This is a genomic window from Candidatus Enterovibrio altilux (genome assembly GCF_002381345.1).
Taxonomy (GTDB): domain Bacteria; phylum Pseudomonadota; class Gammaproteobacteria; order Enterobacterales; family Vibrionaceae; genus Enterovibrio; species Enterovibrio altilux.
This window is the reverse complement of the sequence record NZ_CP020660.1, coordinates 1,095,759-1,211,101: the sequence shown is the minus strand read 5'-3', so window position 1 is coordinate 1,211,101 and position 115,343 is coordinate 1,095,759. Positions and strand designations below refer to the sequence as shown.

The 115,343-nt window shown below is 38.2% G+C and carries 73 protein-coding genes, 5 tRNA genes and 35 pseudogenes (2 of these 113 cut by a window edge); 45 read left to right on the top strand and 68 right to left on the bottom strand.

Going from position 1 to position 115,343, the window contains the following annotated elements; all coding sequences use genetic code 11:
• Positions 1-23, top strand: a pseudogene (locus tag BTN50_RS11165) (IS5/IS1182 family transposase) (its annotated part extends 67 nt beyond the left edge of the window); the annotation flags it as partial.
• Between the two features lie 88 nt (positions 24-111).
• On the opposite strand, the gene BTN50_RS10115 reads toward BTN50_RS11165, so the two are convergent.
• Entirely contained in the window at positions 112-252 is a 141-nt protein-coding gene (locus BTN50_RS10115; RefSeq protein ID WP_161492957.1) for a hypothetical protein, read from the bottom strand.
• Between the two features lie 165 nt (positions 253-417).
• On the opposite strand from BTN50_RS10115, the pseudogene BTN50_RS05115 reads away from it, so the two are divergent.
• Positions 418-1,282: pseudogene (locus BTN50_RS05115) on the top strand (IS5 family transposase).
• 119 nt (positions 1,283-1,401) lie between these two features.
• Here BTN50_RS05115 and BTN50_RS11160 read toward each other — a convergent pair.
• Positions 1,402-1,899, bottom strand: a pseudogene (locus BTN50_RS11160) (transposase); the annotation flags it as partial.
• 520 nt (positions 1,900-2,419) lie between these two features.
• On the opposite strand from BTN50_RS11160, the gene rpsF reads away from it, so the two are divergent.
• From rpsF to rplI, 3 genes are all read left to right on the top strand, one after another.
• On the top strand, positions 2,420-2,818 hold the full coding sequence (rpsF, locus tag BTN50_RS05105; RefSeq protein WP_096619263.1) for a 30S ribosomal protein S6: 399 nt from the start codon (positions 2,420-2,422) through the stop codon (positions 2,816-2,818).
• Between the two features lie 324 nt (positions 2,819-3,142).
• Positions 3,143-3,370 (top strand): 30S ribosomal protein S18, encoded by a 228-nt coding sequence (gene rpsR / locus BTN50_RS05100; protein WP_096619262.1) that lies wholly within the window; start codon positions 3,143-3,145, stop codon positions 3,368-3,370.
• Positions 3,371-3,401: 31 nt separating this feature from the next.
• Positions 3,402-3,851 carry a 50S ribosomal protein L9 gene (gene rplI / locus BTN50_RS05095; RefSeq protein ID WP_096619261.1) on the top strand — a complete coding sequence of 150 codons (450 nt, stop codon included), beginning with the start codon at positions 3,402-3,404 and terminating at the stop codon, positions 3,849-3,851.
• Positions 3,852-4,458: 607 nt separating this feature from the next.
• Here rplI and BTN50_RS11155 read toward each other — a convergent pair.
• Positions 4,459-5,078: pseudogene (locus BTN50_RS11155) on the bottom strand (transposase); the annotation flags it as partial.
• 605 nt (positions 5,079-5,683) lie between these two features.
• Here BTN50_RS11155 and nadB point away from each other — a divergent pair.
• Complete coding sequence (gene nadB, locus BTN50_RS05090; protein WP_096619260.1) at positions 5,684-7,303, top strand: L-aspartate oxidase; 1,620 nt, start codon at positions 5,684-5,686, stop codon at positions 7,301-7,303.
• A 272-nt stretch (positions 7,304-7,575) separates the two neighbouring features.
• Here nadB and BTN50_RS12280 read toward each other — a convergent pair.
• A pseudogene (locus tag BTN50_RS12280) lies at positions 7,576-8,445 on the bottom strand (IS5 family transposase).
• Positions 8,446-10,293: 1,848 nt separating this feature from the next.
• On the opposite strand from BTN50_RS12280, the gene folA reads away from it, so the two are divergent.
• The gene (gene folA / locus BTN50_RS05080) at positions 10,294-10,773 is read left to right on the top strand and encodes a type 3 dihydrofolate reductase (RefSeq protein WP_096619259.1); all 480 of its coding nucleotides are present in this window, start codon (positions 10,294-10,296) and stop codon (positions 10,771-10,773) included.
• A 21-nt stretch (positions 10,774-10,794) separates the two neighbouring features.
• Here folA and BTN50_RS05075 read toward each other — a convergent pair whose 3' ends face one another.
• The 7 genes and pseudogenes from BTN50_RS05075 to BTN50_RS05045 all read right to left on the bottom strand — a co-directional run bounded on the left by BTN50_RS05075 (position 10,795) and on the right by BTN50_RS05045 (position 18,563).
• On the bottom strand, positions 10,795-11,622 hold the full coding sequence (locus BTN50_RS05075) for a symmetrical bis(5'-nucleosyl)-tetraphosphatase (RefSeq protein WP_096619258.1): 828 nt from the start codon (positions 11,620-11,622) through the stop codon (positions 10,795-10,797).
• Positions 11,623-11,631: 9 nt separating this feature from the next.
• A complete protein-coding gene (gene apaG / locus BTN50_RS05070) occupies positions 11,632-12,006 on the bottom strand; it encodes a Co2+/Mg2+ efflux protein ApaG (protein WP_096619257.1) in 375 nt (124 codons plus the stop codon).
• Positions 12,007-12,023: 17 nt separating this feature from the next.
• Complete coding sequence (gene rsmA / locus BTN50_RS05065) at positions 12,024-12,830, bottom strand: 16S rRNA (adenine(1518)-N(6)/adenine(1519)-N(6))-dimethyltransferase RsmA (RefSeq protein ID WP_096619256.1); 807 nt, start codon at positions 12,828-12,830, stop codon at positions 12,024-12,026.
• Positions 12,820-13,839, bottom strand: a complete 1,020-nt coding sequence (gene pdxA / locus BTN50_RS05060) for a 4-hydroxythreonine-4-phosphate dehydrogenase PdxA (RefSeq protein ID WP_096619255.1) — start codon at positions 13,837-13,839, stop codon at positions 12,820-12,822. Before pdxA ends, rsmA begins: the two co-directional genes overlap by 11 nt.
• Positions 13,826-15,124: a peptidylprolyl isomerase SurA gene (surA, locus tag BTN50_RS05055; RefSeq protein WP_150137178.1), complete on the bottom strand. Its 1,299-nt coding sequence runs from the start codon at positions 15,122-15,124 to the stop codon at positions 13,826-13,828. The genes pdxA and surA overlap by 14 nt, the downstream gene beginning before the upstream one ends.
• A 23-nt stretch (positions 15,125-15,147) precedes the next feature.
• The gene (gene lptD / locus BTN50_RS05050) at positions 15,148-17,490 is read right to left on the bottom strand and encodes an LPS assembly protein LptD (RefSeq protein WP_096619253.1); all 2,343 of its coding nucleotides are present in this window, start codon (positions 17,488-17,490) and stop codon (positions 15,148-15,150) included.
• Between the two features lie 197 nt (positions 17,491-17,687).
• Positions 17,688-18,563: pseudogene (locus tag BTN50_RS05045) on the bottom strand (IS5 family transposase).
• A gap of 419 nt (positions 18,564-18,982) precedes the next feature.
• Here BTN50_RS05045 and BTN50_RS11145 point away from each other — a divergent pair.
• Positions 18,983-19,504: pseudogene (locus BTN50_RS11145) on the top strand (transposase); the annotation flags it as partial.
• A 379-nt stretch (positions 19,505-19,883) separates the two neighbouring features.
• Here the strand turns inward: BTN50_RS11145 and BTN50_RS05040 are convergent.
• The 8 genes and pseudogenes from BTN50_RS05040 to rpsU form a co-directional block, all read right to left on the bottom strand.
• On the bottom strand, positions 19,884-20,723 hold the full coding sequence (locus BTN50_RS05040) for a thymidylate synthase (RefSeq protein ID WP_096619252.1): 840 nt from the start codon (positions 20,721-20,723) through the stop codon (positions 19,884-19,886).
• Positions 20,724-20,840: 117 nt separating this feature from the next.
• Positions 20,841-21,617 (bottom strand): prolipoprotein diacylglyceryl transferase, encoded by a 777-nt coding sequence (lgt, locus tag BTN50_RS05035; protein ID WP_096619251.1) that lies wholly within the window; start codon positions 21,615-21,617, stop codon positions 20,841-20,843.
• A 13-nt stretch (positions 21,618-21,630) separates the two neighbouring features.
• Positions 21,631-22,437 (bottom strand): sulfite exporter TauE/SafE family protein, encoded by an 807-nt coding sequence (locus BTN50_RS05030; RefSeq protein WP_096619250.1) that lies wholly within the window; start codon positions 22,435-22,437, stop codon positions 21,631-21,633.
• A 536-nt stretch (positions 22,438-22,973) separates the two neighbouring features.
• Positions 22,974-23,196, bottom strand: a pseudogene (locus BTN50_RS11140) (transposase); the annotation flags it as partial.
• Positions 23,197-23,434: 238 nt separating this feature from the next.
• Positions 23,435-23,510 (bottom strand) — tRNA-Ile (locus BTN50_RS05020).
• A gap of 147 nt (positions 23,511-23,657) precedes the next feature.
• Complete coding sequence (gene rpoD / locus BTN50_RS05015) at positions 23,658-25,493, bottom strand: RNA polymerase sigma factor RpoD (RefSeq protein WP_096619249.1); 1,836 nt, start codon at positions 25,491-25,493, stop codon at positions 23,658-23,660.
• Positions 25,494-25,585: 92 nt separating this feature from the next.
• Complete coding sequence (gene dnaG, locus BTN50_RS05010) at positions 25,586-27,340, bottom strand: DNA primase (RefSeq protein WP_096619248.1); 1,755 nt, start codon at positions 27,338-27,340, stop codon at positions 25,586-25,588.
• A gap of 585 nt (positions 27,341-27,925) precedes the next feature.
• Positions 27,926-28,141 (bottom strand): 30S ribosomal protein S21, encoded by a 216-nt coding sequence (gene rpsU, locus BTN50_RS05005; RefSeq protein ID WP_096619247.1) that lies wholly within the window; start codon positions 28,139-28,141, stop codon positions 27,926-27,928.
• Between the two features lie 204 nt (positions 28,142-28,345).
• Here rpsU and tsaD point away from each other — a divergent pair, with 204 nt between their 5' ends.
• The 3 genes and pseudogenes from tsaD (at position 28,346) to BTN50_RS04990 (ending at position 32,293) form a co-directional block, all read left to right on the top strand.
• A complete protein-coding gene (gene tsaD, locus BTN50_RS05000) occupies positions 28,346-29,371 on the top strand; it encodes a tRNA (adenosine(37)-N6)-threonylcarbamoyltransferase complex transferase subunit TsaD (protein WP_096619246.1) in 1,026 nt (341 codons plus the stop codon).
• Positions 29,372-29,846: 475 nt separating this feature from the next.
• Positions 29,847-30,663: pseudogene (locus BTN50_RS04995) on the top strand (IS5 family transposase).
• 352 nt (positions 30,664-31,015) lie between these two features.
• The gene (locus tag BTN50_RS04990; protein ID WP_096619245.1) at positions 31,016-32,293 is read left to right on the top strand and encodes a multifunctional CCA addition/repair protein; all 1,278 of its coding nucleotides are present in this window, start codon (positions 31,016-31,018) and stop codon (positions 32,291-32,293) included.
• A gap of 62 nt (positions 32,294-32,355) precedes the next feature.
• Here the strand turns inward: BTN50_RS04990 and BTN50_RS11135 are convergent.
• Positions 32,356-33,189: pseudogene (locus tag BTN50_RS11135) on the bottom strand (IS5 family transposase); the annotation flags it as partial.
• Between the two features lie 441 nt (positions 33,190-33,630).
• Here BTN50_RS11135 and BTN50_RS04980 point away from each other — a divergent pair.
• Positions 33,631-34,335: pseudogene (locus BTN50_RS04980) on the top strand (glutathione peroxidase).
• 102 nt (positions 34,336-34,437) lie between these two features.
• Here the strand turns inward: BTN50_RS04980 and BTN50_RS04975 are convergent.
• A pseudogene (locus BTN50_RS04975) lies at positions 34,438-35,339 on the bottom strand (transposase).
• Positions 35,340-35,920: 581 nt separating this feature from the next.
• Here BTN50_RS04975 and fbp point away from each other — a divergent pair.
• The 4 genes from fbp to purL all read left to right on the top strand — a co-directional run bounded on the left by fbp (position 35,921) and on the right by purL (position 42,266).
• Positions 35,921-36,931, top strand: coding sequence for a class 1 fructose-bisphosphatase (gene fbp, locus BTN50_RS04970; RefSeq protein ID WP_096619244.1), 1,011 nt, complete (start codon positions 35,921-35,923; stop codon positions 36,929-36,931).
• Positions 36,932-37,532: 601 nt separating this feature from the next.
• Entirely contained in the window at positions 37,533-37,655 is a 123-nt protein-coding gene (locus tag BTN50_RS12275; RefSeq protein ID WP_096619243.1) for a transposase, read from the top strand.
• Positions 37,656-37,729: 74 nt separating this feature from the next.
• Entirely contained in the window at positions 37,730-37,963 is a 234-nt protein-coding gene (locus tag BTN50_RS12270; protein WP_394336779.1) for a hypothetical protein, read from the top strand.
• A gap of 394 nt (positions 37,964-38,357) precedes the next feature.
• The gene (gene purL, locus BTN50_RS04960) at positions 38,358-42,266 is read left to right on the top strand and encodes a phosphoribosylformylglycinamidine synthase (RefSeq protein ID WP_096619242.1); all 3,909 of its coding nucleotides are present in this window, start codon (positions 38,358-38,360) and stop codon (positions 42,264-42,266) included.
• Between the two features lie 179 nt (positions 42,267-42,445).
• On the opposite strand, the pseudogene BTN50_RS04955 reads toward purL, so the two are convergent.
• Positions 42,446-43,261 (bottom strand): annotated as a pseudogene (locus tag BTN50_RS04955) (transposase).
• Positions 43,262-43,303: 42 nt separating this feature from the next.
• On the opposite strand from BTN50_RS04955, the gene BTN50_RS10110 reads away from it, so the two are divergent.
• The 3 genes and pseudogenes from BTN50_RS10110 to BTN50_RS04945 form a co-directional block, all read left to right on the top strand.
• Entirely contained in the window at positions 43,304-43,480 is a 177-nt protein-coding gene (locus BTN50_RS10110; RefSeq protein ID WP_161492956.1) for a hypothetical protein, read from the top strand.
• A 454-nt stretch (positions 43,481-43,934) separates the two neighbouring features.
• On the top strand, positions 43,935-44,594 hold the full coding sequence (gene trhA / locus BTN50_RS04950) for a PAQR family membrane homeostasis protein TrhA (RefSeq protein ID WP_096619241.1): 660 nt from the start codon (positions 43,935-43,937) through the stop codon (positions 44,592-44,594).
• Between the two features lie 482 nt (positions 44,595-45,076).
• Positions 45,077-45,871: pseudogene (locus BTN50_RS04945) on the top strand (IS5 family transposase); the annotation flags it as partial.
• 790 nt (positions 45,872-46,661) lie between these two features.
• On the opposite strand, the gene BTN50_RS04940 reads toward BTN50_RS04945, so the two are convergent.
• The 4 genes from BTN50_RS04940 to BTN50_RS04925 all read right to left on the bottom strand — a co-directional run bounded on the left by BTN50_RS04940 (position 46,662) and on the right by BTN50_RS04925 (position 48,958).
• The gene (locus tag BTN50_RS04940; RefSeq protein ID WP_096619240.1) at positions 46,662-47,465 is read right to left on the bottom strand and encodes a Cof-type HAD-IIB family hydrolase; all 804 of its coding nucleotides are present in this window, start codon (positions 47,463-47,465) and stop codon (positions 46,662-46,664) included.
• Between the two features lie 426 nt (positions 47,466-47,891).
• The gene (locus BTN50_RS04935; RefSeq protein ID WP_150149054.1) at positions 47,892-48,110 is read right to left on the bottom strand and encodes a hypothetical protein; all 219 of its coding nucleotides are present in this window, start codon (positions 48,108-48,110) and stop codon (positions 47,892-47,894) included.
• A 133-nt stretch (positions 48,111-48,243) separates the two neighbouring features.
• Positions 48,244-48,339: a transposase gene (locus BTN50_RS12265; protein WP_096619238.1), complete on the bottom strand. Its 96-nt coding sequence runs from the start codon at positions 48,337-48,339 to the stop codon at positions 48,244-48,246.
• Between the two features lie 124 nt (positions 48,340-48,463).
• Positions 48,464-48,958: an FxsA family protein gene (locus BTN50_RS04925; protein WP_096619537.1), complete on the bottom strand. Its 495-nt coding sequence runs from the start codon at positions 48,956-48,958 to the stop codon at positions 48,464-48,466.
• Positions 48,959-49,584: 626 nt separating this feature from the next.
• Between BTN50_RS04925 and BTN50_RS12260 the strand changes: the two genes are divergently transcribed.
• From BTN50_RS12260 to dapD, 3 genes are all read left to right on the top strand, one after another.
• Positions 49,585-49,770 (top strand): hypothetical protein, encoded by a 186-nt coding sequence (locus BTN50_RS12260; RefSeq protein ID WP_394336744.1) that lies wholly within the window; start codon positions 49,585-49,587, stop codon positions 49,768-49,770.
• An 86-nt stretch (positions 49,771-49,856) separates the two neighbouring features.
• Positions 49,857-50,009, top strand: a complete 153-nt coding sequence (locus BTN50_RS12255; RefSeq protein WP_394336743.1) for a hypothetical protein — start codon at positions 49,857-49,859, stop codon at positions 50,007-50,009.
• 282 nt (positions 50,010-50,291) lie between these two features.
• Positions 50,292-51,323, top strand: coding sequence for a 2,3,4,5-tetrahydropyridine-2,6-dicarboxylate N-succinyltransferase (dapD, locus tag BTN50_RS04915; protein ID WP_096619237.1), 1,032 nt, complete (start codon positions 50,292-50,294; stop codon positions 51,321-51,323).
• Between the two features lie 161 nt (positions 51,324-51,484).
• On the opposite strand, the pseudogene BTN50_RS12250 reads toward dapD, so the two are convergent.
• Positions 51,485-51,711 (bottom strand): annotated as a pseudogene (locus tag BTN50_RS12250) (hypothetical protein); the annotation flags it as partial.
• An 18-nt stretch (positions 51,712-51,729) separates the two neighbouring features.
• On the opposite strand from BTN50_RS12250, the pseudogene BTN50_RS09430 reads away from it, so the two are divergent.
• The 4 genes and pseudogenes from BTN50_RS09430 to fis all read left to right on the top strand — a co-directional run.
• Positions 51,730-52,396, top strand: a pseudogene (locus BTN50_RS09430) (transposase); the annotation flags it as partial.
• Positions 52,397-52,770: 374 nt separating this feature from the next.
• Positions 52,771-53,277: pseudogene (locus BTN50_RS11125) on the top strand (tRNA-dihydrouridine synthase); the annotation flags it as partial.
• Between the two features lie 62 nt (positions 53,278-53,339).
• A complete protein-coding gene (locus BTN50_RS11120) occupies positions 53,340-53,555 on the top strand; it encodes a tRNA-dihydrouridine synthase (RefSeq protein WP_223823214.1) in 216 nt (71 codons plus the stop codon).
• A gap of 35 nt (positions 53,556-53,590) precedes the next feature.
• Entirely contained in the window at positions 53,591-53,887 is a 297-nt protein-coding gene (fis, locus tag BTN50_RS04905) for a DNA-binding transcriptional regulator Fis (RefSeq protein ID WP_096619236.1), read from the top strand.
• Between the two features lie 662 nt (positions 53,888-54,549).
• Here fis and rpoC read toward each other — a convergent pair.
• The 9 genes and pseudogenes from rpoC to BTN50_RS04860 form a co-directional block, all read right to left on the bottom strand.
• Positions 54,550-58,761, bottom strand: a complete 4,212-nt coding sequence (gene rpoC, locus BTN50_RS04900; RefSeq protein ID WP_096619235.1) for a DNA-directed RNA polymerase subunit beta' — start codon at positions 58,759-58,761, stop codon at positions 54,550-54,552.
• Between the two features lie 88 nt (positions 58,762-58,849).
• The gene (rpoB, locus tag BTN50_RS04895; RefSeq protein WP_096619234.1) at positions 58,850-62,875 is read right to left on the bottom strand and encodes a DNA-directed RNA polymerase subunit beta; all 4,026 of its coding nucleotides are present in this window, start codon (positions 62,873-62,875) and stop codon (positions 58,850-58,852) included.
• A 232-nt stretch (positions 62,876-63,107) separates the two neighbouring features.
• Positions 63,108-63,470: a 50S ribosomal protein L7/L12 gene (gene rplL / locus BTN50_RS04890; RefSeq protein ID WP_096619233.1), complete on the bottom strand. Its 363-nt coding sequence runs from the start codon at positions 63,468-63,470 to the stop codon at positions 63,108-63,110.
• A gap of 60 nt (positions 63,471-63,530) precedes the next feature.
• Positions 63,531-64,022: a 50S ribosomal protein L10 gene (gene rplJ, locus BTN50_RS04885; protein ID WP_096619232.1), complete on the bottom strand. Its 492-nt coding sequence runs from the start codon at positions 64,020-64,022 to the stop codon at positions 63,531-63,533.
• 229 nt (positions 64,023-64,251) lie between these two features.
• Positions 64,252-64,956 carry a 50S ribosomal protein L1 gene (rplA, locus tag BTN50_RS04880; protein ID WP_096619231.1) on the bottom strand — a complete coding sequence of 235 codons (705 nt, stop codon included), beginning with the start codon at positions 64,954-64,956 and terminating at the stop codon, positions 64,252-64,254.
• Between the two features lie 4 nt (positions 64,957-64,960).
• Positions 64,961-65,389, bottom strand: a complete 429-nt coding sequence (rplK, locus tag BTN50_RS04875; RefSeq protein ID WP_096619230.1) for a 50S ribosomal protein L11 — start codon at positions 65,387-65,389, stop codon at positions 64,961-64,963.
• Between the two features lie 125 nt (positions 65,390-65,514).
• Positions 65,515-66,060 (bottom strand): transcription termination/antitermination protein NusG, encoded by a 546-nt coding sequence (gene nusG / locus BTN50_RS04870; RefSeq protein WP_096619229.1) that lies wholly within the window; start codon positions 66,058-66,060, stop codon positions 65,515-65,517.
• A 10-nt stretch (positions 66,061-66,070) separates the two neighbouring features.
• Positions 66,071-66,442 (bottom strand): preprotein translocase subunit SecE, encoded by a 372-nt coding sequence (secE, locus tag BTN50_RS04865; RefSeq protein WP_096619228.1) that lies wholly within the window; start codon positions 66,440-66,442, stop codon positions 66,071-66,073.
• Positions 66,443-66,806: 364 nt separating this feature from the next.
• Positions 66,807-67,671 (bottom strand): annotated as a pseudogene (locus tag BTN50_RS04860) (IS5 family transposase).
• 342 nt (positions 67,672-68,013) lie between these two features.
• Here BTN50_RS04860 and BTN50_RS12245 point away from each other — a divergent pair.
• From BTN50_RS12245 to fre, 4 genes and pseudogenes are all read left to right on the top strand, one after another.
• Positions 68,014-68,552, top strand: a pseudogene (locus BTN50_RS12245) (transposase); the annotation flags it as partial.
• A 218-nt stretch (positions 68,553-68,770) separates the two neighbouring features.
• Positions 68,771-70,651: a 4-hydroxy-3-polyprenylbenzoate decarboxylase gene (ubiD, locus tag BTN50_RS04850; protein WP_096619227.1), complete on the top strand. Its 1,881-nt coding sequence runs from the start codon at positions 68,771-68,773 to the stop codon at positions 70,649-70,651.
• 9 nt (positions 70,652-70,660) lie between these two features.
• A complete protein-coding gene (locus tag BTN50_RS11115) occupies positions 70,661-70,828 on the top strand; it encodes a hypothetical protein (RefSeq protein ID WP_223825589.1) in 168 nt (55 codons plus the stop codon).
• 95 nt (positions 70,829-70,923) lie between these two features.
• Entirely contained in the window at positions 70,924-71,643 is a 720-nt protein-coding gene (gene fre, locus BTN50_RS04840) for an NAD(P)H-flavin reductase (RefSeq protein WP_096619226.1), read from the top strand.
• 104 nt (positions 71,644-71,747) lie between these two features.
• On the opposite strand, the gene BTN50_RS04835 is transcribed toward fre, so the two are convergent.
• From BTN50_RS04835 to BTN50_RS04810, 6 genes are all read right to left on the bottom strand, one after another.
• Complete coding sequence (locus tag BTN50_RS04835; RefSeq protein WP_096619225.1) at positions 71,748-72,635, bottom strand: DMT family transporter; 888 nt, start codon at positions 72,633-72,635, stop codon at positions 71,748-71,750.
• 438 nt (positions 72,636-73,073) lie between these two features.
• The gene (locus BTN50_RS04830; RefSeq protein WP_161492955.1) at positions 73,074-73,301 is read right to left on the bottom strand and encodes a transposase; all 228 of its coding nucleotides are present in this window, start codon (positions 73,299-73,301) and stop codon (positions 73,074-73,076) included.
• A gap of 543 nt (positions 73,302-73,844) precedes the next feature.
• Positions 73,845-73,920: transfer RNA gene (locus BTN50_RS04825), tRNA-Thr, on the bottom strand.
• Positions 73,921-73,924: 4 nt separating this feature from the next.
• A tRNA-Gly gene (locus BTN50_RS04820) sits at positions 73,925-73,999 on the bottom strand.
• A gap of 33 nt (positions 74,000-74,032) precedes the next feature.
• Positions 74,033-74,117 (bottom strand) — tRNA-Tyr (locus BTN50_RS04815).
• A 23-nt stretch (positions 74,118-74,140) separates the two neighbouring features.
• Positions 74,141-74,216 (bottom strand) — tRNA-Thr (locus BTN50_RS04810).
• A gap of 387 nt (positions 74,217-74,603) precedes the next feature.
• Between BTN50_RS04810 and BTN50_RS04805 the strand changes: the two are divergent.
• A pseudogene (locus BTN50_RS04805) lies at positions 74,604-75,527 on the top strand (IS5 family transposase).
• A gap of 83 nt (positions 75,528-75,610) precedes the next feature.
• Here the strand turns inward: BTN50_RS04805 and BTN50_RS11110 are convergent.
• Positions 75,611-76,038, bottom strand: a pseudogene (locus BTN50_RS11110) (transposase); the annotation flags it as partial.
• A 521-nt stretch (positions 76,039-76,559) separates the two neighbouring features.
• Here BTN50_RS11110 and coaA point away from each other — a divergent pair.
• Entirely contained in the window at positions 76,560-77,495 is a 936-nt protein-coding gene (gene coaA / locus BTN50_RS04795; RefSeq protein WP_096619222.1) for a type I pantothenate kinase, read from the top strand.
• Between the two features lie 8 nt (positions 77,496-77,503).
• On the opposite strand, the gene birA is transcribed toward coaA, so the two are convergent.
• The 4 genes from birA to BTN50_RS10105 form a co-directional block, all read right to left on the bottom strand.
• Entirely contained in the window at positions 77,504-78,478 is a 975-nt protein-coding gene (birA, locus tag BTN50_RS04790; protein WP_096619221.1) for a bifunctional biotin--[acetyl-CoA-carboxylase] ligase/biotin operon repressor BirA, read from the bottom strand.
• On the bottom strand, positions 78,466-79,512 hold the full coding sequence (gene murB / locus BTN50_RS04785; RefSeq protein ID WP_096619220.1) for a UDP-N-acetylmuramate dehydrogenase: 1,047 nt from the start codon (positions 79,510-79,512) through the stop codon (positions 78,466-78,468). The genes birA and murB overlap by 13 nt, the downstream gene beginning before the upstream one ends.
• Positions 79,513-79,833: 321 nt before the next feature.
• Positions 79,834-79,965 carry a hypothetical protein gene (locus BTN50_RS11785; protein WP_256386962.1) on the bottom strand — a complete coding sequence of 44 codons (132 nt, stop codon included), beginning with the start codon at positions 79,963-79,965 and terminating at the stop codon, positions 79,834-79,836.
• A gap of 108 nt (positions 79,966-80,073) precedes the next feature.
• Positions 80,074-80,211 carry a hypothetical protein gene (locus BTN50_RS10105; RefSeq protein WP_161492954.1) on the bottom strand — a complete coding sequence of 46 codons (138 nt, stop codon included), beginning with the start codon at positions 80,209-80,211 and terminating at the stop codon, positions 80,074-80,076.
• A gap of 181 nt (positions 80,212-80,392) precedes the next feature.
• Here BTN50_RS10105 and BTN50_RS09745 point away from each other — a divergent pair.
• The 3 genes and pseudogenes from BTN50_RS09745 to fkpA all read left to right on the top strand — a co-directional run.
• A pseudogene (locus tag BTN50_RS09745) lies at positions 80,393-80,599 on the top strand (hypothetical protein); the annotation flags it as partial.
• Between the two features lie 35 nt (positions 80,600-80,634).
• A pseudogene (locus tag BTN50_RS12640) lies at positions 80,635-80,989 on the top strand (transposase); the annotation flags it as partial.
• 650 nt (positions 80,990-81,639) lie between these two features.
• Entirely contained in the window at positions 81,640-82,416 is a 777-nt protein-coding gene (gene fkpA, locus BTN50_RS04780; protein ID WP_096619219.1) for an FKBP-type peptidyl-prolyl cis-trans isomerase, read from the top strand.
• A gap of 44 nt (positions 82,417-82,460) precedes the next feature.
• On the opposite strand, the pseudogene BTN50_RS11105 reads toward fkpA, so the two are convergent.
• Both BTN50_RS11105 and BTN50_RS04775 read right to left on the bottom strand, forming a co-directional pair.
• Positions 82,461-82,699: pseudogene (locus tag BTN50_RS11105) on the bottom strand (IS5/IS1182 family transposase); the annotation flags it as partial.
• Between the two features lie 96 nt (positions 82,700-82,795).
• Positions 82,796-83,636: pseudogene (locus BTN50_RS04775) on the bottom strand (DEAD/DEAH box helicase); the annotation flags it as partial.
• A gap of 113 nt (positions 83,637-83,749) precedes the next feature.
• On the opposite strand from BTN50_RS04775, the gene trxA reads away from it, so the two are divergent.
• Both trxA and rho read left to right on the top strand, forming a co-directional pair.
• Complete coding sequence (trxA, locus tag BTN50_RS04770) at positions 83,750-84,076, top strand: thioredoxin TrxA (protein ID WP_096619218.1); 327 nt, start codon at positions 83,750-83,752, stop codon at positions 84,074-84,076.
• 186 nt (positions 84,077-84,262) lie between these two features.
• A complete protein-coding gene (rho, locus tag BTN50_RS04765; protein WP_096619217.1) occupies positions 84,263-85,519 on the top strand; it encodes a transcription termination factor Rho in 1,257 nt (418 codons plus the stop codon).
• Between the two features lie 435 nt (positions 85,520-85,954).
• On the opposite strand, the pseudogene BTN50_RS10415 reads toward rho, so the two are convergent.
• A pseudogene (locus BTN50_RS10415) lies at positions 85,955-86,853 on the bottom strand (IS5 family transposase).
• 334 nt (positions 86,854-87,187) lie between these two features.
• Positions 87,188-89,230 carry an oligopeptidase A gene (gene prlC / locus BTN50_RS04755; RefSeq protein WP_096619216.1) on the bottom strand — a complete coding sequence of 681 codons (2,043 nt, stop codon included), beginning with the start codon at positions 89,228-89,230 and terminating at the stop codon, positions 87,188-87,190.
• A gap of 347 nt (positions 89,231-89,577) precedes the next feature.
• Between prlC and rlmJ (BTN50_RS11840) the strand changes: the two genes are divergently transcribed.
• The 4 genes and pseudogenes from rlmJ (BTN50_RS11840) to gorA all read left to right on the top strand — a co-directional run bounded on the left by rlmJ (BTN50_RS11840) (position 89,578) and on the right by gorA (position 91,574).
• Positions 89,578-89,712: a 23S rRNA (adenine(2030)-N(6))-methyltransferase RlmJ gene (gene rlmJ / locus BTN50_RS11840; RefSeq protein WP_317845778.1), complete on the top strand. Its 135-nt coding sequence runs from the start codon at positions 89,578-89,580 to the stop codon at positions 89,710-89,712.
• 26 nt (positions 89,713-89,738) lie between these two features.
• Positions 89,739-89,885, top strand: a complete 147-nt coding sequence (rlmJ, locus tag BTN50_RS11695) for a 23S rRNA (adenine(2030)-N(6))-methyltransferase RlmJ (RefSeq protein WP_335582443.1) — start codon at positions 89,739-89,741, stop codon at positions 89,883-89,885.
• Between the two features lie 62 nt (positions 89,886-89,947).
• Positions 89,948-90,070, top strand: coding sequence for a 23S rRNA (adenine(2030)-N(6))-methyltransferase RlmJ (gene rlmJ / locus BTN50_RS11690; RefSeq protein WP_250645023.1), 123 nt, complete (start codon positions 89,948-89,950; stop codon positions 90,068-90,070).
• Between the two features lie 128 nt (positions 90,071-90,198).
• Positions 90,199-91,574: pseudogene (gene gorA, locus BTN50_RS10410) on the top strand (glutathione-disulfide reductase).
• A gap of 364 nt (positions 91,575-91,938) precedes the next feature.
• Here gorA and purD read toward each other — a convergent pair.
• The 9 genes and pseudogenes from purD to BTN50_RS12235 form a co-directional block, all read right to left on the bottom strand.
• Positions 91,939-93,249 (bottom strand): phosphoribosylamine--glycine ligase, encoded by a 1,311-nt coding sequence (gene purD, locus BTN50_RS04735; protein ID WP_096619214.1) that lies wholly within the window; start codon positions 93,247-93,249, stop codon positions 91,939-91,941.
• Positions 93,250-93,376: 127 nt separating this feature from the next.
• Positions 93,377-94,969, bottom strand: a complete 1,593-nt coding sequence (gene purH / locus BTN50_RS04730) for a bifunctional phosphoribosylaminoimidazolecarboxamide formyltransferase/IMP cyclohydrolase (RefSeq protein WP_096619213.1) — start codon at positions 94,967-94,969, stop codon at positions 93,377-93,379.
• Between the two features lie 301 nt (positions 94,970-95,270).
• Positions 95,271-96,188: pseudogene (locus BTN50_RS04725) on the bottom strand (IS5 family transposase).
• 332 nt (positions 96,189-96,520) lie between these two features.
• Positions 96,521-97,687, bottom strand: coding sequence for a radical SAM family heme chaperone HemW (gene hemW, locus BTN50_RS04720; protein ID WP_096619212.1), 1,167 nt, complete (start codon positions 97,685-97,687; stop codon positions 96,521-96,523).
• Positions 97,688-98,000: 313 nt separating this feature from the next.
• Positions 98,001-98,153 carry a non-canonical purine NTP pyrophosphatase gene (locus BTN50_RS10095; RefSeq protein ID WP_256386985.1) on the bottom strand — a complete coding sequence of 51 codons (153 nt, stop codon included), beginning with the start codon at positions 98,151-98,153 and terminating at the stop codon, positions 98,001-98,003.
• Between the two features lie 326 nt (positions 98,154-98,479).
• Positions 98,480-99,221: pseudogene (locus BTN50_RS11100) on the bottom strand (IS5 family transposase); the annotation flags it as partial.
• A gap of 278 nt (positions 99,222-99,499) precedes the next feature.
• Positions 99,500-100,537, bottom strand: a complete 1,038-nt coding sequence (gene trpS / locus BTN50_RS04710; protein ID WP_201260726.1) for a tryptophan--tRNA ligase — start codon at positions 100,535-100,537, stop codon at positions 99,500-99,502.
• 595 nt (positions 100,538-101,132) lie between these two features.
• Complete coding sequence (locus tag BTN50_RS12240; RefSeq protein ID WP_394336742.1) at positions 101,133-101,297, bottom strand: hypothetical protein; 165 nt, start codon at positions 101,295-101,297, stop codon at positions 101,133-101,135.
• A 181-nt stretch (positions 101,298-101,478) separates the two neighbouring features.
• A pseudogene (locus tag BTN50_RS12235) lies at positions 101,479-101,595 on the bottom strand (transposase); the annotation flags it as partial.
• A 410-nt stretch (positions 101,596-102,005) separates the two neighbouring features.
• Here BTN50_RS12235 and tpiA point away from each other — a divergent pair.
• Positions 102,006-102,782, top strand: a complete 777-nt coding sequence (tpiA, locus tag BTN50_RS04700) for a triose-phosphate isomerase (RefSeq protein ID WP_096619209.1) — start codon at positions 102,006-102,008, stop codon at positions 102,780-102,782.
• Positions 102,783-103,054: 272 nt separating this feature from the next.
• Here tpiA and BTN50_RS09740 read toward each other — a convergent pair whose 3' ends face one another.
• From BTN50_RS09740 to glpD, 3 genes are all read right to left on the bottom strand, one after another.
• Positions 103,055-103,273, bottom strand: coding sequence for a hypothetical protein (locus tag BTN50_RS09740; protein WP_150137153.1), 219 nt, complete (start codon positions 103,271-103,273; stop codon positions 103,055-103,057).
• Between the two features lie 186 nt (positions 103,274-103,459).
• A complete protein-coding gene (locus tag BTN50_RS12230) occupies positions 103,460-103,573 on the bottom strand; it encodes a hypothetical protein (RefSeq protein WP_394336778.1) in 114 nt (37 codons plus the stop codon).
• A gap of 165 nt (positions 103,574-103,738) precedes the next feature.
• Positions 103,739-105,247 (bottom strand): glycerol-3-phosphate dehydrogenase, encoded by a 1,509-nt coding sequence (gene glpD, locus BTN50_RS04690; RefSeq protein WP_096619207.1) that lies wholly within the window; start codon positions 105,245-105,247, stop codon positions 103,739-103,741.
• A gap of 381 nt (positions 105,248-105,628) precedes the next feature.
• Here glpD and BTN50_RS04685 point away from each other — a divergent pair.
• Positions 105,629-106,462 (top strand): annotated as a pseudogene (locus tag BTN50_RS04685) (IS5 family transposase).
• Between the two features lie 808 nt (positions 106,463-107,270).
• Here the strand turns inward: BTN50_RS04685 and BTN50_RS04680 are convergent.
• Positions 107,271-108,407: a 5-(carboxyamino)imidazole ribonucleotide synthase gene (locus tag BTN50_RS04680; protein WP_096619206.1), complete on the bottom strand. Its 1,137-nt coding sequence runs from the start codon at positions 108,405-108,407 to the stop codon at positions 107,271-107,273.
• Between the two features lie 2 nt (positions 108,408-108,409).
• On the bottom strand, positions 108,410-108,895 hold the full coding sequence (gene purE / locus BTN50_RS04675; protein ID WP_096619205.1) for a 5-(carboxyamino)imidazole ribonucleotide mutase: 486 nt from the start codon (positions 108,893-108,895) through the stop codon (positions 108,410-108,412).
• A 1,274-nt stretch (positions 108,896-110,169) separates the two neighbouring features.
• Here purE and BTN50_RS04670 point away from each other — a divergent pair.
• Positions 110,170-111,027: pseudogene (locus tag BTN50_RS04670) on the top strand (IS5 family transposase).
• A 90-nt stretch (positions 111,028-111,117) separates the two neighbouring features.
• On the opposite strand, the pseudogene BTN50_RS04665 reads toward BTN50_RS04670, so the two are convergent.
• From BTN50_RS04665 to orn, 3 genes and pseudogenes are all read right to left on the bottom strand, one after another.
• Positions 111,118-111,525: pseudogene (locus BTN50_RS04665) on the bottom strand (GTPase-activating protein).
• An 805-nt stretch (positions 111,526-112,330) separates the two neighbouring features.
• Positions 112,331-113,051 (bottom strand): annotated as a pseudogene (locus BTN50_RS12225) (transposase).
• Positions 113,052-113,786: 735 nt separating this feature from the next.
• Positions 113,787-114,332: an oligoribonuclease gene (orn, locus tag BTN50_RS04655; RefSeq protein ID WP_096619203.1), complete on the bottom strand. Its 546-nt coding sequence runs from the start codon at positions 114,330-114,332 to the stop codon at positions 113,787-113,789.
• 83 nt (positions 114,333-114,415) lie between these two features.
• On the opposite strand from orn, the pseudogene rsgA reads away from it, so the two are divergent.
• Positions 114,416-115,343 (top strand): annotated as a pseudogene (gene rsgA / locus BTN50_RS04650) (small ribosomal subunit biogenesis GTPase RsgA); its annotated part runs 116 nt beyond the window's last position; the annotation flags it as partial.

The window sequence follows — 115,343 nt, the reverse complement described above, 5'->3', positions numbered from 1 at the left end:
CGGATAATTATGGAAGGCCTCGTTGATTTAGCAATTTCATCATTACGGCGGCTCTCATGAACCTTGTTTTTTAATTTAAGCTCAAATAATAAGTTTCAACATGGTTAACTATTAGACAATCGCTTTCATGCTAGGCATACTTAGTTCTATCAGCTTATTTAAAGCTTTTATCATGCCATCGGTTTCACTAATCTGAGTTATATGACTCCTTAGGCTCAATGTTCCTCCTAGTAATTTTTTGACTCGAACCATTACTGTCTTTGCTAGGGAAAGTTTCTGGTAACGACTTTATTTTTTTAAATCAAGGAACTAAGTTTTCAATCAACACTTTAAACAGTTAGGCTCACTTAAATATTCAAGTCTATGAACAATCTTCGCTATAAAACAACTAACTGAAAGCAGTGTCATCAAGCTTTAATCAATCGTAGTTCACTAATATTTTAGTTTAATGAAGAAGCTATTCAGCTAATGGAATCAAACGATGCAAAGTAATCATAGGAGACTCCGTTTATTTAGCGATTTAGCCGTTAAGATGATTTCATGGTTAAATGCGTATTTCCAATGCCATTGTGAGGTCTGCAAAAATTCATAAATTATGTTTCCAAACTTCTTCAACTGTCGTTGTCATGCTCTCACTATTCATGCATTAGCAAACGAGCCAAAGCGGTGAACATTACGTTCAAGATGAAGAATAAAGGAACCATCCAGTACTTAGTTATCGCTTCTACGAACTCAACGCCTACGGTGCAGAAAAATAGAAAGCAAAAAAGCATGGCACTGATGGAAAACGGGGAGTCTGACGCAAGTTACATGTAGCGATAGATATAAACATGCATGAAATCATTACTGCTAAATTAAATGCATCAAATGTGACTGACAGTAACATGCTGCCTGATTTATTCGAATAGACCCGCTGAAAAATCAATAAAATATCCGTCGATGGTGCTTGCGACACCAGATAATATTACGCAACCGTTCGAATTAAATGAGCAGTTCCACTCATACCGCCAAAAAAAGAGCAACTTTTGGGGAGCGAAACCACTCGCATAATTTATCGGTCAGTTATGAGAGGTTATGCGGTTCAAATCAGCATTGGGAAATGAGGTATAGTTGCCATAAACGTTCCCTGTCAGAAACAACAATGTTTCGAGTCAAAAAACTACTAGGAGGGACATTGAGATTAAAAGATCATAATCCTCAGATTAGCGAAACTTACGCCATGATAAAAACGTTAAATAAGCTGACCGGGCTAAGTATGCCTCAAATAAAAGCAATTGTTTAATCGTTAATCATGCTGGGATTTCTTCTCCGAATGCGAATTAGGAAATAAAGTCATATGACTGGTTTCGTAACATTGTCTGGTTAGTCAATACTACCCACCTGATATTGCATTAATTTTCAGCGAGTCTGTTTAAACAAGTGAGGTAGCACTTCACTGTCAGTCACATCTGATGCATTTAACTCAACAGCAATGATTACGTGCGTTCTTATATCTACCGCTAAATGTAACTTGTGCCAGGCTCCCCCATTTTCCATCAGTGCCATGCTTTTTTGCTTTCTATTTTCCTGCACCGCAGGCTTTGAGTCCGTAGAAGCAATAACTAAGTACTGAATGGTTCCTTTATTTTTCATCTTGAACGTAATGTTCACCACTTTGGCTCGTTTGCTAATGCATGAATAGTGAGAGCATGACAACGGCAGTTAAGTAAGTTTGAAAACATAATTTATGAATTTTTACAGACCTCATAATGGCATTAGAAATACGCATTTAACCATGAAATCATCTTAACGGCTAAATCGCTAAATAAACGGAGTCTCCTATGATTACTTTGCATCGTTTGATTCCATTAGCTGAATAGCTTCTTCATTAAACTAAAATATTAGTGAACTACGATTGATTAAAGCTTGATGATACTGCTTTCAGTTAGTTGTTTTATAGCGAAGATTGTTCATAGACTTGAATATTTAAGTGAGCCTAACTGTTTAGAACATTGATTAAAAATTTCGTTCCCTGATTTAGGAAATAAAGCTGGTTACCATAAACGGTCTCTAGCAGACACAAGAATGGTTCAAGTTAAACATGGAAACAAACATAAACAATGAAAGAATAAATCCGTAAATATAATTTACATAATAAAAACAGTGATTTACAGATGAATAAGCATGATGCGCATAATCTTGTGTTTATTTTTTGTATAATGTCAAATTTGGGCGCTATCACAAAAGTGCGGCTAACTGGGGAAAGGTACAATTTACAACTTCTTACCTATTACGGCTGATTACGTGAATAGTTATTGCTATTGGCTATGCTATTTTGTATTCTTTTGCCTCAAAATTCTCAGTCTTTTACTTTCGTTCCTTGCTTCTTTTGGACGACTGGGCCAATGTTGGAAGCTGAATAAACCGTAAGGAGCAACCTATGCGTCATTACGAAATCGTATTGATGGTGCACCCCGATCAAAGCGAGCAAGTTGCTGGCATGATTAAACGTTATACTGACTCTATTAAAGAATCAGATGGTGAGATTCACCGCTTAGAGGACTGGGGTCGTCGTCAGCTTGCTTACCCAATCAGCAAACTGCACAAAGCTCACTACGTTCTTATGAACGTTGAAGTGGATGAATCAATAGTTAATGAACTGGAAACTGCGTTTCGCTTCAATGACGCTGTGATCCGCAACATGATCATGCGTACCAAAGGTCCTACCACTGAACCGTCGGTAATGATGAAGGCTAAAGAAGAACGTGCTCCTCGTCGTGAAGAACGTGGCGAACGTCCAGAGTTTTCACAACCTGAAGGCGAAGCGGCAGCTGAGTAATTTATTCTGATGATTCATTTCACGGATGCATTAATTGTATTATTAATCGCACAGTTTGAAATGAGAGTCTTACCGAACACATTAATGTTATTTTGTGCTTGACAATAGTGCGGAAAAGTAAGCATCTGTATTATCTATTCTATGTGCTTCCAGTTTCGAAAATCATAAGCAAATAAAGGTCACCACACAAGCTTAGTATTTAGCTTTAGGCTATAACGTTAAGGTCAGTGAATTTTTTACTTATTAAACCAACTCCACATAATTTTGAGAAGTTGGTGTTATATGCTGATGATATTATTTGAATTAAAATTAGGAGATAAGCCCATGGCACGTTTCTTCCGTCGTCGTAAATTTTGCCGTTTTACTGCAGAAAACATACAAGAAATCGATTACAAAGACGTAGCGACTCTGAAAAATTACATCACTGAAACTGGTAAAATTGTACCGAGCCGTATCACAGGTACTCGTGCTAAATATCAACGTCAGTTGGCTCGCGCTATCAAGCGTGCACGTTACCTAGCCCTATTGCCGTACACTGATAAACATCAATAATCAGTACTACCAATGTTGAGAGGACTCAATAATGCAAGTTATTCTGCTTGATAAAATAAATAATTTAAGTTCACTGGGTGATCAGATTGCAGTTAAACCTGGTTATGCACGTAATTTCCTTATTCCACAGGGTAAGGCTGTTATGGCAACTAAAGCAAACATTAAACTCTTCAAAGCTCGTCGTGCAGAGATTGAAGCAAAAGTTAATGAAACTTTAGCTACTGCTGTTGCTCGAGCTGAGCATATTTCAACTTTAGAAATGATTTGTATCGAGTCTAAAGCCGGTGACGAAGGTAAATTATTCGGTTCTGTCGGTACTCGTGACATCGCAAATGCAATTACTGCCGCTGGTGTTAAAGTGCTAAAAAGTGAAGTGCGCCTGCCAGAAGGTGTCCTGCGTAACATTGGTGAATATAAAATAAGCGTGCAAGTTCATGCTGAAATACTTGCAACGGCTAAAGTAAACATTATATCTAAGTAGTCAGAAACACGTAAGCTCTTAAAAAATTATACATTACTATTAAATTAGTATCTAATTCAAGTAGAGATAGTAACTTCCAATATGATTCACTATCTGAATTCGAATTATAACTGCAAAAATACATTAGTCCTGGGTTTGAGATTGCTAAACTGCCATTATTACACCCTTATTATGCATGCATTAACAAGCAAGTCAAAACAGTTAACATTGCGTTTAAGACTAAAAGAATCATTCAGCACTTAGCCATTGATGATGCAGGGCTCAAAATTTACGATGAAGACAAATAAAAAGTTAAAAATATGCCACTAATAGGAAACATTGAGTCTGGCATACGTTACATTTAGCAGAAGATATCAAGACTAATGAAACCATTACTGTTAAGTTAATTTTATCAAATATGACTGATGGTGAAGTGTCACCTAACTCACTTAAATAAATCAGCTAAAAAATCAATGAAATATTAGATTATAGTGCTGACAGCATCAAACCAGGAAGGACATTGAGCCTCAGAGATTACAGTGTTCAGATTGGCGCAACCAACCTACGTAATAATAAAAGCATCATAATCTTTTAAGCTAAAGATCCCTCCAAGTAATTGTTTGACTCAAAACATTGCTGCTTCTGATAGGGAACGTTTATATTAATCATACTTCGTTTTACAATACTAACTGGAACCGTATAACTTCTAGTACTGATCGCTAAATTACGCGAGTAACCTCATTCCCCAAAAAGTTATACCTTTTCTTGGTGGGATGAATGGAGCCGCTCGTTTAATACGAACCGTGTCGTAAGCACCATCGGTTGATATTTTTAGGTAGCATTTCACAGGTCAGTTACATTTGGTGCACTTAACTCAGCAACAATGATCTCATGTATGTTTATATCTACCACTAAATGTAACTTACGCCAAACTCTTAGTTTCCCGTCAGTATCATGCTTTTTTACTTTCCATTATCCTGCACTGTAAATTTTGAGCCCTGTAGAATCAATGGCTAATTGGTTTTTTGCGGGTTTGTTTGAGTAATCAGTGATGTATGCGTCCTTTATTATACGTCGTGAACATGACATTAACCATATAGGCTCGCTTGCTAATACATTTAACCATGAGGGCCGTCGTCATCGCTAAATCGCTAAATAAACGAAATCACCCATGATTACCCTGCTTAATTTAACTCCATAATTGAATAACTCTTCATCAATTCAGAATGTTAGTGAGCCACTATTGATTAAAGCTTGATTATATTGCTTTCAATTAGTTAATTTGTAGCGAAAATTATTCATAGCCCTGAATAGCTAAGTTAGCCTAACTGTTTAAAGTGTTAATTGAAAATTTAGCTCCCTTATTTAGGAAATAAAGCCGGTTACCATAAACGTTCCATAACAGAGATAAGCATAGCGCAAGTCAAAAACTACTGAGAGGGACATTGAGCCTAAGGAATCACACAACTCAGATTAGTGAAACTGACGCCATAATAAAAGCGTTACATAAGTTAACATGGCCAAGTATGCCCAAAACGAAAGCACTCTACTAATAGTTAAGTCTACTGAGAACTACTATCTATATTTTTATTAAAAAATACTCCCTATAATCTAATATAACTCACAAAGTTTACTAGATCAACTAACTATTCTATATGTATTTAATAAGACATACGATAAACTCTGGAGCAGAGCAAAGCTTAATTTTCTTTACTCCCTTATCATTATGAGATTCTTCGCACTGAACAATTAATGTAAACTCGCTGTATATTTCTCCGATTCAATCACGGTATTCCTAATGAATGACGGAAAAATGGATATCGCTCCATTCGGGTAAAAGGAATACGTAATAAATGAATAATTACCAAGAACATATTTGTGATGTACTGATTATAGGCAGCGGAGCAGCAGGACTGTCGTTAGCACTTCGTCTTGCTTCAACACAAAAAATTATAGTGCTGTGCAAAGGACCACAAAACGAAGGAGCAACGTATTATGCACAAGGCGGTATCGCTGCCGTTTTTGACGCAAATGACTCCATTAAATCACACATAGAAGACACCCAAATTGCAGGGGATGGTATTTGTGACAAAAATATCGTTGAATTTATAGCTAAAAATGCAAAAAAATGTGTTCAATGGCTAATTGATGGTGGGGTTACGTTTGACCGAGAAGAAAATAATAATAGCAATACTCCAAAATATCACCTAACTCGTGAAGGCGGGCATAGCCATCGTCGTATTCTACATGCTGCAGATGCCACTGGCATGGTTGTACAAACGGCGTTGCAAGAGAACGTACGCAAACATTCTAGTATTACAATACTAGAACGACATAATGCTTTGGACTTAATTACACGTAAAAAAATTGGAACTTTAGGAACAAATCGCGTTCTCGGCGTTTATGTGTGGAACCACGAGCGTGAAGTTGTTGAAACCGTGCGGGCTAAATTTGTGGTATTGGCTTCTGGTGGCGCTTCTAAAGTCTATCAATACACCTCAAATCCAGACGTTTCTTCTGGCGATGGCATTGCAATGGCATGGCGTGCAGGTTGTCGCGTAGCAAACCTTGAGTTTAACCAATTCCATCCCACCTGTTTATTTCATCCAGCCGCACATAATTTTTTGCTGACAGAGGCGCTCCGTGGTGAAGGCGCATACTTACGAAGACCGGATGGTTCTCGCTTTATGTCAGACTTTGATGAACGAGGTGAATTGGCACCTCGAGATATTGTGGCACGTGCTATCGATTATGAAATGAAACGCCTTGGTGCTGATTGTATGTACATTGATATCAGCCATAAAGATCCTGAATTCATCACTAAACATTTTTTCACCATCCATGAAAAGCTTATAACGTTTGGGTTTGACCTAACTCAAACTACAATCCCTATTGTTCCTGCTGCTCACTATACGTGTGGTGGTGTAATGGTTGATAGAAACGGTCAGACCGATCTTCATGGTTTATACGCAATTGGTGAAGTCAGCTACACCGGTCTTCATGGTGCCAATCGTATGGCATCAAATTCTTTATTAGAATGTGTTGTATATGCATGGACTGCCGCCATGCATATTGCCGAACACGCTTCCGCAGCAAAGATGCCACCTTCACTACCTCACTGGAATGACAATCTGGTATGTTGCTCAGATGAAGAAGTGGTCATTCAACACAATTGGCATGAGTTACGTTTATTCATGTGGGATTACGTCGGTATTGTACGTTCAACCAAACGTCTTGAACGTGCACTACGACGTATCGACCTATTGAAAGAAGAGATCAATGAGTACTACAGTAACTTCCGCGTATCCAATAACTTACTGGAATTACGGAATCTTTTACAAGTTGCTGAATTAATGGTGCGCTGTGCGATGTCACGAAAGGAGAGCCGCGGCTTACATTACACTATCGACTATCCTAATAAATTAAAAAATAGTGGCCCAACGATTCTGGTACCTGATTCTCCTTGCAACTAGTCTTGTTTGTAAGCTTCAATAGAAGAAACCATAAAAAATAAAAAGCTCTAACTTGAACTTTAAGGGCTTTGCTATGGTTGCGTTTGATGTTAATGGAGGCTTTAACGGCTTTTTTCCTACTTTGAAAAACAAAACCATTACGACCCAATAAAAATGGGATAAGATTACACGCGTAAGCACATCTCTACTTTAGTCTATAATCAAAAGGTAACAGCGAAATATTTAAGTTATTGCGAAACCTTCGCTCATATTAACTAAGCATTAGCATATTTTCATAGTACTTCAAAGATGGCGCAGATTCCACCAAATTGTGCATTGTAATTTCTTAGGCTCAATGTCCCTCTGAAAAATTTTTAACTCGAAACATTGCCATTTTTGATGGAAAACGTTTATGATAATCGAACGTTATTTTTTTAATACTAATTTACACCGTATAACTTCTGGTAGCTGACCGCTAAATTACGCGGATAACTTAATTTAAAAATTATTTTTTCCCTTGGCAAGGTGGAGAAATCGCTTTTTTAATACAAAGAGGTTCGTAACATTGTCTTGTGCCATATGCACCATCGCCTAATATTACATTTGATTCTTCGGCGGGTCTGTTTAAGCAAATAAGGTAGTACTTCACCGTCAGTCACATTTAATGAGCTTAACTCAGCAATAATAATTTCATGCATTTTTACATCTACCTCTAAATGTAACTTGCGTCAGATTCGCTGTTTCCGTTAGTACAATACTTTTTGCTTGTCATTCGCCTTCGCCGTAAATTTTGAACCCCGTATAATCGATGGCTAAATGCTGGATGGCTTCTTTGTTGTCATCTTGAACGCGACGTTAACCCTTTAGGCTCACTTGTTAATGCATGAGTAATGAAAGTATAACAACGGCAGCTGAGCGAGTATGAACACAAAATTAATGAATCCTTGCTGACCTCTCGATGACATTAAAATACATGTTTAACCGTAAAAGCCATTGAAATGGCTAGGTTGTGACATAAACACAGGCTCCCTCCGATTACCAATCTTAGTTTAATTTCATAGCAAAATAGTTTCTTTAGTAATCCAAAATATTAGTGTCTTACGATTAATTACAACGTGATTATACTGCTTACAATTAGTTGTTTTATAATAAAATTTATATATATACCTGAATATTTAAGTGAGCCTAGTTGTTTCGAGCATAAATTAATAATTAAGTTCCCTTATTTATGCTACAAAGCCGATTTAGCTGCTTTGCGAATCTACAACATGCATTATTGTCTGTCTCAAAGAGCTGTTGTATAGCAACATTAATTAAACACTCAGATCAATTAGTTGATTAAACAGAGCTTACTTGACGAGATTCAAGTAATTTTGAAAAAGTAATTCAGACTGAAAGCGCTTGTTTCATTGTTAATCATGTTAGGATTTGCTACCTAAACTAGCATTAGGAAACAAAGCCCAGCATGCGTGGTTCTGTAAATGTCTGCATAGATTTATGAAATATATTTTCAGACTTACTTAACTACCGTTGTTATGTCCTCATTATCCATGCATTAGCAAGCGTGCCTAAACAATTAACGTTGCATTCAAAACGAAGACTACAGGCACCAACCTGTACTTAGCCATTGCTCCTATGAAGTTAAAAGTTATAGTGAAGACAAATAGCACGTAACAAAACATGGTACTGTTGGACAATATCGAGTTTGTAGCAAATCAGATTTAATCATAGATATAAATACGCATAAAATCGTTGCTGCTGAGTTAAATACATTGAATGTAATTGACTGAGGTGTTATTTAACTTGTTCAAAGAATCCAACCAAAGAATGAATGCAATATAAGGTAAATGGTGCTGACAACACCAGACAATGTTACGAAATCGTTCGTATTAAACGAGCAGTTCCACTCATCCCATCAAAAAAAGGGGTAGCTTTAGGGTAAGAAAGCCATCCACGTAATTTAATGGTCAGTTGCCATAAGTAATACAGTGCACATAAGCTTTGATAAACAAAGTATAATAACCATAAACATTCCCTAGCAAAAACAACAAGGTTTTAAGTCAAAAAGCTATTCGGAAAGACATTGCACGTAAAAAATATAATACCCAGCTTAAAAAAATTTACGCAATAATAAAAGCATTAAATAAGCTGACAGAACTAGGTATATCTAAAATAAAAACGATCGTATAATAGTCATTATGTTGCGAGTTGCTATCGGAACTCAAATAAGGAAACAAAGCCGTAATGTACCGGTTCTTGCGGAGTGATTATTGTAGCTACCGTTGATGTTAAGTACTATCTCTGTCAGCAAACAAGAAAAGTTCAAAAGTACAGAATAGATTATAGTGGGCCCCAACTCTTACGTTGTAAACAATGTTGTTGTACCTTCTAGTTTGGATATCCCTACACAATGTATCAAATTAATATCACTAGTACATTATTGAATTTACTATGAATAATGCTCATATACATAATTCAGTTCAAGCACTATACATCATTATTAATGCGATTGTTCATGTATAAAAATTTTTAACCTACTTTGTAATCATGCTCTCTTTTGACGTACAGAAGGTGGAGCTGATCTGCGAAACGGGTGAGCAATAATTTTTTTAGTGTAGTAAAACAAGATCACGCTGACTCTGGGATGCATGGAGCCTAAATTGAAAAAATTATTCAATATCCTTATTAAGAATTTCTCAAAATTCAGAATTGCATTCTGATTTATTGATAGCTTTAATGTGTCCGATATTCTTCCCAAGAATAAATAAATTGTTGATATATGTTCTATGCGCCACGCACTAAGAAAGTAAGTTTGATCATACGCACTCACTTACAATAGCTAAATAAAAAATAATTCGATCTTTAAAATTCACAAAGATGCATGACAAAGTCATTGGTACATTTATTGAATAAAAATATAACCTTTAAACTACAATCAACTTACTGAATACACACTCAGCATCTGATACTAAAAAACACAAAATTTCAACAATGAAGAGACACTATTCACGATGAAAATTAGCATGATTGCGGCGATGACAAAAGGCAGAGTTATTGGAAAAAATAATGCAATACCTTGGTACTTACCGGCCGACTTTAGTTGGTTTAAGCGCAATACGTTAGGAAGGCCCATCATCATGGGTCGTAAAACATATGAATCTATTGGTCGTCCATTACCAGAAAGGCGTAATATTGTAATGAGTCTAAATAGTGGCTGGTCAGCTGACGGTGTGGAAAGCGTGATGAGCATTAATGATGCCTGTACACTTGTGGCTGGTGTTGAAGAAATGGTGATTATAGGAGGTGAAACTATTTATACTGCGATTTTACCCCGTGCTAATCGCTTATATCTTACATTTATTGATGCCGATATTGAGGGTGACACACAGTTTCCCGACTGGCAAGCAGGATGGAGTATCAGCCATTCAGAACATTATAAGGCTGATGAACTTAATCAGTTCAATATGAAGTTTGTGGTGTTAGATCGCTAACGCAGCTAGTATAATTTATACCTAAACTGGGCAAGAAAGATTAAATTTTTGTCCATCTTCCCACCTTACCATGGTGAGAGAACCTCCCCAAACACAGCCAGTATCCAAACCAAGAAAATTATTTTGAAAAATACCTCCGAGTGCTGCCCAATGACCAAAAATTATTGTTTCTTTTATAGTTTCACGTCGTTTAGCCGCGAACCAAGGTACAAGATTTTCGTCACTCATTTTATCGGGTGACAGTTTACATGCCATATCTAAGTTTCCGGACATTGTTAAAAAACGCATGCGTGTAAATGCATTTATGGTATAGCGATAATATTCTATGCCTTCTAAGGAAGAAGACCACATAGAAGGTTCGTCAGAATACATATTTTGAAGCAGCCAAAGGTAGCGATCACTGTGAAGGATTGCTTCAACGTCGCGCGCACTTTGTTTGGCTTCCCTTACTGTCCAATGGGGAGGAATACCTGCATGTGTAATCACAAAGCCAGATGCGGTTTCATTTTTTGTTTCGTTGTGAATTAATAACGGTTGATGACGAAGCCACTGCAGCAATTTTTCACGATCTGGTGCGTCTAATATTGCGCGGATCTTATCTCTTGCTTTAGGTCTCATTATGCCTTTTGCAACGGCCAGAAGGTGAAGGTCATGGTTACCCAAGACCGTATGGCCATGTTCACCTAGTTCTTGCATGAAACGTAAAGTGGCGAGAGAATCAGGGCCTCGGGCAACGAGATCTCCTGTGACATATAAATGATCGTGCTGAGGATTGAATGCAGCCATGTCTAAAAGAACACACAGACTATCATAGCAGCCTTGAATATCACCAACCAGATAAATTGCCACTACATTCACTTAGTGCAGGATGTTAGGTAAGGCAAGGCGGAACGGGTAAATTTCAATTTCGAAAGGTAGTTTATTCTCATATTGCATTGAGTAAGCTCCTTGCATAACACCAACAGGTGTTTCAATAATAGTGCCGCTGGTATATGTGTATTCTTTACCAGCATTAATATGAGGCTGTTCACCCACAACTCCTTCCCCTGCAATCACTAATTTTTTTCCATTTGCATCAGTTACTAACCACTTACGACGTAATAGCTGAGTGTTACGGTTACCATTATTTTCGATGGTAACCGTATAAGAAAACACATAACGTTTTTTATTCGGCTCAGATTGTTCTACAATGTAATGTGTTACAGCTCGAATTGTAAAATTTTTGTTGACCATCCTGGTAACATATCCTTTTATTGGTTATTTGCATCCATCCAGTTTGCTAGTGTCACAAACTGAGCCAATGTAAGATTCTCTGGACGCACGGTAAAATCAATGCCCAAAGTCGTCAAAATATCAATATCAATCAATGTTTTAAAGCAATTACGAACTGTTTTACGACGTTGATTGAAACCTTCACGGCATACTCGCTCAAGCCATTTCAAGCTAGTAGCTGGGTATGGAAGTTCTTTGTGGGGAATAAAGCGAACCACTACTGAGTCAACTTTAGGTGATGGGATAAAAGAGGATGGAGGCACTGCTAATACCGGAATAACTTTACAGTAATATTGAGCCATTACGGTCAAACGACCATAAGCCTTACAATTTGGGCCTGCAGCTAAACGCTTCACCAGTTCTTTTTGTAGCATAAAATGCATGTCTTTCACGGCATCCATGAAGGTAAAAAGGTGGAACATCAGTGGTGTTGATATGTTATATGGTAGGTTGCCAAAAATACGCAGTAAGTTTCCTGGAGACGATAGCTCTTGAAAGTCAAACTGCATCGCATCAGTTTCGTAAATTGTCAGCTTACTTGAGAACTCAGGATGCCGCCGCAGACGTTCTGCGAGATCACGATCAAGCTCAATAACACTCATTCTGTCGACTTCACGTGCAATTGGCTCAGTCAGTGCACCAAGACCAGAGCCAATCTCTACGAAATTTTCGCCTGCTAGTGGATGGATAGCTGTTACAATCTCATCAATAATATACGGATCATGCAAAAAATTTTGGCCAAAACGCTTACGTGCACGGTGACCTAAGTAAACATTATGGGACATGCTTTTTATCTACTAATTCAATGGCGAGAGAAAGCGCTGTCCTCATGCTTCCAGTATCCGCCGTTCCTGTACCAGCTAAATCCAATGCGGTACCGTGATCCACAGAGGTTCGAATAAAAGGCAGTCCCAGAGTAATATTGACTGACTTTCTGAACCCTTTAAATTTTAACACAGGCAAACCCTGATCATGATACATAGCTAACACAACATCTGCTTCTTTTAGGTATTTGTCTTGAAAAAGGGTATCTGCGGGTAAAGGTCCCACTAAATTTATCCCTTGCTCACGTAGTTTATCAAGTGCTGGTTCAATCACATCCCTTTCTTCGTTGCCCAAGTAACCATCTTCACCGGCGTGAGGGTTCAAACCACATACAAAAATTTTTGGTTCAACCATACCGAATTTTAAAATTAAGTCATCATGCAAGATGCGGATAACTCGAAATAGACGCTCTTCCGTAATAGCTTTAGAGACGTAGGAGAGTGGTATATGAGTAGTAACAAGCGCGACCCGCAGACCTTCAGTTGCCAGCATCATAACTACTTGTGGCACGTTAGTGTAATGAGCAAAAAACTCCGTATGACCACTAAAAAAAATTCCAGAACGATTAATAATGCCTTTATGTACAGGGCCCGTAACAATAGCAGCAAATTCACCCTGCATATTGCCTTCTGCAGCTCTCTTGAGTGTACTTAAAACATAGTTACCATTAGTTTCATTCAATTCACCAGCAATGACGGTAGTATCTAATGCGGTATCACACACAACCAGTATTCCAGATGAATGAAGTGTAGGTAAAGCCGTCGGATTATAATCTTCAAATTTAGCATGAATGCCAAGTAGTTTTGCACGCTCCATTAACATTTCTTTGTTCGCACAGATAACTAATTGATGAGACCAAGCATAATGAATCAGTGCAAGGACTAAATCCGGTCCAATTCCTGCTGGTTCTCCGGGGGTAATAGCTATCCGCTGAATGCTCTTTTCACGCTGAGTGTTAACTATTTTCATCGAGATTACCTACTTGTTCTACATATGCACCTGCGCGAAGCTCTTGAAGCCAAGCTTGAGCCTCTTCGTTAAATTTACGATTGAGCAGCATACGATACGCTCGATTTTGCATTTCAGTATTTGTGTAGTCTGCTTGTCGGCGGTCAAGTACTTCTGCAATATGCCAACCATACTCTGTTTTAAACGGCTCACTTATTTCACCTTTTAATAGGGTATCGATTTTATCTTTAAACTCAGGGATATAAATTTCTGGTGCTTGCCAGCCTAAGTTTCCACCGATAACAGCAGAGCCAAAATCAGCACTATACTGTTCAGCCAACTCTTCGAACGTTTTATCACCGTTTTTGATTTGTTGAGCAATCAATTGGAGTTGGTATTTTGCACCTGCATCACTTAAAATAATAGAAGTTTTAATGAGAATATGGCGAACCTTTGTTTCAGTGACCACATGCGTTTGAAGACCTCTGGTGTCAAAAATTTTAATAATATGATAACCCACACTGCTGCGGTAAGGACCTATGATGGACCCTTTCACATTATTTTCAATTTGATCGGAAAAAATGGTTGGCATTTCTTCAAGACGCATCCATCCCCAGTCTCCACCACCCAATGCTTTTGGACCTTTTGAGCTTACTCGTGCTAATGTTGAAAAATCTCTACCAGCCATAAGTTCAGTGACAATTCGCTTTGCATGAGTAGCAACAGCATCTTGTTCTTTTTTATCTGCATCTTCATCTAATTGAAGTTGAATATGGCTTAAGCGGTATTCCACTGTTTCGCGATTTTTAGCGTTAAGTTGTGATGCAAGAGACGCTACATTTTGCGGTAAAATACTAATGCGACGACGTACCTGTACGTTTCTTACTTCATTAATGATCATCCCTCTACGTATTTGATCTCTGTATTGCGACCAAGACATACCAATTACTGCTAGTTCGTTTCGCAGCTGTTTTAAAGATTTATTTTGTTCTTTCAAAATGTTTTCAGTTGCTTGCTCTAAATGCGTGTCATCAATACGAATACCTAGACGTTTTGCTTCCTGTAACTGCAACTCTTCAAGGATGAGTTGATCTAATATTTGCTGTTTAAGCACATTGTCTGGTGGCAGATTTTCAGTTTTTGTATTAAGAAGAATTGTTTTTTTTAATGCCTTAATATCACTTAAAAGAATAACGCCCTCATTAACTACTATCATGACGCGATCTAGCTCCTCTATGGAGGCTGAAACAGATAATGAACAGATAGAGAATGCTGCAACCAGTAAATTTTTCATCCATTTATTCATTTTTTTGTTTAAAAATTTATTCATTAATTCTTTAACCCGAATGGATGGCGGTGTCCCAGCACGTTACCCTTTACAGGTCTGTAGTCAAATTCTCTGCCCAATCCTAAGAAGCTGAGAGAGAAGTAAACCCTACTGTCATATTTTGCAGGGTCATTAATGCTGCTACGAGAGAGTAAAGACTTATTGTAATACAAGCCAATAACGAAACATGCGGATTGATAAGTCAAGCCGAATTGTTTTGCTAACGTAAGATCTTGAGTAAGATCATGGAAATGCTGTGTTTGAAAACTTACGCCTTTACCCAATGGAAAGCCTGTCACTAAACCTACTTGAGAAATGCCATCTACCGTGGTCAAGTTCAGATAATCAGCACCAATAGTGTTGGAAATATAATTTTTTGATACGTAACGGTAATGTGTTTGAGCGAAGAAGCTGCCTTTACGGTATTCTAACGTGACATTACCAAACAGTAAATTATTAAGGTTTCTTTCATATTCTGCTGTACCACGAACAAATAATTTATCATTAAAGTTAAACTCTGTCTCCGCGGCCCATGCTACATCATTAATCATGTTATCTGCACCACTATCTGTGCGGTCAAGATAATAGGTCTGGCCAACAGCGATGTTAAAGCGTTCTTTATAAAAGTCATCATAAAAGCGTGAGGCTGCACCTATAGTAAATTGATTTGCAGGGTTGATGTAATCACCACCACTAAATTGATTGGCACGAAATAAACTGTAGTAGCCAGTTAGTAGACGCGCTGTGTCGTACCCCCCGTAGGAATAATCCATAGGATTATAGATCCCACTTTGATCAATATCTTTAATATAGAGATATTGAACCTGAGGCTCTAAAGTTTGCGTGTAATTGTTACCCCAAATTAACGCATCACGTTCAAGAATAACCACTGAATTCAGCTTGACCATCGGGATTACGCGGGACACATTTGACTTTAACATGCCATTATTATTCGTTACACGATCTATATTTGTTTGGTTAAAATACGAATAAAACACTTTGCCTTCTGCCTCCGCGCTTAACCAAGGCAAGTGATACGGTAAAGTCAGTGTTGGTTCTAGATTAATGCGCGTGGCATCAGGTTTACTGTCATCATCAGTAATAAATTTACTGATTTGGCTTTGCATTGAAAAATCCAAACCATAACCCAGTTCAGGGAAATAATAGTTTACTGTTAATTGTGGCAACAAGCGATATACAGGCCTATTATTCATCAGCGATTGAAAATTTTTGACACTTAAGATGCTATCCCAATTTTTAGCGCGGTAAGACACATTACCTGTTTGTAATAGGGCATGATTTTCACGGTGACTAATACGTGAATCTGTGTTCCGTGAAAAATAGTTAATATCACTACTCTTACTATAATTAACATTATACTTCCAATGTTCTCGAATACCAAAATGCTGCCAATGGAATCCCCAACTTTTATTGTATGTAGTGTAAAAATCGTCTTGCCCCATGTATTCGAACACCATTGAACCTCTACCATCTTCAATCAAATAACGAGGTTCAATTCTTAAAAATGAACCCCGGTTAAACATGTATTTCGGTGTGATGAGCATATCTGTCTGAGGGTGAATGTTCCAATAAAAGGGCGTCGATAATGTCACACCGTCCTTTTTATGCCAACTGATTAACGGATATAAAAAACCGGTTAAGTTACCATCTTCAACGGGCACACGTAAATAAGGGAGGTAGGCAATGGGAATATCAAACACATTAAATTGAGCGTGATACAAATCAGCGAAAATATTACCATTTTCTTTTGTAATGCTCCCTGCACTAAGATACCAACTGTTATCATTATCTGGACATGTGGTGTATGTACCGTCTTCTAACTCATAGAAGGCGGTGCCATTTTTAAAAATGTATTTAGCTTGCCCTCTTCCTGGCTGACACATCATTTTATACTGGGCATCAAGTAACGTGGTCTCTGTGGTATTCAGATTACTTTGTAAGAATTTACCAGACACTGTCATTTCACCATCATAAAAATAAACGTTGCCTTCAGCCATAACAATATTATCAGGCTGACGTAACGTGACAACATCAGATTTAATGATGCGATGGCTTTGAGTAACCACTACATCACCACGATAAATTGCTTTTTCATTAGCTTTGGCTTCAACATGATCAGCCACAATGGTTACGAGTGCGTTCTTAATGTCATCAGCGTACTCTTTTCTGGTGATACACAGATACTCTGGCGTGAGACAAGTGTCTGTCGGGATTTGCAGTGATTCTTGACTATCTTGTGCAACAGGACTCTCTTCTGCCATGACTGGACCGTATAGAATAAAGTATAATATGGTAGATAAAAATTTTCTTCCAATCAGCGACATGAAACACTCAATCCTGTTGTTGATTTACAGCACTGATATACTCTTGCGCTGCACCCTCGCAATTTTGCTAATAAATATGGAGTATCGTAATGCAAATCAGTCACATTCACAAACTATCGCGTGGTACTTGTTTATACACAATACAAGCTTTATTTCCTCATTCGAGTCCAGATAGCAAACCCCAACATGATTCACTATTAAACAATATCTTTCATTTTAAGCATACCTAGCTCTATCAACTTATTTAACGCTTTCATGATGGCGTCGGTCTCGCTAATCTGAGTATTATGATTCCTTAAGCTCAATGTCCCTACAAATAGTTTTTAAACTGAGACATTGCCGTCTCTCATCAGGAACGTTTATGGTAACGATGCCGCGTTTTACAATATTAATTTGAATCATATAACTTCTGGTAACTAACCGCTCAATTATACGGTTAACCTCGTTTCCTAAAAGTTGCTCCTTTTCTTGATGATATAAGTAGAACCACTCGTTTAATCCGAACGGTTACATCACATTCTCTGGTGTCACAAGCTTCATCAACTAATGTTTTATTAATTTTAAGCTACTCTATTTAAATCAGTTAGGTAGCACTTCACCATCCACCACATTTGATGCACTTAACTCAGCAGCAATTATTCCATGCGTATTTATATTTACTGCTAGACGTAACTTGCACCACACTCTCTGTTTTCGATTAATGCCCTGCTTTTTACTTGCTATTAGCCATCACCGTAGACTGTAAGCCTGTAAAATCACTGGTTCTGTGCTCGATGGTTCCTTTAATCTGCGTCTTGAACTCGACGTTAAGCCATTTGGGCTCACTTGCTAATGCATAAGTAGTGAGGGTATAAAAACAATAATTAAACAAATTTAATGACTCTTTGCAAACCTCTCAATAGCATTAAAAATACATGCTTCACCATGAAAACCGTTGTAATAGCTGAGTCACTAAATAAATGAAGTCTCCCATGATGACTCTGCTTTACTTCATTCCATAGCTAAATGAATTCTTCATTAATCCAGAATGTTAGTGAGCGACAATTGATTATATTGCAGCTGTGCTTTCTAATTCGAGTTCAAATAGTAAATACCAACATAATTAACTATTAGACATATCTAGTTCTCTCAGCTTACTTAACGCTTTTATTATGGCGTAGGCTTCGCCAATCTAAGTGTGTGCTCCCTTAGACTCAATGTCCCTCCTAGTAACTTTTTAACTCGAACCATTACTGTCTCTGCTAGAGAACCTTTATGGTAACTGGCTTTATTTTCTAAATCAGGGAACTAAATTTTCAATCCATGCTTTAAACAGCTAAGCTCACTTCAATATTCAGATTTATAAATAAACTTCTCTACAAAACACTAATTGGAGCAATGTCATCAAGCTTTAATCAATCCTGGCTCACTACTATTTTAAAGTGATGAAGAAAACATCCAGCACTTAACTATTAATTTTATAGGGCTAAAAACCTAGGATGCAGGCTAAAGAAAAGTCAAAAAACATGGCATTGATGAAAAATAGCGAATTTAGCGCAAGTTACATTTAGCGGTAAATATAAATACGCATGAAATCATTGCTACTGAGTTAAGTGCATCAAATATGACTGACGGTGAAGTGCTACCTAACTTCCTCAAAAAGACCCACCGCAGATCAAGGTAATATTAGTCGATGGTGCTTATGACACCAAACAACTTTACGAACCCGTCCTGATTAAACGAGCGGTTCCACCCATCCCACCCAGAAAAGGAATAACTTTTAGGAACGAGGCATCCGGAAAATTTAGCAGCCAGTTATCAGAAGTTATACGGTTCAAATAAGAATTGGAAAACAAGATATGACTGCCATAAATGTTCCCTAGCAGAAACGGTAACATTTCGAGTCAAAAAATTTTTCGGAGGAACATTGAGTTAAAGAAATTACAATGCTCAAATTAGAGAAATTTACGCCATAGCAAAAGCGTTAAATAAGCTGATAAGGTTCGGTATCCCTAAAATAAAAGCGATCATTTAAGCGTCAATCATATTGGGACTTGCTATTTGAACTCCCATTGAAAAACAAAGCTTATTTTGCAAAAAGCTAAAAAAAAATTATTATCAGCTGATCAGCTACCTATTATTCTCTATGAGACGAATATTATTGAGTAATTCCACTAAAATGCAACATATGCACTCAATATTAGCCATCATATTTCCTTATTATAGCCCGCATACCAACTCAACAGAATGACTATAAAAAGTGATGAATGTGCAGTTAAGAAACAATGATTCCTCCAAAAGTCAATGAGACTACACTGTAATTTTTTAAAATACAGTATTTTTGACGTCCAGAATGAATAATAAGTTTCAAATTCTCAATCCTATGTCTTCACGTTGCTTGAGTACAACTACGTTCAAATCGCAATAGGCGCTCTTATTGCTGATTGCGCTTCGTAGCCGTCAATGACAAAATCTTCGAACCTATAATCAAAAATAGAATCAGGTTGACGGAGGATCTTCAACATTGGGATTTGCCCAGGCGTACGTTTAAGGTGCTCGTACACGATGTCGTCTGTTAGATGGTTTTCATATAAGTGAACGTCACCAAAAGTGTGTATGAAATCACCTACGTCCAAATCACACTGCTGTGCGATCATGTGTGTTAATAACGCATAGCTTGCTATATTGAATGGTACACCTAGAAAGTAATCTGCGCTGCGCTGATAGAGTTGGCAGGACAGCTTGCGATCAGCCACGTAAAATTGAAATAAACAGTGGCAAGGCGCCAATGCCATTCGTCCTTGCTCCACATTTGTCTGTGATGCCATACTTTCATCCGGAAGATGAGAAGGATTCCATGCCGTAACAATATGACGGCGAGAATGGGGCGTAACCTTAATTTGTACTATGAGTTCAGCAATTTGATCGATTGTAGAGCCATCAGAGCATGCCCATGAACGCCATTGTGCACCATATACAGGTCCTAAATCGCCAGCTTCTGTTGCCCATGCATCCCAAATTGATACTTTATTATCTTGCAGGTATTGAATATTAGTTTCACCATTTAAAAACCATAACAATTCATGAATAATAGCACATATATATAGTTTCTTCGTAGTCAATAATGGAAAACCTTCACTGAGGTCAAAACGTAATTGACGACCAAAAACTGAACGTGTACCCACTCCAGTTCGATCATCCCTATCATTCCCATTGACGATGATATCCTGCATCAAATCAAGATATTGTTTCATGGTATTTCCTTTCGCTACCCCACACACCTTTTAACGTAACAATTATTTTAATGACATAAGGAGAGTTATAGACAAGACAGTCATGTAAATCTAGACTTGTGTGACTTAAGAGACATTTTAACGCCTATATGCCCAGAAGATCTGCCCTACCCCAAAAATAATCATTGGTAATGACAAAATCTGTCCCATGCTAATCCAATCTCCGAATAGACCCAGATGCGCATCTGGCTCACGATAAAATTCAACAATACAACGTAATACACCGTAACCCGTAAGGAACAAGCCAGAAATGGCACCAACTGGACGTGGCTTGTGAATAAACCAATTGAGAATAAAGAAGAGCACTACGCCCTCAAGCATGAACTCGTAGAGTTGAGAAGGGTGTCGAACAAGCAACCCACTCATTGGGAAAATCATGCCCCAAGGTACATCAGTTACTCGCCCCCACAGCTCACCATTCATAAAATTACCTAGGCGTCCTGCCCCTAAGCCAAACGGCACAAAGGGTGCGACAAAATCGGCAACTATATAAAAAGTACGTTTTGTACGGAAAGCATACCAAGCGATTGCAATAATTACCCCCAAAAGTCCACCATGGAAAGACATACCGCCCGTCCAAATTTTAAACAAGAATAGTGGGTTGGCAAGGAAGGTGTCCAATTGGTAGAATAGGACATAACCAATGCGACCACCAAATATTACTCCGAGAAAACAAGCAAACAGAAGATCACTGACTTGATCACGTGTCCAATCATTATCCAATTTATCAGCATGACGCTTTGCTAACCATAGCGTAAAAGTAAAACCAACCAGATACATCAAAGCGTACCAGCGAATAACTATAGGACCTATTGTTATCAAAATAGGATCTATCTGGGGAAATATCAAAGACATTAAGTGGTCTTCCTTAGCTTAAAAACATCATCACTCCCATGAGGAATAAAAAAACAGCAAATACACGCTTAATTATCGGCGTTGGCAAACGCAAAGCCAGTCTAGCGCCATACTTTGTTGTTAGTACTGAGGTGCTTACAATACTAAACAACGCAGGTAAATAAACGTATCCGACACTATAATCAGGTAAAATTTCCGCTTTTGAGAGACCAAAAATGACAAAACCCGTCATGCCTGACACTGAGAGAAATACACCACAGAGAGAGGAAGTACCAATGGCTTTTCGCATTTCAACACCATAATAGTTCAAATATGGCACAGTCAACGCACCACCACTGATACCTATAAGACTAGATACCACACCTATAATGCCACCGTTCATGATATTTTTGAACACTGAAGGAAAAGACCTAACCACTCTTATCCTTAATGGTAAAATCATTTGTAATGCCAGCAACAATACAATCACACCAAAGACACGAGGCAGATACTCTGCTAAAAATTGGTCGGCGATACAGCTACCCATAAAACCACCAACTAATATGCCAGGTAATAGAGTTTTAATGGCAGAAAGTTGAATATTACCAAGTTGATAATGCAAGAAAGCAGAAGAAGATGATGTCACAATTATACTGGCTAAAGAGGTTCCAATAGCCATCGGCATAGTGAGCGAAGGAGAAAGCCCAACCCCAGGCAATAACATATACAACACAGGCACAATAAGTAAGCCACCGCCTATGCCTAACAATCCCGCTAATAATCCTATACCGCTGCCTAGCATTAAACAGACAATAACAAGCCACAAGGTGGCATCTAACATGCGTGTATTCCTATTTAACTTTTAAATGAGACCACCCAGGTTGTACTTCCCCAAACATATTTCAATATCAAACGAGTATTACTCGCCAATGAAAGACTGCTCATCGTATGAACATGCTTTACAATGCACCAAAATGAATATGGCGAAGGACATATGTAATTTTAGTAATGCTTCATGAATTCATACTAAATTGACGCTTACCCATACCTACGATTCACCTTACGCCTATAGGATCATCAAAAAATTTACCACACGCACTGACCGGTGATTATTGCTTTGTTTCCTAATTTAAGTTCAAGTAATAATTTCCAATATAATTCATTATTAAACAATTGTTTATATTTAAAGCATACCTAGCTCTGTCACTATCTTCAACGCTTTTATCATAGCATACGTTGCGCTAATCTTAGCACTATGATCCCTTAGGATTAATGTCCCTACGAAACGTTTTTTTAACTAAAATTATTGCCATCTCTTATAGGAAACATTTATGATCATTATAATATTGTTCGATGCCGCAAGTAACATCGCCTAATAATTTCATTGATTTTTAGGCTGGTCTGTTTGGGCAAGTTAGGTAGCACTTCACTATCAGTCACATTCGATAGACTTAACTCAGAAGCAATAACTTCATGCGTATTGATATCTACCACTAAATGTAACTTGTGTCAGACTCGACGTTTCCCCATCAATACCAGGCTTTTTTACTTTTCATTCGTCATCACCGTAGACTTTGAGCCCCATAGAATCAATAGCTAAGCACTAAATGGTCTATTCATCAATTCAGGATGTTAGTAAGCCACAATTGATTAAATCTTAATTATATTACTTCCGGTTGGTTACTTTGTAGCGAAGCTTGTGCAGAAACCTGAATATTTAAGTGAAGTTAGCTGTTTAGAATATAGATAATAATTTAGTTCCTTTATTTAGAAAAAACAGCCTAATAAATCTACAGAAAGTTCTGAAAAGTTAATCATCACTCAACACTTTCTATAGATGGTGACCCCTCCCAGACTTGAACTGGGGACCAATCGATTATGAGTCGAGTGCTCTAACCACTGAGCTAAGGGGCCCTATAGGTAATTGATTATAAGGAGAAACAGATAGAATGTCTAGTGTTAACCACTACCTTATTGATACAATTTAAATCAGTTAAACGTAATTAGTTAAAAAAGCGAACTAAGTTCGCCTTTCTATTTTTAAAACTCCAATTAAATGAATTATTCGTCTAAAAAACTACGCAGAACTTCAGAGCGGCTTGGATGACGCAGCTTGCGCAATGCCTTCGCTTCAATTTGACGAATACGTTCACGCGTTACGTCAAACTGTTTACCAACTTCTTCTAACGTGTGGTCGGTATTCATATCGATACCAAAGCGCATACGCAAGACTTTAGCTTCACGTGGTGTTAAACCAGCCAGAACTTCGCTAGTTGCCATACGTAGGTTGTTCATTGTTGCTGAATCCATTGGTAGCTCTAGAACTGTATCCTCGATGAAATCACCTAAATGCGAATCTTCATCATCACCGATTGGTGTTTCCATGGAGATTGGTTCTTTAGCAATTTTCAGCACCTTCCGGATTTTGTCTTCTGGCATTTGCATACGCTCTGCTAATTCTTCTGGTAGTGGTTCACGACCCATCTCCTGAAGCATCTGACGAGATATGCGATTCAATTTGTTGATAGTTTCAATCATGTGAACTGGTATACGAATAGTACGCGCCTGATCAGCAATAGAACGTGTAATTGCCTGACGGATCCACCACGTTGCGTAAGTTGAAAATTTATAACCACGGCGGTATTCGAATTTATCGACTGCTTTCATGAGACCAATGTTACCTTCTTGGATTAGATCCAAAAACTGTAGCCCTCGGTTAGTGTATTTCTTCGCAATAGAGATAACCAGACGTAAGTTTGCTTCAACCATTTCTTTCTTTGCACGACGTGCTTTTGCTTCACCAATTGACATGCGACGGCTTATGTCTTTAATACGCTCAACATTCAGACCAGTTTCATCTTCGATAATCTTTAGTTTTTGTATACAACGACGAAGGTCTTCTTCGTGCTCTTTCAGACGCCCTGCGTAAGGTTTTTCAGAAGCAAATGTCTTGTCTAGCCAGCTGTCAGATGACTCGTTACCTGCAAACAATTGAACGAAGGTTTTCTTTGATATTTTTGCTTGATTAACACATAGGTGCATCACAAGACGCTCTTGCGTGCGGACACGATCCATTGTCTTGCGCATTTCGCTCACCAGACGGTCAAATTGCTTAGGAACCAAGCGGAACTGTTTGAATACTTCAGACAGTTTCGAAACTACTCCTACTGTTTTTGCATGAAAACGTCCATTTTTTTGAATTGCTATTTGCATATTTGCGTATGACACACGAAGTTCTGTGAATTTCTCACGAGCAAACTCCGGATCAATACCAGTGTTCTCCTCTTCGTTGTCATTCTTGTCTTTATCTTTATCTTTGTCTTCGTCTTCCAGCTCTTCTTGGCTTAATTCTGAACCAATGTGCGTTGCTGTGGGAGCAATGTCCTTTTGGCTTGGATCAACAAAACCAGAGAGAATCTCGGTTAAGCGTAGTTCTTCTGCTTCAACTTTATCAAATTGATCAAGAAGATATGCAATTGAACCTGGATACTCAGCAACTGAAATCTGTACTTGATTAATACCATCTTCAATGCGTTTAGCAATGTCAATTTCGCCTTCGCGAGTAAGCAACTCAACAGTGCCCATTTCACGCATGTACATGCGAACAGGGTCTGTTGTGCGGCCTATTTCGGATTCAACATTAGATAATGCGGCGGCTGCTGCTTCGACAGCATCTTCATCGGTGACTGTTTCAGACATCATCAGCTCATCGGCATCAGGCGCAATTTCAACTACCTGAATACCCATATCATTAATCATCTGAATGATATCTTCTATCTGGTCAGAGTCGACAATATCTTCTGGTAGGTGGTCATTAACTTCTGCATAGGTTAAATAACCTTGTTCTTTACCTTTTACAACAAGCAACTTTAACTGTGACTGCGGATTTTGATCCATAGACGATATCCAATTTCGGGTCTGAGTTAAGAATGTAGCGTGCGAAACACAAACTACTAATACTAGCAAATTACAAGAGTACTGATGACTTTCTAGTCAGGACGGCTTTGGATTAATAGCCATAACTCCTGCTGTTCTTCGGTTGATAAGCCTACGCTTCTATCTTTTGCCTGTAACTTGTCTATTTGTTGTATGACACACTGGGCAAGAACTTTATCCAATGAATCTAAAAATACATCTAATACATTGTATTCATTGATGGGTAACTCCCAGCTTGCCAATTTAGCTAACAATACTTCTTGATCTGTGCCACGCCAAAACTCAAGCAGCTGTCCTGTTGTAACATTGGGACACTGGTTGCAAAGTTCAAGCATGGTAGTGAATATTTTAAGGCCTGGGATGCTTAGTTCATCGATTCCATCCAATGGAGGTAGTGATTCCGCAAACTTTGGATTTTGCAGTAGTAAAGTTATTACTTCTCGCATTGGCGTTCGCTTCATTCTCGGTAATAGCGTACGTACCTGCGATGGGGCTTGTTTGCTGATTAGTTTTTCTAACTGTTGCTCATCGGGTAAACCCAGTTTTTGTCCCAGTATATTCCGCAGATAAAGTCGCAGTGTTCCGCCAGATACTTTTTCAATCAATGGTACGGCAAGTGTAGTAAGTTTCGCTTTTCCTTCTTTACTGCTGGTATCTACCTGTTCAATTAGGGTAGAAAACATAAACTCGGAAAGCGACATCGATGCCGCAAGCTTTTCTTCAAAAGCCTTTTTTCCTATTTTTCGAACCATTGAGTCAGGATCTTCACCATCAGGTAAAAACATAAACTTTAGCTGGCTGCCATCATTCAAGTATGGAAGTGCATGTTCCATGGCTCGCCATGCTGCATTATGACCAGCACTATCTCCATCATAACAACAAACAACATTGGACGTTTGTCGAAATAAAGTTTGAATATGATTGGCGGTAGTGGCTGTACCCAAAGAGGCCACAGCATAGTCAATACTAAATTGTGCCAAAACAACCACGTCCATATATCCTTCAACAATCAGCAATTGCTTTGGCTCATGGTGCACTTGTAATGCCTCGTATAGACCATACAGCTCTCGCCCTTTATGGAATATAGGCGTTTCTGGTGAGTTAAGGTATTTTGGGGTACTATCATCCAAAACACGCCCACCAAATCCAATCACGCGCCCACGACAATCCCGAATAGGGAACATAATGCGTCCCCTGAATCTGTCATAACATCGTCCATTATCATTTTCTACCAGCATGCCGGTAGCGACAAGTAACTGCTGACTTTCGTTGTCTTTACTGAAGCGTGTTCGAACCTGATCCCATTCATCGGCAACATAGCCCACACTGAACTTTTGTACAATCTCGCTCGAGAGCCCTCGACCGTGCAGATAATCAATCGCAATAGGTCCCACATCAGTGCTGAGACTGCTTTGATAAAACTGGGTGATTTGCTCCATTATCTTATAAAGGTTGTGTTTTTGATTGCTATAAACATATGGGCCTTTTAGTACATCTACGTCTGATTGTTCGCGTGGAACCTCAATACCCAATTGAGACGCAAGTTCTTCAACTGCATCAACGAACTCTAAGCGATCAAACCCCATGATGAAATCGATGGCATTACCATGTATACCGCACCCAAAACAGTGATAAAATTGCCTTTCCTGACTAACTATAAAAGAGGGTGTTTTTTCATTATGAAAAGGACAGCAGGCACCAAAATTTTTACCCTGCTTTTTAAGTTTCACATGAGCGCCTATAAGATCGACAATGTTCAGTCTGGCGAGTAAACCATCAATAAAAGCACGTGGAATTTTTCCTACCATAACCTACGTTTATTTGATAAGTTTGAGCATGTCAATAAATGGGAGTATATATTTAAAGTAAGTTGTATTTTTACTACCTATGAAAAACACACAAACGACACATTTCGCTATGAGTAGCACGGCTTATTTGCAGTTTGGATGAAATGTTATTTCATACGTTACATTAACTAATGTCTCCCATAAAACACGACCTAAAATTAAAATTTTAAAATAGTTATACTTCTACTATATTTTCCATCGGATGCTCACCAGACACCACGATAATATTTTTGACTCATATCACAGAATAATTATAGCATGAACACGTTAAATTCAGCTAATTCTGCGTCAGCAAAATCATCACAATGATTGACTAAAATTGTGATATACATTATCACATTGCTTAGTTATTTTAACCATGATTACTTAGTGTTTTTTTGAAAATTTAAGTGTTTTAAACATTACTTTTTAAGTATTTAACTCAATAGATAGTAACACTATAAGTGAAAAATAAAGTTCATATTTTATTTTTATTATTGTAATTTGTTCACTCTTAATACGAGTAATCAATCCCGTGTTCATAAATTTGTATTAGTTTAGTCATAATTAATACAGGCGAATGTGACGTGCATTTTCACGAGCCAGCTTCTTCAAGTGACGTTTCACAGCAGCAGCCTTAGCGCGCTTACGAACGGTAGTGGGCTTTTCAAAGTTTTCACGACGACGAACTTCAGAAAGAATGCCTGCTTTTTCACAAGAACGCTTAAAACGACGTAATGCTACATCAAATGGCTCATTTTCACGGACTTTAACTACTGGCATATGCCTTTCACCTCCTGGGGGATTGTATCAGTGATTGCTGGAGACAAATAACCAGCTATTGATTAATAATAGTATTAAATTTTAATCTGGAACTTAGGCATTTGTAAAGCATAACTGGTTAATTTAATCCTGCACATGTAATATTGTTTCTTTAATTTATGAAATATGTCAAATCCATTAACAAACGAAGTAAATTGAGGTGGCATGCGAATTTTGGGAATTGAAACATCCTGCGACGAAACTGGCGTTGCGATTTATGATGATGAAAAGGGGCTTTTAGCACATCAGTTATACAGTCAGGTTACGCTGCATGCGGACTACGGTGGCATCGTCCCGGAGCTAGCATCTCGTGATCATGTAAAAAAAACTATTCCACTTATCAAATTAACGTTAGCAGAAGCTGGCCTTATGCAGAAAAATTTAGATGGTGTAGCATACACTGCTGGGCCAGGTTTAGTTGGAGCACTATTAGTCGGGGCAACAATTGGTCGCAGCTTAGCGTATGCATGGAACATTCCAGCTGTGGCCGTTCACCATATGGAAGGACATTTACTAGCACCAATGCTTGAAGATACGCCTCTGCCATTCCCATTCATTGCATTATTGGTATCTGGCGGTCATACTTTGTTAGTTGAGGTGAGGGGCATAGGTGAATATCAAATCCTTGGTGAGTCAATTGATGATGCCGTTGGTGAAGCCTTTGATAAAACTGCTAAATTGATGGGGCTAAATTATCCTGGTGGTCCGTTATTGTCAAAATTAGCAGAGAAGGGTGATAGCACTCGCTTTACGTTCCCACGTCCAATGACAACCATACCTGGCTTGGATATGAGTTTCTCTGGCCTTAAAACGTTTGCAGCGAACACGATTAAAATGAATGGAAACGACACTCAAACCCGTGCTAATATTGCACGTGCATTTGAAGATGCGGTTGTTGATACACTAGTTATTAAATGTCAGCGGGCATTAAAACAATTCCATATGAAGCGCCTTGTAATCGCTGGTGGCGTCAGTGCTAACCGTCACCTGCGTATTAAACTAAAAGAATTAATGAGTTCTATTGATGGTCAAATCTTTTATCCGCGTATGGAATTTTGTACAGACAATGGGGCGATGATAGCGTATGCCGGTATGCAACGATTAAAAAACGGTGAACACACTGATTTGAGCGTGAAAGCATTCCCACGTTGGCCAATTGATCAGTTGACATCTATTAAGTCAGAGAATTAATAAACTAACTTTATTTCATCAATCTGTTTACGCAATCTGAGATTCAAGATTGCGAGTTATTTAGAGCACTAAATTTAAAAACAATCGATAATAAACATAAATTTATCAAGAGGGAAAAAACACAAATTTACATATTTTATATGAGCCTCTAACGTACGCTATTACTCGCTTTAGCTTTGTTTTTTTAAAACAAATTCATATAGCCAATCCCCTCATGATTCATTATGAAACAATAGCTTTCGTATGAAGCATACCTAGTTTCATCCGCTTATTTAAAGCTTTTGCCATACCGCCGGTTTCACTAATCTGAGTTGTATGCTCCCTGAGATTCAATGTCCCTACCAATAGTTTTTAACTCAAAACATTGCTGCTTTGCTAAGGAATATTTATGGTAACCGCCTTTATTTCCTAAGTAAGGGAACTAAATTTTCAATCAACACTCTAAACAGTCATAATCACTTAAATATTAAAGTCTGTGAACAATCTTTACTACAAAACAACTACTAGAAGCAGTATAATCAAGCTTTAATCAATCATAGCTCACTAATATTTTGGGTTGATGAAGAAGCTATTTAGCTATGAAATCAAACTAAGCAGTGTAATCATGAGAGACCTAATTTGTTTAGCAACTTAGCCATTACGACAGCTTTCATGGTAAAATGCATATTTTCAGTGCCATTTCATGCTCGCACTATTCATGCATTAGTAAGCGAGCCAAAACAATTAACGTCATGCGTAAGGCAAAGAATAAAAAAAGCACCCAGCACTTAGCCATTGATTTTACTGGTTCAAAGTCTACGGTGGAGGAAAATGGGAAATAAAAAAACATAGCACCGATGGGAAACGGCGAGTCTAGCACAAGTTGCATCTAGCGGTAGTATTAAATACGCGTGAAATCATTGCTGCTAAACTAAGTGCATCAAATGTGACTGGAAGTGCAGTGCTACCTAACTTGCTTAAAGAGACCCGCTGAAAAATCAATGAAATATCAGCTGATAGTACTTACGACACCAAATAATATCACGAAATCATTCGTATTAAACAAGTGGTTCCAATAATCCCACCAAAAAAGCAATTTTTTAGAAACGAAAACACCAGCGTAATTTAGCGGTCAGTTACCAGAAGTTATACGGTTCCAAACAACATTGAAAAATGAGGGATGGTTACCATAAACTTTCCCTATCAGAGACGGCAATTTTTCAAATCAAAGAACTACTTGGAGGACATTAAGCTTTAGAGATCACAATGCTCAGATTAACGAAACTTATGCCATGATAAAAGCGATTATTTAATCGTTAATCATCTTAGCATTTGCGATCTAAACTCAAATTAAAAAGAAAGCCGTCTTTCAGTGACACTCACTAAAAAATAGAATTTAGGATTAGGTACTATCACAAAAGACAACTCTGCAAACTGCACAACAGTCACGATACATGGGAAGTTCTTTACGTCCTCAAAACTGTCAGTTAAGCTCACCACAGTAGTGTGACACCTAGTACATATAAAAACACGCATTTACTATGACCGACTATTCTGTCGCAGGTTTGCATTTTTAGTTCAGAGACAGAATACGAATCTAATTCTGTTCCTCCTAGGTGTGCAGTTTATCATGATCTTATTATTACTTAATAACTGGACAACAATGTGAATATTTTCCTCGTGGGCGGTGCCGTTCGAGATCAATTGCTAGGGCTCGATGTAAAAGATCAAGATTGGGTCGTTGTTAACGCAGATATTAAAACCATGTTAAAAGCAGGTTACAAACAAGTTGGGACAGACTTTCCTGTGTTCTTGCATCCAAAAACACACGAAGAATACGCACTAGCTCGTATTGAGCGAAAATCAGGACAAGGTTATACAGGGTTCGTGTGCGATTTCGCTCCGGATGTAACATTAGAAGAAGACTTACAGCGTCGTGACCTCACCATCAACGCCATTGCACAAGCTGACGACGGTTCCCTAATTGACCCTTATGGTGGAAAAACCGACCTCGATAACAAGATTCTTCGCCATGTGTCACCCGCATTTATCGAAGATCCACTTCGCACGTTGCGTGTTGCGCGTTTCGCCGCTCGCTTCCACTCGCTAGGTTTTCAAGTAGCTGATGAAACAATGGTGCTCATGAGCAAAATTGTTGAAAGCGGAGAGCTGAATACACTCACACCTGAACGTGTTTGGATGGAGTGGAAAAAATCACTCTATACTTCGCGCCCTGATGTCTTTCACAGCATCTTACGAGATTGTGGTGCACTCGCCGTGGTGTTACCAGAAATTGATGCTTTGTTTGGCGTTCCACTGCTCGGACAATGGCACCCAGAAATCGACACAGGCATTCACAGCCTCATGGTTACTCGTCAAGCCGCGAAGTTAACCAGCAACACCTACATTCGTTTTGCCACACAAATGCATGCTCTTAATGAAATCCTTATACCGTCGGAAGAATGGTCAAGCCATAAAACGTATGCAAAAATAGGAAACATATCCGTTAAAGCAGTGTGCGAACGTGTACGCGTGCCCAATATGTATCGCGATGTAGCACTATTTGTCTGCATAGAACACACCAACATCCACAACGCAGGCGAACTAAAAGCATCAACTTTTATCAAACTATTTGACCGCAATGATTTCTGGCGAAAGCCTGAACGAGTACCTCAACTCGCCATCGCCAGTCAAGCCGTCTATCAAGGAAGAATAGGCTTTGAAAATTGCCCTTATCCACAAGCACAATGGTTAATTGGTGCATTTGAAGCAGCCAATACTGTAGATGTGCAACCAATTATGGCGGAAGGTTTTCAAGGCCATAGTATACGTCAAGAATTAACACGCAGAAGAATACATGCGGTGAAGATGTATTTAAACGAAAATAGGACTTTGCTCCCTAATTTGAGTTCAGATAAAAATTTCAACATGACTAGCGATTGAACAATCGCTTTTGTTTTAGACCTATTTAGCACTTTTATCATAGCGCAAGTTTCGCTAATCTAAGCATTATAATCTCTTAAGCTCAATTTTCTTCCCAAGAGTTTTCCCACTCAAAATATTGCCGTTTTTAATAGGGAGCATTTATGATATCCATACCTTTTTCCCATGCGTGTTTGAATCGTATATCTTTTGATAACTGACCTCTAAATTATGCGGATGATCTTGTTTCCAAAAAATTACTCCTTTTCTTAACGAAATGAATGAAACCGCTCGTTTAATACGCACGGTTTCATAATATTGTCTAGTCCCGTAATCGCTATAGGCCAATATTTCATCGATTTTTTCAGCGAGTTTGTTTGAGCAAGTTAAGTAACACTTCACCGCCAGTTACATTGGATGCACTCAACTCAGCAGCAATGGTTTCATGCATATTTATATCTACCGCTAAATATAACTTGCGCCAAACTTGCTGTTTCCCATTAGTACCATGTTTTTTACCTTCTCTTTCCTTCACCGTAAATTTTGATCCCCATCGAATCAATGGCTAAGTGCGGGATGTTTCCTTTATTCTTCGTCTTAAACGTAACGTTAACCATTATGGTTCGCTTACTAATGCATTAATAGTGCGAGCATGAGAATAGCACTTAAACAAGTTTGAAAACAAAATTAATGAATCCTTGCCGATTCCTCAATAGCATTGAAAATACTCATTTAACCATGAGAACCCTCGTAATGGCTAAGTCACTGAATACATGAAGTCTTCCATGAATATCCTACTTAGTTTTATTCCATAGTCTAATGGCTTTTTTATCAATCCAGAATGTTAATGAGTCATGATTGCTTACAGCTGCATTATACTGCTTCCAGTTAGTTGTATTGTAGTGAGAATTGTTCATAGAATTGAATATTTCAAGTAACCTAGAAGTTTAGAGCGTAGATTGATAATTTAGTTCCATGATTTAAAAAACAAAGCCGGAACATAATAAAACTCGTGATTCTAAAACGTAAGTCTTCCTTTGCGACTGCAGCAAAATAAAAAACCATAGTTTGCTCACGAAAGCAGTCATCATCCATCCGTATCAATAAAGCTTCACCATGTAATCTTTTCATCAGCACTTTTGATTCGTTTTTTTAACAAAAATTTTTAAAAATACTAATGCTAAGATAGTGCCACCATTACTCGAGATTGACGATATTAGGTGCTTACTTCATTGAAGCTTCTTTTATTAAAGTGACAAATGCAATTAATTAGAAAAATTTACCTCTAAGGAACTAATATAAGCATATCAATGGGATACTCCGGATAAAAATGAAATTTAATATTCAGGAATTATGATATGACATTTATCAATAAAGAAAATCAACACACACAAAGTGTAACTTTTCCAATTTTCAAAGGAAATATATGGGTAAATGTAACTACTGATGCATTATTTGCAGGTAAAATCATCACTGCATTTAATCTGCCAGGTGCATTTACACCAACATGTTCATCAAACCACCTACCACGTTATAATAAATTATTCCCAATATTCAAAAAATACGGTATTGATGATATTTTATGTATTTCTGTTAATGATAATAACACTTTCGTGATGAACACTTGGAAAGCAGACCAAAAAGCAAAGAATAGTACATTTATTCCGGACGGTAATGGCGATTTTACACGTGGTATGGGTATGGCTGTATCTAAGAATGATTTAAGCTTTAGTAAACGCTCATGGCGTTACAGCATGCTGGTTAAAAATTGCATTATAGAAAAAATGTTCATTGAAGCAAACGAGCTGAGCGAGCCATTGAAAGTTTCTGATGCAGACACCATGCTAAACTACTGAGCACCAGGACACAGACTGCAAGAATCAATGACTATATTCAGTAAACTAACTTGTCCATTCTGTGTAAAAGCAAAACAATTACTGATGAACAATAAACTACAATTTGAAGAAGTTTTTTTAGATCATAACACCACCACAGTAAGCTTACGTGCAATTACTGGTAGTACAACCGTACCACAAATATTCATCAGCGGTAAACACATCTAAAGTAACGAAGAACTAGAAACGTACCTTACTTAACCCTCCAATATGAAATGCATATTATTTCAACTTGCAAATTAATCTCTTTATTGTATAGGCTGTGTTTCTTCATTCAAATTCGAATAATACAATTTCCACATGATTCACTATGGGTATAATAGTTTTCGTGTTAAGCATATCTAATCTTGTCAGCTCATTTAATGCTTTTATCATGGCGAAGGTTTCGCTAATTTAAGTTATGTGAGCCCTTAAGCTCAATATCCCTCCCAGTAATTTTTTAACTCAAAATATTACCCTTTTTGCTAAGGTATGTTTATGATAGCATACCTCGTTTTACAATGCCTATTTGAACCGTATAACTTCTGGTAATTAACTAATAAATTACGCGGGTGAGCTCGTTTCCTAAAAATTACTTCGTTTCTTAATAAGATGGGTGGAACCACTTGTTTAATACGAATGATTTCGTACATTCTTTGGTGCCGTCAACACTCTCAGCTGATACTTCATTGATTTTTCGTCGAGTCGGTTTGAGTAAATTAGGTAGCACTGCACCGTCAATTACATTTGATGCACTTAATTCAATTGTAATGATTTGATGCATATTTACATCTACCGTTAAATGTCACTGACGCCAGATTCTTCGCTTCCATTAGTTAGTACCCTGCTTTTTAGCTTTTTATTCGCCTTCACCGTAAACTTTGAGCCCGTAGGATCAATGACTAAATACGGGATGATTCCTTTATTCTTCGTCTTGCACGTGACATAAACTGTCTTGGTTCGCGTGCTCATTCATTAATAGTTAGAGCATGACAACTTCAATTGAACCAATTTGAACACAAATTTAATGAATCACCGCAGACCTCTATAAATAACCTTGAAAATATGTCTGCAATGATGCGAACGAACATAATGGCTAAGTCAACTAAATCTTCCATGATTACCTTATTTAATTGAATGTCAAAGCTAAATGGGTTCTTCACAACCCAGAATATTAGTAAACTACAGTTGATTAAAGCTTAATTATACTACTTCCAGTTAGTTGTTTTGTAGCGAAGATTGTTCATAGACCTGAATATTTAAGTGGGCCTAGCTATTTAGCATGTTAATTAATAATTTGGTTCTCTGACTTAGAAAATAAAGCCTGTATCATACATGTTCCACAGCAGAGGCAACAATGTTTCGAGTCAAAAAACTACTAGGAAGAACATTGAGCCTAAAGGAGCATAAAACCAAAAGTAAGCATCTAATAGTTGATCATCCTGAGATATAATGTCTGAGCTAGGGTTAGGTAACAAGATCCTTTGCAAGTGACATCCGCTCAGCTTGCACCATATTGAGATCACAGTTCCAAGCTCTAAGCTTATCCAAATCACTTCGCTACTACCAAAAAGAACTACACTTCACACTATAATAAGTTGATTTTTATTCAGTTGTATTGCGTTTTTTGGATTAACTAAAGACTTTCATATACCTCAGGATCGGTATCATATTAATCAACCTAAGAAAACAAGCAAATTTTTTTTACTGCACGCGCCTAGTTATTTCAACATCTTACCAAAAAATTCAATTACAGACATTAAAAGGATCTGAAATGTCAGATATGCGAACACTTGGCGAATTTATCGTTGAAAAACAGCATGAATGTCCTAGTGTTAGCGGCGAACTAAGTTCGTTACTATCATCTATTCGTTTAGCTGCAAAAATTGTTAACCGTGAAATAAATAAAGCTGGTCTCGTTGATATCATAGGCGCATCTGGCAATGAAAACGCACAAGGCGAACAACAACAAAAACTCGACGTCTATGCCAATGAAAAATTTAAAGCTGCCATGGCTGCGCGCGACCAAGTCTGCGGTGTTGGTAGCGAAGAAGATGATGATGTTGTCATTTTCAGTGAAAAGCACGGACCTAATGCTAAATACGTCATTTTAATCGATCCCCTCGATGGTTCCTCCAATATTGATGTAAATGTGTCTGTTGGGACTATATTTTCAATCTATCGACGCGTGTCGCCTCTAGGGCAATTAGCAACTATGGAAGATTTCCTCCAACCTGGTAACAAGCAGGTAGCTGCTGGATACATTATCTACGGGTCTTCCACTATGTTAGTTTATACGACTGGAAATGGTGTTCACGGCTTTACCTATGACCCATCAATCGGTGTTTTTTTTCTTTCACACGAGAACATAACTATTCTGAATAAAGGATCTATTTATTCCATTAACGAAGGAAACTACATTACGTTTCCTAAAGGAATTAAGCAATACTTGAAGTACTGTCAAGAGAATAAACCTGAAGATAATCGCCCATATACCTCACGTTACATCGGCTCATTAGTAGCCGATTTTCACCGCAATATGCTCAAAGGAGGCATATATTTGTACCCAAGTACCGCCACCTATCCTAGCGGTAAATTACGCCTATTATATGAATGCAACCCCATGTCCTTCATTATGGAGCAAGCGGGTGGCAAGGCGTCTGATGGTAAGCAGCGTATACTTGATATCAAACCTATAGCACTACATCAACGCGTACCATTTTTTGTTGGCACCACTGATATGGTGAAAAAAATAGAAGAGTTCCTCGAGCGAAACTCCGATTAAAAATAATTTTTTTTTGTGAAAAAGCTCCATATACAAAGTTTTGTTTCCTAATTCAAGTGCAGGTAGCAAATCTCAATATAAGTAACACTTAAATGGTTACTTATATTTTAGACATACCTTACTCTATCAACTTATCTAACGCTTTTATCATGTCGTCGGTTTCACTCATCTGCGTTGTGTGATCCCTTCGGCTCAATGCTCCTCCCAGTAGTTTTTTGACTCAAAACATTGCCGCCTCTGCCAGGGAACGTTTATGGTAACCGGCTTTACTTTCTAAATCAGAGAACTAAATTTCAAAAAATACCTAGACAGTTAGGCTCCCTTAAATATTTAGGTCTATGAATAATTTTCACTACAAAACAATTAACTGGAAACAGTATGATCAAATTATAATGAATCGTGAATCGTGGTTCACGAATATTCTGGGTTGATAAAGAAGCTATTCAGCTATGGAATTAAACCAAGTAGGATCATCATGAAAAACTTAGTTTATTTAGCGGATGAACCATTACAACGGCCTTATGATTAAATGCGTATTTTTAATGCCATTGAGAGGTCTGCCAGGCTTCATTCATGCTATTTCTAAACCTGCCACCTATCATTGTCATGCCCTCACTATTCATGCATTAGCAAGCGCACCAAAATGGTTAACGTCGCGTTCAAGACGAAGAATAAAGAAAGCATCCAACACTTATTCGTTGGTTTTACTAGGCTCAAAATTTAGAGCAAAGGAGAATGGAAAGTAATAAAGCAGGACACTGATGGAAAGTGGCGAGCTAGTACAAGGTACATTTAGCGATAGATATAAATACGCATAAAATAATTGTTGCTGAGTTAAGTGCATCAAATGTGACTGGCGACAAAATGCTGCCGAGCTTACTCAAACAGACCCGACGAAAAATTAATGAAATATCAGCCTATGGTGCTTACGACACCAAGCAGTGTTACGAAACCATTTGTATTGAACGAGAGGTTCCACTCATACCATCAAAAAAACAATTTTTTGGGACCGAGGTCATCCGCATAATTTAGCGGTTAGTTACCAGAAATTATACGGCTCAAATCAGCATTGAAAAATGAGGTATGGTTACCATAAACGTTCCCTATCAGAGATGGCCGCGTTTTCAGTCAAAATTATTTGAATGGACATTGAGCTTAAAAGATCATAATGCTCAGATTAGCGAAACTTAATCCATGATAGCAACGATTTTTTAATGATTAATCATGTTGAAATTTGTTATCTGAACTCGAATGAATAAACAAAGCTATTACGTTACTCACTTTTTTCCCTTATAATATATCGTGGCATATCTCATCAGAAGCTCATGAGTACTATTATGTGACTTTTCCATAAAAGTGAGCAATAAATAACCATAGGTTAGAATACTATAGCTTTCATTCACCACTACTCAAAAGGCATACGCCCATGGAAATTTTGCGGGGGTCCCCCGCTTTATCCGAATTTCGAGTTAATAAACTTTTGGAAAACTGTCAGACGGATCATTTACCTATTACTGGCCTCTACGCAGAGTATATTCACTTTGTAGATCTCTGTTCACCACTAAATGAAGACGAACGACAAAAATTAGATCGTTTGTTAACATACGGGCCAGCAATGAAAGAACATGCTTCCACGGGTTCCCTGTTTCTCGTTACACCACGTACTGGCACTATTTCTCCTTGGTCGTCTAAAGCTACTGATATTGCACATAACTGTGGTCTGAACCACATTAAGCGCTTAGAACGTGGTACTGCATATTATCTTGATTTGTCAACTTCCCTTAACAATACACAAGTCAGCACGTTAAAAGGCCTTCTACACGACCGTATGATAGAAGTCGTGTTTAGCGACATGGCTGACACAGCAGTATTATTTACTACAGCAACCCCTGCACCAGTAAAAGCCATAGATATGCTAGCTAGTGGACGAAATGCGTTAAAAAAAGCTAACGTTGAATTAGGCCTTGCACTTGCAGACGATGAAATTGATTACTTGATAAAAATTTTTACTAAACTTGGACGTAACCCGAATGACATCGAATTAATGATGTTTGCACAGGCTAACTCTGAGCATTGTCGTCATAAAATTTTCAATGCAGATTGGACTATTGATGGTGTGACACAAAATAAAAGCCTGTTCAAAATGATTAAAAACACCTATAAGCACAACAATGAATATGTGTTATCTGCTTATAAAGATAACGCAGCTGTTATGGTTGGTTCTGAAGTGGGACGCTTTTTCCCTAACCCAAAATCACATCAATATAACTATCATCAGGAAGCAACGCATATTCTAATGAAAGTCGAAACACACAATCATCCAACCGCAATTTCACCTTGGTCTGGGGCATCAACAGGCTCTGGTGGTGAAATTAGAGATGAAGGCGCGACGGGCATAGGTGGTAAACCTAAAGCTGGCCTTGTCGGTTTCTCAGTATCTAACCTTCGTATACCTGGCTTCGAACAACCTTGGGAAACCGATTTTGGCAAACCAAACTGCATTGTTAATGCACTAGATATCATGTTAGAAGGTCCATTGGGATGCGCTGCATTCAATAACGAATTTGGACGTCCTAATTTACTTGGTTATTTTCGGACCTATGAAGCAAAAATTACGTCACACAACGGCAAAGAAGTGCGTGGTTATCATAAGCCAATAATGATTGCAGGTGGTATGGGTAACATTCGTGACCAGCACGTACAGAAAAAAGAAATACCCGTTGGCGCAAAACTGATTTTGCTTGGCGGCCCAGCAATGAATATAGGTTTGGGCGGAAGTACGGCGTCATCAATGGCATCTGGGCAATCAGCTGAAAATTTGGACTTTGCTTCTGTTCAGCGTGAAAACCCAGAGATGGAACGACGTTGTCAGGAAGTTATCGACCGTTGTTGGCAATTGGGTGAAAGCAATCCAATCGCCTTTATCCACGATGTGGGCGCTGGTGGTATTTCAAATGCACTGCCAGAACTTATCTATGATGGCGGGCGTGGTGGTAAATTCCAACTTCGTAATGTACCGAACGACGAGCCAGGCATGAGTCCACTTGAGATCTGGTGTAATGAATCTCAAGAACGCTATGTAATAGCCATAGCACCAGAAAATATGAATGTGTTCAGTGCAATATGTAAACGCGAGCGTGCGCCATATACTGTGGTAGGTGAAGCGACAAAAAAACGTTGTCTCGTATTAGAAGATGATTATTTTAATAACACACCTATCAATATGCCGCTTGATATTCTACTCGGCAAACCACCGAAAATGCACCGTAATGTGCAAGCTCGGACAGTGGAAGGTCAGGAAATTGAGCGCTCAGGGATTTCAATTGCAGAAGCGTCACAACTCGTGTTGCGTCTGCCTGCTGTTGCAGAAAAAACGTTCCTTATCACCATCAGTGATCGTTCCGTAACGGGGCTTGTTACACGTGACCAAATGGTTGGCCCTTGGCAAGTACCCGTTGCAAACTGTGCTGTAACGGCTGCAAGCTACAATACTTACCATGGTGAAGCAATGTCGATGGGTGAGCGTGCGCCAGTTGCACTGTTGAATTTTGCTGCATCAGCACGCTTAGCAGTGGCTGAATCCCTAACAAATATCGCGTGTGCAGACATTGGTGATTTAAAACGCATCAACTTATCAGCGAATTGGATGGCAGCTGCGGGTCACCCTGGTGAAGATGCTGGTCTTTACGAAGCAGTTAAAGCTATCAGCGAAGAACTATGTCCTGCTCTGGATTTGACGATTTCCGTCGGCAAAGATTCAATGTCGATGAAAACCAGTTGGGAGCAAAGTGGCGAACAAAAAGAAAATATTGCGCCTCTGTCATTAGTTATTACTGCGTTTGGTCGTGTTGAAGATGTGCGTAAAACCGTCACCCCTCAACTTCGCACAGACAAAGGCAATAGTGCACTAATTTTAGTCGATTTGGGTCAAGGTCAAAACCGCATGGGTGCAACCGCCTTGACACAAGTTTACAAGCAGTTGGGCGATAAATCTGCTGATGTTGATAACCCTGAACTATTGAAAGGTTTCTTCAATGCCATGCAAATTTTGGTCCGTGACGAGAGATTACTGGCATACCATGATCGTAGCGACGGTGGTTTATATGTCACCTTAGCTGAAATGGCCTTCGCTGGTCATATTGGTCTGGAAGTGGATATTCATGCCTTGTCTGTAAAAGGCGAATGCGATGATGCACTTGCTGCACTGTTTAATGAAGAGTTGGGAGCGGTGGTTCAAGTGCATGCTGATCAGTTGGATGCAGTTCAATCAACGCTGGGTGCGTATGGTTTGGCAAGTTGTAGCCACATTATTGGTACGCTCAGTGATGATGATATGATACGTATCTGGAATAATAATACACTGGTTTTTGAGCAAAATCGCACTGAACTTCGTACTATTTGGGCTGAAACTACGCACCAAATGCAAACAATACGGGATAACCCTAGCTGTGCTGACCAAGAGTTCGCGACTAAACAAGACGTAACAAATCCTGGATTAAACGCCATGTTGTCATTCAATCTTGAAGAAGATATTGCAGCACCTTTTATCGCAATGGGTGCTCGTCCTCAGATGGCTATTTTGCGTGAACAAGGTGTCAATTCTCACGTTGAAATGGCAGCGGCATTTGACCGCGCTGGTTTCACTACGAAAGACGTGCACATGAGCGATATATTAAGCAAACAAACGACGCTAAAAGATTTTAATGGTCTCGTGGCATGTGGCGGTTTTTCATACGGAGATGTATTAGGTGCTGGTGAAGGTTGGGCTAAATCTATCCTATTCAACGATATGGTACGTGATCAATTTGAACACTTCTTCCATCGTGGCGATTCGTTTGCGTTAGGGGTATGTAATGGTTGTCAAATGCTTTCAAATTTACATAACTTAATTCTAGGTGCTAATTTATGGCCACGTTTTGTATGCAATGAGTCTGAGCGTTTTGAAGCACGTTGTAGCTTAGTGGAAGTTCAAGAAACTCCATCATTATTTTTAAGCGGAATGGCAGGCTCAAGAATGCCAATTACGGTTTCTCATGGTGAAGGCCGCATGGAAGTACGCAATGCTGAGCATCTGATGGCTCTTGAGCAATCAGGCACCGTGGCACTGCGTTACTTAGATAATTTTGGTAACGTAACCGAAACTTATCCAGCAAACCCAAATGGCTCATTACATGGTATTACTGGTCTCACAACACTTGATGGCCGTGTGACAATCATGATGCCACATCCAGAACGAGTATTCCGTACTGTAGCAAATTCATGGCACCCAGATAACTGGGGCGAAGACAGTCCATGGATGCGTATGTTTCGCAATGCGCGCGTTAAACTTGGTTAATCATTGGTGAAACCACGGCTGCATGCATCCATAATAAAGTGATAAATAATAACTTTTGTAACATGAGTCGTTATCTATACGGAGCAGCTTTTTTGTTTCATTGCGACGGGCTTCGTTTTCTAATTCAAGTTTAGACCGCAAATCACCACACGATGAACTACTAGACCATCACTTGCGTTTTAGGCATGCTTAATAGCGTAGATTTCAATAATCTCAGTATTGTGATCCCTTACGCTCCATGTCCCTCCGAACCGTATTTGATTCAAAGCATTACCGGCTCTGGTAGATAATGTTTATGGTAATTATACCTCATTTTTCAATGCTAATTTGAACCGTATAACTGACCGCTAAATTACGCAGATAATTTGGTTCCCAAATGTTTTTCGCTCAATTCGACCGATTTCGTAATATTGTCTAGCATCGTAAGCACCATTACCTAATATTTCATTGATTTTTCAGCGGAGCTGTTTAAGCAGGTCAGGCACCTTTAATACACTGAACTTAGCAGTAATGATTTCATGCGTATTTATATCCATCGCCAAATGTAACTTACGCAAGATTCCCTGTTTTCCATCCTTATCATGTATTTTTACTTAACATTCGCCTTCACCATAAATTTTTCGTTTCGCAGAATGAATAGTTAAAAGTCGGATGAGTCCTTTAGTCTTCGTCTTGAATGCGACGTTAACCATTTTGGCTCGCTTGATAATGCATAAACAGTACGGACATGACAACGACCATTGAACAAGTTTGAAAACAGCATTAATGAATTCTTGCAGACCTCTCAATGGCAATGAAAATACTCGTTTAACCATAGGGCCCGTCGTAATGGCTCAGTCACTAAATAAACGAGGTCTCCTATAATTGCCCCCCCACTTAGTTTGATTACATCGTGAAATAGTTTTTGCATCAATCCAATATATTAGTGAGCCTAGATTGGTTAAAACTTGATTATACTTCTTCCAGTTAGTTTTTTTGTAACAAAAATTATTCACCTACTTGAATATTTAGATGAAACTAGTTGTTTAAAGTGTTCCTTGAAAATTAAGTTCCACGATTTAGCGAATAAAACTGGTTATTATAAACATTCCCTAACAGAAACTGCACTGATTTTAATCAAAAAGCTACTCAGAGGGACATTAAGCCTAAGGAATGACACAACTCAGATTAGCGAAACTGACGCCTGGATAAAAGTATTCAATAAGCTGACATGACTAAGTATGCCCAAAATAAAAACTCTCGTTTCATAGTTAATCATATTGAGATTGGCTATCTAAACTCGAAGGAAGAAACAAAGTCTTGTGGTATACAAATAAGGTTAATATATATGATACATATATAGATAATAAATGATTGTTGGCAAGTTTATATGCACCTCGTTGAGAGAAAAATTTACTTTTTTTCACTCGTTTGAACTAATTCAATAAAAAACAGGCGAATATTTCAAGAAAACGTAATAGATAACAAAGTCATTAGTGCATAGATTAAACATAAGTACTCCCTTTAAATCACACACTGATTACATACATGACCCACATTCGCATCAACAAGCACTTATGCAGCTTTGAGATTAATTTACGGGAGAGAGCATCTTATTTTTAAGCTTACATTTGTACGCTCAAATGTGTCATAATCATGTTGATACATCAATAACAGGATGACTACCTGATGATAACTGTTACACCAACAAAGTCTAAATATTCTATCAAAGAAGAGATAGCAAGCAGTGTTAGCCACTGTTTAGGCATAGTATTTGGTGTGTTTGGCTTAATTTTTTTATTGATAAAAGCGTTTAATGCCGAAGCTAATACGTTAACTATTACAAGCTACAGCGTTTACGGCATTAGCATCATTTTGCTCTATTTTGCATCTACACTTTATCATGCTATTTCCTCTTCCAATGCAAAACACACACTAAAAATCTTCGATCACTGCGCCATCTACTTACTTATCGCAGGTACGCATACGCCATTTATGTTGATCAGCCTTAGAACACCCTTGGCGGTAATTATTATGACATTAATTTGGAGCATTGCACTAGTAGGTGTGACATTGAAAATCTTCTTTATATATCATTTTAACAAGTTGTCGTTAGTAATTTACCTTGTCATGGGTTGGCTATCATTGAGCGTGATTTATCAGCTTGCTCAAGTGGTTGCTATACAAGGATTATTGCTACTATTGGCAGGGGGAATAGTGTATTCGTCAGGTGTAATTTTTTACGTGAAACGTACAATTCCCTACAATCATGCTATTTGGCATTTATTTGTACTTGGAGGCACAGTTCTGCATTTTTTGGCAATTTATTATTATATTCAGCCTGTATAATTTTGTAGAAACGAGAGAGAGATCATGCGGTTTGTTTTCTTTTTCCTACAATGATACCCGTAGGTCTGGTGGTTGTTCCCATGCCAGGACTAACGTTTACTCCTGACATCATGGTCTCACTCAAGCAATTTTCTTTCCTAATTCAAACTCAGATAATCAATTTTAACATGATTCGCTATGAGACCATTGCTTCGTTTGAAACATATCTAACCTTATCAACTTATTTAACGATTCCATCATGGCGTAAATTTCGTTAATCTAAGCATTAGCCTCCCTTAGGCTCAATGTTCCTACCAGTAATTTTTAATTCAAATCATTACTTTTTCTGCTAGAGAACGTTTATGGTAGCCAACTTTATTTTCTAAATAAAGGAAGTAAATTTTTGATCAACACTCTAAACAGTTAGGCTCGCTTAAACATTCAGGTCTATGAACAATGTTCGCTACAAAATAACTAGCTAGAAGCAGTATAATCAAGCTTTAATCAATCGTGATTTTCTAACATACTGAATTGATGAATAAGCCATTCAGCTATGAAATCAAACTAAACAAAATAATCATGGAAAACCTCGTTTATTTAGTTACTTAACCATTACAACGGCCTTCATGATTAAATACATGCTTTCAATACCATTGAAAAGTCTACAAAAATTTATTAATTCTGTTTTCAAGCTTTCTCCATGGCCATTGTTGTACCCTCACTGTTCATGCGTTAGCAAACGAGATAAAACAGTTAACATCACGCTTAAGATAAAGAATAAAGGAAGCATCCAGCACTTAACCATTAATTCTACGAGGTTCAAAGTCTGCAGTGAAAGAAAATGGAAGGTAAAAAAGCATGGTCTAGTGAAAAACGGCAAGTTTGACGTAAGTCATATTTAGCGGAGATATAAATACGCATGAAATTATTACTGCTGAGTTAAGTGCATCAAATATGACGGGCGGTAAAGTGCTATTTAACTTATTTAAACAGACCTGCTGAACAATCAATGAAAGATCATCCGATAGTGCTTACGGCACCAAATAATGTTACGAAACCGTTCGTATTAAACGAACAGTTTCACTCATCCCACTCAGAAAGGAGCAACTTTTTGGGAATGAGGTCATCCGTATAATTGAGCATCCGTTATCAGAAGTTATACGGTTCAAATTAGCATTGAAAAAACGAAGTGTAGTTACCATAAACGTTTCCTATAAGAGACGGCAATGTTTCGAGTCAAAAAACTACTTGAAGGAACATTGAGCTTCAGAGGTTATAATGCTCAGATTAACGAAACTTAAGATATAATAAAAGCGTTAAATAAGCTGGCTGGTTATGTATGCCTAAAATAAAAGTAATTGTTTAATTATTAATCATGTTGAAATTTATTCTCTGAGCTCAAATTAAAAAATAAAGCCCATGTATGCTAGACTAGCCGTTTCTCATCAGTGCCATGCTTTTTTACTTACTATCTCACCTTCGCTGTAAATTTTTAGCTCTGTAGAATTAATGAATAAGTACTGAATGGATCTTTTAGTCTTCGCATTGAACGCGAATTAACCATTTTGGTTCGTTTGCGAATGCATGAATAGTGAAAGCATAACAATGACAGTTAAGCAAGTTTAAAAAACAAAACTGATGAATTATTGAAAATACACGTTTCACCATGAAAGCCACCGTAATGACTAAGCCTCTGAATGAACAAAGTTTTCTATGACTATCCGATGTAGTTTGATTCCATAGCTACACGGCTTCTTCATCAATCCAGTATGCGAGTGAATCCTGATTAATTCAAGCTTGATTATACTACCTCCAGTTAGTTATTTTATAGCAAGACTTATTTATAAACCTAAATATTTCAATAAATCTAGTTAGTTAGAGCATAGATTAATAATTGACTTCTTTTGTTTAAAAAATCAATTTTTGTAATTTTTTAAGTTTAAATGCCAAACTTAGCTGGTTCTGTTAACACCACCTTATTTTTTAATTGTAATTTGATGCCTATTTAATTTTACTTGGTGATTGCTCACCGTCCACCGTCCCGCCCGACAGGGAATCAGGAACTGAGTAACGGTTAGCAAGTCTTAACTAGACTTTGAGCAGATATTTTTCTAAGTAGCATGCAACGGCTTCATCAACATGACTACCAATCACTTCGTTATTTGGTAGTGCTGCTTTTACACGAGCATGCGCAGTTTCCATTATTAATCCTTTTTTAGCGGCACTAAGCATTTCTACGTCATTCATGCCGTCCCCAAACGCAATACAGTCATCAAGGCTATAGCCTTGTAATTCTGCAACGACTTTGAGTGCTTCACCTTTTGATACACCGGCAGCCATCACTTCCAAGCTGAATGGTGTAGAGAACGCGACACTCACTTGGCCACTGAACTTGTCAATGATAGCTTTTTCGTAGCTGATTAGATAATCATGATTACGACGGGTGAAAAACATTTTCGCGATGTCTTCTAACGGAGGACTTACTGGATCAAAATACGTGAATCTGAAGCCAAATTTTTGGTAATATTTTATCAAATTTTCATCACTGCGATTGAGTAACCAGTCATTTTCACGATATATATGAATAGTGATGGTTTCGTCATCTTTCACCATTTTAATTAATTTTGCAACCACGGTTGGCTCAATGTTATGACTAAATACGAGGTTGTCATCTGCATCATGTCCTCGCGCTCCATTGGAAGTGATCATAAACGCCGGAATGCCAACATTGGTACGAATATTTGCCACGTCAATGTGATGGCGGCCGGTCGCAAATACAAAATATGCACCGTCATTGTGCAAGCGTTGTAGTACATCGCGGGTGTAGGGTGCGATCTTGTGGTCAGGCATGAGTAATGTGCCATCGAGATCAGACGCAATGATTTTATACATAAGAACCTCAGTAAAGGAAGAAACATTCTTAACCTATTCCGTGCATCTAATGTGATAATGCAGAAACGGGATTAATATGACGACTATTTTCCCCTATTTATGGATTTTATTTCCTAATTCAAGTTTAAATAGCAAATCTTAACATGATCCACTATTAGACTATCGCTTGCGTTTTAGACATACTTATCGTTGCCAGCTTATTTTATACTTTTATTATTGCAGAGGTTTAGTCAATCTTGGCGTTAGCATCTTTTAGGCTCAATGTCCCTTTGGGTAGTTTTTTAATTCGAAACATTACCGTCTCTAATAGGTCAAGCCTATGGTAATCATACTTCATTTTTCAATGCTGATTTGAACCATATCACCTCTGGTAATTGATCGCTAAATTACACGAATAACCTCATTTCCAAAAAATTGTTTCTTTTCTTAATGGGGTGAATGGAGCCACTCGTCTAATACGAACGGTTTGGTAACTCTGTCTGGTATCATAGGCACCACCGCCGGATATTTCATTGATTCTTCGCAAATCTGTTTAAACAAATTAGACAGTACGTCACCGTCAGTCGCATTTAATGCACTAAACTCAGCAGCAATAATTTCATGCATGTTTATTGTACTATTAAATGTAATTTGCTCCAGACTCAACGTTCACCGTCAGTGCCAAAATTTTTACTTGTCATTCGACTTCACTGTAGACTTCAGCCCCCGTAACATCAATGACTAACGACTGGATGGCTCTTTTAATCGTGGTCTTGAACGCGACAATAACCGTTTGAACTCACTTACTAATGCATGAATAATGAGAACATAGCAATAGTAGTTGGACAAGTTTAAACACAAAATTAATGAATCCTTGCAAACTTCTTAATGGTATTTTGAAAAAATTTGGTCAACTATGAGATCTACTGTAATAGCTATGTCATTGAATATACGAATATTCTATCGTTCATCATGTTGAAATTTGCTATCTGAACTCGAATTAGGGAGCAGAACCCAATTTAATTCAAACGATCTTGAACATCATTCTTACGCTCATATTCACCTTCAAACGTATCATTACCATTAGACTTACCTCTGTCATCCTTTTTAAACGGATCGCTATTGAAATTATTTTGTAGACCCGCTATTTTTACTCGCCTTATAATTTGATTCGTTAACCACACTCGTGACCATGGTAGCAACAAGATCATACCCATAGAATCAGTCATAAATCCAGGCATTAACAGAAGAACGCCTGCACCTGCCAGCAATATGCCTTTAATAATCTGCTCAGCAGGCAATTCACCTTGCAGCAACCGTTGCTGAACTAACAACAAGGTTAGAATACCTTGGCTATGCACTATAGATGCTCCCACAAACGTAGTGAGTAAAATGAACGTAACTGTCAGCCACCATCCAAATATATCACTCACTTGAGTGAAAAGTACAATTTCAATGATAGGCACAGTAATAAATATCACCAGTAAAATAAGAAGCACAGTAAAACCTCTCAATATTGTAAGCAATCATTTTAGCATTTTGCATCAGAGCTTAGCTTAGTTTCCTAATTAGAATTAAGATGATAAATTTCAACATGATTCACTATTAAACGCACGTTTTCTTTTTATGCATACTTATCTCAGTCGACTTATGTAACGCTTTTATCATGGCGACAGTTTCGTCAATATCTACATTGTACTTTCTTAAGCTCAATGTCCTTACGAATAATTTTTGTGATTTAAAATATTATATTTTTGATAGGCTTAATTTTCTAAATTAGGAAGCTAAATTATTAATTTACTCTAAATAATTCACTGGAAGCAGTATAATCCTGCTCTAATTAATTCTGGCTCGCTAATATTCTGAGTTATTCAACAAGCCATTCAGCTATTAAATCAAGTTAACCCGAGTAATAGTAGAAGACCTCATTTGTTTAGCGACTTAACCATGACAACCGTTATCATAATCAAAAATATATTTTCAATGCCGTTATGATGCCCTCATTATTCATGCATTAGCAAACGAGCTTCAACGGTTATCCTCATATTCAAGACTAAGATTAAAGGAGCCATTCAGTAGTTAGCCATTGATTCTGTAGGGAGCAAAGTTTACAGTAATGGTGAATAACAAATAAAAAAGCATGGTATTAATGAAAAATGACGAATCTGACGCAAACTGCCCCGCCGAAAAACCCATGCAAGATAAAGTGATAGCGCTTACCACACCTAACCGTGTTGCCAAACCGTTCGCATTAAACATACGGTTCCACTCATTCTACCAAGCAAAGAAGCAACTTTTGGGGAAGAAGGTTATTAGTGTAAATTAACAATTAGTTACCAGCAATTATATTGTTTAAATGAACATTGGAAAATGAGGTATGGTTACCATCAATATTTTTTATTAGAGACAACAATGTTACAAATTAAAAAACCATTCGGTAAGACATTGAGCCTATGGGATTACAATGCCCTTATTGACGAAACTGCTACCATTATAAGCGCGTTCAATAAACTGACTGGAATAGGTATGCGCAAAAAGCGTCCGTCTAATAATTTATTATATTGAGATTGGCTATCTGAACTCAAATTAGGGAACAAAGCCTCTAAACAGTAAAGTTTACTTGAAGATATAGGATAAGCATCTTCCCTTGCGTGGATATATAAAGAAGAGTCATGTATTCAACAAGTTGTTCTTCATGTAAAATATCCACTTCACATAGCAGCAATAATAACCATTCCTAATGAAGCAAGTATATTACGTTAGGTCAAATTTAATGAATACATAATCCATTTTATAATTTTAGAATCTATCATTGAGATACGCAAAAAAATCAGGGGATCCTTCAGCATGGCCAGTTTTGCTCTAGCGCTTGGCACCGCAACTAAAAATAAAGACGAAAAAATCATCGAAGCATTTTTTCCGGCTCCAGTCATGAATCCTTCAGACGAGCTTGTCGCCTCATTGACAACTATCGCTACTTACACAGAAAGTAACAATACTATTGAAGTTCACGCTTCTCAATGCGATGCAATTGCAATTGCGTTTATATCTGCAGACCAACAAACAGCAGGACAATTCGCAATAAAAGCTGCAGCTTCAAGCCAACCATTAGTATTAGTTATACTCGCTAAAGATGAAAAACCAAGAAGCATAGCTGAAGGATTCTTAAAACTCCAGCTAATCTCTCAGAGGTTAGCAAAACCACACTGCATTATACTTGATGGTCTTTTTAGTCTATTACATAATATCGCCTGGACAAATAAGGGACCTATCGATTTGCCTGAGCTAGCCGCACGTCAAATTGACGCACGTTTAGCAGGCGAAACACTAACTGTATATTGTGTTGATAAATTTCCTAAAATGGTAGACTATATTGTTCCGGCTGGTGTTCGTATTGCTGATACATCACGTGTTCGCTTAGGTGCGTACGTAAGTGAAGGCACCACAGTTATGCACGAAGGTTTCATTAACTTCAATGCAGGAACTCAAGGCGCAAGCATGGTTGAAGGGCGCATCCCTTCTGGTGTGATGATCGGTAACGGCAGTGATATTGGTGGCGGTGCCTCTATCATGGGTACTCTTAGTGGTGGCGGTCAGTTGGTTATTTCAATCGGTGAAAACAGTTTATTGGGTGCAAATGCAGGTTTAGGATTCCCATTAGGGGATCGTTGTACTATTGAAGCTGGTCTTTACGTCACAGCAGGCACTAAGGTTACTATGTTAGACGCAAGTGGTACAGAAGTAGGGATTGTTAAAGCACGAGATCTTGCTGATAAACCTGACCTTCTATTTCGCCGTCATTCTGTAACTGGCAATATTCAATGTCTCACCAATAAATTAGCGACAAAATTGAACACAGAACTTCATGTCCACAACTGAATAGTGATGTACTGAAACAAAAAAGATCAGCATTATGGTCTTTTTTCTATTTTACACTCATAAAAAACCTTTTTAGTTCCCTAAATAAGGGAACTAAATTGTTCAGCTACGTTTTAGACAACTAGGCTCACTCAAATATTCAGGTCTATGGGCTTTATTTTTTAATTTGAGTTCAGATAGCAAAGCCCAACATGATTCACTATTAGACAATTGCCTTTCGTGTTAGATATACTTAATCTTGTCAACTTATTTAATGCTTTTATCATAGCATTAGTTTCACTAATCTGAGTTGTGTGGTTCCTTAGGCTTCATATTACGCCAGTAGTTTTTTGACTAAAATCATTGCTCTCTCTGCTAGAGAACGTTTGTGGTAATTAGTTTTATTTTTTAATAAAGGTACTAATTTTTCAATCAATACTCTAAACAATTAGGCTTACTCACACTCTGGATTGATGAAGAAGCTATTCAGCTATAGAATCAAACTAAGCAGAGTAGTCATGGAAAACCTCGTTTATTTAGCAACTTAGCTATTGATTCTACGGGGGCTAGAAATCTACGGTGAAAGAGAATAGGAAGTAAAAAAGACTGGCACTGATGGGACAACGGCTAGTCTAGCGCACGTTACGTTTAGTGATAAATAGAAATACGCATAAAATCATTGCTGCTGAGTTCAGAGCATCAAATGTGACTGACGGTGCAATGCTACCCTAATTTACTCAAACCGATACGCCGAAAAATCAAAATATCAGCCGATGATGCTTACGACACCGGTCGTATTAAACGAGCGGCTCCGCTCAGACCACCTAAAAAAGCAATTATTAAAAGCAAAATGATTCAAGTAATTTAGCGGTCAATTACCAGAAATTATGTGATTCAAATCAGCATGGAAAACGAGGGATCATAACCATAAACGTTCCATATCAGGGATGGCAATGGCTTGAGTTAAAAAACTACTAGGAGGAACATTGAACTTAAGAGATCATAATGCTCAGATTAAGAAAACTTACGGCATGATAAAAACGTTAAGTAAACTGATCAGGCTAGGTATTACTACGACGAAAGCAAACATCTAATAGTCTATTATATTGAAATTTTTATATGACTCAATTAAGAAATACAGCCAAAAACGGTACCTTATCATGAACCAGAAGGCCTAATTCAATGATAACCAGATAAATTTTAAACTAAAAAATAAAATTAACTATGTTTTTATGATATCACGGTAAAATGCTTAAATATTGGGCCTTCCCAGATAGAAAAAAAATGCGTAAAATACGCGTCTTTATTGTCATAAAAAATAATTTTTACAAATGAAACTGTACGCACTGAAAAATGCACTTATCGTCGTGCCTATGGTTGACGTTACCGATAGGTCATCTCGTAAACTTTGCATGCGTCACGTCGTAGGCATGAACGTAAGTAAAATACTGTTTTTCAATCCGACGATGCGACACACAACCAAATGATTTATCTTGACGACAAAGGAAGAGATTCAATTCAGATTGCTAGTACTGAACCAACATTAATAGCAGATATCACGTATTACTTTGTTGAAAATAGTACTCAGATTATTGATGCCAACATGGGTTGTCAGAGACCAAAGGTTAATGAGAAACTGACCATTTCAGCATTATTAACTCAATTTAGTGTCATTGGACCAGTCCTGAAGGCAATTATGTATGCAGGCGACATTTTTATTACACCGAAAATTCATACAAACTTGAATCTTGGCAATACGCACTATTTCCAGATTGTTAAACTGACCACAGACTGTAGTATTCAAAAATTGGTCCTACACAGATATACTCACGTCTGTATGTATAAAGGAGAAGCTAAGTACGATAGTGTTAGGGCATTCAAAAGGTCATTGTTATCCTCGTTATCGTCAATGTTGGTATTAAGCCACCTCCAGAATTCAAAACAGTACTGCGATATACTTGTGCAGACATCTTGATTATTAGCGGTCCAGTACAAGGGTAATCATGAATTTTTTAAAAAATTCAACGTTACTTCACCATGAGTGAAGAGCTTACTGCTCCACTAAAGAATAAGATCCAAGTAATTATGTTAAGTCATATTCAAGAACTTCACCAGTTTTATGGTGAATTTAAAGGACTACATATCGCACGTAAATACGTCGGTTGGTGCCTAGAAGAATATGTGCTATTTAACGATTTCCGCCGGACTTTCAACGCAATCAAAGACGCCCACCAGCCAATTGATGCGCTGTAAGATGTTGCATAAAATACAAAAAGAGCTGACAGAGTATGTTCGAACAAAACCTGACTTCAGAAGCATTGACAGTCACTACTGTGACTTCACAAGATCAAATTATCCAGAAGCCACTGCGTGATTCAGTAAAATCCTCCCTAAAAAACTACCTAGCACAGTTGAATGGCCATGAAATCAATGACATGTACGAGTTGGTACTGGCAGAAGTTGAACAACCACTGTTAGATACAATCATGCAATATACACGTGGTAATCAAACCCGAGCTGCGACTATGATGGGTATCAACCGTGGTACTTTACGTAAAAAATTGAAAAAATACGGCATGAGTTAAGTTCTCTCTGATAAAGAATGTCAAAAAACAAAGGCCAAGATTTTCATAGCTTAGCCTTTATGATTTGTATTGCTTTCTCCTTATACACTTGACTTTGTTTCCCCACTCAAAGCACTGAATTAGTAAGTTATATTACAAGATTCACTCAACATTTTGGGTTGATAAAAAAGCCATTCAGCTATGGAATCACCCTATCTGAACTTAAATTAAGGAACCAAATCCTTTATAGCTCAAGTCTAAACTAAATAGAGCAGCTATAAAAAACGAGATATGAATAATCCAGAAGATATAAAATAATTATACACTATTATTTCTCCAGGGATTGCCGACTCTCTCATGCTGCGAATACATGACAAGCTTCAAGTGCTCAAGCCTGTATTTTCAAATTAATTGGGTATATGCAAGCTGCAAGGTTCGATAACATTACTTACGACAGTAACATTGATTTTCATCATGACCTATTCTGCACTATTGAACTGCACTTACGTATTGACAATAACAAGCACTTAACAGCAATGGTAATCATAATAATCACTTTGCAAAAAATGAGTATTTTGAATTTACCCTATTGAAGACATGACCTATAATAAAATAAATAATTTTTTATATCATAAAAAAGGCACCCATAAGGATGCCTTTTAAAATATATAAATGGATATATCTTAATCGCCATTCAGACCTGCATTAAGCAATGCAGCCAGATCGTGTGATGCTTGCTCAGCATTCATCTGTGGTGCTACATGCTCTTCAGCTACAACACGCTTAACTTGACGTGTTTTATGGTATGCAAAACCAGTACCAGCAGGAATTAGACGACCCACAATAACATTTTCTTTCAAACCACGCAATTCATCACGTTTACCAGAAACTGCAGCTTCAGTAAGTACACGCGTCGTTTCCTGGAATGAAGCAGCTGAAATAAACGACTCGGTCGCTAAAGATGCTTTGGTAATACCAAGTAGATCACGCGAAAAAGTCACTAATTGCTTACCTTCAGTTTCTAACTGACGGTTAGCAATGGTCACACGAGTAAACTCTACTTGCTCACCTTCTAAGAACTCAGAATCACCGGATTTAGAAATTGTTACCTTACGCAACATCTGACGAACGATCGTTTCAATGTGCTTATCATTAATCTTAACGCCTTGTAAACGATAAACATCTTGCACTTCATTTGTGATGAATTCAGTTACCGCACGTACACCGCGTAGCCGTAAAATATCGTGTGGGGCTTCTGGACCATCAGCGATTACATCACCAATTTCAACTTTTTCACCTTCGAATACATTTAACTGCCGCCATTTAGGTATCATTTCTTCATATGGGCTACCATTAGTCGGGGTAATAATCAAACGACGCTTTCCTTTAGTTTCTTTACCAAAGGATATTGCACCTGTAATTTCGGCAAGAATTGCAGGCTCTTTTGGCTTACGGGCTTCAAACAAGTCGGCAACACGTGGTAGACCGCCTGTAATATCTTTAGTACCGCTAGCAGCTTGCGGGATACGTGACAAAATTTCACCAATACCAACAGTTGCACCATCTTCCAGCTGGACAATAGCCTTACCTGGCAGAAAGTATTGTGCAGGCATTTCAGTACCAGGAATCATGATATCATTGCCAGCAACATCACAAAGTCTAACCGTAGGACGCATGTCTTTACCGGCAAAAGTACGTTCAGCAGCATCCAAGACCACCATTGAAGACAGGCCCGTTAATTCGTCAGTTTGGCGTTGAACAGTCACACCATCAACCATATCTAGGAATTGAATACGACCTTCCACTTCCGTAATAATTGGCATTGTGTGCGGATCCCAGTTTGCTACGGTTTCGCCAATAGAAACTGTCCCTCCATCTGTTTTAGACAAGATAGTACCATAAGAAAGCTTATAGCTTTCCTTTGTACGACCCAATTCGTCGACAATCGTTAGTTCAGAAGCCCTAGATGTAATAACTAATTTACCAGTATTGTTAATAACAAACTTAGCATTATGCAAATGCAGCGAACCATTATTCTTAACTTGGATACTATTTTCAGCAGCCGCTCGAGATGCTGCACCACCAATGTGGAACGTACGCATCGTAAGCTGTGTACCTGGCTCACCAATTGACTGGGCAGCAATAACACCCACCGCCTCACCATGGTTAACAATATGACCACGAGCCAAATCACGACCATAACAGTTTGCACAGCAACCGAAGTCTGTTTGGCAGCTTACAACAGAGCGTACTTTTACTTGATCAACAGAATTTTGTTCTAATATGTCGCACCATTTTTCATCAAGAAGAGTATTGCGTGGGGCAAGAATTTCTTCAGTACCAGATTTCATGACATTTTCAGCAACAACACGACCGAGAACACGCTCACGCAGTGCTTCTTTAACGTCTCCTCCTTCGATAACTGCCATCATGTCAATACCTTCACTAGTATCACAATCTGTTTCAGTAATGACCACATCTTGTGCAACATCGACTAAACGACGAGTCAGGTAACCTGAGTTCGCAGTCTTAAGTGCTGTATCTGCTAGACCCTTGCGTGCACCATGCGTAGAAATAAAGTACTGGAGTACGTTCAAACCTTCACGGAAGTTCGCGGTGATTGGCGTTTCGATAATTGAACCATCTGGTTTAGCCATCAAACCACGCATACCAGCCAGCTGACGAATCTGCGCAGCAGAACCACGCGCACCTGAATCAGCCATCATGTACACACTGTTAAACGATTTTTGCTCTTCATTTTCACCGTCACGATTAATCACAGTATCATGCGACAAATTATCCATCATAGCTTTAGCAACTTGTTCATTAGCTGCAGCCCAAATATCAATAACTTTATTATAACGTTCACCTGCGGTTACTAAACCAGATTGAAATTGTTCCAAAATTTCAGCAACTTCCGCTTCAGCCGCTTCAATTAAATCATACTTAGCTTGTGGAATAACCATGTCGTCGATGCCAACAGATACACCAGACAATGCCGCATAGGCAAAGCCGGTATACATGATTTGGTCAGCAAAAACTACGGTATCTTTTAAACCAAGTTTACGATAACAAGTGTTCAGTAAATGCGAGATTTGTTTTTTACCTAGCGTTTGATTAGCGATGCTGTACGGCAGACCTTCAGGTACAATTTGCCACAGCATTGCACGGCCAACTGTGGTATCATGCAGCTCAATAGATTCTGAACGGTTACCCGTATCATCAAACAAAACTTCTTTCAAACGTACTTTTACGCGAGCGTGCAGTTCAGCATTACCAGTACGATATGCTTTTTCAGCTTCCGCTGGTCCAGATAGGTATAGTCCTTCACCTTTTGCGTTGATTTTTTCACGGGTCATGTAGTAAAGACCCAGCACGACATCCTGAGAAGGGACGATGATAGGATCACCGGACGCAGGAGACAGAATATTATTAGTGGACATCATTAGGGCACGAGCTTCTAACTGCGCTTCCAAAGTTAACGGTACGTGTACCGCCATTTGGTCACCATCAAAGTCGGCATTATATGCCGCACAAACGAGCGGATGCAGTTGGATGGCTTTACCTTCAATCAACACGGGTTCAAATGCTTGGATACCTAAACGGTGAAGTGTTGGTGCACGATTCAGCAGCACTGGGTGTTCACGAATAACTTCATCCAAAATATCCCACACCACTGCGTCTTCACGTTCAACCATTTTTTTAGCCGCTTTAATCGTCGTCGCAAGACCACGTGCTTCTAGCTTACCATAAATAAATGGCTTGAACAGTTCAAGTGCCATCTTTTTAGGCAGACCACACTGATGTAGACGTAGGTATGGACCAACGGTAATTACCGAACGGCCTGAGTAGTCAACACGCTTACCAAGCAAGTTCTGACGAAAACGACCTTGCTTACCTTTAATCATGCCTGCCAAAGATTTAAGAGGACGCTTATTCGAACCAGTAATGGCTCGACCACGACGACCATTGTCTAGCAAAGCATCCACGGACTCTTGCAGCATACGTTTTTCATTACGGACGATAATATCAGGTGCAGCCAGATCTAGCAGGCGCTTCAAACGATTGTTACGGTTAATAACACGACGGTACAGATCATTCAAATCTGACGTTGCAAAACGACCACCATCTAGCGGTACCAGTGGACGTAGATCAGGCGGAAGTACTGGTAACACAGTCAGGATCATCCATTCAGGATTATTTCTAGACTGAAGGAATGCTTCAACAAGCTTCAAGCGCTTAGTGATTTTTTTACGTTTAGTTTCAGAATTAGTTGCTTCCAACTCTTCACGCATTAGTTCAGTCTCAGATTTTAAGTCCATATTACCTAAAAGAGCTTTAACTGCTTCAGCTCCCATGCGAGCGTCAAATTCATCACCCCATTGCTCAAGTGCATCAAGATACTGCTCTTCAGATAACATTTGGCTACGCTCAAGATTAGTCATACCTGGCTCAATTACGACATATGACTCAAAGTACAAAACACGCTCTATGTCACGCAAAGGCATGTCCATTAATAAACCAATGCGAGATGGTAATGACTTAAGGAACCAGATATGGGCTACTGGAGAAGCAAGCTCTATATGACCCATACGTTCTCGACGTACCTTAGTCTGAGTAACTTCAACACCACATTTTTCGCATATTACACCACGGTGCTTAAGGCGTTTGTATTTACCACAAAGACATTCATAGTCTTTTACCGGACCAAAGATACGCGCACAGAACAGACCCTCACGCTCAGGCTTAAAAGTACGATAGTTAATTGTTTCTGGCTTTTTAACTTCACCAAAAGACCATGAGCGAATCATATCTGGAGAAGCTAGACCTATTTTGATTGCGTCAAATTCTTCGATCTTATGCTGTTCTTTCAGAAACTTAAGTAAATCTTTCACGTTTAGCTCCTGTGAGGAGTTGGCTCAAAAAAGCGCGTATAAGCAGCGCCTTCATATTGAATATCGGAAATAAAAAGTAAGCCTTAGTTTATTCGTCTTCTAGCTCTATATTGATACCCAACGAGCGAATTTCTTTCAATAGCACATTGAAAGATTCAGGCATACCCGGTTCCATACGGTGATCGCCATCGACAATGTTTTTGTACATTTTTGTACGACCATTCACATCGTCCGATTTGACAGTCAGCATCTCTTGCAAGGTATAAGCTGCACCGTATGCTTCCAAAGCCCACACTTCCATTTCACCGAAGCGCTGACCACCGAACTGAGCTTTACCACCCAGAGGTTGCTGCGTAACCAGACTATACGAACCGGTAGAACGGGCGTGCATCTTATCATCAACCAAGTGGTTCAGTTTCAGCATATACATGTAACCCACGGTTACAGGACGTTCAAATTTTTCACCGGTACGACCATCAAATAGGTTCAACTGACCAGATTCTGGTAGATCGGCCAACTTCAATAGGTCTTTAATTGATGATTCAGGTGCACCATCGAACACTGGCGTTGCAATCGGTAGACCAGCACGCAGGTTCTGGATCAGTGTACGCACTTCATCATCTGACAAAGCACTAATATCTACTTGCTGACGTGTGTCACCCAGACTGTATACTTTTTGCAAAAATTCACGAAATTTTGCTAATTCTTGTTGCTCTTTAAACATTTTGTTGATCTTGTTGCCGATACCTTTTGCAGCTAAACCAAGGTGAGTTTCAAGGATTTGACCAATGTTCATGCGAGACGGCACACCCAATGGATTCAACACTATATCTATTGGCTCACCATCTTCATCGTACGGCATATCTTCAATGGGATTGATTTTAGATATTACACCTTTGTTACCATGACGACCTGCCATTTTGTCACCAGGTTGAATACGACGTTTGACAGCCAGATAAACCTTAACTATCTTCAGGACACCTGGTGCCAAATCATCACCTTGAGTGATTTTACGGCGTTTGCTATCAAACTGCTTCTCAAAGTCATCTTCTAGTTCATCATACTGCTCAGCAAGCTGTTCTAGTTGAGTTTGCAACGTTTCATCATCAAGAGTCTGAGTCAGCATGCTTTGATGATTCATATTCGCTATTTTATCTTGGCTATAAGCAGCATTCACCAGTACACTACGAACACGTGCTATCAAACCACCTTCAAGAATAGAAAATTTTTCTGTCAGATCTTTCTTTGCTTCTTTAAGCTGCATTTTTTCAATTTCTAGCGCACGCTTGTCTTTTTCAACTCCATCACGGATAAATACTTGAACGTCAATAATCGTACCAGACACACCGTTTGGAACGCGTAGAGAAGAATCTTTAACATCAGACGCTTTCTCACCGAAGATTGCCCGTAAAAGTTTTTCTTCTGGAGTCAGCTGTGTTTCACCTTTAGGCGTCACTTTTCCCACCAGAATATCGCCACCTTTCACTTCCGCACCAATGTATACAACACCGGATTCATCAAGTTTAGACAATGCAGCTTCACCTACATTAGGAATATCCGCAGTGATTTCTTCGCTACCCAGCTTAGTGTCACGCGCCACACAAGAAAGCTCTTGAATATGGATAGTAGTCAGACGATCTTCCTGTACTACACGCTCAGACACAAGGATAGAATCTTCAAAATTGTAGCCGTTCCATGGCATGAATGCGATACGCATATTTTGACCAAGTGCAAGTTCACCCAAATCCGTTGAAGGACCATCAGCCAACACGTCACCACGTGCAACTAGTTCACCAGGCATCACCGTAGGACGCTGGTTGATACAAGTATTCTGATTCGAGCGGGTATATTTCGTTAGATTATAGATATCAATACCCGCTTCTCCAGAAATGAGTTCATCTTCAATGACTTTGATAACGATACGTGATGCATCAACTGACTGAACTATACCGCCACGTTTAGCGACGGCAGTAACGCCGGAGTCAACTGCTACAGCGCGTTCAATACCAGTACCTACCAGAGGCTTATCAGCACGCAGAGTAGGTACTGCCTGACGTTGCATATTTGCACCCATCAATGCCCGATTAGCATCATCGTGTTCTAAGAATGGAATCAAAGATGCAGCCACTGACACAATTTGGTTGGTTGCAACGTCCATGTACTGTACATGGTCGCGCAAGTGCAAACCTGAATCACCTTTCTGACGAGCAGTGATCAGTTCTTCACCGAATGAGCCATCTTCGTTCAACACGGCATTTGCCTGTGCAATAACAAATTGACCTTCCTCTATAGCTGACAAGTAATCAATTTGGTCAGTTACTTTGCCATCAATCACTTTACGGTAAGGCGTTTCTAAGAACCCATAAGGATTAGTACGTGCATACGCTGAAAGTGAATTAATTAAACCGATGTTTGGACCTTCCGGAGTTTCGATAGGACAAAGACGACCATAGTGGGTTGCGTGTACATCTCTAACTTCAAAGCCTGCACGTTCACGTGTTAGACCTCCTGGGCCCAATGCCGAAATACGACGCTTATGCGTGACTTCTGACAACGGATTGTTCTGATCCATAAACTGAGACAACTGAGAAGAACCAAAGAACTCTTTTACTGCCGCAGAAATAGGCTTGGCATTGATCAAATCCTGGGGCAAGATTGCATCAAGATCACCGAGACTTAAGCGTTCTTTAACTGCACGTTCGACACGCACCAAACCAACACGGAATTGATTTTCTGCCATCTCACCCACAGAACGGATACGACGATTACCAAGGTGATCAATATCATCCACTTCACCAATACCATTACGGATATCGATAAGTTTACGTATCACTTGAATAATGTCGTCATGGTTTAATACGCCGGAACCGGCCATTGCCTCACGGCAAAGCGAACTGTTGAACTTCATGCGACCTACCGCGGACAGATCATAACGATCTTCTGAGAAGAATAAGCTCTCCAAAAGCTGCTCAGCTGCTTCGCGTGTTGGTGGTTCACCAGGTCGCATCATGCGGTAGATTTCAACCAATGCTGACAAACGATCAGACGTGCTGTCGATACGAAGTGTATCTGACATGTAAGGACCGTGATCAAGATCATTGGTGAATAGCGTTTCAATCTTCTTGTGACCAGCCTGGGACAATAACTCTAGTGATTCTAAGTTCAACTCTTGATTAGCAGCAACAATGATTTCACCAGTCTCCTCATTGACGTAGTCGCGCGCAGATACTTTACCCATGATGTATTCAACAGGAACATTAATTTGTTTAATTCCGTCTTTCTCCAGCTGACGAATATGACGAGCAGTAATACGGCGACCAGTTGCTACATAAACTTGACCATTAGCTTCGATATCAAAGCTGGCAGTTTCACCACGTAAACGATCCGGTACCAGCTCCATTACCTGAGATTTACCTTTAACTTTAAAAACTATTTTATCGAAAAAAAGATCAAGAATTTGCTCCGTGGTGTATTCTAGCGCACGCAAAATCATCGATGCTGGAAGCTTACGACGACGATCAATACGTACGTACACAATATCCTTAGGATCAAACTCAAAATCCAACCATGAGCCACGGTAAGGGATGATGCGCGCATTATACAGCACTTTACCTGAGGAATGAGTTTTACCCTTATCGCTGTCGAAAAAAACACCCGGACTACGATGTAGCTGAGACACGATAACCCTCTCAGTACCATTGATTACGAAGGTGCCATTATCGGTCATAAGTGGTATTTCACCCATGTAGACTTCTTGTTCTTTAATATCTTTTACGGTGCCAGCAGGTGCATCTTTGTCAAACATCACCAAACGTAATTTAACGCGTAATGGTGCTGAATAAGTGACGCCACGAATCTGACATTCTTTGACATCGAAAACTGGCTCACCGAGACGATAGCTAACGTATTGCAGTTCGGAATTACCATTATAACTCTGAATCGGAAAAACAGAGCGAAAGGCAGCTTCAAGACCGTATTGCCCTTCAGGATCCTGCTCGATAAATTTTTCAAAAGAATCAAGCTGGATTGACAGCAGATATGGCACGTCCAAAACTTGAGGACGTTTGCCAAAATCCTTACGGATACGTTTTTTCTCGGTATAAGAGTAAACCATAGGGTTCCTCAGCTCGCTGATAAGTGACCCAAACTGTCCAGACTGAGGGGACAGTAACTATACAACCACCATTTACTGTAAGAACATCGAAAAATTATTTTCGCTGTTTTTTTGCATGGCTAGTAGTGACTAAACGGGGTGAAAAACTCACTTCTACCCTACGGCGCAAAAAAGCTGGTGGCTATTTAGCCACCAGCCATTAGCCTGTACAGACTAAAAAATTCAATAAAAATTACTTAACTTCAACAGAAGCACCAGCTTCTTCTAAATTTTTCTTTAGAGCTTCAGCTTCTTCTTTAGAAACAGCTTCTTTCAGAGAAGTTGGTGCGCCATCAACTATTGCTTTAGCTTCTTTCAAACCAAGGCCAGTTGCGCTACGTACTGCTTTGATAACAGAAACTTTATTAGGACCACAAGAAGTCAAGATCACATCAAATTCTGTTTGCTCTTCTACAGTTTCAACTGCAGCACCATCAGCTACAACTGCAGCAGCAGTAACACCAAATTTTTTTTCCATAGCTTCAATTAACTCAACAACTTGCATTACAGACATGTCTGCAACTGCGTCTAAAATTTGCGCGTTAGTAATAAACATAATACTTCTCTTTAAAGTCAACAATTAGTTTAAATAATAACCAATTAAAAGCAAGGCAAATTATGCCGTAATTACTTTTTGGTCGCGAATAGCTGCGACAGTACGTACCAACTTACCAGCAGAAGCTTCTTTCATGCACTTCAGCAGGAGTACAATAGCTTCGTTGTATGTTGGCAGTGTTGCGAGTACATTCGCGTCAGTGATAGAGCCTTCGAATGCAGCAGCTTTGATTTTAAAATTTTTATTTTCTTTAGCAAAATCTCTAAAGAGACGCGCTGCAGCACCTGGGTGCTCATTAGAGAAACCGATCAATGAAGGACCAGTAAAAGTATCTTGTAGGCACTCATAGTCAGTGTCTTTAACTGCACGACGTGCCAAGGTGTTACGAACAACTTTCAAGTAAACTCCCGCTTCACGCGCTTGTTTACGTAGAGAAGTCATGGCACCAACCGTGACACCGCGTGCATCGGCTATAACTGCTGATATGGCACCACTGGTCGCTTTATGAACTTCAGCAATAATTGCTTTTTTATCTTGAATATTTAATGTCATTTGAGTTTGCTCCTGCATTATATTGCTCACTCACACTTGACAGTAGGAGAGTCATTACGGCGCAGATCCAGGAAAAAAATTTTTATCATACCCTGAGACCATCTACGTAGGCTAGATTAAGTTTTTCTTAAAAAGTAAAACGCCTACGGTCTGGGATGAAGTCCAACCAACGGACATCAACCATTGTTTTAAAGCGAAGCATTATAAAGTTAGACTCAACTTTAAGCAATTAATTTACTGGTACATCCAACGTATTCTGATCAACCGCAATACCCGCACCCATAGTGGTAGAAATGCTTACTTTTTTGATGAACGTGCCTTTCGCTGAAGCAGGCTTAGACTTTTTCAGAGCTACCAATAATGCTTCAAGGTTACCCTTAAGTTTATTAGTATCAAAATTAACCTTACCAAGAGTGGTATGAATGATACCATTTTTATCGTTACGATAACGCACTTGACCAGCTTTAGCATTAATAACCGCTTGAGCAACATTCGGCGTTACAGTACCAACTTTTGGATTTGGCATTAGACCGCGTGGACCCAAGATCGTACCCAATTGACCAACAATACGCATTGCATCTGGAGATGCAATAACCACATCAAAATTTATTTCTCCTTTCTTGATTTGGTCAGCCAAATTTTCCATACCAATGATATCAGCGCCAGCGTCTTTAGCCGCTTCCACGTTTGTTCCTTGAGTGAATACTGCTACACGAATATTATTCCCAGTGCCATGTGGTAACACAGTTGCACCACGTATATTTTGATCAGATTTACGCGCATCGATGCCCAAATTCACGGCAACATCTACACTTTCAACAAATTTAGCAGTAGCTAATTCTTTAAGAAGAGAAAGAGCTTCGTTAATGTCGTAATCACGAGCAGCATCAACTTTATCGCGGATACTGCGCATGCGTTTAGTCAATTTTACCATTATTTTATCCCTCTACCACTAGGCCCATTGAATAAGCTGTACCAGCAATTGAACGCTTCATCGCATCAACGTCAGCTCCTGTCATATCTTGTACTTTTGTTTCAGCAATTTCCTGAATCTGAGCATCAGTGACAGTACCTACTTTCTCCGTGTTAGGACGACCTGAACCAGACCTGATACCAGCAGCTTTCATTAACAAAACTGCTGCAGGTGGCGTTTTAGTTTGAAATGTAAAAGAACGGTCCTTGTATACAGTGATAACAACAGGAATAGGCAGACCTTTTTCCAACGATTCTGTACGTGCATTGAATGCTTTACAAAACTCCATAATATTGACACCATGTTGACCAAGAGCTGGACCAACTGGTGGACTTGGGTTTGCAATACCAGCTGCTACCTGCAACTTAATATACGCTTCTACTTTTTTAGCCATTACTAAATACCTAAATTTAGGTTCAAACGTCTATTATCTACGAATAGACTCCCGATTTAACAAGATGACACGAGATCGAATGTAAATTCCATGACATTCACAACACTACAACGAGTAAAAAATAATCAGCTTTTTTCTACCTGATGAAACTCAAGCTCTACTGGGGTAGCACGACCGAAGATGGATATAGATACCTTAACCCGATTCTTCTCATAATCAACCGCTTCAATAACACCATTAAAGTCCACGAATGGACCTTCTGTGACGCGCACAACTTCACCTGCTTCATAAACAATTTTATGTACTGGTGATTCGCCAGCTTTCTCTAATCGATTTAAAATGGAATCTGCTTCTTTATCAGAAATCGGTGCTGGACGATCTGGTGTACCACCAAGAAAACCCATTACACGCGGTACACTTCGTACTAAGTGCCATGACTCATCATTCATAGTCATCTGAACCAGAACATACCCGGGGAAGAACTTACGTTCGCTTTTGCGGCGCTGTCCAGCACGCATCTCTACAACCTCTTCGGTAGGTACAAGTACGTCACCAAAAAAGTCTTCCATTTCATGAATTTTAATATATTCTCGCAGTGATCTCGATACTCGGCTTTCAAAGCCAGAAAAAGCTTGAACAACATACCAACGTTTCTTTGGAACTTCGCTCATGAATTTATCCTCACACACCAGTAAATAGGCGGACCAAACGGATCATGATACCGTCAATGCCCCACAGGATGAGCGCCATAACGACAGTGACCGCTAAAACGATAAGAGTAGTCTGCACAGTTTCTTGGCGCGTTGGCCACACCACCTTCCGCACTTCCATACGTGATTCTCGTGCAAAAGTGATTGCAGCTCTTCCTTTTGTTGTTATGGCAACAACACAACCGGCACCAGCAACGAGCAAAATCACAATAGCAGTTCGAAGCACTATGGACATATAATCATACAAGCTATTTCCCACGACAGCAGTCGCTAGTAAGGCAAAAACTACAACCCATTTCAGAGTATCCATTGACCCCGTTGAGGTTTCAGCATTTGCTCTCATACATTCTACCTATAACTTATCTTTTTCATAGACGACAACCTCGCATCAACAAGGGAAATAGAATTGACAAATAAAATCGTCTATTTTTTATCCCAAAAACGTTCACTTTTGCACCAAATAGACAAAAATATTAATTCAATAATTTGGCGCAGCAAAAACACATTAAATGATGCCCTTTTTGCTAGTATGTAGTCAAATTTTATTCAATGATTATAGCGACAACATGAGCACCAACAATATAGCCACCTTCACGGATAACACAATAGAAACCTTCACCCATCGCGATTGACGTGATAAAAATAACATTAATAGAGTTTTGTTTCCTAATTCAGGTTCCGATAGCAAATCTCAACATAGTTAGCGATTAAACAATCACTTTTATTTTAGGAATGCCTAGCTCAGTCAGCTCATTTAACGCTTTTATAATACCATACATTTCGCTAATCTGAGCATTGTGAGCTCTTAAGCTCAATGTTCCTCCGAGTAGTGTTTCGACTCTAAATATTGCCTCCTCTAATAGGAAACATGTATAGTAACCATCCCTCATTTGATAATGCTGATTGAAACCGTATCACTGCTGATAACTAACCTCTAAATTACACGGATAACTTCTTTCCCAAAAATTGCTCATTTTCTTGGTGGCAAGAATGGAACCGCTCGTTTAATACGAACGGTATTATAAGCACCGTCGGCTAATATTTTATTGGTTTTTCAGCGGGGCTGTTTGAGTAAACTAGGTAGCACTTCACTATCAATCACATTTAATACACTTAACTCTGCAACAATAATTTCATGCGTATTTATATTTATCACTAAATATAGTTTGCTCCAGACTCCCCATTTCCCATCAATACCATGCTTTTTTACTTTCCCTTTTTCTTCACCGTAGACTTTGAGTCTTGTAAAATTAATGGCTAAGTACTGGATGCTTTCTTAATCCTTCGTCTTGAACATGACGTTAATCGTTTTGGCTTGCTTGCTAATGCATAAATAGTGAGGGTATGACAACGGCAGTTGAACAAGTTTAAAAAACAGAATTAACCTTTGCAGACCGTTCAATGGCATTGACGATACGCATTTAACCATCAGGGCCATCGTAATGGCTCAGTCTCTAAATAAACGAAACCTCCCATGATTACCCTACTGCGTTTGATTCCATATTTAAATCGCTTCTTAATCAATTAAAATATTAGTCAGCCACAATTGATTAAAACTTGATTATACTGCATCCAGTTAGTTATTTTGTAGCGAAGATTATTTATAAACCTGAATATCTAAATAAGCCTAGCAGTTTAAAGTGTTGATTGAAAATTTAGTTTCCTTGTTTAAAAAATAAAGTCGGTTACCATAAATATTACCTAGCAGAGACAGCAATGGTTCGAGTCAAACAAACTACTGAGAGGAACATTGAGCCTAAAGAATCACACAACTCAGATTAGTGAAACCGATACCATGATAAAAGTGTTACATGAACTGACAAGACTAGGTATACTTAACACGAACGTGATTATCTAACAGTGAATCATCTGAGATGTGCTATCTGAACTCGAATTAAGATATAAAGCACGCTCAAGACTACAAATAAAGGAAGCATCCAGCACTTAACCATTGATTCGACAGGACTTAAAGTCTACGGTAAAGGAAAGCGGAAAGTCTGGCGCAAGTTACATGTAATAGTAGATATAAATACGCATGAAATCATTGCTGCTAAGTTAAATGCATCCAACGTGACTGATGGTGAAATGCTACCTAACTTACTTGAATAGAACTGCTTATAAATCAATGAGATATCAGCTGATAATGCTTATGACGCCAAACAATGTTACGCAACCATTCGCATTAAACGAGCGGTTCCACTCATCCTACCTAGAAAAAGAACAGCTTTTTAAAATGCGGCCATCCGCGAAATTCAGCGGTCAGTTACCAGCAGTTATACGGTTTCAGTCAACATTGTAAAACGAGGGATAGTTACCGTACATGTTCCCTATCAGGGACGACAACACTTAGAATCAAAAAACTACTTGGAGAAACATTGAGCTTAAGAGCTCACAATGCTCAGATTAACAAAATTTACGACATGACAAAAGCCTTGAATAAGCTGACCGGCTAAGTATACCTAAAATGAAAGTGATTGTTTAATCGTTAATCATGTTGAAATTTTCTCTCTGCACTCAAATTGAGGAACCAAGCCAAGTGATCTAAAGATAGTAGCTACATCTCGCATCTGCAGACCACTGAAGTATCAAGCACAGAATTCAGTCTTTTTGACACTGATAATTGTAATTCATTTCATTATACTAGTAGTATGACACTTCATCCGAGAAAAATATGAAATTTACTGACTTACGTAAGTTTATAGGTTATTTGGAATCAGTCGGTGAGTTAAAACGTATTACACACCCGGTAAGCCCCGATCAAGAAATGACGGAGATTGCCGATCGAACACTACGTGTTGGTGGTCCTGCTCTATTGTTCGAAAACCCAACGGGATACAGCATGCCTATTCTCGTCAATTTATTCGGTACACCTAAACGGGTAGCAATTGGTATGGGTCGTAACGAAGTGAATGAGCTTCGTGAAGTCGGTAAATTGTTGGCTTACTTCAAAGAACCGGAACCACCAAAAGGTTTCAAGGACGCAATTAATCAGTTGCTCCTGTTCAGGCAAGTACTCAATATGCCAACAAAAAGACTACGCAGAGCTCCTTGCCAAGATATTGTTTGGATAGGGAAAGATGTTGACCTCAATAAAATTCCCGTGATGAATTGCTGGCCTAATGATGTTGCCCCATTGCTGACTTGGGGATTAACTGTAACCAAAGGGCCAGGTAAAAAACGCCAAAATTTGGGTATTTATCGTCAACAAAAAATCAGTAAAAACAAAGTCATTATGCGTTGGTTAGCACATCGTGGTGGCGCATTAGACTTGCGAGATTGGATGGCAGCTCACCCGAGCAAATTTTTCCCAGTATCTGTGGCGTTTGGTGCGGACCCCGCCACCATACTAGGTGCCGTGACACCTATACCAGATACAATGTCAGAGTATGCGTTTGCAGGTCTGTTACGTGGCAGTAGAACCGAAGTAGTGAAGAGCCTCAGCAATGAGCTTGAAGTCCCTGCTAGTGCAGAAATTGTGATGGAAGGGTCTATTGATCCCACGGAATATGCTGACGAAGGCCCTTATGGCGACCACACTGGCTACTACAATGAAGTCGGGAGTTATCATGTATTGACTATTACGCACATTACCATGCGCAAAGATCCAATATATCACAGCACATACACAGGTCGCCCACCGGATGAACCAGCCATATTGGGTGTTGCACTAAACGAAGTGTTTGTACCAATAGTGCAAAAACAGTTTCCTGAAATAACAGATTTCTATCTACCACCTGAAGGGTGCTCATATCGTGTAGCTGTGGTAGGCATAAAGAAACAATATCCTGGTCATGCCAAGCGTATAATGATGGGTGTTTGGTCGTGTCTTCGCCAATTCATATATACAAAGTATGTAATTGTAGTAGATGGAGGCGTCAATATACGTGATTGGAAAAACGTGATAAATGCAATCACAACATGTATGGAGCCTAAGCGCGATACCGTAATGATTGAAAACACACCGATAGACTCACTCGATTTTGCGTCACCCGTGGTGGGACTTGGCTCTAAGATGGGGCTAGATGCGACTATCAAATGGAAAGAGGAACTCACTAATTCACCAAAAAAATCGGAGTGTGAGCCGGATTCAGAACGTGTAGATGCTTGCCTTCTTGAACTAAAAATACGTTTTCCTGAGATAGAAGATATTCACTTACCAACTGAGGCAGTGGGGAATCTCATGATGCTTGTGACCATTAATAAAGCAGCCGTTGGTGATGGACCGCGTATTATACAGGGAATTTGGTCTGTATTTGAAAAGGTTGCTCACATAAAATTTATTATGGTTTTTGATTATGAAGACGTGAAAATTCGTAATTGGAATGATGTGATGTGGGCCATTACCACTCGAATGGATCCATTTCGTGATACCCTGATGTGTAATGATGTGTCCACTGATACGTCATCTTTTATCAATCTTCGGTCTAAAATGGGATTAGATGTCACCAATAAATGGAAGGGAGAAACTATGCGTGAGTGGGCAACACCTATTTTAAAAGATCCTAAAATAGTATTAAAAATCGATAAAATGTGGAATAAATTAGGGCTCTAGGACATGTTTATGGTAAACTTATTGTTAGAAGGCATTCAGTTTAAGGTACATACACACAAAATATCATTACAAGATAAGCTCGACGCCAATATATCATTTTCTAACCGTTATCAGATTGATATTTTTGCAAATTATTTATGTTGTTTACCGGAAAGTAAAATTCGTGATTATTTTTGACACCATGCTAACTGAACAAGAAACACAATAAAACTGGATATTTGCCTGTCAAGTCATACCATGCAGTGATTTAACGGTTAGTTTGGAGGAAAGAGATGACTATTAAATGTGCAGTCAAATCAGTATCATTACTGACTGATAGCATTTATCGAATTTTGTTACAGCCGGCGGCACCGGTGAGTTATAAAGCTGGACAATATCTGTTGGTGGTACTGGGTACAAAAAACAAACATCCATTCTCTATTGTAAGCAGTCCATGTCGTCAGAATGGTCATGAACTTGAATTGCACATTTGCGTCGCAAAAAAGAATGCTTGCGCGCTTGACGTAGTCAATGCGTCGAAAGCAACCTTAGAAAAAGGCGATGATTCTTTCTTGATAGAAGCGCCTCATGGTGATGCATGGTTGCGTGAGGAACGCCAGCGTCCATTGATTCTGGTTGCTGGTGGCACGGGATTTTCGTACGTACGTAGCATGATTGACTATTGTTTGAGCCAAAATTTCACACAGCTAATTTTTTTATACTGGGGTGGGCGCGATATAAATCATCTGTACTCAAATAATGAGATGAAAATGCTGGCGTTGAAACACAGCCAACTAAACTATATTCCTGTGTTGGAAAACGCACCCAAAAACTGGAGTAGTAAAATAGGCAATGTCCTTGAAGCTGTGATGGAAGATTTTGTGTCACTGTCAAAGTATGATGTTTATATAGCTGGTCGTCTTGAAATGGTAATTATGGCGCGTGAAAAATTTTGTAATGAACGTGGTGTAAGATGCGAGCACTTATTTGCTGATGCATTTGCCTACTTGTAATACTTTTCGTCATAAAATGTAGATGCAGTTTTCAGTAATTTTCAAAAGACATTATCAAATGGTAATGCTTGTACACTCGATTGCTTTTAAGACGTAAATACTATTTATGAAAAATTAGTATTATGCATGCGCAATGCGATGCTTTTTTTTACCCATGTTTCATTGAGCCAAAGCGACAGTAAAATAAGGGAACCACCAATGGATAAGGTAATCAAATCGGTGTCCTGGTTCCAAATGACCAAATTAATCACAATACCTGTTGGCACCAAGACATTGTTCATCACGGCTAAAGCCCCAGCATTAACTAAAGTTACACCCTTATTCCACAAAAAGTAACCCATACCAGAAGCAACAGTGCCAAGATACACTAAAATAAGCCATTGATTTGTTTTCGTTGGAAATTTTTCTTGGTTACCCAGCAATAAAAAAGCTGGTACTACAACACAAAGTGCACCAAGGTAAAAAAAACCAAAAATTGTATGCTGTGGTACGTTAATATAAGCTCTTTCAACGATCACTTTGTAGCTGACCTGACCAATGGCAAAAAAGAGATTTGCACATTGAACAATTAAAAAACCAAGCAAAAAGTGAGGATTGACGGATGTGAACTTTATAACCATAGCCCCTAATACAGCTAATAATGCTGTCATCAAGTACCATGGAGAGAAACGACGATGAATGATGTCATAAGTCAGTGTAATATAAATAGGTGTAAATACGGTGAAAATTAGCACTTCAGGTACAGAAAGGTAGAGAAACGATTGATAATAAAAGCAGTACATTAACCCAAGCTGAAGAGCTCCAATCACCATTAGTTTAAGCATTAAAGATTTGGGAATGCCTTTTAAGCGTAAAAATGGCAGAAAGACCAATGTAGCAAGTACAATACGGCTCATTACAGAAAAATATTCGTCTACTTGACCCGTGAGGTAAACACCAATTAAACTGAACGAAAATGCCCAGAGAAGGGTAATAAAAGCGAGATATCCCATGATGCCATCATGCCCGTGAAAGTTGCTATTATTGTACTTTAAAATGCGGTAATGTATCGACAATGTACTTCTGAACTCTAGTTAAGAAACCAAGCTCCAAGCAATTGCTTCTTTCCTTGATGGAATGAATAAAACTGTTCGTTTAATACGAATGGTTTCGAGATATTGTCTAATATCGTAAGTTCCATCGCCTGATATTTAATTGAGCAAGTTAGGTATCACTTCACCATTAGTTATATAAATATACACTTAACTCAGCAGCATGATTTCATGCATATTTATATCTATCGCTAAATATAATTTATTCAAACTCGCTGTTTTTCATCAGTACCATGCTTTTTTATTTTTCATTCACCTTCACCGTAAACATTGACTCCGTAGAATCAATAGCTAAGCGCTGGATGCTTTCTTTATTCTTCGTTTTGAACGTGATGCTAATCATTTTGCTTGTTTACTAATGGATGAATAGTCCAAGTATAACAATGACAGTGGAGCAAATTTGAGAACCGGATTAATGAATTTTTGTAGACTTCTCAATGGCATTGAAAATACGCATTTAATCATGAAGGTCGTCGTAATCGCTAAGTCACTCAATAAATGATATCTTTCATAATTACTCCTCTTAATTTTACTATATAGCTTAATGGTTTCTTCATCAATCCACAATGTAAGTGAATCCCAATTAATTAAAGCTTAATTATGCTGCTTCCTGTTAGTCGTTTAATAGCGAATCTTGTTTATAAATTTGAATATTTAAGTTATCCTAGCTATTTAAAATGTTTATTGAAAATCTAGTTTCCTGATTTAAGCAATAAAATTAATTACCATAAACGTTCTCTAGCAGAGACAATAATAGTTCGAATCAAAAAACTCCCGGGAGGGGACATTGAACCTAATCAGTTACAGTGCTTAGATTCAAAAAATTTACAACATAATAAGAACATTAAATAAGTTAACAAAACTAGGTATGCCTAAACAGTAAACGAGCATCTCATAGTAAATTATGCTGGGATCTACTATTTGAACTCACATTAGGAAACAAAGTTTTCTTAAAATATTATTGATTAATGCGAAGTAACGTACGGAATCTCCGCTTATTTTAGACGTTACAGTCTTCTAGACATAACATTTTGGTGGCATACTAACCACACAACCAGCAATTAATGTGGGGTATAAGTAAAATGGCTTCAAGTCACTTGCCATAAAAAATGGTGCTGATACCCAGACTTGAACTGGGGACTTCACCCTTACCAAGGGTGCGCTCTACCACCTGAGCCATATCAGCAAATTGGAGCGGACAGCGGGAATCGAACCCGCATCATCAGCTTGGAAGACTGAGGTAATAGCCATTATACGATACCCGCTTTCAGTTTTTCGTAGAGCTATTTGAATAATTGTGGTGGTGGGAGAAGGATTTGAACCTTCGAAGGCTGAGCCGTCAGATTTACAGTCTGATCCCTTTGGCCACTCGGGAATCCCACCTCATTATCTTCTTTATATCGTATTGGTGCCGGCTGCCGGAATTGAACTGGCGACCTACTGATTACAAGTCAGTTGCTCTACCTACTGAGCTAAACCGGCAAATAAGTGCTGTGTATTTTATGCAATGATTTTTGACCTTGCAACCGCTATTTTGAATTTTTTATCAATTCAGCTTCTGTCAGGTGTGTTTCTTTAGCCTTTAGCGTGTCTATTAGCCATGCAGTAACTCGTTAAATAACCTGAACCATGCATAAAATAAGCTTTATTTGGTCACATATACAATGCACTGATTCTAATTTAAAGATCATACTCATGCTTAATAAATATACCAATGACTGTGTTATACATTTCTGTTAATTTTGAATACCTCATTGTTTTTTTATTGTGTCGTTTCAAGCAAGTGCAGAAAGGTTTTGTTTCCTAAACAGGAAACTTAATGATCAATCTACCTTCTAAACAACTAGGTGCGCTTAAATATTCAGGTTTATGAACAAATTTAATTACCAAACAACTAACCAGAAGCAGCATAATCAAACTATTAATCAATAGGGGTTCACTAAAATTTTAAATTGATGAACAAGCCATTCAGCTATGAAATCAAGCTAAGCAGGATAACTATAGAAGACCTTATTTCTTTAGCAACTGAGCCATCCAGACGGTTGTTATGATTAAATACATATTTACTATGCCATGGAAGAGTCTGTAAGAATTCATTAATTCTATTTTCAAACTTACTCCACAACCGTTGTCATGTCCTCACACTCATGCATTAGTGAGCAAGTCAAAACGTTAACGTAGCGTTCAAGACGAAGAATAAAGGAACCGTCAAGCACTTAGCCCTTGATTCTGCGGAACTCAAAGTCTGCGGTGAAATAGAATGAAAAGTAAAAAATATAGCACTGATGGAAAACCATGAGTCTGGCGCAAATTACATTGAGCGATAGATTTCAATACGCGTTAAGGCTGAATTAAGTACGTCTAATGCAACTGACAATGAAGTGCTACCTAAGTTGTTCAAACAGATCTGTTGAAAAATCAATGAAATACCAGTCGATAGTGCTTACAACACCAGACGATGTTACGAAACCATTCGTATTAAACGTGCGGTTCCACTCATTCCACCAAGAAAAAGAGCCACTTTTGGGGAACGAAGTCATCGCGCAATTTAGCGGTTAGTTATCATAATTTATACGGTTCAAATCAATATTAAAAAACGAAGTATGGTTACCATAAACGTTCCCTATCAGAGACGGCAAAGTGTGAGTCAAAAAACTATTCGGAGGAACATTGAGCTTAAGAGAACATCATGCTCAAATTCACGAGATTTACGTCATGATAAAAGCGTTAAATAAGCTAACCAAGTTATGTATACCTAACACAAAAACGATTATTAATAGCTCATCATGTTGAAACTTGCTATCTGAACTCGTATTATGAAATAAAGCTAGTAAATTAGGTAGCACTTCATCGGCAGTCATATTTGAGGCATTTCATTCATCAGTAATGATTTTATGCGTATTCATATCTACCACTAAAGGTAACTTGCACCAGACTCACCGGTTACCATCAGTGCCATATTTTTATTTCCCCTCACTATAAATTTTCAATTCTATAAAATCAATGATTAAGTGCTGGATGGTTCCTTCAATCTTTGTATTGAGCACGACGTTAACCATTTTGGATCTCTTACTAATTCATGAATAGTTAGGGCATAACAACGGCAGTTTAACAAGTTAAAAACCAGATTAATTAATCCTTGCAGACCTCCCAATAACATTGAAAATACGCGCTTAACCATGAGAGCCGTCGCCATAGTTAAGTCGCTCAATAAATAAGGTCTTCCATGATTACCCTGCTTAGTTTAATTCCATGGCTGAATGGCTTCTTCATCAGTCCAGAATGTTAATGGGCCATTATTAATTAATGCTTAATTATACTGCTTTCAGTTAGTTGTTTGATAGCTAAGCTTGTCCAGAGCCTTCATTATTTAAAAAAGCCTAGGTGTTTAGAGCGCGAATGGATCATTCAATTCCATGATTTAGGAAACAAAACCTGAAATAGCAGTAAAAATCTATCCAATAGAATTGCAGTCTTGATACCACAATTGATTAAATGTTATTATTGCCAATATTATTTTGCTAATAAAGTGGTGAAAAAGTTTGGGTTTTATTTGATATCTACAAAAGCGAAGTACTGTTTCTAGACAGAGAAAAAGTCTAGCAACTGTTGCTGGCATTGATAAAAATAGTGTATAAATTAATCATACTTAAGGCCTTCTACAATCAATAGTTTTTTCAAACTATAAGATCACAGCTTTATTGCTTAATCCATTTTTCATAGGCTTTATTATGCGCAATTCAGGTTAAATAAGCAACAAACTTTCACAATCAATGCTGATAATGTATTGTCGTTTTCTTGAGTTCAAATAGATTCATTTGTAGCATGAGTGACATATTAACGCCCTATCTGTCTTTTAACCGAAAGCAGTGGTCAGAACTCCGTGATGCAGTGCCAATGACACTGAATGAAAATGATCTTGAAAAACTGCACGGCATAAACGAACATTTGACTATGGATGAAGTGCAGGATATTTACCTACCCCTTTCGCGCCTTCTAAATTTATACGTGCAAGCACGTAAAGGCCGAACTCAGATTCTTGAACACTTTCTTGACCAAAATGGCACCAATATTCCTTATATCATTGGCATTGCGGGAAGTGTAGCTGTAGGTAAAAGTACAACAGCACGTTTACTTAAAGCACTTCTTGAACGCTGGTCTGAACATCCAAAAGTCGCGCGAGTAACCACTGATGGTTTTCTCCACAACAATACTGTTCTTATAGAAAAAAATTTAATGAAAAAGAAGGGATTTCCTCAATCTTACGACATAAAAAAACTTGTACGATTTGTCTCAGATATAAAATCTGGAAAAGCCAAAGTTGAAGCCCCAATTTATTCTCACTTCATTTATAACGTGACTGAAAGTACGAAGATCATTGAACAGCCAGACATTTTGATTGTAGAAGGACTCAACGTGCTGCAATCTGGTATGGATTATCCTCATGAACCACACCGAGTTTTTATTTCAGATTTTTTGGACTTTTCCATTTATGTTGATGCAGAACCTGAATTATTAAAAACTTGGTATATTGAACGCTTTATGGCATTTCGAGAAGGAGCATTCAAAAATCCATCATCGTATTTTCATCATTATACAAAACTTACTCCTGATGAATCTTTGCACAAAGCAACTAAAATTTGGGAAGAAATTAATGGCAAAAACTTGGTGGAAAACATTCTGCCAACACGTGAACGAGCAGGGTTAATTCTTCAAAAAAGTAACAAGCATGCAGTTCAAACCATCATGGTTAGAAAATAGGACTCCATCTACATTATTTGCGAATTGGCTCTAAAACTAATTTTTCCACTAAGATAAGGTATAATACCAGTTTCAGTTTCTAGCAACAGAGCACCTTGTTCATTAATTCCGCGAACAATACCCTGTGTCTCAAATTTTTCCAAAAGCAACTTAACAGAACGATTTTGAAAATTATCGTACTTGTTCCATTGCTCAACAAACCCTATCATACCGTTAATTTCATACTTTTTCAGCGCATCAATAACACCATTAATCAGTGCCGCAGCCAAAATATTTTTCCCAGGTAAAGTATTAGATGTATCCTTAAGATTAACCCAATTTTGATCAACGTCACATTTGTCAGACATAGCGATATTTAACCCGACACCTATCACCAAGTGTATTGCATCTCCTGCTTGCCCTGTCATTTCAATCAAAATACCAGCTAGCTTTTTATCTTGCCAATACAAATCGTTTGGCCATTTGACCTTCACACCTTCAGTTCCTAATTTAGCCAGTACTTCAACCATTGCAACGCCCACTACTAAGCTTAATCCCATCGCTGCTGTTATACTTGCATCTAATTTCCAGTATATAGAAAAGCATAGATTAGCACAAAATGGCGAAAACCAAACACCTCCTCTCCTTCCACGCCCAGCGTGTTGATACTCTGCGAGACAACTCATACCAGATGTAAGTTGCCCAATACGATCTAACAAGTATTGATTGGTAGAATCAATAACTGGAACTAGCGTAAACTCTGGAACATGTAGTTTCTTACGTAGAACTGCTTCACTTAATAAGTCGAGAGGTGCAAGTAAATAATATCCTTTACTTTGAGCTTGGAGCACCTCCAATCCCCACTGCTGTAACTTTTTAATATGTTGACTAATTGTAGCTCGGTTAATACCAAGAGTTTGACTAAGATTTTTTTCTGAATGACAGTTACCATCAGCAAGTATGCGAATGAGTTTGAAGTAAGATGCATTATTTAACGCTGACATACTGCCTCCAATGACGTTTCGCGTGCAGCCCCTATAAAGCGCACTTCGTGCTCTAACTTAACCCAAAATCGTTGATAAACGGTGTCCACGACATGTTTAGCTAATTTAATAATGTCTTTTGACGTAGCCTCTCCTGTGTTAATAAGTACTAAGGCTTGTTTAGAGTGCACTGCCGCACCACCAACACAGAAACCTTTTAATTCCGATTGCTCAATCAGCCATCCAGCAGCCAACTTTACCTTTCCACCACCTGTATTATAATAAGGTATTGTAGGGTAAGTTTCTTTGATTTTTCTAACTAATGCTACGGATACGATAGGATTTTTAAAAAAACTACCTGCGTTACCAATAGTATGTGGATCTGGAAGATTATTACGACGAATTTCACACACTTTATCAAATACGGCGCGAATCGTTACTTTACCACCCTCAGCTAGCTTTGCCAGTGCGCCATATCCAATCATAGGCAACCATACTTTAGAAAGTTTCAAACCAACAGCAACCACTATAGTTTTATATTTAAGCTTTCGTTTAAATACTGAATCACGATAACCAAATTCACATTTTGCTGCAGATAATCGTACAGTTTTTCCAGAAGCAATAAACAACACGTCAACGTACTCACAACGCTCTTTAAGCTCCACACCATAAGCACCAATATTTTGAATGGGGGCTGAACCGACTAATCCAGGGATAAGCGCGAGATTTTCTAAACCTCCCATGCCATGTCCAATCGTCCACGATACTAACTCATGCCAATTTTCACCAGCTGCAACATGTAGATGCCAATGCTGTTCAGTCTCCAAAATCGAAATGCCTTTCAATCTATTCAAGACAATTACACCCTGAAAATTTTCGCAAAATAGTAAATTACTACCTTCACCGAGAATTAATTTCGGCGTTGACAAATACGATGGATTTTGCCAAAGAGTAAGAAAATCTTCGGGCCACTGGACTTCGATAATTTCTCTAGCAAGAACATCTAGCCCAAAAGTATGAAAAGATTTGAGTGACTTATCAGATTTAGTTTTCATTCGACTATCTGTTTCGTTTTCCTAAAGTCGTAGCAGTGCATACTGGCTTTGTTTCCTAGTTTGAGTTTAAATAGCACATTTTAACATGCTTAACTATTAAGTAATCGCTTTCGTTTTAGACAGACCTAGCTCGGTCAGCTTATGTAAGGCTTTTATCGTGCCGCAAGTTTCGCTAATTGAAAACTTGTGAGTTTTGAAGCTCAATCTCCTTCCCAGTAGTTTTTGATTCGAAAAATTGTCGCCTTTGATAGAAAAATTTATGGTAGCCATCCCTTATTTTATAATGCTCATTTGAACAGCATAACTGCTGATAACTAACCATTAAATTACACGGCTAAAGTCATTTTTAACAAGTTGCTCTTTTTCTGCGTTGGGCGAGTGGCACCATTCATTGCATACGAACGGTTTCATAACATTGTCTGATGTCGCAAATTCCATTGCCTGATATTTCATTAATTCTTTAATGGGTCTGTTTTAACAAGTTAGATAGCACTTCACCGTCAGTCATATTTGATGCGCTTAACTCAACAGCAATGATTTTATGCTCATTTATATCTACCACTAAAGATGACTTACACTAGACTCGCTGTTTTTCATCAGTATCATATTTTTTACTTTTTCCCCTGCACCATAGACTTTTAGCCCCATAAAATCAATGGCTAAGTGCAAAATGCTTTTTTTATTCTTCATCTTGAACATGATGCAACCGTTTTATCTCGCTTGCTAATACATGAATAGTGAGCCAAATTTGATTATATTGTTTCCAGTTAGTTATTTTGTAACGCATCTTTTTCATAGACCAGACTCTTTAAGTAACCCTAACTGTGTAGCATGTTTCTTAAAAATGTAGTTTCATGATTTCGGAGATAAAGCCCGTTGTCATAAACGTTTTCTATCAGAGATGACAATAGTTCGAGTCAAACAACTACCGAGAAGGACATTGAGTTTAGAAAATCACAGTACTCAGATTAACGAAACTTACGTCATGATAAAAGTGTTACACAAGCTGACAGGGCTAAGGATGCCTAAAACAAAAAATTGTTTAATCGTTAATCATATTGAGATTTATTACCTGCGCTCGAATTAGTCAATAAAGCCATATCATTGAAAAATTTGTAAGTGTTCATTCAGCCGATTTTCAAATTTATTCAACTGTCATTGTTATGCTTTCACTATTCATGCATTAGTAAGCGAACTAAAATAGTTAACGTTGCATTTAAGACCAAAACTCAAGAAATAACCAGAACTTAACTATTTATTCTACGAGGCTCAAGTCTATGGTGCGGGTAAAAGAAAAGTCAAAAAGCACGGCACTGATGAAAAACGACGAGTCTAACGTAAATCACATTTAGTGGTAGATATAAATGCGCATAAAATCATTGCTGTTGAGTTAAACGCATCAAATATGACTGGCAGTGAAGTGCTACCTCACTTATTAAAACAGACCCGTCAAAAAATCAATGAAATATCAGGTAATGAAGTTTGCGACACCAAACAATGTTATGAAATCATTCGTATGCAATGAACGATGCCACTCACCCAACACAGAAAAAAGCAACTTATTGAAAATGATGTTAACAGTATAACTTAATGGTCAGTTACCTGCAATAATGCGGCTCAAATCAGCATTGTAAAACAAGGGATAGTTACCATAAACGTTCCCTATCAGAGACAGCAATGGTTCGAGTCAAAAAATTACTTGTAGGGACCTTGAACCGAAGGTAGCATAATACTCAAATTAGCAAAACCTACGTTATAATAAAAGCATGAAATACGCTGGCAAGATTAGATATGCCTAACACGGGAGCAATTATTTAATAATGAACCATGTTGAAATTCGCTATTTAACCTCGCATTCAAAAATAAAGTTCTATTGAACTCAGGCAGGAACTGGTCACACCATACGGATAACATGGCCAGCGCTATATTTCATTAGTGAAGTAAAGAGTGGTCTAAAAGTGCTAACAGTGTCAGAATTAAATAAAGTATAATCATGATGTATCATATCATGCTTACACTCATTATCTTATGACCCTATAACGTCAAGTATATTCATTGTTTCTGGCCCTCACATCGTTATAACGTGAACGAATTAAAACAATGTAATTTTCGTACCACGGAGTACCAATGAAATCAATTTTTAAAATGTCACTGTTAGCCACAATTTTCTCTTTGGCTATGGGATGTCAACAAGAAGAAACTGAAAAAGTAAAAACAGCAAGCGTCGGAGCCTCTGTTATTGAAGAGGGCGTTATTTTTACGACAGAAAATGATAAAATGGCTTATGCAATTGGTACCTCTTTAGCACAGTATTTAAAAGTGCATTTAGAAAAACAAGAAGATATTGGGCTAATACTGAACTCTGATCAGGTACTGGAAGGTGTTCAAGATGCATTTAGGGGACATTCAAAGCTGAGTAGTGAAGAAACACAAGCAATTCTCCAATCATTGGAACAGCGTATTGCACAAATGGTTCAGACTCAATCCGAAGAGGGCTCTACAGGAGTGGTCAAAGCAGGTCACGATTTTCGTTCTGCATTTGCAAAAGTACAAGGTGTTATTACCACAAGTTCTGGCTTGATGTATCAAGTTGAATCATTGGGTGAAGGTGAAAGACCTACGGCTGAAGATACCGTTATTGTTCACTATAAAGGTACGTTAACTGATGGCACGCAATTCGACAGCTCTTACGATCGTAATCAAGCAGCAACGTTTCCTCTGAATCAAGTGATTCCTGGTTGGGTTGAAGGTATTCAGCTGATGCCAGTTGGCTCTAAATTTAAATTCATTATCCCACCTGAATTAGCTTACGGCAAAAATGATACACCAGCAATTCCTGCAAATTCAACGTTAATTTTTAACGTAGAATTACTGGAAATCAAAAGTAAACCTGTAAAAAAATAAATTATTTCTACAATTATTTTTGGTAAAAGGATGTGTTCTCTAGTTTAAGTTTGGTTTGTTTTAGGTATGTCTAGTTTTGTCAGTTTATTTAATGCTTTTATCATTGCGTAGGTTTCGCTAATCTGAATATTGTGCTCCCTTAGGCTTAATGCCCTGCCAGTACTTTTTTAATTCGAAACCTTACCGTCTCTGGTAGGGAACACTTATGGTAACCATACCTCATTTTACAATACTGATTGGAACCGTATAACCTCTGGTAATTGACTGTTAAATTACGTAGATGGTCTCATTTTCAAAAAATTGCTCCTTTTCTTTGTTAGATGAATGAAACCACTCATTTAATACAAACGATTTCGTAATATTATCAAGTGTCGTGAGCATCATCAGCTATCAAATAACCACAGATATTTTCACAACAATATTTAGTATTAGTAATAATAATTACTCGTTCAAACCACTCTTCTTCTATAAGTGTTCGGAGTAAGCACATTTTGTCATTATTCGACGGATAGAACAGCTCTTCTTTCATGCGGTAGCTTGTTTTTTGGTCAGGTTCCGCTTCAACGTGTTCTAGGTTGGTCATATATGCAAACACTAACTTTTACACCAAGTATGATAACGTAACAGAGAACAGCATGTTTAAACGAACTACTGGAGCTCACATGCATCGAAACAAAAAACAGATGTCTTTAATGAAACCAAGATTGAACATACGATCAGCTTCATCTAATACAACAACTTAAATTGCACTTAGGTCAATCACGCGCTGCTTATAGAAATCAATGATTCAACCAAAGGTGCCAATCAAGATATCAACGCCATTTTTTAACACTAGTTTTTACTTACTATATGCCTCACCACCATAGGTTAAACCTGCCTTTAGCGTGGTTGAAGCTAGCAATGAATACTGTATCATTATAAATCTGAATCGCAAGTGCACGCGTTGGTGCCATAATTATAGCTCGTGAGCAATTTATCATACGATTAGCAGGCACCTCAGTCGTTAGCAAGCAATGAAAAGTAGCAGTTATAAAGGCCATTATTTTTTCTACGCCTGTTGAGATCTCTTCTACAATGTTTCGGCCGATGAGTAAGATCGATAATGCCAAAGCTTGGACTGGGATACAATTATGAAACTCTTTTTCTTCCAACCCTTTGATAATATCATAGTGAAGGCCGAAATCGATAAATTTATGCTCTGTAAGGCACGTCATTTTCATTTGCATAGAATATAAGCTTAGGCTTGCAATACGATAGTGAATACATTCAAATAGTATAATGATTTACTGGTTGGTCTATCACCAGTGACAACAAATAATCATTGGAGTGAAAGATGAACGACAAGATTTTACAACTGACTGATGACAACTTCGAAACAAACGTTATTAATGCTACTGGCCCTTTATTAGTAGATTTTTGGGCAGAGTGGTGTGGTCCTTGTAAAATGATCGCACCGATTCTTGATGAAATTTCAGAAGAATACAAAGAAAAAATCACTATTGGTAAACTGAATATTGATCAAAATGCAGGCATTCCGCCTAAATTTGGCATTCGTGGCATTCCAACTTTACTATTATTTAAAGAGGGCAGTGTTGCAGCAACAAAGGTTGGCGCTTTGTCTAAAACTCAATTAAAAGAGTTCTTAGACGCTAACCTGTAATGTGATATAGTAGTCGTGAACCATAATGTTCACGGCTTAATTCTTCCATCTGTTAGACAGTTTATCATTCAGGTGTTAGTTTGTTGCACGTATATTGTTCATTTGTTCCTTTCTCGATCATACCCTTGATCACTTATACTCTAATTTAATCAGACCTCAACTTTGACTGACAAGACACCTACCACTATGAATCTTACCGAATTGAAGAATCAGGCCGTATCTGAGCTAGTCGCTCTAGGCGAAAGCATGAGCCTTGAGAACCTCGCCCGCCTCCGTAAACAAGACATCATCTTCGCTATCTTGAAACAACATGCGAAAGGTGGCGAAGATATTTTTGGAGACGGAGTGCTGGAAATTCTTCAGGATGGCTTCGGCTTCCTACGCAGCGCCGATAGTTCTTATCTTGCGGGACCTGACGATATTTACGTATCACCAAGCCAAATCCGCCGTTTTAATTTACGAACTGGAGACACTATTTCAGGCAAAATTCGTCCGCCAAAAGACGGTGAACGTTACTTCGCACTGCTGAAAGTAAATGAAGTTAACCACGATAGGCCTGATAATGCGCGAAACAAGATCCTTTTCGAAAACTTGACGCCACTGCACGCTAACGAACGTATGGTGATGGAACGTGGTAACGGATCAACTGAAGACATTACCGCACGTGTGCTTGATTTAGCCTCGCCAATTGGTAAAGGCCAACGTGGTCTTATTGTAGCTCCGCCAAAAGCAGGTAAAACAATACTGCTACAAAACATTGCTCAGAACATTGCACACAACTACCCTGAATGTGAGCTAATGGTACTTCTTATTGACGAACGTCCTGAAGAAGTGACTGAAATGCAACGTTTGGTCAAAGGTGAAGTCATTGCTTCTACTTTTGATGAGCCAGCAAGTCGTCATGTACAAGTTGCTGAAATGGTTATTGAAAAAGCAAAGCGACTTGTAGAACATAAAAAAAACGTAGTTATTCTGCTGGACTCAATTACCCGTCTAGCACGTGCATACAACACTGTTGTACCAAGCTCAGGTAAGGTACTCACCGGTGGTGTAGATGCGAACGCTTTACATCGGCCTAAACGTTTCTTCGGTGCAGCACGTAATGTAGAAGAAGGTGGAAGCCTAACTATCATTGCAACAGCTCTAGTAGATACTGGTTCTAAGATGGATGAAGTAATTTACGAAGAATTTAAAGGTACAGGTAATATGGAACTGCATCTTTCTCGTAAGATTGCGGAAAAGCGCGTATTCCCTGCAATTGACTTCACACGGTCCGGAACACGGCGGGAAGAACTTTTGACGAAATCTGATGAGTTACAAAGAATGTGGATTTTACGTAAAATTGTTCATCCTATGGGAGAAGCAGAAGCGATGGAATTTCTTCTTGATAAGCTTGCGATGAGTAAAACCAACGAAGAATTTTTTGACGCAATGCGTCGTTAAAAGTTTTAATAAAATTTTTCTCTCAAAAATTTTACACCGTAAACGGTGTACTTTTTTTGTTGTGAGACATATTTTTTAATAACCTTGTCAACCTAAACTGCAAATAAGACATAAACTTAATACTAAAATTACAATTTAATCGTTTGAAAAATTTTGCTTCCTAAATCAAGGAACTAAATTATTAATCTACGCTCTAAACAGCTAGTTCACATAAATATTCAGGTCTATAAAAACAGTCAACTTAAAGCAGTATAATCAAGCTTTAATCAATCGTGACTCACTAACCATTCTGAATTGATGCAAAAACTATTAAGATATGGAATCAACATAATTATAAAAAAATTTATTTATTTACTCCTTTGGCTATTACGACAGTTTCCCTGAAATTTTTTCCCTAATGCGAATTCAGATAGCTAATCTCAATATAATTTACAATTAAACAATCGATTTTGTGTTAGGCATGCCTAGTCTTATCAACTTAATTAATGCTTTTACCATGCCATAAATTTTGTTAATCAGAGCATGATTATTCCTTAAACTTAATATCCTTCCAATAGTTTTTTGACTCGAAACTTTGCCGTCTATGATAGGGAACGTTTATGGTAAGCATATCATTCTTTCCAACGCTCATTTAAACCGTATAATTTTTAATACTGCCCACTAAATTTACGCAGATAATCTTGTTTTCAAAAAATTATTTTTTCTTGGTGGGATAAATCGAACCGCTCACTTAATACGAATACTTTCATAACGTTTTTTGGTGTCGTAAGCAAAATTAGCTGATATTTCAGTTATTTTTTTAACTGGTATGCTTCAGCAAGTTAAGCAGCACTTTACCATCAGTCACATTTACTGGACTTAACTCGGTAGCAGTGATTTCATACATATTTATATTTACCGTTAAATGTAACTTACGTCAGACTCACCATGTCCCATTAGTACTATGCTCTTGTACCTTCCATTTATCTTCATGCTAAACTTTGAACCCAGTAGAATCAATAGTTAAGTGCTGGATGCTTCCTTTATTCTCCATCTTGAACGTGACGTTAACCATTTTGGTTCGCTTGCGAATACATAAACAGTGAGGGAGAGCGTGACAATGGCAATTGAGCAAGTATAAAAATAAATTTAATTAATCCTTACAGACCTTTCAATCACATTAAAAATACGCATTTAACCATAAGGGCTACCGTAATAGCTAAGTCACTAAATAAGTGTCACTCATGAATGCGTATCCTACTTAGTTTAATTACATTGCTGAATAATTTTTCATCAATCCAGAATGTTAGTGAGTCGCGATTAGTTAATAGCTTGACTATACTGTTTTCAGTCAATTATTGTGTAATGAAGCTTTTCATAAACCTGAATATTTACGTGAACCAGCTATTTAGCTATTTAGCTATTTAGCTATTTAGAGCGTAGATTAATAATTTAGTTCTCTGATTTCGAAAATCAAAGCCTAAAGGAGCACAATGCTCAGATTAGCAAAACCTGCGCCATGATAAAACGTTAAATAAGTCAACATAGCTCTAGATATGCCTAACACAAAAGTGATTGTCTAATCGTAAATCATATTGAGATTTGCTCTCTAAGCTCAAATTCAGAAACGAAATTTTATGGTATAAGTGCAGTCTAATGAATATAGAACCACATGCTATTAGCAATTAGTTAGCTACTAATACCATGACGACGTAAAAATGCATCCTTTGACAGCTTACGACCACGAAAACGCTCGAATAATTCCATTTGTTCTTCACTACCACCACGTTCTAAAATATGTTCTAGAAATGCCGTGCCAGTTTTTGAGTCGAAGACCCCTTCGTCTTGAAAGAGGCTAAACGCATCACAAGCAAGCACTTCGGCCCATAGGTAACTGTAATAACCTGCGTGATAAGAACCCGCAAAGATGTGACTAAATGTATGCGGAAAGCGCACCCACTCTGGAGACTCCATTACAGCGACTCTTCGTTGAATATTTGCGAATGTTTCCAACACTCTAGCTCCTTTTTTTGGATCAAAGTATCTATGCAATGTAAAATCAAATAATGCGTTCTCTAGTTGATAAAGTAGAGTGAATGAAGACTGAAAATTTTTAGCCGCCAACACTTTATCTAGCATATCGTTGGGTAACGATTTATGCGTTTCAACATGATCTGAAATCAACACCAACACATTCTTTTCCCAACACCAGTTTTCAAGGAGCTGACTTGGGAATTCCATAGCATCCACAGGCACACCGTGAAGGCCTGATACCGACGGTTCATCTACTAGCGTCAATATGTGATGAATAACATGACCAAATTCATGAAACAAAGTAACCACGTCATCATGGTCAAACAATGCTTGTTTATCTCCGATCGGCTTGTTAAAATTACAAATAAGATGTGCTACTGGTATTTGTACTTCACCTGACTGCTTTACACGGCGGGCAATACATTCGTGCATCCACGCACCACTATGTTTATTTTCACGAGCATACAGGTCAAGGTAAAAACTGCCCCGCAATAAACCTCTTGCGTCGAAAACATTGTAGAAAGACACGGAGTCATCCCAAACATCGATGCCACCACAATGTTTTACGTTCATCCTGAACACACGCTTGAAGACGTTAAAAAGGGCTGAAATAACTTTCTTTTCAGGAAAATAAGGATGCCGTTCTTTCTCTGAAATGTTGTTTTGAGAGTTTTCTAATTTTTTGGAGTAATAAGTCACATCCCAAGGTTCAAGTACTTCAACACCGAAATTATCCTTCGTAAATTGGGCTAATTTTTGAAAGTCTTTCTCACCTTGCGGTTTCACCTGCTCAACAAGTTCATTAAGAAACACTAGTACTTCATTCGTAGAGCTTGCCATTTTGGTTTTCAGCGATAATACACTGTAATTATTGAAACCAAGTAAATGAGCAGTTTCATAAGATAGCTGCAAAAATTCGTTCATAATATTCGTATTATCCCATTTGCCAGCATTAGGACCACGATCAGAAGCACGTGTATTATACGATTTATATAACTCTGCGCGCAGGGCGCGATTATCACAATACATGATGACAGGCTGGTAGGACGGTTCATCCAATGTTAGCAGAAAGCCTTCAAATCCTTTTGCTTTAGCCTTTGCTTTAGCTGCAGCCAGTGCATATTCAGGCATGCCAACAAGATCACTTTCTTCTATAATGAATTTGCTCCATCCCATAGTGGCATCTAATACGTTGTTCGTAAAGTGAGACGAAAGTTCCATTAGGCGTTTACGAATCTCACCAAAACGATTCTGTTTTTTTTGGCTAAGAGAGATACCATTAAGCTCAAAATCAAGCAACTCATTAGTGATAGTTTTTTGCTGCGCTATACTCAAAGAAGCAAAATCTTTTCGCTCTTTGATGGCTTTATACGCATCATAAAGTTTCTTATGTTGGCCTCTCCAAGTGGAGTAATCAGATAGTACTGGCATACACGCTTCATAAGCTTCACGCAGCGCTTTACTATTTACTACAGCATGAAGGTGTTCAATATGAAAGGTTACACGATTTAATCGATCCTCACTTTCTGCAAGTGGCACACAAACCGATGCCCAGCTTAGACTTGTGTTGTTTTCCAATACCGATTCAACAGCAGCACGGCAATCGGCCACTACCTGTTCAACTGCAGGTTGCATATGCTCTGGTTTAATTTTAGAAAATGGTGGTAAATCCGTAAATAATAATAGAGGGTTGGTCATGGCTAGTCACTTTCTCTTTCAAAAAATTTTTTATGAAAATCAATAGGTAGATTTGCAATGCACATGTAATTAATATATAGTATTTAATATTTTAACTAAATTATATCTTATTCTCAGTGATTATCATAGTCTTCATGTTGATATCATTAAGCACATCATTCAAAGCCTAATCATTAAATGGTTTAAACGAAAATACAAATTTTTTGTTCGTCATGATACACACAGCAGTGCGGAATACTATGATCTATCGGATGAGCCCGCTAAAAAAACCGGTGAGTACATGCATGACATTAACTAAATCTAATGATACGATCATACGCTAGAAACGTTGGGGGGGTAAAAATACTATCCGCAATCTGAATAAAATTAATGCACTCCGCTACTATTTTGCTTCTCCGAAAATAGCCAGATCACTGTTACGTAATGAAGATTACGTCATATTTACCGAATTACACCCAACAAAATTTAAATCATTATTTTAAAAATTTTTCGCCGATTATCAGCTAAAATGTGTAAAGAAGACGGCTACATGCGATTAAAAGCCAGCCTTTCTCCGAAAGAACACCGTGGGGTAGTACTAATTAACCCACCATATGAGCTCAAACACGAATACCAAGACATAGTTGATACAATAAAAAACTGTATTAAACGTTGAGCTATAGGCACTTATGTAATCTAGCATCCAATAGTGCATTGTAAAACTTTAGTGTCCGCACAATACTCAATGTTGAATTAGGTGTTGCGCCTGACTCAGAAGAACGTGGCCTAATAGCATTAGGCATGATTGTTATCAATCCGCCATGGATGCTCGAGACACAGAAAAAAGAAGTTCTATCTTAGCTGCAAAGTAAAATCGCACTCTCTACAGGGCATCAATTTATAAAGTAAATTGTACCTAAATAAAAACAAGATCACATTGGCTCTGCGCACATTAAATTACCATTTTCAATTCAAAATAAAAAAATTACATGAAAGATAAAATAACTAAAACGCCCAAATATTTTGATTACATATGATGGTGGTGGTAGCGATGGTATCACCTCAGCTAATCAGGCAGCAATATATGGTCAAAGGTAGCAAACATTGAAGCGCACCACTTAGGAGGCACTTGCGTAAATGTAGGCTGTATACCTAAAAAAATAATGTTATATGGCGCTCAAATTATAGGAGTAATCAAACTATATAGCTCTGATTACGGCTTCAATACCACATTGCATAAATTCGACTGGACAACATTGATCACTAATCATCAAGTGTACATAGACCGTATTCATACTTCTTACAAACGCATATTACGCAAAAATAAAATTGAAGTTATCAATGGCTTCGCCAAATTTGTTGATGCAAAAACAGTTGAAGTTAACGGTAAACACTATATTGCTAACAACATTTTACTTGCTGTGGGTGGTGAACCACCCATTCCAAACCTATCAGGCTCAGTACATGGTATCGACTCAAATGATTTTTTTAAGCTCAATGAGCAGCCTAAGCGCGTGGCTGTGATCGGCGCAGATTACATTGCAATCGAGATCGCAGGTATATTCAATGCACTGGGCACTGACACGCACCTGTTTGTTCGTAAAAAATCTCCGCTTCAAAACTTCGCTCCAATGATTATTAACGCACTGGTTGAGGGATACAGGCAGAAGAACCTCACCTACACACGCATTCCACACCAAAAAAGTGATGAAAGAAATAGATGGTTCTGTGAGGCTTCATTGTGAAGCTGGCAGCGCACACAATACTGATTTACTGATGTAGGCAATCAGCCGTAACCCAACCACAAGTAAATTTTAATTTAGAAGCCACTGGCGTTAAAATCAATTCGTGTAACTATATCAAAGTGGATTAATTCCAGAATACTAAATGTATCAGGCATTTACTGCTTCGGGGGACATTATGGAAAGCAGTGTAGTGCTCACTCCTGTGGTGATGAAAGCGAACCGTCAACTTTCGGAACGTTTGTTCAATGGCAAACCTAACGCCAAAATGGATTACACACTAATCCCAACTGTAGTCTTCAGCCATCCACCTATCGGAACCATTGGCCTGACAGAGCAAGAAGTAAAAGCGCAATACAGAGAAAAAAACATTAAAGTATATGACTCTAATTTCACTGCTATGTACACTGCAGTCACACAGCACCATCAACCATGTCGCATGAAACTAATCTGCACAGGTAAAGAAAAAAACCGTTGTTGGCTTGCACAGTATAGGTTTTGCCGTAGACGAAATGCTCCAAGGCTTCGCGGTTACTATAAAAATGGGTGCAACAACAGCTGATTTCGATAACATCGTAGCTATCCATCCAACAGGATCAGAAGAGTTTATTACGATGTATTAAACATTAATTATATTATCATAAAAATTTTTTCTCCAAGATAGAGAGGCACTAAATTAAAAAATAATTCGAGGAGTATTGAGCCTAAGAAATTATAAGCTCGCATGACTAAACGTACGCAATGATAAAAACATTAACTAAGCTGAAACGATTGGTCTACACTTGTATGAGGAAACAAAGTCCTTTACCGACTGCAATCACTTTGACTAATAGTATAAGGTTTGATAGCTAATGGTGCTATCCACACAGAACTACTTGTTGCTCAATTACTGGTATCTAATGGGTGCTTTTATTCTTAATGCGTAACTTTCAGCTCCACCAGTGAAACGATACTATGTCAAAGTGTATAGCTTATTCATAACTTACTTTAGCTTACCTTTGCAGGTGATAACGACGTTTGCTCACGCGCTATGGCACGGTAGCCAATATCATCACGATAGAATATGCCATCCCAATTGATTCGTGATGCAAGCGCATAAACACGTTGCTGTGCGTCAAAAACGCTATCTCCCAGTGCTGTTACACAAAGTACGCGACCACCAGCGGTAACCACATGTCCATCTTTCTCTACAGTACCAGCATGGAATACCTTTGCATCTTCTAGTTCTGTGCTATTCAACCCTGAAATGATGGCGCCTTTTTTGTAAGATGCAGGGTAACCACTGGCAGCAAGCACAACACCAATTGCAGCACGTGAATCCCACTTCGACTCAACTGTATCTAGTTTGCCATCGATAGCCATTTGACACAACTCAATCAAATCAGATTGCAGGCGTAGCATAATAGGCTGGGTTTCAGGGTCTCCAAAGCGACAATTATATTCAATTACTTTTGGTGTGCCGTCAGCCATAACCATTAAACCAGCATAAAGGAAGCCAATATAAGGATTACCTTCGGCAGCCATACCACGAACAGTCGGGTAGATGACTTCTTTCATTATGCGATCCTGAATTTCTTGTGTAACAACTGGCGCTGGACTATAAGCTCCCATACCGCCAGTATTTGGACCCGTGTCGGCATTACCAACGCGTTTGTGATCTTGGCTAGTAGCCATCTGTAACACGTTCTCACCGTCTACCATCACGATAAAACTAGCTTCTTCTCCATCAAGAAACTCTTCCACAACAACACAATGGCCAGCTTCACCAAATACATTACTTGTCAACATATCACTAATGGCTTCTTCAGCTTGTTCTAGCGTCATGGCTACAACCACACCTTTGCCTGCGGCTAAACCATCGGCTTTAACCACTATTGGAGCACCTTTTTCTCTAATATAAGCCAATGCAGGTTCAATCTCAGTAAAATTTTGGTAAATCGCAGAAGGAATAGCGTGTCGAGCAAGGAAATTTTTGGTAAAAGCTTTTGAACCTTCCAATTGCGCTGCCGCTTGTGTCGGCCCAAATATAGCAAGACCTTCAGCGAGGAACGCATCAACAACACCTAAGACCAGAGGTGCTTCAGGACCAACAATAGTTAAATTAATATTTTTTTCATTAGCAAATGCAACGAGAGCACGGATGTCTTCAACATCAATTGCTACGTTTTCAAGATTTGGTTCACGTGCCGTACCAGCATTACCTGGTGCGACAAAAACAGTATCAACATTTGGAGATTGTGCTACTTTCCATGCTAACGCATGTTCACGACCACCGCCACCAATAACAAGAACGTTCATCTAGATATTGACCTCATCCATTTAAAGCAACAGCTTACTCCTTAAAGAGTGATTCAGCATAGATCCACGAGGCATTAGGTAAAAGTACTTACTTGCATCTTAACGTTAATGCATCGCAAATTTTATATCAATGCCTAAAGTGACGCATACCAGTGAAAATCATTGCCATACCATGCTCGTCTGCCGCAGCTATTACTTCGTCATCACGCATTGAGCCCCCGGGTTGAATAACACACGTAATACCAGCGTCATCCGCCGCATCAAGGACATCACGAAATGGCAAGAAGGCATCAGATGCCATTACGCTACCTGCAATTTCCAAGTTCTCGTCTGCCGCTTTCATGCTAGCAATTTTTGCAGAATAAATGCGGCTCATTTGGCCTGCACCCACTCCAATGGTCATATTATTTTTTGCATAAACAATAGCATTTGACTTTACATATTTTGCTACTTTCCAACAAAATAGCGCATCACGCAGCTCTACATCTGTAGGTTGACGCCGAGAGACAACACTAAGATCATCCATCGACACCATCCCTTGGTCACGATCTTGAACTAGCAGCCCGCCATTTATGGATTTCACATCAAACCCAGTGGTTTGCGTCGACCATTCACCGCATATCAATAAACGAATATTTTTCTTCTTGCCAACTATTTTTGATGCCACAATAGACACTGAAGGTGCGATAATGACTTCTACGAATTGGCGATCAATAATGGCTTGTGCAGTTTTTACCTCTAGTTCACGGTTGAATGCTATGATACCGCCAAATGCTGACGTTGGGTCAGTGGCGTACGCACGATTATAAGCATCGAAAAGGTTATTACCAAGCGCAACACCACAAGGGTTTGCATGTTTTACAATAACACACGCTGGCTCAATAAACTCTTTTATACATTCAAGCGCTGCACCCGTATCAACTATATTATTGTAAGATAGTACTTTACCCTGAAGCTGTATCGTAGTTGAAATAGATGCTTCTTTTGGGGTGACTTCGGTATAAAATGCTGCTGCTTGGTGACTATTTTCCCCGTAACGTATATCTTGTTTTTTGATAAATTGTTGGCTAAACGTACGAGGAAATTTTGATTTTTCATCAGCTTTCTTGTTATCATCATAGAGTCGAATCATGGACTCAAAGTAGTTCGCAATCATACCGTCATAAGCAGCGGTGTGTTCGAACGCAGAAGTAGCAAGATCAAGTCGAGTTTTTAGGGTCAAAGAACCTTGGCTACTGGCCATTTCTGTTAGAACACGACCATAATCTGACACATTAACCACAATGGAGACATTTTGGTGATTTTTCGCTGCAGAACGAACCATTGCTGGGCCTCCAATGTCAATTGTATCCACAGCATCTTCTAACGTACAACCTGCTTGTGCAATCGTTTTTGCAAAGGGGTACAAATTAACGATAACCATGTCGATAGGAGAAATATCATGTGCAATCATCACTGCATCATCTGTATCACGACGACCTAGGATACCACCATGCACTTTTGGATGTAATGTTTTGACACGCCCATCCATTATCTCCGGAAAACCAGTGTAGTCTGAAATTTCTGTAACTGGTAATCCTTGTTCTGTTAAAAAACGAGCTGTTCCACCCGTAGATAAAAGATCAACACCTTGTTCCACAAGGGCTTTGGCAAATTCAACAATGCCGGTTTTATCAGATACACTAATCAGTGCACGACGAATTGAACGAGCATTTTCCATTGTTCTCATCTCTTTAACTGTGAGGCTAAAATCTTTAGTAAAATAACCAGATAATGAGTATTTTTCAAAGACCCAGACACAGTGAAACTTTACATTAAAATAAAAGATATTCTAATCTGAATTAAAAATTCAATCGATTACTTTTATGAATCTATCGTAGAATACCAAATTTTATTTTCTAAATCAGAGAATTAACTTATTAATCTACGCTCTGAACAGCTAGGATCACTCAAATATTAAGGTCTATAATGGGCTTAGTTTTCTAATTTGAATTCATATAGCAAACCCCAAGCATGATTTACTATGAGACAATCGCTTTCATCTTAGGCACGGCTAGTCCTGTCAACTTAATTAACGCTTTTATTATGGTATAAGTTTACTAATTTTAACATTATGATTCCTTAGGCTCAATGTCCTCCCTATAATTTTTTGATTCGAAACATTGCCGTCTCTGATAGGGAGCACTTATGGTAAATATGCATTGTTTTGCATTCTTTATTTGAACCTTATAACTTATGGTAACTGACCGCTAAATTACGCGGATGATCTTGTTTCAAAAAAATTATTTCTTTTCTTGGTGGAATGAGTGGAACCGTTCATTTAATACGAACGATTTCATAATATTGTCTGATTCGCAAGCACTACAAACTGATATTTTATTGATTTTTTGACGGGTCTGTTTGAGCAAATTAGGTAGCACTTCAACATCAGTGACATTGATGCACTTAATTCGAAAGCAATGATTGTATACGCATTTATATCTATTTCTATATGTCACTTGCACCAAACTCACCATTTCCCATCAGTGCTATACTTTTTTACCTTCTATTCTTCTTTGCTATAAATTTTGAGCCCTGTAGCATCAATGACTAAGTGCTGGATGCTTCCCTTATTTTTCGTCTTGAACGTGACGTTAACTATTTTGGCTCGCTTACTAATGCATGAATAATGAAGACATCACAATGGCAGTTGAACAAATATAAAAAACAAATTTAATTAACTCTTGTAGACCTCAATGGCATTGAAAATATGCATTTATCATGAGGGCAGCCGTAATGGCTAAATCACTAAATAAACAAAGTCCCTCATGATTACCCAGTTTAGTGTCATCCCATAGCAAAATGACTTATTCATTAATCCAGAATATGAGTGAGCCACTATTAAGTAAAGCTTGATTATACTGCTTCCAGTTAGTTATTCTGTAACGAAATTTATGCATAGACATGAATAATTAAGTTAACCTAGCTGTTTCAAATGTTGCTTGACAATTTAATTTCCTAATTTAGCAAATAAAATGGGTTACTATAAACGTTCCCTAGCAGAGACAGCAATGGTTTGAGTCAAGAAACTACTAAAAAGAACATCAAGCCTAAAGAATCATGCGGCTCAAATTAGCGAAACCTGCCATAATAAAAACGTTAAATAAGCTGACAGGACTAAACAGGTATAACACGAAAGCGATTGTCCCATAGTGAATCATGTTAAGATATGTTATCTGCACTCGAATTAGGAAACAAAGCCTGTGTATAAAGGCAGCGAAGTACGCTACTTTTATTCGTTAATGAACACTATGAGTAAGTCATTCAAAAATAAACGGCCTTTTTGTGTGACTTGCCAGTGGGTCTCTGTTTCACTAAGAAGATCCTGTTTCAGGGCATTATCGACGGCTGTTTGAATGACATTCAGTGCTAAGCCAGTGCGAGCATTGAAGTCTTTTTTGGGACATGCCTCGACTAATCGAAATCTGTTCATAAAAAATTCTAATGGTAGTTCATTTGTCTCTACTATATGCAACTCACTGCGGTATTCTTTTTCATGGTTGAGATACCCGCGTGGATACTTCACTTTTACTGTTCGATGTACAGTACCCGAACTGTCTGTGATTTTGCCATGAGCACCACAACCAATGCCAATGTAGTCTCCAAAACGCCAGTAATTCAAATTATGTTGGCATTGATAACCAGGTTTACTGTATCCAGATGTTTCGTATTGCACATACCCCGCATCGGTAAGCAGCGCATACCCTTGTTCGAAAATATTCCACAAGTCATCATCATTAGGTAATGTTGGCCGTTTAGAATAATATAATGTATTTGGCTCTATAGTAAGCTGGTACCACGAAAGGTGAGGCGGGTCGAGTGCAATCGCTTGTTTTAGATCATCTAGCGCACTATCGATAGATTGAGCTGGCAAGCCATGCATCAAATCGAGATTAAAGCTGTTTAATCCAGCTTCATGAGCCAGTTTAACAGCACGCTTTGCTTCTTCAGAGTCATGGATACGGGCAAGAAGTTTGAGCTGTTGGTCATCAAAACTTTGTATGCCAATGGAAATTTGGTTTATGCCAATACTTCGATACGCAATAAATTTATCTGCCTCAATGGTACCAGGGTTAGCCTCCATAGTGATTTCAATGTCGTCTTTAAGCGAGACCTGTGCGTTAATGCCAATTAATAACCGTGAAATTTCTTCTGGAGACATCAAGCTTGGCGTACCACCACCAATAAAAATTGAGTGTAACTCGCGTTCGCTAGCGCCATTAAAGTACGCAAGGTCAACGTGCAAATCATCAAGCAGTGCATTAATGTAGTTATGCTCCGGTATGTCGCCTTTTAAAACGTGCGAATTAAAATCACAATAGGGACATTTATGCACACACCATGGAATGTGAACATACAAGCTCAGTGGAATTGTTGTATCTATATTGCAGTCAGACATAAAAAAATTACTTCATTATTTTATCAATTGCAGCGAATAGGACATGCAATGCTTGGTCACGGTGAAAAAGTAGTGTTTTTGTTTCAAGCTTAATGTTTGTTCATACACATCCTTGTCCTTCAAACCAAACCACAAAGTAATAATCGAAGTCATGAAAACCGAGTGTTTCACGTGCAATGATGTTTTTAAATATTTCATGGCAACTAATAGAATAAAGGCATCAGCGTAATACATGCACACCAACACGCAATGAAAAAACGCGCTAAGACTTTTATCGGTGCATCAGTCACATTCGCTAGTCGACTTCCCATACTTACGCGGATGTTCCTGTCTTCCCTTGCATAACGTGACTATATATGTCTGGTACGTCCTTTAAGTCATCCATTTCCAAGTCTGAGTTATCAGCAATAACCAACCAACCAGCTGCTTTTACTGCGTGACGTACTTTTAACATACTGTTGTCGATGTATATTTTATTAGTTCTTCTACATCAACAGTGCTAAATTTATTTTGTGCGACTCGTTAAAACTGAAGTTTTGTGGAAAGTCTACCATCTCTTTTGTTTTACTGAAGTTACTTATGGTAAAAACCACTTATTCTCACGTATGTACTCTCATTCACTTACGACTCACCCATAAGCTCATTATGTTTAAAATTGGAATGTTACCACCATAAAATATATAATTACATTGAATCGCTATGATATCCGATTATGCTTCTCTGTTATTTCCCTTCTAGCTGGGCTTTGTTATCTCTTAAGCTCCATATCTCTTTCAAAAAATTTTTAACTCAAAACATTTCCGTCTCTGATAAGAAAAATTTATGGCAGCCATACCCCGTTTTTCAATGCTAATTTGAACCGTATAACTTCTGGTAACTGACCGCTAAATTACGCAGATAACCGCGTTCCCAACAAGTACGCCTTTTTTGATGGGATGAGTGGAACCGTTCGTTTAAGGCGAACGGTTTCGTAATATTGTCTAGTGTTGTGAGCACCCTAAACTGATATTTCATTCATTTTTTTGTGGGTCTGTTTGAGGCAGTTAGGTAACACTTTACCGTCAGTCACATTTGATACACTTAACCCAGCAGCAATGATTTCATGCGCACTTATCTCTGCCGCTAAACATAGCTTACGCCAGACTCGCCGTTTTCCATCAATACCATGCTTTTGTACTTTTCATTCTCCTTCACTACAGACTTTGAGCCCCATAGCATCAATGGCTAAGTGCTGGATGCTTCCCTTATTCTTCGTCTTGAACGTGACGTTAACTATTTTGGTTCGCTTACTAATGCATGAATAATGAGGACATAACAACGGCAGTTGAGCAAATGTAAAAACAAAATTAATTAATTTTGCAGACCTCAATGGCATTGAAAATAAGCATTTACCATGAGAGCCGCCGTAATGGCTAAGTAACTAAATAAAACGAAGTCCCTTATGATTACCCAGTTTAGTCTAACTCCATAGCAAAATGACTTCTTCATCAATCCAGGATATTAGTGAGCCACGCTTGAGTAAAGCTTGATTGTATTAAGTTCAGTTAGTTATTTTGTAACAAAGATTCTTCATAGACTTGAATATTTAAGTAAAATTAATTTTTTAAAGTGTTGATTGATAATTTAGTTTACTTATTTAAAAAATAAAACCGGTTACTACAAGCGGTCCCTAATAAAGACAGAAGTGGTTCGAGTCAACAAACTACTGGGAGGGATATTGAGCCTAAGATAGCACGCAACTTAGATTAAAAAAACAAAGCCATTTACGAATACACATCGCATTTTTAGTGGGTACATTACACTAAACTCAGTTCATGGAGTACATGACTCAAAAATACGTTTCACCTGTGGGTGAGTAACAAAACCTACTACGTCATACACTTTTGTCAATGTCATGACAGCCCTTATAGAAGCTTTTTCTGCACCCGTTTTCATTACCTGATCCAAATACGCACGATCTTGACGGAACGCAGCGTAACGTTGTTGTACAGGTTCAAGCATCGCAATAACCGCATCGGCAGTATCTGTTTTCAAGTGCGCATACATTTTATCAATATAATCAGCTTCAATCTCTGCAAACGTTTTACCCGTGGCTACGGACAGCAAACTCATTAAATTTGCAACACCAAGTTTATTATCGATATCAAACAGTATCCGTGGTGGTTTTTCAGAATCCGTTATGGCACGCTTAATTTTCTTAGCAATAGACTTAGGATCTTCAAGCAAACCAATCACATTATTACGATTGTCGTCAGACTTCGACATTTTTTTAGCCGGGTTTTGAAGGCTCATCACACGCGCGCCTACTGATGGAATATACGGTTCTGGCACGATAAATATATCACCATAAATACTATTAAAACGGTTCGCAATATCACGCGCAAGCTCAATATGTTGTTTCTGGTCATAACCAACTGGTACTTTATTCGCCTGATATATCAGGATATCTGCAGCCATCAATACAGGGTAGCCGAATAAGCCCACATTAATATTTTCGGCATGCCGAGATGATTTATCTTTAAACTGAGTCATACGATTAAGTTCACCCATTTGGGTATAACAACTCAATACCCAACCAAGTTGCGCATGCTCTGGTACGTGAGACTGGATAAATAAATTACTTTTTTCTGGCGTTATACCAACAGCCAGGCAAAGTGCTAGCGAGTCAAGTGTATCTTTGCGCAGCCTCTCTGCCTCCTGGCGAACAGTAATGGCGTGCAAATCAACAATACAATATTGGCAATCATAGTCATCTTGCATTTGTTCCCACTGACGCAAAGCACCGATGTAGTTACCAATACTGAGTGCACCTGACGGTTGAACCCCGCTGAGTACAATAGGTTTAGTCACTGAATTACTCATATTTTGCTATTTCCATTAATAGAGAGACAGCTAGCATGACTACACGCCGGCTATGCATATTTAACCAACGTAAAAGGCTTAATTGACGCTATTGTTTCGATACGGAAAACCTTTAAAAACTGATCACAGTGATTTGCTACTACGTCTAAAACTTCATTATGAATAAGTCACCATAATTATACTCACAAATCGGGCCTATAGCAAACATACGGCTCTGTTTCTTAATTCAAGTTCAAATAACACATTTCAACATGATTAACGATTAAACAATCGCTTTCGTATTAGGCATATCTAGCCCGGTCAGCTTATGTAATGCTTTCATTATGGCGTACGATTCGCTAATCTGAGCATTATAATTTCTTAAGTTCAATGTTCCTCAAAGGAATTTGTTGACTCGAAACATTGCCGTTTTTGATAGGGGACGTTTATGGTAACTATACCTCGTTTTAACATGCCGATTTAAACCGTATCATTTCTAGTAGCTGACCGTTCAATTGCGCGAATAACCTCGGTTCCCAAACATTGCTTCTTTTCTTAGTGAGTTGAGTGAAATCATTCGTTGAATACGAATAGTTTCGTAACATTATCTGGTGTCGTAAGCACCATTAGTTAATATTTCATTGATTTTACTGAAGGGCTGTTGGAGCAAGTTAGGTTGCACTTCACCGCTAATCAAACTTGATACACTCAACTCAACAGCAATGATTTCATATGTATTTATATCTACTCTCAATGTAACTTGCGCCAAACTCACCATTTTTCATCAGTGCTATGCTTTTTTACTTATCATACGCATTCATCGTAAACTTTGAGTCCTGTAGTCTCAATAGCTAAGTGCTGGATGGTTTCTTTAGTCATAGTCTTGAACGTGACGTTAACCTTTTCTCGCGCTTGCTAATGCATGCATAGTGAGAGCATAACAACGATGATTAAGTAAATTTAAAAACAGAATTAATGAATCCTTGCAAACGCCTCAATGGCATTGAAAATACGCATTCCACTATGCGGGGCGTCGTAATGACTAAATCACTCAATAAACGAAGCCTTTTATTTTTACCTGCTTAGTTTGATTCCATAATCAAATATTTAAGTTATCCTAGATGTATAGAGTTTTGAGTAAAAATTTAGTTCTCTTATTTAGAAAATAAAAGCTCTTTATAGCCCAAATCTAAATTCGATAGGATACTTATGAAAGACAATAAGTTTCTAAACGTCTAGAAAAACTTATAACATTAAGATGTTTCAGCCTGCATCTTTAAGTTAATTCAGCATAAGTTGCGCTGCTCAATGGTACACTTGCAGAGTGACCAGCCGAAGATCTATCATTCAAAGGTTCATAACTACACATGCAATACGTACAAATAATCTCAGTTGATTTTGAGCGGGTGATGCTAGCTAATTTTCTGCTATCATTTCCCACCGTTGATCGTAATAATTGAATTATGGAGACATTCCTATGCGACGTCCACTAGTAATGGGTAATTGGAAACTTAACGGTAACAAAACAATGGTAGCAAAGCTTATTAAAAACCTTGCAACTGGATTAAATGGTGTTGAAGGTGTTGATGTTGCAATCGCACCTCCTGTCATGTACTTAGATCTAGCAGAGCAACTTCTAGGCAAAGCTGAAAGCAAAGTCACTCTGGGTGCACAAAACGTTGACATTCACCTAAGTGGAGCATTCACTGGTGACATTTCTTTAGAGATGCTAAAAGACTTCGGTGTAACCCACATTATTATCGGTCACTCAGAGCGTCGCGAATACCATAAAGAATCTGACGAGTTCATTGCAAAAAAATTTATTCTTTTAAAAAAAAACGGTCTGATTCCTGTTCTATGTATCGGCGAATCTGACGCACAAAACGCAGCTAACGAGACACTAGCTGTATGCGCACGTCAATTAGATGCGATTATTAACATTCAAGACGTAAGAGTACTACATGGTGCTATTATAGCATACGAACCAATCTGGGCTATCGGCACAGGTAAAGCAGCAACAGCTAAAGAGGCACAACGTATCCACGCAGCAATACGCGCATATATTGCAGAGAAGAGTGAAGATGTGGCGCAAAATGTCATTATCCAATATGGGGGATCTGTTAAGCTAGAAAACGCAGCAGCATACTTCGCACAACCAGATATCGACGGTGCATTGATTGGCGGAGCAGCACTGAACGCTGAAAGCTTCGTGAGCATTATAAAAGCAGCAGCTGATACAAAAAATTCATACTGATTTAAATAAATCTTTGAAAACAGCACATCAAAAAGGAAGTGCTAGCACCTCCTTTTTGGATATGTATTAAATCCATTGAACGCAGTGTCATCATGGCAAACTTTATTAATTTAATAATACAAATGACTTAGTCATTCTGAGGCTTTGTTTTTTAATTTGAGTTCAGATAACAAATCTCAACATAATTCACTATTAAAAAATCGCTTTTATTTATAGGCATACCTCAGTAAGCGTTGTGATCCCTTAGACTCAATGCCCCCCTTGAAAAATTTTTAAATTTGAATGATTGCTGTTTTTAATAGAGAACATTTATGGTCACCATACCTCGTTTTACAATGCTGATTTGAGCTATATAACTTATGGTAACGGACCGCTAAATTACGCAGATAACTTCGTCCTAAAAAAGTTGCTTTTTTTCTCAGTATGACGAATGGAATCAGTTTGTTGAATACGAACGGCTTCGTGGTATTATTGTCTAGTATCATATGCATCATCGCCTAATATTTCATTGATTTTTCAACGGGTCTATTTGAGCAAATTAGGCAGTCTTTTACCATCAGTTACATTTGATGCACTTAACTTAGCAGCAATAATTTAAGGCGTATTTATATTCATTACCAAATGTAACTTACGCTAGGCTCGACGTTTTTACCGTTTGTGCAATATTTTTTTACTTTTCATTCGCCTTCACCATAAACTTTGAGTCCCATAGCATCAATGGCCAAGTGCTGGGTGCGTTTTTTATTCTTCGTCTTGCACATAACGTTAACTGTTTTAGCTCGTTTACTAATGCATAACTAGTGAGAGCATAACAATGATAGTTAAGCCAGTTGACAAATAGAATTAATACATCCTTACAAACATTTCAATGACATTGAAAATACTCGTATAATCATGAAAACCATTGTAATAATTTAATAGCTAAATAAATGTGAGTCTCCCATGACTACCATGATTTAAAAAATAAAGCCATCTGACACTGCCATTTTTGCAATATATTCGCTTACACGTTTCTGTCTTTCATGATTAAGGTAAAGACCAAGCTTGGTTCGACGCCACAGCAAATCTTCAGCTTCGACAACATACTCTGCTGCCATCAAGTAATCAATCTCGCGTTGCGATAAACTTGCCCCAAAATCGTATCCAAGATCGCTTTGCGATGTCGCGTCTGATATCCATACCCACACTCGGCTCCCATATGTCGTCGCAAGGCGGTGGATCATAAAACTGTCCATCCATGGGAAGGTTTTCGCCAACATATCTTCCACATCAGCAAATGACGAAATTTTTTCGCCTCCTGGCAAAACCTGCTCAGCCGTCCAAGTTCCACCCATATTAGGAAAAAATGGCTGCATCTTTTTCAACGCAGCATCAGCAAGCTTACGATAGGTTGTGAGTTTGCCACCAAAAACAGAAAGTATAGGTGCAATACCGTCATTATCATCAAGCTCTAAAGTATAATCTCGGGTTATTGTTTGAGGTGAATTAGATTCATCATCACACAAAGGCCTCACACCACTGTAAGCCCATACCACATCCTCCGTCGATATCTGTTTTTTAAAATTTTGATTGTACACATCCAACAAATATATAGTTTCACTATCGTCGATCTCTACTGCACGTGGATCACCATAGTATTCCATGTCTGTCGTACCAATGATGGAAAAACGATCGAGATAAGGGAGCACAAAAATAATACGACCATCTTCATTTTGCAGAATATAAGACTGAGGTTCGTGATGCACACATGGCACAATAATGTGGCTTCCTTTGATCAAACGAATACTACGAGGTGAAGTCAACGAGCTACTTTTATCAAAAAACTGTTTCACCCAAGGCCCTGCAGCATTCACCAGTACTTTGCTAGTACGACTGAATCTCGTTGTACGAATACTGTCGAAGATATCAACATGCCAATGCCCATTTTTACGTTCAACATGCTCAACCACACAACGGTTACGAACTTCTGCGCCACGCTCCTGCGCGTCCATTACATTCAAAATTACTAGTCGCGCATCGTCAACCCAGCAATCTGAATATTCGAAGCCTTTAGTTATCGTCGGTTTTAGTACAGAATTTTGACCAAATGATATACTTTTGCTTGCAGGTAATGTGATGCGCTTCCCAAGGTTATCATAAAGAAACAAACCGATACGAATCATCCATGCTGGACGAAGATGTGGGAGATGAGGTAAGCGAAAGCGCATTGGCCATGCAAGAAATGGCGCTTTTTTTAACAATATCTCACGTTCGGCCAATGCTTCAATCACCAACCGAAACTCATAATGTTCGAGATAGCGCAATCCACCATGGATAAGCTTAGAACTTGCCGATGATGTTGCCGAAGCGAAATCTACAGCTTCATATAGGCCAACACTTAACCCTCTACCTGCCGCATCTACTGCGATACCTGCACCATTGATGCCACCACCAACAACAATAATATCCAAATTTTTGCCTGTCATCTATTTCTCACTTTTTTATCAGGCACTGCCTTTTTATACACAACGCATTAATATGCTCAATTCAAAAAAACACATTAAATACAATACTCCTTAGGATATAAAATGCGTATTCACGAACATTGTATCGTAGAAAAACACTCTGCCCAGTTAACATTAGGTCACAAGACACATAAATCTTAGTCGAACAAGATTTTTAATTGAAATGACTCCCAATAGTTGAACAGCCAATTGCTGGAGATTTTGATCCAGATATAGCAAACAACTAAGGTTAAGTATTGTACAATACTACGTTAATGGTGACTTTGTTTCCTCAATCATAGAACTAAATTTTCAATCACATCTCAAACAACTAGAATCACTTAAATATTCCGGCCTATCAACATGCTTTGCTACAAAACAACAAACGAGATACAGTCTAATCAAATTTTAACCGATCGTGGTTCACTAATATTCTGAATTAATGAAGAAGTTATTCAGCTATGAAATCAAGCTAAGCAGGGTAGTCATGGGAGACCTCATTTATTTAGCGACTTAGCCATTACGACGGTCCTTATAATTAAATACGTTTTTCAATGCCATTGAGAGATTTACAAAAATTCATTACTTCTGTTTTTAAACTCACTCCACTGCCATTATCATGCCCTCACTGTTCATGTCTTAGCAAACGAACCAAAGCGGTTAATATCACGTTCAAGACAAAGAATAAAGGAAGCACACAGCACTTAGTCATTCATTCTGCGGGGCTCAAAGTTTACAGTGATGGAACACGAAAGTGAAAAAAACATAGCATTGATAGAAAACGTCGAGCCTGGCGCAAGTTACATTTAGTAATAGATATAAATACACATAAAAATCATTGCTGCTGAGTTAAGTGCATCAAATATGACTGACAGAAACACGCTACCAAGCTTACTCAAGCAGACACGCCAAAAATCAATGAAATATAAACCGATGATGCGTACGGCACCAGACAATGTCACGCGTAATTTAACGGTCAGTTGCCAAAAGCGATACGATTTAAATCAATATTAAAAATGAAATATGATTACTATAAACGCTCCCTAGCAGAGACAGCAATGTTTCGAGTCAAAAACTACTTGGAGGGACATTAAGCTTAAAAGACATAATACTCAAATTAGCCAAACTTACACCCTGATAAAAGCGTTACATAAGCTGATCAAGCTAGATATGTCTAAAATAAAAGCGATTGTTTAATCGTCAATCATGTTGAAATTGGTTATATGACTTTAAATTATGAAACAAAGCTATTCAACTCTGGAATTAAACTAAATAGCATAATCACAGAAGACCTAGTTTACTTAGCAAGTTAACCATTACAATGACTTACTGAATGGCTACACGAGTATTTTCAATGCTATTGAGAAGTACACAAGGATTCCTTAATTCTGTTTTTTAATTTGTTCAACTACCGTTATCATGCTCTCACTATTTATACATGAGTAAGCGAGCCAAAACGGTTTATCTCGCGTTCAAGATGAAGACTCAAGGAACCATCCTACGTTTGGTCATCTATCCTACGTGGCTCAAAGTCTATAATAGCGGCAAACTGTAAGTAAAAAAGCATCATACTGATGGAAAACGGCAAGTTTGACGCAAGTTACATTTAGTGATAAATATAAATAAGCATAAAATCATTGCAGCTAAGTTCAGTGCATCAAATATCACTGACGGTAAGTGCCACCTCACTTATTCAAACAGACACACCGAAGAACCAATGTAATATCAGACGTTGAAGTTTACTACACCAGATAATGTTACTAAACCTGTCGTGTTAAACAATTGATTCCACTCATCCCACCGATAAAAAAAGCAATTTACTGGAAGCGAAATCGTTCGCATAATTTCGCGCTCAGTTGCCAAAAATTATACAGCTCAAATCAGCACTTGAAAACACAGTATAGTTACCATAAACGTTTCTTGTAAGAAACGGTAATGCTTTTTTAAATACTTAAATCAAAATTTATCATTTAATTTATTAATTATGCGCAGTTCAGAGATTGAATTAAGAGAGATTTTCTGCCGCGACCATCAAAGCTGGAAATTCATCTTTTGTTAAATGAAGGGCTAACACTTTCAAAGATTCTCCTAACTGCTTGTCATTGAAAGCACAAAGATTTATATGTCCTATTTTTCTGCCTAAGCGCGGTTCTTTATCATACCAGTGTACATGGGCAATCGACATGACACTTATAGGCACTGTAGCTTCACCAATAATATTGATCATAGCTGTTGGACGAATGCGTTTTGTACTACCTAGAGGCAGGCTACATACGGCACGTAAATGATTTTCAAATTGACAAATTTCAGCACCTTGTTGTGTCCAATGTCCTGAATTGTGAACGCGCGGAGCGATCTCATTAACCATCAAGGTACCACTCACGTCGAAAAATTCAATTGCAAGAACACCAATATAGTTAAGTGCAACTGCAATTACTTCAAACATTGCTTCAGCCTGTGCTTGAAGAGCGGTATCTTCGCTAGCAGACACTGACACGTTTAAAACACCATCAACATGAATGTTTTCGGTGAGTGGATAAATTGCAATGCTTCCATTTTGACTACGTGCACCAATCAAAGAAACTTCGCGATGAAACTTAACAAACTCTTCAGCAATAATGTATTGGCGCTCAGTTTTGTGAGAAGCTGCCAAAAATTTTACAATGTCTTGCCAAATAATGTCGGCGTACGCAGGAGTTTTTAAACGCCATTGGCCTTTACCGTCATATCCACCAAAGGCGCTTTTCAAAACCATCGGTAAGCTCATGTTGGCGACGGCAACATCAAAGTCATCCCTATTTGCAATAATCTGATATCGCGCGTTGTTTACGCCTAATTTGTCGAGTAGTACTTTTTCTTTACACCTATTACCACCCGCTAAAATGGCCTCTTCCCCTGGATAAAATTTACCACTCGCCTGACAGATATTGAGTATGTCTGGCGCAATATGCTCCAACTCGGCGGTAATTACATCAACATTTGCAATGCCGTATTCTAAATCGTGACTAAATACTTCACGTGTCACCGGATGCACTAGGCTCTCTGTCTGTACATCGTAGGCTATGATTTTTATATTTAGTGGGGCACCCGCAAGTGCCATCATGCGCGCTAACTGTCCTGCACCCAGAATTAATACTTGCATGATTACTCTACAGATGGGTCTGAATTTGCCAAAACAATGTCCGTTTGTTTTTGACGAAAAGCATCGATTTGAGCAAAAAGTACGTCATCGCCTATCGCAAGAATTTGTGCGGCCAGCAAGCCTGCGTTTGCTGCGCCGGCATCACCGATCGCTAGGGTACCAACTGCAATGCCTTTTGGCATTTGTACGATGGAAAGCAATGAATCCATACCTTTTAGTGCTCTAGATTGCAATGGTACTCCAAGAACTGGAAGGCTAGTGAAAGCAGCAGTCATACCCGGAAGGTGTGCTGCGCCACCAGCACCAGCAATAATAACTTTAATCCCACGTAACGCTGCATCATTAGCATACTCTACGAGCAATTGTGGGGTTCTGTGTGCAGAAACCACTTTGATTTCATAGGCTATGTCAAAATAATTTAGCATATCTGCTGCATTTTTCATGGTGGGCCAATCGGACTTTGAGCCCATAATGATGCCAACTTTCATAACTACTCCTGTAGCCGCCATGTATTGCGTGGAAAAATAAGTATGTAAAATACCATATCAGCTTATTTAATAATGTTATTGTTACGTGACTTCCATGTTCCTCCAAGTAATATTTTTACTCAAATTATTACCATGATTAATAAAAATATTTATAATAATTATATTTTATTTTATTATGCTTATTTAAACCGTATAACTAATGGTAACTGACCTTTAAACTGCGCTAATATCTTCGTTTTCAAAAAACTGAGAACTTGCTTGGGGAAATGAAGGAGCCTCGTGCTTAACACAAACGACTTCGTAGTATATTGTACATTATGCCTGATAATTTCATTGCTTATTCGGTAAGTCTATTAAACAAATTAAATAGACTTAAATTACCAGTTACATTAGATACATTTAACTCGACTACAATCATTTTATACGTATTTATATCTACTACCAAATGTAACTTATATTAAATTCAACATTTACTCTCAGTGCTATGCTTTTTTTACTTGACGTTCACTTTTACCGTAAATTTTAAGCCTTATAAAATAAGTGCTAGATGATTCCTTTAATATTCACCTTTAACGTAACATTAACTATTTTAACGCGCTTGCTCATGCACGAATAATGTGAACATAGCAACGACAGTTAGATAAGCTTAAACACAGGATTAATGAATCCTTCATACTTTTCAATAGTATTGAAAATACTAATTTAATCATGAAAATTATCGTAATGGTTTAGTCATTAAATAAACGAGATCACTCACAACTACTCTACTTAACTTAATGCCACAATTGAATAGCTTTTTCATTAAGCCAAAATATTATTAACCACGATTAATTAATCCTTACTTATACTTATACTTATACTTATACTTCGAATATAATACACCTATTTAATGCATATACCAATAATTTTATTGCGTATTTCCGGTGCTTTTTAGTAGCCGAGCATTTTTTTGTCGAGCCCTTTCAAGTGAATATTCATGGTTAAATTTTTTCTTCATGTTTGCATATGAAATTTACGAAAAATGTATTTATTTTCGGAAAGGATATTGTACACATTAAAATTTTTTGTGCACAAAAAAGCAAGGTTAAATATAAATAATTGATGGAAAAAATAAGTTAAATATTTTAACATGGTACCATAATACGGCTTTGTTTCCTAAATCAGAGAACTAAATTATTAATTTACGTTCTAAACTGCTAGGCACGTAAATATTGAGATCTATAGACAAACTTCGCTACAAAACAACTAACTGGAAGCAATATAATTAAACTTTAATCAATCATAGCTCACTAACATTTTGGATGAATGAAAGAACTATTCAGTTATGGAATCAAACAACATAGGGTAATCATGAAAAACCTTATTTATTTCGCAACTTAGCTATTACGATGGCTCTCATTGCTAAATACGTATTTTTAATGCCATTAAGAATGTCTACAAGTATTCATACATTCTGTTTGCGAATTTGTTCAACTGCCGTTATTGTACCCTCACTATTCATGCATTAGCAAACGAGCCAAAACGATTAACGTCACGTTTAAAATGAAAATAAAGGAAGTATGCAGTACTTAGCCATTGATTTTTTAGCTAGAAGTCCATGGTGAAGACAAATGAAAAGTAATGTAGCATAGCACTGATGGGAAACGGAGAGTCTGGCACAAGTGACATTTAGCGGTAGATATAAATACGCATGAAATCATTGTTACTGAGTTAAGTACATCAAATCCAACTGACGGAAAAGCGCTGCCTATCTTACTCAAACAGACCCACCGCAACATCAATGAAATATCAGATAATAGTGCTTACGACACCAGACAATGCTACGAAACCATTCGTATGAAACGGGTAGTTCCATACACACCCCAAAAAACAACTTCTTGGGAACGACGTTACCCGCGTAATTTAGCGATGAGTTATCAAAAATTATACGGTTTCAATCAGCATTGAAAAACGAAGTATAGTTACCATAACTGCTACCTATCAGAGACAACAATATTTTGAATCAAAAAACTACTAAGAGAGACATTAATCTTAAGGGATCAGAATGCTCAGATTAGCGTAACTTACGCAGAATAAAAGCGTTAAATAGGCTGATAGAGCTAGGTCTGACTAACACAAAAATGATTGTTTAATCGTTAACCATGTTAACATTTACTATCTAAATTCAAATGCGGAAACAGAGCATCTTAAAATAAACCAAGCTGACTTATCAGCGCTTCAATTCAATCCAATTTTTCATCCACATAAGATTGAAGACCAGCACCTAATTTCTCGCCTCTCCCCAGACGATCCAATAACGCATGTAGTTGTACATTATTTTTTTACATTTCTCATTTTTGAGTCGCATTTAAGCTGCATACTTTTTTACCTGTTGCAGACTTAGGATACAACGGTGCTTCAACAACTAATGGGATTAATTTTTTGCTGCCCAAACGCTGATCTACTTTAGTCTTCGCTTGGTACTGCTGTTCACAGGTACTATCTGAATAACGTGTACCAGCTTTCAATCCCTTACAACGATTCGTACGCTTACGTGCCAGCGATGCAACATCATCTTTGCTCAGGAAAGACTCGAAGTGTTGAATGGTGCCTTCTGAACCAACTTTGCGTATTCTTTTTTTACGGGTCATTCGTTGTTCTTCCTTGATAAAATTACATTTTCTTCACAAAGCACACGTCAAAAGCATTACTAGCTGATAAATAGCAGAACGGTTCAAGACTAAAAAAAATTTATAGGAATTGGATAATTTTGTAATGCTAACGCTTAGATGCATCAACATTCATAATGCATTTAACCATCATAGTTAACCAGCCTCAACAACTGTCGACATCCTTGTTAAGCACATGAGAATACACATTTTTTCAGTGCATTCATACAATCGTATTGTATTGTGAATACCAATGTATTGGAGGTAAAATACGGGTCACAAACTTAAACATTATTCTTCAGCTCTGATAACATTATAATCAGAGTTGGATCGGAATAATACCCAAAGTTTACCCCCACAATAACACCTCACTAAGTTAATCTCTTAATTGCTCTATAATACGACGCTAGAATTAACATCTCTTTGATTATCCGGCATGTGTTCTACAGGACATGCTTTACTTTTAAGTCTTTGATGCTAGTAGCCTGGCAAAAACAGCGGAAACTAATACAAATATATATTCAACTCAAAATAATCATTCTATACTAGTTAAAAAAGCAAACAATCAACAAACATTGGAAGTTGCTAAACCAAAGTAGATGGTGAAAATATATCAAATAACAGGAAAAAAAGCACTGAACAAGGACAAAACATGTTGTTTGATAGCGTTTTAGTGAGCCGGATCTATCATTAGTAGAGCTTTGTTTCCTAGTTCTAGTTCATATAATAAAGCCCAACATGATTAGCTCCTAGACAATCGCTTACGCTCTAAGCATACTTAATCATGTTAGCTTATTAATGTTTTTATTATTGCGTAAATTTCGTCAATTAAGGCACCATAATTCCTTAGGTTAAATATCCCTCCGAATAATTTTTTGACTCGAAGCATTCTCGCCCTAATAGGTAATATTTATGGTTACCATACCTCGCTTTTCAATGCTGATTTAAGACGTATAGCTTTAAATTACGCGGATGATATTTTTTAAAAATTGTTATTTTGTGGAATGAAAAGCACTCCTCATTAGCCTGATATTTCATTGATTTTGTAGCGAAATCTCTTTAGGTAAGTTAAGCATCATCTCACCTTCAGTGCCATGCTTTCTTGCTTTTCATTCGTTTTCACCGTAAACTTTAAGCCCCGTAAAATCAATGGTTAAGTGCTGAATAGTTCCTTTAATCTTAGTCTTGAGCGTGGTATTAACCATTTGGAATCGCTTGCTAATATATATATAATGAGGGCGTGACAACAGCAGCTAAGTAAGTTAAAAAAATAAAATTAATAAATCTTTACAGATTCCTCAATAGCATTAACAATGCGCGTTTTATACATTAGAGCTGCCGTAATGACTAAGTTATTAAGTAAAGATGGTTTCCAACCAATGACTCTGCTTAGTTTGATTGCATAGCTGAATTACTGCTTCATTAATCCAAAATATTAGCGAATCACGATTATTTAAATCTTAATTGTACTGCTTCCTCTTGGTTGTTTTATAGTGAAACGAATTCATATAAGCCCCATATTTAAACGAGCCTAACTATTTGAAGCATAGATTAATAGTTAACTATCTATTTTAGAAAATCAAGCTTCAAAAATAAGACACCAGTTTACTTCTGCTCTGTAATGTGGAAAACATTTTCAATAAGACACCATCTAATGCGTATCAGTAAAGTTAAACACACTCTGTGAATAATTTCAATTTATATTCATTAATAGTGAATTGGCTGGGAAGAGTCTTCTGAAAGAGTCAGTACAGTTAATTTTTCATCAATTAAAACAGTGCGTTAAAAATAGACATTTACTAATGTGTATTTTTAAGTTAGCAAGCCCTTACCATCTATATAAAAAATATTGTACTATTTAAGATATTAATCAACGACTTTACCCACAAGGAAGCTGATGTGGATAACTCTGTTAAGAAGCACAATAAAATTGATGATCATAACCTTGCAAAAAATAATAAATGATTCAAGTGTTATGCGGCTAGCTCCCAGCTTAAAATTAATGCTTCACAGCATTATCCACAATAGCCTGCTATACTTCGCATTCAACTGGTGCATATATTGCGAAATATTAGAATTCACAAAACTATAAACTGTAAGACATTTGAAATAATATTCTATTTGCTTATCTAATATCACTTTGATTGAAGACGTTTACCTCGATTAAGAGGTCCGAATTATACAAATAAAAATTAAGGATGCAAACCTATAAACTAAATTTTTTTAAATTGATTACTTTTAGATTATATTTTGAAGATCATTTGTCGATAATATTTTAATTCTTCGATTGACTCTCGGATATCATTTAGAGCAAGGTGTGTCCCTTGTTTATTGAATCCATGTAACAGATCTGGTTGCCAACGACGAACTAATTCTTTAATCGTACTGACATCGACAGTTCGATAATGAAAGAAACGTTCTAAATCTGGCATGTATTTATCCAAAAAGTGGCGGTCTTTTCCCACGCTATTACCACAAATTGGAGACATACCGACGGGCACCCATTGCTGAAGAAAAGTAATGGTCTCTTTGATCGCTTGCTCTTCTGATACTGTGCTGGTTTTAACCCGCTCCAATAACCCATTTCGTGTGTGTGTGTTAGTACACCACTCGTCCATTATTGCTAATGCACGATCTGATTGATGAATTGCAAGGACTGGACCGTCAGCTAGCACATTAAGTTCAGCATCTGTAACAACAGTAGCAATTTCAATAATTTTATGAAACCGAGGGTCCAGTCCGGTCATTTCAAGATCAATCCAGATTAAATTTGTATCACTGAAAAACATTTAATTTACCTATCTTAAAATTAAACCATGTATCATACTTATTCTGACATAAAAGCTAACCAAACTAGCGATATTTTTGTGATAAAAAAAAAGCCACAAAAGGCCAATTACGCCAAGTACGGACAAACCAAAAAAAGAGTATGAATCGTCATCAAAAAGATGTCCAATGGAACAAATCTCTATTGGAGTCTGCCCGAGAAGGGGTTATTATAACTCGATTTGGACAGCATGCTGATGTTGAAGATCTTCAGACTGGCAACATCCACCGTTGTAACCTTCGTCGTACAATCAAAAGTTTAGTGGCAGGAGATACCGTTATTTGGAGACCAGGCGTGGGAACATTGCAAGGTATCGCAGGTGTAGTAGAAGTCGTTCATGAACGACGTTCCGCATTTATTCGGCCTGATTACTTTGACGGTGCAAGATTAGTCGCAGCTAACATTGATCAAGTAGTGATGGTTTCCGCAATATTACCCGAATTATCTACAAACATTATAGACCGTTACCTTATCGCTATCGAACAGGTATTATTGAAGCCCCTTATTGTCATTAATAAGATAGACTTTCTTTATGGTGAAAATATTGAAATAGTTAAAAATACTCTTAATGTTTACAAACAGATTGGTTATGATGTCATCATGGTTAGCCAAAGAACAGGCGAAGGTATGGTTGAGTTAATGCATTACCTTTCCGAAAGTACGAGTATTTTCGTCGGCCAATCTGGCGTAGGAAAATCAAGCCTTATAAATACATTGCTGCCTGAAGTAAATGCAGCAACATGTAAAGTATCTGACAATTCAGGTTTAGGTCAGCATACAACAACAACAGCTAGGTTGTATCATCTCCCTGATGGTGGTAACTTGATCGATAGTCCAGGCGTGCGAAAATTTGACTTATGGCATTTAGAGTCAGAACATATTGCTCAAGGTTTTGTCGAATTTCGTAACTACCTTGGTGGCTGTAAGTTCCGCGATTGTACGCATGGTGATGATCCTGACTGTGTGATCCGCG

Excerpts from the sequence above, each read along its gene's own strand:
- prlC (WP_096619216.1), bottom strand. The coding sequence starts at position 89,230 with ATGACCAACCCTCTATTATTATTTACGGATTTACCACCATTTTCTAAA.
- rplI (WP_096619261.1), top strand. The coding sequence starts at position 3,402 with ATGCAAGTTATTCTGCTTGATAAAATAAATAATTTAAGTTCACTGGGT.
- fis (WP_096619236.1), top strand. The coding sequence starts at position 53,591 with ATGTTCGAACAAAACCTGACTTCAGAAGCATTGACAGTCACTACTGTG.
- nusG (WP_096619229.1), bottom strand. The coding sequence starts at position 66,060 with ATGAGCGAAGTTCCAAAGAAACGTTGGTATGTTGTTCAAGCTTTTTCT.
- glpD (WP_096619207.1), bottom strand. The coding sequence starts at position 105,247 with ATGACAGGCAAAAATTTGGATATTATTGTTGTTGGTGGTGGCATCAAT.
- BTN50_RS04940 (WP_096619240.1), bottom strand. The coding sequence starts at position 47,465 with ATGTATAAAATCATTGCGTCTGATCTCGATGGCACATTACTCATGCCT.
- purH (WP_096619213.1), bottom strand. The coding sequence starts at position 94,969 with ATGGAAAATGCTCGTTCAATTCGTCGTGCACTGATTAGTGTATCTGAT.
- nadB (WP_096619260.1), top strand. The coding sequence starts at position 5,684 with ATGAATAATTACCAAGAACATATTTGTGATGTACTGATTATAGGCAGC.
- tsaD (WP_096619246.1), top strand. The coding sequence starts at position 28,346 with ATGCGAATTTTGGGAATTGAAACATCCTGCGACGAAACTGGCGTTGCG.
- BTN50_RS11115 (WP_223825589.1), top strand. The coding sequence starts at position 70,661 with ATGGTAAACTTATTGTTAGAAGGCATTCAGTTTAAGGTACATACACAC.
- birA (WP_096619221.1), bottom strand. The coding sequence starts at position 78,478 with ATGTCAGCGTTAAATAATGCATCTTACTTCAAACTCATTCGCATACTT.
- BTN50_RS11120 (WP_223823214.1), top strand. The coding sequence starts at position 53,340 with ATGAGTGAAGAGCTTACTGCTCCACTAAAGAATAAGATCCAAGTAATT.
- dnaG (WP_096619248.1), bottom strand. The coding sequence starts at position 27,340 with ATGGTAGGAAAAATTCCACGTGCTTTTATTGATGGTTTACTCGCCAGA.
- fbp (WP_096619244.1), top strand. The coding sequence starts at position 35,921 with ATGTCAGATATGCGAACACTTGGCGAATTTATCGTTGAAAAACAGCAT.
- BTN50_RS04835 (WP_096619225.1), bottom strand. The coding sequence starts at position 72,635 with ATGGGATATCTCGCTTTTATTACCCTTCTCTGGGCATTTTCGTTCAGT.
- rplL (WP_096619233.1), bottom strand. The coding sequence starts at position 63,470 with ATGTTTATTACTAACGCGCAAATTTTAGACGCAGTTGCAGACATGTCT.
- secE (WP_096619228.1), bottom strand. The coding sequence starts at position 66,442 with ATGAGAGCAAATGCTGAAACCTCAACGGGGTCAATGGATACTCTGAAA.
- ubiD (WP_096619227.1), top strand. The coding sequence starts at position 68,771 with ATGAAATTTACTGACTTACGTAAGTTTATAGGTTATTTGGAATCAGTC.
- fkpA (WP_096619219.1), top strand. The coding sequence starts at position 81,640 with ATGAAATCAATTTTTAAAATGTCACTGTTAGCCACAATTTTCTCTTTG.
- murB (WP_096619220.1), bottom strand. The coding sequence starts at position 79,512 with ATGAAAACTAAATCTGATAAGTCACTCAAATCTTTTCATACTTTTGGG.
- surA (WP_150137178.1), bottom strand. The coding sequence starts at position 15,124 with ATGAATAAATGGATGAAAAATTTACTGGTTGCAGCATTCTCTATCTGT.
- rpsR (WP_096619262.1), top strand. The coding sequence starts at position 3,143 with ATGGCACGTTTCTTCCGTCGTCGTAAATTTTGCCGTTTTACTGCAGAA.
- BTN50_RS11785 (WP_256386962.1), bottom strand. The coding sequence starts at position 79,965 with ATGAAATATCAGGCAATGGAATTTGCGACATCAGACAATGTTATGAAA.
- rsmA (WP_096619256.1), bottom strand. The coding sequence starts at position 12,830 with ATGTCCCATAATGTTTACTTAGGTCACCGTGCACGTAAGCGTTTTGGC.
- fre (WP_096619226.1), top strand. The coding sequence starts at position 70,924 with ATGACTATTAAATGTGCAGTCAAATCAGTATCATTACTGACTGATAGC.
- rpsF (WP_096619263.1), top strand. The coding sequence starts at position 2,420 with ATGCGTCATTACGAAATCGTATTGATGGTGCACCCCGATCAAAGCGAG.
- BTN50_RS10105 (WP_161492954.1), bottom strand. The coding sequence starts at position 80,211 with ATGTTCAAGATGAAGAATAAAAAAAGCATTTTGCACTTAGCCATTGAT.
- rlmJ (WP_335582443.1), top strand. The coding sequence starts at position 89,739 with ATGTGTAAAGAAGACGGCTACATGCGATTAAAAGCCAGCCTTTCTCCG.
- coaA (WP_096619222.1), top strand. The coding sequence starts at position 76,560 with ATGAGTGACATATTAACGCCCTATCTGTCTTTTAACCGAAAGCAGTGG.
- rpoD (WP_096619249.1), bottom strand. The coding sequence starts at position 25,493 with ATGGATCAAAATCCGCAGTCACAGTTAAAGTTGCTTGTTGTAAAAGGT.
- purE (WP_096619205.1), bottom strand. The coding sequence starts at position 108,895 with ATGAAAGTTGGCATCATTATGGGCTCAAAGTCCGATTGGCCCACCATG.
- tpiA (WP_096619209.1), top strand. The coding sequence starts at position 102,006 with ATGCGACGTCCACTAGTAATGGGTAATTGGAAACTTAACGGTAACAAA.
- rplA (WP_096619231.1), bottom strand. The coding sequence starts at position 64,956 with ATGGTAAAATTGACTAAACGCATGCGCAGTATCCGCGATAAAGTTGAT.
- BTN50_RS12255 (WP_394336743.1), top strand. The coding sequence starts at position 49,857 with ATGTTACAAATTAAAAAACCATTCGGTAAGACATTGAGCCTATGGGAT.
- purD (WP_096619214.1), bottom strand. The coding sequence starts at position 93,249 with ATGAACGTTCTTGTTATTGGTGGCGGTGGTCGTGAACATGCGTTAGCA.
- purL (WP_096619242.1), top strand. The coding sequence starts at position 38,358 with ATGGAAATTTTGCGGGGGTCCCCCGCTTTATCCGAATTTCGAGTTAAT.
- trxA (WP_096619218.1), top strand. The coding sequence starts at position 83,750 with ATGAACGACAAGATTTTACAACTGACTGATGACAACTTCGAAACAAAC.
- folA (WP_096619259.1), top strand. The coding sequence starts at position 10,294 with ATGAAAATTAGCATGATTGCGGCGATGACAAAAGGCAGAGTTATTGGA.
- BTN50_RS05040 (WP_096619252.1), bottom strand. The coding sequence starts at position 20,723 with ATGAAACAATATCTTGATTTGATGCAGGATATCATCGTCAATGGGAAT.
- pdxA (WP_096619255.1), bottom strand. The coding sequence starts at position 13,839 with ATGAAAATAGTTAACACTCAGCGTGAAAAGAGCATTCAGCGGATAGCT.
- hemW (WP_096619212.1), bottom strand. The coding sequence starts at position 97,687 with ATGTCTGACTGCAATATAGATACAACAATTCCACTGAGCTTGTATGTT.
- BTN50_RS05030 (WP_096619250.1), bottom strand. The coding sequence starts at position 22,437 with ATGTTAGATGCCACCTTGTGGCTTGTTATTGTCTGTTTAATGCTAGGC.
- trhA (WP_096619241.1), top strand. The coding sequence starts at position 43,935 with ATGATAACTGTTACACCAACAAAGTCTAAATATTCTATCAAAGAAGAG.
- rpsU (WP_096619247.1), bottom strand. The coding sequence starts at position 28,141 with ATGCCAGTAGTTAAAGTCCGTGAAAATGAGCCATTTGATGTAGCATTA.
- rplJ (WP_096619232.1), bottom strand. The coding sequence starts at position 64,022 with ATGACATTAAATATTCAAGATAAAAAAGCAATTATTGCTGAAGTTCAT.
- rho (WP_096619217.1), top strand. The coding sequence starts at position 84,263 with ATGAATCTTACCGAATTGAAGAATCAGGCCGTATCTGAGCTAGTCGCT.
- rplK (WP_096619230.1), bottom strand. The coding sequence starts at position 65,389 with ATGGCTAAAAAAGTAGAAGCGTATATTAAGTTGCAGGTAGCAGCTGGT.
- BTN50_RS12260 (WP_394336744.1), top strand. The coding sequence starts at position 49,585 with ATGGTATTAATGAAAAATGACGAATCTGACGCAAACTGCCCCGCCGAA.
- rpoB (WP_096619234.1), bottom strand. The coding sequence starts at position 62,875 with ATGGTTTACTCTTATACCGAGAAAAAACGTATCCGTAAGGATTTTGGC.
- lptD (WP_096619253.1), bottom strand. The coding sequence starts at position 17,490 with ATGTCGCTGATTGGAAGAAAATTTTTATCTACCATATTATACTTTATT.
- BTN50_RS10115 (WP_161492957.1), bottom strand. The coding sequence starts at position 252 with ATGGTTCGAGTCAAAAAATTACTAGGAGGAACATTGAGCCTAAGGAGT.
- lgt (WP_096619251.1), bottom strand. The coding sequence starts at position 21,617 with ATGTCTTTGATATTTCCCCAGATAGATCCTATTTTGATAACAATAGGT.
- BTN50_RS04680 (WP_096619206.1), bottom strand. The coding sequence starts at position 108,407 with ATGCAAGTATTAATTCTGGGTGCAGGACAGTTAGCGCGCATGATGGCA.
- BTN50_RS09740 (WP_150137153.1), bottom strand. The coding sequence starts at position 103,273 with ATGCATATGATACTAGACAATAATACCACGAAGCCGTTCGTATTCAAC.
- dapD (WP_096619237.1), top strand. The coding sequence starts at position 50,292 with ATGGCCAGTTTTGCTCTAGCGCTTGGCACCGCAACTAAAAATAAAGAC.
- orn (WP_096619203.1), bottom strand. The coding sequence starts at position 114,332 with ATGTTTTTCAGTGATACAAATTTAATCTGGATTGATCTTGAAATGACC.
- apaG (WP_096619257.1), bottom strand. The coding sequence starts at position 12,006 with ATGGTCAACAAAAATTTTACAATTCGAGCTGTAACACATTACATTGTA.